Here is a 115,343-nt window from a genome sequence, read left to right as displayed (position 1 = left end):
TTGCGAGTAACCTGAGCGGAGATAGGTGAAACCAGGACTGACTTCGATGGAAATGAAAGCAACAATGAAAAAGACCCGCGACAAGGTAGTCGCGCAGAGCCGGGCGATGCGGGAGGCACTCGCCGCAGCCGGGGTTGCGGCTCTGCGCACGGATCCGGTGCTGATCATCGGTGCTCCCGGCACGGGCAAGACGATGCTGGCGCGCGTGATCCATGAGGAAGGCTGTCCGTACGGACCCTTCGTCATGGTTGACTGCGCGACCTTGACCCCTGATGTCATGAACACGATGCTGTACGGCGATCGTGTGGCTCATGCATTGGGACGTTTCGAGATGGCGGAAGAAGGAACGTTGTTCTTGAGCGGGCTGGAGAATCTGAATCCGCTCGCGCAGGAGCACATCGCCCGTGCTCTGGAGACCGGGCGCTACACGAATCACGCGGGAGACCGGCGGGCCTTCGCCTGTCGCATCATTGCGACCGCGGATTTCGCGGAGCTCGAGAACCTTCAGCAGGCAGGTCTGTTCAATCTGGACCTGTTGCGAATGCTGTCCGCAACCTCGTTGCGGATGCCCGGCCTGGCCGATCGCAAGGAAGACATCCCTGCACTTTCGGTCTATATCCTTGACGAGCTGGCCACCCGGGAAAAGATTGAACGGCCGACCGTGCCGTATCACTACATGGACCTTCTGACGAAGGTCACGTGGCAGGAGAACGCACGACAGTTGCGCAATCATCTGGAGAGTGTGATGGTGCTGTCTGAGGGGCGGTTTGATCCGGAAGTTATTCTGGAGCATTTCGTCACCGAGGAATCGCCGGCCACGATCAAGAGCGCACTGCAGGCCTTGTGGCGCAAAGTCTTCGGCGAGAGCCGGACTCCGGTGACTGTCGGCACCAAAGCGTAGCCGCACCGGAAATACGTAAACCAACGCGGGCAGCCATTCGGCTGCCCGTACTTTTTGTTTTCGGCTCTCCCCCCACATCCTGTGGGGGAACCAAGGGGGGAGATCTTCGTAGCGCCCACCTTGGTGGGCCGGTTCAATCGTTCGTAGTGCCGCACGGGCCGCTTGCCTTGCGTCGGCATGTCTCTTTCGCAGTTGACATGCCCCGGTCTTCTTTATCGCCGAGCAGGGACTGTGTCCCTGCCCGAATCCCGCACTGCCGTAGCGGCGGCTGCCGAGCGGCTCTGAATCAAGGTCGGGATAACCCCGCGTGGTTGTCTGCTCGGGTCTCCCCCATATCCTATGGGGGACCAAGGGGGAAGTCTCCATAGCGTCACATGGACATCAGCTCTTCATTCAAACCTCGCCCCGCGCGGCGTCTCGTGCCCCGCTCGGGTGAAAACGTTGGACGTTCACAATGATTCAATTGCGCCTAAGCCATCCCGAGCGCAGATCCCTGCGGCGCTACGGAGATTTCCCCCCTTGATCCCCCCACAGGATGTGGGGGGAGAACGGACCCGATCGCGCACGGGTGTGGGACGCTACGAGTTTCCGCGTTCCTCGTGTCTGCCTCATCCCTCATCCTTCATCCCTCTCCTGACTTCTTCCCACACTCTTTCCACGCTGATCTGCTTCATGCACCACGCGTCGCCCTGCTCGTGCCAGCGGCAGTGCATGCCGCCGTGACCGTAGCGCGAGAGGCAGCACGGCACGCCCGCGTGCAGCGCGAGATGCGGTGGCGGAAACAAATAGTTCACTTGTGTGCTCCCGTACAGTGCGATCACGCGCGGTCCGCCCACGGCCGCGGCGAGGAACGTAATCCCCGTGTCATTCCCCAGTACGACTTCGCACGACTTGAGTAACCCGCGCACAAGCCCGAGCGGTTGTTGAATCGCCAGCCGCACTCGCGCCGCCGAGACTCGCTGCACCGATTGTGCTAACTCCGCTTCGGAGTCCCCGGCAAACACAATCACGCTACCCTTTGAAACCTGCAGCCACTCCTCAGCAAGCGTTTCGAACCGATCGATCGGCCACCGCTTGGTGCGCCACGCCGAGCCCACGACCAGACCCAGGATCGGGTGTTCCGCACCGCCTGCTTCGAGCCAGCCTGTCGCGGCTTGCCGGTCCGCCTCCGTAACATGAACCTCCGGCGCGACCGCCGGAATGTCTTTGGCGAATGGCCGCAGGAGTTCGAGTCTGCGTTGCACATGATCCGCCTGCCGTGCCAGATCGCCGTCAATCACATGCGTGAAGCAAGATTCAGCAAGAAACCCTCGATACCCGACCGAAACCGGCGCCTCCATCCAGCGTGTGAGCAGCCGACTGCGGAAGGAGGGATGCGCATTCAAGACAAGGTCGAAGCCCAGTGGTCTCAGCGTGTTCGCAAACTCCCGCAATCCAAACACGGAACGATGCCGCACTCGCTTGTCCAGTACATGAATCTGCGCGATTCGCGGATCGCCTTCGATCACGAGCAGCCCCCGCGGCGCGACCACGACGTGCAGCGCGCAGTCCGGCCAGCAGTGCTTGACGGCCCCGAACAGCGCGCTGGTGAACACGACATCGCCGAGCCAGGCGGTGTCGATAATCAGGACTCGGGCGGGCTTGATTTCCATCGCTTATGCATCCACGTCCATTGTTCCGGTGTCTCGCGAATCGCCGCTTCAAGCCGCGCCGTCAGCTTCGCGGTCAGCACGTCGGCGTCACAAATCCCCGTCGTATCCACCGGAGTCAGGCGAATCCGGTAACGCTCGCCGGGCAACCAGGTCGAGGTCGCAAAGATCAGCGGTGACCCCGTTCTGAGATGAAAAACCGCCGGTCCTCGTGGTGTTGACGCAGGCCTCCCGAAGAACGGCACGAACGCGCCCTCTTCATGGGCGTCTTGATCGATCAGGATCGCCACCAGCCGGTTCCGCTTGAGCGCCGAGAGCACGCCTCGCACCGCTTCACGACGCTTGATAATCTCCACCCCCGCCAGTTGGCGGTAGTCGTCCATCATCCGCTCAACCCGCTTATTCCGTTGCGTCGTAACGACGAACGAGACGGGCAGCCCCAATCGAGCGACAATCGACCCCATCAGCTCCCAGTTCCCGAGGTGCCCGGAGACCACAATGCCGCCTCGGCCCCGCGCGACCGCGGCCTTCAGGTGATCCATGCCCTCGATAAAGATCCAGTCCCCGGCGGCTTCAGATCTCAATTGAGGCAGGGCCGTGAAGGCGGCGGCGACCCGGCCAAAATGCTCATAGCAGCGCCGGCCGACTTCCCTCGCTGCCTCATTAGGCAGCTCGGGAAACGCCGCCTGCAGGTTGTTTAGGGTTACCACTCTACGTATTCCAACATAATACAACAACTTACCAATAATTGCTCCACATTGCGACCGAGATCGTCGGGGCAGAGCACGCAACCCGGCTACCAGGATCAGCGTCAAGGAATATGACAATATTTGTAAGATTTGTGGGCGCATTTGGAAACTGACATCCTGTCGGACGCGTGTAAATAAAGACAAATCCAGCGGATTGTCAAGCAGCAGGTTCAGGAGAACCTTGCGTTTTCCTGCGAAAATGATAAATTAGGAAGGACGGTTACAATGACGCACACTACCACAGCTCCGGTCAACTCGCGCGCCATTTCCGTAGATGCATTACTCGAATTCGAGTCCGGGGTCGAGTATGCGGACGAACTGCTTTCCCGGCACCTCACTTCATCGCAACTTCGCGGCAGCGACCGCGCGCTGGCGGCGGACCTGTTTTGGGGAGTAATTCGCTGGCGTGGCCGGCTGGATGGAGTGGTGACTCCGGTCTTTCACGGGGATTACCAGAAGGCGAATCCCCTGATCCGTGTGTTACTTCGGTTGGGGGCGTATCAGCTCTACGTGCAGGAGCGCATCCCGGACCACGCGGCGGTGAGTCAGACCGTGGAGATCGCGGTGCAGCGACTGGGGAAGTCCGCGGCTGGCTTAATCAATGCGATTTTGCGTCGGCTGGCGCGTGAGCGCGAGCGTTGGAATATTCTCGAAGCCGACACGGACGATATCGGCAAGCTGGCGTTCTTCCATTCGCATCCGCGTTGGATCGTCAAGCAGTTGGTCGATCAATTCGGGGAGGAGGCCGCCGAGCAGGCGCTGGAGCGCAACAATACCAGGGCACCGCTGACGGTGCGCGTCAATCTGCAACGCGCGTCGATCGAGGATGTGCTGGCCCGCATGCGCGAACGCGGAATCACGGCGGAAGTTTCTCCCTTGCTGCCGCACTATCTCCGCTTGCATCAGACTCCGTTGCACTTGATTCAACCGTTGTTGGATCGCGGCTTGGTGAACGTGCAGGATGAGAGTGGCGGCCTCGTTGTCGAGTTGCTGTCTCCCGAGCCGGGCGATCACATTCTGGACGCTTGTGCGGCGCCCGGCGGCAAGACGCTGGCGATCGCGGATCGCATGGCGGGGACCGGTCGGATTCTGGCGACCGACGTGGCCATTGACCGTCTCGAACTGCTGAAGGAGAACATCGTTCGTACGGGTCTGACTAATGTGGAATTTCGGGCGCAGGACGCGCGCGAGATGTCGGGAGTATATTTTGACAAGGTCCTCACCGACGTGCCGTGTTCAGCGCTGGGATTATTGCGTCGTCAGCCCGACGTGCGCTGGCGTCGTCGCAGTCATCACCTGCCCGCGCAGCACCGGTTGCAGTTGGAGATTTTGAGCAAGGCGGCGGAGACCGTCAAGCCGGGCGGCGTGCTGGTGTATTCCACGTGCAGCATTTTGCCCTCGGAGAATCACGAGATCGTCAATCAATTTCTGCATCAGTTCCCGGAGTTTCACAAGGAAGATGCGCGCGGGTTCGTCCCGGAGGCCGTGGTAAATGAGCACGGCGACATGGCGACCTTTTCGCATCTCCATGATACGGACGGAGCCTATGCCGCGCGCATGCGGCGATCGGCGCACTGAGCAACGGTCTGCCGGCGGCTGGCCGCCCATCCTGTATTTCGCACCTTCATGAATTGGCGAGTTAAACTTCGCGACGTCCTCTCAAGCGATTCGGCACAAATCACGCTCGCGGCGCTGGTCGCGGGCTTGTTTGTTTTCTTTTTGGTTGATCGCATGATCATGCCGCTCTATACGCGGCAGGGCAGTGAACATCCGGTGCCGCAGTTGCTCGGCTTGAACCGGGTTGAGGCGGTGCGACGCGCAGATTCCGCGGGCTTTCTGGTACTGGAAGAGAACTCCAAGCTGGCGGGCCGCGTGGCCGAGGGCACGATACTCGAGCAGCGTCCCTCCGCCGGCGCGCTGGCCAAGCCGGGGCGCAAGATTCACGTGGTCCCGGCCGCGGCGGCGGCCCGCGACCTGACACCCGACATGATCGGTCTGGACCTGCGCGATGCCCAGTTGCGCTGCAAGAACGCCGGACTGGTCAGTGGGGATGCCGAAGTGCGCTATCGTTTTTCCTCGCAGATGCCCAAGGGCCGGATTGTCGATCAGGAGCCCGCGGCGGGCAAGCCCGTCGAGCCGGGCGCCGCGGTCAGGCTCACGGTGTCGATGGGCATTGAACCGGAGGAGTTTTACGTTCCGGTCTTGATTGATCACCCCTTGAGTGAGGCGCTCGTGATTCTGCGCGAGTCGGGGCTCAAGCTCGGCAAGATCGTGCGCAAGGAGACGATGTTGTACGACCCGAGCACGGTGATCGGTCAATCAATCAAGTCGGGCGAAGCAGTAGAGCGCGGCACTTCGATTGATCTTGTCGTCGCCATTCAGGGAAATGCCGAATAGCAAAGGAACCCGCGATTGAGCTTTCCGCTCCGCATTGCACCGTCCATCCTGGCGGCGGATTTTCTTCAGCTTGGCGATCAAGTCCGGCAGTGCGAAGCGGCCGGAGCGACGCTCCTGCATTGCGACATCATGGACGGTCACTTTGTGCCCAACCTGACGTTCGGTCCGCCGCTGATCGCGCAGCTTTCCCGGGCGACGAGGCTGCCGCTTGATGTGCATCTGATGATCGCGGCGCCTGAGCGGTCGGTCGATCAATACGCCCGGGCCGGTGCCTCGGCGATCACGATACATCAGGAAGTCAGCCCGCATCTGCATCGCAGTCTCTCGCACATTCGATCGCTTGGAGTCAAAGCCGGCGTTGCCTTGAATCCCTCGACGCCGGTTGAGTTGCTCGAACCCGTGCTCGGCGAATTTGACTTGGTGCTGGTCATGACCGTGAATCCGGGATTCGGCGGTCAGAAGTTCATCGAGTCGGTGCTGCCGAAGCTCGAGAAACTTGCCGACTGGCGCGCGCAGGAATTGGGCAAGTATTCGATCGCCGTTGATGGTGGCCTCGACGAACGTACGGCACCGCTGGTGGTCGCCGCCGGAGCCGACACGCTGGTGGCGGGCACCGCCGTCTTCGGTGGGAATATCGCGGACAATTTCCGCAAACTCTGCCGAGCGGCCGGATGTTGAAGGTCGTGGCGCGGGTCGTCGGGGACTTTCAGATCAATACAATTCTGGTGTGGTGTGAGCGCACGCGCAAAGCCGCAATCTTCGATCCGGGTGGCGACTCTCCGGGGACGATCAAGCTGGTCGAATCCGAGCGGTTGGAACCCATCTATTTGATCAACACGCACGGCCATCTTGATCACATTGCGGAGAACGCGGTCATCAAAGCCGCTTTCGCGGGGCTGCCGCTGTTGATTCACGCGGCGGACCGTGCCATGCTCACCGATCCGCACAAGAATCTGTCCGCTTTTGTGGGTGGGAGCGTCATCTCACCGGATGCCGATCGCACGATTACCGACGGCGAGATTCTGCCGCTCGGCGAGGAGTCGCTGACGGCCTATCACGTCCCCGGTCATTCGCCCGGCTCACTGGTATTCTACTCGTCCGGAATTCTGATTGGCGGCGACACCTTGTTTCAGGGCGGCGTCGGTCGCACCGATTTTCCGGGTTCGAGCGACGAGCAGCTCTACGCGCACATTCGCTCCAAAATCTACACGCTACCCGAGGACACGATTGTCTATCCCGGTCACGGACCGACCACCACGGTCGGGATCGAGCGTCGAACGAATCCTTTCGTCCGCGGCTGACGTCGCCGGGATTGGCGATGTTCGCTCGTTTCTCGCGCAGTCGGCGCTCGAACACAATCTTAGCGCGCATACGCTGGAGGGATACGCTCGCGATTTGCGGGCGTTCCTGCTCTGGTTGCGGGATCGCGGCGCTTCCGTCGAGTCGGTTACCCGGCAGCGGATCGAAGACTACCTCGCGGCCATCGGCGCGCTGCTATCCGCGGCCAGTGTGGCGCGGCGACTGTCGGCCATTCGCGGCTACTTTGGCTGGCGAGCCGCCGAGAATCGCGCTCCGAACCCGGCCGCCGACGTGGAAGGTCCTCGCCTGCGGCGGGAACTTCCCGCGGTGCTTTCCGTCGCGGAGATCGATCACCTGCTCGCGTCCGTGTCCGGTGGGTCGCCCGAGGAGCGGCGCGATGCGGCGCTGTTCGAGGTGGCTTACTGTTGTGGCTTACGTGCCTCCGAACTCGTGGGATTGCGTCTGCATCAGTGCCGCGCGGAGGCCGGCGTGATCGTCGTTACCGGCAAAGGCAACAAGCAGCGCATGATTCCCCTCAGCTCGATCGCGCGAACGCGACTCCATGGCTACCTTCGCAGCGGGCGACCGTTGATGCGCGGCACGGACCGGGCCGGCAAGCCGCTTGCGTTGCCGGAGAGCGCGGGCAGTTTCGTCTTCCTGAACCGGCGCGGCCAGCCGCTGACGCGCTTTGGCTTCTGGGCGATTCTCAAGCGCCGGGTTGCCGCTTGTGGGATCGAAACAAGCGTCTCACCGCACACGCTGCGGCACACCTTCGCCACTCACCTGTTGGAAGGCGGCGCCGATTTGCGCGTGGTTCAGGAATTGCTGGGACACAGCTCCATTACCACGACCGAAATCTACACGCATCTGGATCGCACGTATCTGACCGAGGTGATGCGCACGTTTCACCCCCGCGGATGAACCGCGAGTTCTTGTATTTCATTCCGGGCTTCATTCTCGGCCTGACGCTGCACGAGTTCAGTCATGCGTTGGCGGCCACACGGCTGGGTGATCCCACGGCGCGGTCGGCCGGCCGGCTGACCTTGAATCCGCTCGCGCATCTCGATCTACTGGGTTCGGTGATGTTGCTGGTGGTCGGCTTCGGCTGGGCGAAGCCGGTTCCGGTCGATCTCAACTATTTCCGTTCGCCGCGCCGTGATATGGCGATCGTCGCCTTTGCCGGTCCGCTTTCGAACCTGGTGCTCGCGGTTCTGCTCGGTGCGGCGTTGCGGGCGACCGGCTTCCTCACGGGCGATCTCGCGGAAACCGCCGTGCGTATCGCCGTCTATGGGGTGTGGATCAACATCATCCTGGCGGTCTTCAACATGATTCCGGTCCCGCCGTTGGACGGCTCGCGCATCCTGCGCGGGATTATCCCCATCGAGTGGCAGGCCGGCTATTCCACGTTCGAGCGTTTCGGTCCCCTGGTGCTGTTCGGTCTGATGTTGCTGGCCAGCCTGACCGGCGTATCGATCTTTGGTCGCGTCATCACTCCCGTAGCGCGTCCCATCGCAAATTGGATTCTCGGCGGCGCATGAATTATCTCGCGGCTCTTCTCCTCCTGCTCTGTTGGTTCCGGCCTGTTTCCGCTCTCTCCCTTTCTGACCTCGCCGACAGTCTCCTCAGTCAGCCGCAATTGCGCGGATCTTCGTGGAGCATTCGCTTCGTCTCTCTTACCGGGGACTCCGTGGTCTTCGAACGCGATTCCGGTCGCATGCTGATTCCGGCATCCGTGGCGAAGTTGGTGACGTCTGCCGCAGCCTTTGAAGTCCTCGGGTCCGACTTTCGCTTCAAAACCGGCGGATTCTCCGTCTCGGCGCCCGATGCGGCGGGTACCTTGCATGGCAACGTCTATGTGCAAGGCGGCGCCGATCCGTTAATCGATCCCCGGCGGCTGGATTCCCTCGGCCATCCGGTGCTGGCGTCCCTCGCCGATTCCCTGTGGGAGCATGGCATTCGGCTGATTGAGGGCGATCTCGTCATGCGCACCTGGCCCTACAAGCTTGAATGCGCGCCGGACTTGTGGGAGGTCGGCGATGTCAATTCGAATTTCGCGCCCACGGTTGACGCCTTTGGCTACAACTCCAATGTCTGCCGCCTCGCGATTCTGCCGGGCGCGACCGTGGAGTTGCCGCCGGTCGTCGCCGTCGATCCGCCGTATGCTCCGGTTTCCGTGCGGAATGAAGTGGCGACCGCCGACGCCAGCGAAGAGGGTTGGCTGGATTATCACGTCGTTCCGGGCGACACGGTGGTAACGATTCAAGGCAAGATACCGCTCGGCGATGACGGCGAGTATCTGTGGATTCCGGTCCAGGATCCGGCGCTGTATTTCGGCGCGGCCTTTCGTCAACAACTCGATCAGCGCGGTATCATCTTGCGCGGCCAGCTTCGCGTGGACCGATCCGGCGAACCGCTGGGCGACGGCCGATTTCCCCTGTTCCAATACGAATCAGACCGGCTGGTCGCCGCCGCCTCGGTCATGAACAAGGAGAGCGACAACTTCACCGCCGAGTATGTTCAGCGTGCCGTCGCCGCCGCATCGGTCGGCGCTGCCAATGCGCGCGCGGGAGCCGATGCCGTTGCGCGCGTCCTGCGCCAGTGGGGGATTAACGGCAACGAAATCGATTTGCAGGACGGTTGCGGACTTGCCCGGCAGAATCTCTGTTGCGCGGGCGGACTGGTAAAGCTCCTGACGCTCATGCACCGTCATCCCGCCGCCGCGGATTTCATCGCGTCGTTGGCGGTATCCGGGGTCAGCGGCACAATGGCCCATCGCCTCGCTTCGCCGGAGATGGTGGGCAAGGTCCACGCCAAGACCGGTACCATTACACACGTGTGCTCGTTGGCCGGTTATTGTGTGACACAAGCCGGCGACACCCTGGCCTTCGCCATCCTCTGCAACAACTACCACGGCTCTCCGCATCTGCCGCGTGCCGCGCAGGACCGGCTGATCGAAGCGGTCTGCGTACCATGGCCGAATCCCGAATAGCAACTCATGTCTTCAATCGTAGAATGCGTCCCTAACATCTCCGAGGGGCGAGACCTCGCTAAGATCAACCGGATCGCCGGCGCGGTGAAATCCGTACCGGGCGTTCGACTTCTCGATGTGGACCCGAACGCGGATTACCATCGTGCCGTCATCACGTACGCGGGCGCGCCGGATGCCTGCGTCGAAGCGACATTTCGCCTGACCGCCGCGGCCTTCGCGGAGATCGACATGCGGACCCATCAAGGCGGACATCCGCGCAGCGGAGCCGTTGACGTGGCGCCGTTCGTTCCCGTGCGCGAGATCACGATGGCGCAGTGCGCCGAGCTTGCGCGGCAGTACGGTCGTCGGGTCGGCAATGAACTTGGCGTACCGGTTTACCTCTATGAAGCGGCAGCCGCGCGACCGGAACGCCAGAATCTGGCCAAGGTCCGCAAGGGCGAATACGAAGCACTGGAAGCGAAGCTGCGATTGCCGGAATGGACGCCTGATTTTGGACCGACGACGTTCGTAGCGCAGTCCGGCTGTGTGATTACAGGCGCTCGCTTCTTCCTGGTGGCCTACAACGTGAATCTGCGGACCGCGGATCTGGAACTGACCGAAGACATCGCTCTGCATGTGCGCGAGATGGGTTGGCCGATGACGGACACGAGCGGGCAAGCGCTGCTTTCCGCGACCGGCAAGAAGGTCTTCATTCCCGGACCGCTGCGTCAGGTGAAAGGCATGGGCGTGTACCTCGACAATGACCGCTTCTGTCAGGTGTCGATGAACCTCACCAACTACCTGGTCACCGCCCCGCACACCGCCTTTGAGCAAGTTGCGTTCGAGGCGCGCGGTCGCGGTGTCGAAGTCAGCGGCAGCGAAGTGGTCGGGTTAATTCCGCTCGAAGCGTTATTGCTCGCCGCTGAATATTACGTCTGGCGCGAAAAGTTGTCACGCCCCAAAGACGAACGAGCCGCTGTGGCGCTGGTTCAGGAACGCCTCGCGCTTTCTGCCTTCCGTGCATTTGACCCCGATACGAAAATAATTGAGTACGCTCTCCATGGCTGACATCACAACTCCGAACCCGGCATCATCGGTCTTTCCCGCGAAGCTCATCTATCAGCCGGTCGCGGGATTCGTGGAACAGATTGCCGCCAAGTCCGCGGCTCCGGGCGGTGGCAGTGCCGCCGCACTTGCCGGCGCCATCGGCTCCGGCCTGCTCACCATGGTCATCAATTTCACCGTGGACAAGAAAGACTACGCCGCCGTTGCGCCGCATCTGTCGCAACTTAAGCAGGTCACGGAAGAGGCTCGCGCCGCGTTGGTCAAGCTCGTTGACGAAGACACGGACGCCTTTAACCGCTTCCGGGTCGCGAACAAGCTCCCCGAACGTGACGACCCTGAGCGCGCGGTCAAAGCCGCCGAACTCGCGGCGGCGGCAATGGGCACACTGCAAGTTCCCCGGCGTACCATGCAGACCTGCCTGCGGGCCCTCGAGTGCGCGCTCGACATTGCCAGGACCGGCAATGTGAACACGGTTTCCGATGCCGCGACCGGAGCGGAGTTGCTGAGCGCGGGACTCGAAGGCGCGGCGGCGAATGTTCTAATCAATCTCCCCGGAATTCCCGAAACCGAGCGCCCCGCTTTGCTCGCCGAGGTGGCCGTGGCCCGCGGTCGTTCGCGCGGGATCGTGTCCGACGTCCGTCACGCCGTCGCGGAGAAACTGGGTGGGTAACATCCGCATCCTTCCCGAGCAGGTGGTCAATCAAATCGCCGCCGGCGAAGTGGTTGATCGTGCCGCCTCCGCACTGAAGGAGCTGATCGAAAACGCGCTTGACGCCGGTGCCACGCGCATTCAGGTGGTCCTGAGCGGGCACGGTCGCGAGTTGATTCAAGTCGTTGACGACGGCGGCGGGATGTCGCACGACGATCTGCATCTCGCCTTCGAGCGTCATGCGACCTCCAAGCTGAAACAGTCGGACGACCTCTGGGCGATTCGTACGCTGGGCTTTCGCGGCGAGGCATTGCCGTCGATTGCCTCGGTGAGTTTCGTCGAAGCGCGGTCGCGGGCCAGGGAATCGGCGAGCGGCACGCTGCTGCGGATTCAGGGCGGCGATATTATATTGGACGAGCCTGCCGCCATGCCCATCGGCACATCGCTCGCGGTCCATTCCTTATTCTACAATACTCCCGCGCGGGCGAGCTTTCTGAAAAGCCCGGCCACCGAGCTTGCGCATTTGATCCGCGTGTTTCGGCAATATGCGGTGGCCTATCCGGAAATCGCCTGGTCGTTCACGCATGACACTGCCGTGGAGTACACGCTCCCGGCCGGCGACTTCGAATCTCGCTTGAACGATCTGTTCGGCACCGGCTTCGCATCGAAAGTGCTGTGGCTGAAATTTGAGCAGGCTGGTATTCGGGTATCCGGTGCGGTCGGCTTGCCCGAGCTCTTTCGCAAGTCCCGCGGCGATCAGTACACGTTTCTCAATCGCCGGCCGATTCAAAGCGCGATGCTGCACTCAGCGGTAAAGGCCGCGCTCCGTGAGCAGCTTGATCCGATGGAGTGGCCGTTCTACGTGCTCCTGATCGAGCTCGACCCGACGCTCGTGGATGTGAATGTGCATCCCGCCAAGTCGGAGGTGAAATTCGCGGACGAGAAGCTGATTCACGCGGCGGTCTACCGCGCCGTCCGCGACGTGCAGCCGCGCCAGTTCGACGGGCTCGCGGCGGAAGTTCAAGCGACGGCGGCGGCCGATGCCTGGATCAGCCAGTTGCGTCCGCCGTCCGCCAGCACGATCCCGGATTTGTTCACCGCGGCTCCCGCTCGTCCCGGAATCACGTCACCCGCGGATCCGCGCTTCCCGGCGGCACCGGAACCGCCGCCTGACACGGAATCTCCGGCCGCGGGAGAACCGTCAGAGGAACCTCCCGTCCCGCTGCTCAAGCCCGCGATCTTTCAAGTTCACCAGAAGTACTTGATCTCGCAGATTCGCTCCGGCCTGGTCATCCTCGATCAGCACGCCGCGCATGAGCGGATTCTCTACGAGCGCGCCCTGCGCAGTTTCACGCAGCGGACGTTTCAGTCACAACAACTACTCTTTCCGGTTCTGCTCGAATTGAATCCCGACGACGACGCGTTGTTCAACGAATTCCGCGCCGACCTCGGCGAGCTTGGCTTCGAGATTCGCGACTTTGGCGCGCGCACATACAGCATCGAGGCCGTCCCCTCCGGCCTGCGGCGGGCCTCGGAGAGCGCGATGATCCCGGAGATTGTCGAGGAGTACCGCGAATTCCGCCGCGCCAATTTCACCGCGCGGGATGCGCTCGCGGCGAGCTTCGCCTGCAAAGCGGCGATCCGCACCGGTGATGCGCTGACGGCCGACGAAATGTCGGCGCTGGTCGATGAGCTATTCGCCACGCAGTTTCCTCTGACCTGCCCGCATGGCCGCCCGACGGTCATTCATCTCAAGCTGTCCGAACTTGACCGACGCTTCAAGCGCACCGAGTGACGGCGCGCTGCGCCTGCTGGTACTGACCGGTACCACCGCATCCGGAAAGACGGCGGTTTCGCTTCCCCTTGCCGAGGCTCTGCAAGGGGAAATTGTCTCCGCCGATTCGCGTCAGGTATATCGCGAACTCGAAATCGGTACCGCCAAACCGACCGCCGCGGAGCGCGCTCGCGTCCGGCATCATTTCATCGACGAACGCTCGATCCACGACCCTTGGAGCGCCGGCGACTACGCCCGCGAAGCTCGCGCCAGGATCGAGGACATTCTGGAGCGGGGTCGGACCGCGATCGTGGTCGGGGGATCAATGCTGTACCTGCGCGCGCTGTTGGATGGGTTCTATTCGGCCAACGAATCACCCACCGACTATGCGGACCTGCGCGCCGAACTGGCAGTGCGTGGCGAATTGGCACTGCACGCGGAGCTTCAACAGTGCGACCCGCTGCTCGCGGCGCGGACCCACCCCCACGATCATCATCGACTGCTGCGTGGCTTGGCCGTCTTCCGTCGCACGGGCGCGCCGCTCTCGTCACTTCAGCTGCGTTCGACCGAACCGCTTCGCCACGCGTTCGCGATCTTCTTCCTCTATGGCGACCGCGAACAAACGTACGAGCGCGTGAACCTCCGCGCCGTCCGAATGATCCGGGACGGTCTGGTCGAAGAGGTTCGCGCGCTTTACAACACGGGCCTGAACGAGCATAACTGCCACGCGCTGGCGACGCACGGCTATCGCGAGCTTTTCCCGTACCTGCGGGGCGAGCAAACGGAAGCCGAGCTGATCGCCAACGTGCAAAAGGCCGTCCGGCACTACGTGAAACGCCAACTCACCTGGTTCCGTCGCGAGCCGCGCGTGATCTGGATCGAGCGCGCGTTTGACGAGCCTGACGAGCATGTCGCGGCGCGGATTCTTGCGCGATTTCGCGCTTCGTAAGCTCCGAAACAATGAACCCGCCGTGATCTGGCGGGTTCGTCGTTTGCGGAATGTGAACGTAGTCGAGGCTATGGTTTCGCGCGGTCGCGCGCGCGCCGCGGGCTGTTAATTTCCGTCGGAATGCGGAATACAAAAGTGGTCCCTTGGTTCGGCTGACTCTCGATTTCAAACCGCACGCCGTAAGGACTCATCAGCTTCTGCACGGTGCTGAGGCCCAGTCCCGTGCCCGTCGGTCCGCCGTCGGAGCCCACGATGAGCTTCGTCGTGAAAAAGGGCATGAAGATCTTGTCTCGATCCTCCGCGCTGATGCCGCAACCGGAGTCCTGGATGCTGATCAGGATTTCTCCGTCCCGCACCGCCGCGGCGACCTTGAGCACTCTGGCGTCACGGCCATGCATCGCGTCCAGCGCGTTGCGTACGACGTTCATCAACGACTGCGAGAAGTCGCTGTACCGTCCATAAATCGCGGGAAGGTCGGTGGACAGGCTGTATTGCTTATCCACGTAGTGCTTAAAATCCAGGTCAGCCTCCAGGAACCGCAGCTCTTCGCGCAGCAGTTGACAGAGATCGATTTCTTGATACGCGCTGTCCTGCTCTTGTCGGCTCTTCCACATCAAATTGCGAATGATCGAGGTGATCCGGTCAACTTGTGTAATCACCCCGTCGATATCCTCAATCTCAGGATGCTTCATCTTGATGAGCTGCGCGACGCCGTAGATGCCCATCAGCGGCGTGTTGATGTTGTGCGCGACACCGGACGCCAGCAGGCCGATGGCCGCGAGCCGCTGTTCGGAGAGCAGCTCCAGCTCCATCAGTTCATTCCGTTCGATCAACTCGAGATGATCCGTGAGATCGCGGGCCACGATTTGAACGCACGACTGGCCGTCGATCAGCACCCGGCCGCACGAGACTTGCGCGGTTCGTCGTCGATTCGACGGCCCGGCAACGGCGACCCGATCCTGTCGCCATTCGGCCACCGCGGACGTCGCCGCTTCCGCGAGCAGGGGATCGAACTGCGCGCCGACGAACTCGCTGAGTTGGCGTCCGATCACGTCCGGTCGCGACATCCCGAGTAAGTGCGCCGCGGCAATATTGGCGTCCACGATCGCGCCTTCCGCGACACTCACGACGAAGATGCAATCCACGGCACTGTCGAACAGGGCTCGATAGCGGCGCTCGGACTCGCGCAGTTGGTGCGATCGCTGCTCCAGCATCTGCTCCAGCGCGGTTCGGTACGCTTCGTTTTCTTTGAGCAATCCGGATTGCCGGCGCAGCAGCAAATGCTTCTCAAATGCGCGTTGTACCGTACGCGTGAGTTCATCGCGCCGGCAGGGCTTGGTCATGTAGTCGTACGCGCCGATCGCCAGCGCTTCGCGCACGGAGTCCACGGAGGGGTCGCCGGTAAACATGATGAGCTGCGCATCGGGCCGCTGTTCGCGGACCTCGGCGAGAAACTCGAGCGGGTCGCCTTCGAGGTGGACGTCGCACAGGATCACGCTATATTCGCGATCCGCCAGCAAGCCGCGCGCCTGCGCAATCGTCCGGGCCGATTCCACGGTCCACTGATCGTGCGACAGAAAGCCGTCCACGATCTGGCAGATCACTTCTTCATCGTCAACGACAAGCAGCCGCCGGATGTCAGACATCGGCGGCTGTCCCTGATCGGTGGTAATTTGCGGTTGGGGAAAGCCGGCGGCCCGTTCGTTCATGCGACTCCTCGTTGCGACCCGGCGTGTGGATACGCGCTGACTTGCGTCTCGATCGGCAGGTGCAGACCGAGTGTCTGGTCGATAATTGCTTTCAACTCCTGAATCTGAAACGGCTTGCCGAGAAAGCCGTCGGCCTTGCACTTTCCGATAATCTCGCTGGCGCGTTCGACGCCGTATCCGGTAACGAGAATCACCGGAATCGCCGGGTTCTGCGTTTTGATCGACGCCAGTAAGTCGAGCCCACTCATGTCGGGCATGTGCACGTCCGATACGACCAGGTCCACCGGCTGCGACAAGAACAATTCGTAGGCCTCGCGGCCGCCGAACGCGCCGATCACGTCGAATCCCATCATATCGAGAATCTTGGTCAGCGTGTGAACCATGAACTGCTCGTCATCGACGACGAGGATCCGCCGGCGTTGGTGCGGCGAGCCGCCGTTAATCGTTCGCTGTCCCGACCGCTCAACGTCCACCATGAACACCTTGCCGCCGCTGTATTCCTTGGTCTGCGGCTCGGCGATTCGCGCCAGCCGTTGAATCACACCCTTGATCTTGGAGACTTCTTGTGTGATGAAATCGAGCGACTGACGAACCTCGTTGGAATCCGGTAGCGTATTCAACCGGATATACTCTGCGCTGTTCAGGATCACATTTAACGGAGTATTGATCTGGTCGTTGACGGTGACCGCGGTCTGCGCGATCGCGCGCATCTTTTCCGCGTCCAGCTCACTCGTGCGCAGATCGCGTTGCAACTGCACGCGTTCGATGCCCATCTTCACGCGATAGATCAATTCCTGATCTTCGCAGGGTTTCACCAGATAGTCGTAAGCACCGAGTCGCAGCGCCTCCACGGCGGAGCGGACCGAGGCGAAGCCGGTCACGACGATGACGATGCTGTCCGGGTGTTTCTTGAGGCAGCACCGCACCACGTCTAGGCCGCTAACTTTCGGCATCAGCAGGTCGGTCAGGACGACGTCAAAACTTTCCCTTTCCAGCCGCTCCACCGCCTCGCGCCCGGTGGCGGCCGTCACAATATCGTAGCCCTCGCGCAGTAATGTTTCGTGGAAGCCCGACAAGACGAGCGGATCGTCGTCCACCAGCAACAAGCGATAAGGTTGTGTCATTCCCATCTACCTCGCTACCCTTTACATTCGTTGATCAACACCAACGCAATCCCGGCAATTCGGTCGTGACTCCAGACTAACTCCAGGTGCCCCCCGGCCAATCTCGCAACTTCATCGAGGACCACGGGGAGTCCGCTGAGTCCATCGTTTTCCTGCAGCGGCCTGAACACGCGTGCGGCGTCGGCTGCCGCCGGATGCATGATGCAGACCGCGCTGGCCGCTCCCCGATCTTCCACCCACAAGCGTGCGCGCTCTGCCCCGTCCCACACGGCCCACACGACTTCGGCCGTCAACGCCCCCAGTTCCGCTGAGTGACATCGCACGCGCCGCGCATCGACAGTCTCCGCCATCTCGATCCGCAAATCGAATCCGTTCAGCGCGTCGCATACGGATTGAGTGAACTCCGCCAGCGGAACAGAGTCCGGATCGCGGGGGAGATGTTCGTATAGTGCTGAGAAGCTGCGCACTGCCCGCGTCACACGCTGCACACCGCCTTCGATCTGGCGCAGCCGCGGCGCGATTCGCTCATCGGCTCCCAGCTCCATCGTTGCCGCCGCGACGGCCGAGACCAGACCCTGCAACGGATTGTTCAGTTCATGCGCCATCGCGCCGGCCACACGGATCGTGGACATACTCACATAACCACTAACGTCAGTCATAAGAGTCCATGGTTAGCATCACCGGGTCGTACCCACATCGGAATCATGGTCCACGCGCCATGCAACCAAGACGCATGTGACGCGGTTTTCGTTTTGCAACGTCGGCAGAAGGTAATACATTCCGCCCGCGAAAGCAAACATAAATCCGACGTTAGCTTTGCGACCTTGCGCGTGATTATACTTAGTAGGTTCACGGACAATCGCCTCAACCGTGGTTAGTATAGTAGTAAACTTACTAAGGCGGATTAATAGCGCGAGCGGCCGGCCGAACGAGCCCGCGAACCGCCGCAGCAAACGAGAAACGGCGGACCCCCGCGGGCCCGCCGTGGCAATTGGAACGGGTCAACCTACTTGAGGTAAACGAGCTTGAGGCTGGCGGTCATGGACGGCGCCTCCATGCGCACGAAATAGATGCCGCTGGCCAGGGACAGCGGTCGCCAACTCAGGTCATAATTACCGGGCTCGCGATCGCTGTCGATCAAGTTAGCAATGCGCTGCCCTCGCGTGTTAAACAGCGAAATCGTCACATGCCCCGAGCGCGGGACGGCATAGCGGATGGTGGTCTGGTCGTTGAACGGGTTCGGATAGACCTGGTCCAGCCTGTAGTCGGCGGGCAACGGCGACGCCGGATGATTGTCCACGGCTTGCACTTCGTTCACGATGATTACATCATCGACATACCAGCCCTCGGCCTGTCCCAGGAAATCAGAGGTGAACCAGAAGCGCAGCTTGGCGATCTCCGCCGGCGGATAGCCTTCCAGCGAGTACTCGCGCTGCTGCCAGTCCGCTTGATCGCCCCAGAACGACCCGAGCAGATAGTAGGTGGAGGAGCCAAGCTGGAGTTGTACTCGACAGTAATCGCCTGCGCTCGCCGTATGATACTGCGTGGAGAAGATCAATCGCCCGTGTCCGTTATACGTGAACGCGGGGGACCGCAGATAACCATCGGCGTTGGCTTCATAACGCCGGCTGCTCTCATCACCGCAGTAATAGGCATGCGACGGTGAGGCATAGCTGCGGGTCTGCAAGTGCCATTGTGAGTACTCACCGAACACGGTCCAGCGGTCGAGGTCCGACTCGAAATCCGCGACATAGATGGCGTTGCCGATAACCAGCGAAAGCTGGGTGGTGGAGTGAAAGCCGCCGTCCGCCGTGATGCTGAAGGTGACCGGGACGGCACGGGGTTCGACGTTCCCGGCCTGCACATGGACAATCACGGGCTGCGGCGTCTCGCGCATCCCGTTCCCGGGCACCGCTCCGATGATCTGCGTGGCATTTTCCAGCGTGATCGATGGATCGGCGGACGTAATCGTAATCGACACTCCCGACGCCGAACCCAAGCCGCTGTTGCTGACTTGCGGATAGAGCATTCCGGTCTCACCGCCATTAAGGTAGCCGTCACCATGGCCACCCGGCGCGGGGTCGTCCGGGCGGATGCCGGCCGCTTCGAGGCGCGGGCTGCCGACGAGATAAGACAAGTTCTGCGTCCACTCCGTGCCGAAGGCATCACGAAACACAATTCGCAACTGCACTTGATCACCGTCACCCAAACCATTGTTCAGCCGCACGACGCACGGCTCGGTCGCCTGCTGTTCGCCGCCCACGGCAATGTCTCCCAGCGCGGCCGTGGAGTCGAGAATCGTGACTTGCGTATTCAATCGCCGCAGAATCGCGGTTACCCCCGTCGCTACGTTGCCGCCGCCGTTGCTGGCACCCGGGAACAGTTCCAACGTCTCGAGGGGATTGACTTCGCCATTTCCATTGCCGTTGCTGGGCGGAACGGCGTCGTCATCCAATTGGACCGGCAGACCGCCCAAGACCGGCGCGGCGACCGTGAGCGTGGGGATCACGACACACGGCAGCGCGCCACCCGTAAGTTGCAGCAACATGCCGGCAACGTGACCGTCGGGCGTTGCCGGCGATATTTGCACTCGTACTGGAGAACCGGCGACCGTTTCACCCGGTCCGAGCGCCGGGAAACTCACGGCCGGGTCGAGAATCGTGATCCGCGAATCGGCGGACGTCAACGTCCCGGTCGAAGCGGGTGCGGATCCCGACCCCGAGTTCCGCAGTTGAATCGAGACCTCAAGGCGTTCGCCGTTTTGCGAAATGCCGTCCCCGTTTCCGTCGGACCCGCCCTCCTGATCGTCGTCAATCTGATTGCCGTCGTAGCTCACATACGCGCCCGATTGCGGGCGACCGGTCGTGAAGAGTATGCATTGATTGCTTCGGATCGGCGCCACGCCCGGCTCGTTCAAGTTCGCATAAGTGCAGAGCAGGGAGTGGCCGCTGGTCTTCGACTGAATGCCGACGGTGGCGTAGTTGTCCCACGAATCGGAATTGCTGACATTCAAGTATTGCACCAGCAGATCGCCGTCACCGGTGCGCGTCGGCCAGCACTCGGTATCGTAGAGCACGACTTCAAATGTCTCTTCGGGCTGAGTGCCGTACTCATTGCGCAGCCGACTCCATTCAATCACGAATCTGCCGCCCTGCTGGTCATGATAATACAATACGCGTCCGCCGGTCGGAATCGACAAGTCATCCCAGAACGCGGCGAACATATTATCCGGCGAGGCAATGGCGGGGAGTCGGTAGTTGCGCAAGTAGCTTTCCGCGGTAGCGCCAAAGGCGACGAAGCCATTCGAGCAGACCGAAAACTCGGAATAGGTCGTCCCGTAGAACGTGAAGTCAAAGGGCAAGGGAAGCGTCACGGTGGCATCCCGGCCCTCGCCCGTGTCGCCGATGTTGATCGGCGTTCCGTTCCCACCGTAGGCAGGGTCAACTTCCAGCCAGGCGAATTCGGGTGCCTCATCGAATGCCTGGTCGCCGTCGTCAAATGCTCGGTAGCCATAGCTGTCGGGATGCGTGGGATCAGCGGATTCCAGATTGCCGATGGGCAGGGCATAGGCCGTAACCACGTTTCCGCCGCTTCCCGGAATCACCAATTCGACCGCAGCCCAGTCACCCGGATAGATGTCCCCGCACGTAATTTGAAAACCGCTGACCGGCGCGGCGCTGAGTCCGGGGGCGATGGCCGGATACTCCGCTGTGCTGTCAAGCACCACAAGCCGCGCATCCAGTGAGCGCATGACAACCGTCCCCGCCGCCGATTGCGCGTGTCCGGCATTGGCGAGCGTCAAGCTCAGTCCCGCGGTGCTGTTAGGCTCGGGATTCAGGTCCTGTCCGTCAGCCTGCACCGCCGCGACCAGCAGCAGCGGACTGGCGACATTGATCACGCTCGTCCAGTCGAAGTCATGCTCGTTGATCTGCCAGTTCAAGAGACAGCTCTCACCGTCGGGGCATGTTGACAGAACATCGAACGTGAGGTAGAGCGGAGTGGACTCCGCACCCGCAAGTATGGCCGGTGCGTCGATGCTTGGAGATACCACCACCAACTCAGGATTTGAGCTGTTCACCGTCAGAGTTCCGCTCGCGAAGTTCTGGGTGCCATAATTGCGGAGTCGGATTGCCAGCGCGATGCGCTCGCCCGGATTCGGAATCTGATCGCCGTTCCCGTTGCTGCCGTTGTTGCCATCGTCGATCAGTGTGAGCTGGCTGGTGGCGACGGCAACCCCGCGCGTACCCACGAACACCGTATCGCGCACGACCGCATGTCGCGGCTTACTCAAGGTGATTTCATATTGACCGGCGGTGGCCTGCGGTAGCGCAAACGTGAGCATACCGTCCGCGTCAGCATTCGCGGCGGACACGATGGTGCCGGACTGTCGCAGCGTACCCCAGGCGCCGGGCAGCGGAGTTCCGCTGTCCGTGATCGGAATCGTCATCGCGGGAGTACCGAGGGCGACACTGTCCGGTATGGTCGCGGCCAGGTCCTGCACCGGTCCCACGAAAAAGTTCAGGCCGGGGTCGCCGAGCAGATTGAAGACATGAAAGTAGAACCACGGCGAGCGATCGGAATCAGAGGTGATGATCTCGACGTTGTTCGGGAACTGCCGTATCAGTTCCATCTTGCCCCGCAGCATCGCCGCGGCCGCACAGTCCACATTTTCATGCAGGATGCCTTCGAAGATTCCCGCGATATTCGTATTATTCCAACGCGTCTTCGTGTCCAACTCCGAGGGGCCGATAAACGCGACGGCGCCTTTGAAATTGGTCGGGGTTCCCGCCCGCAGCCAGAGTTCGCCGAAACAGGGATCGACTTCGCTGTCGAACGCGCCGCCGCCGCAGACAATGCTCATCACCAGCGGCAGCATCGCCCCGTTATTCAGCGCGTTAATGTCGTTATTCGTATAGTTGGGATACGCCCAATCGTGCGGCGAACCGAATCCGCGATAGGCAACGAAACTCACTCCGGCGTTGATGCGCGCATTGATCTGCGAAGCGCTCCCGCCCGGATACGGCACGGAGTCGATCTGTGCGTAGCCGGCACCCAGAAACTCGCGGCCAATCCATTGCAGCGTCGGCCAGGCTGTGTTATAGGTCTGATAGAAGCCCGGCGAACTGCGGACACCGGTGATCAGCATGCGCGAGCGCCAGGCGCCGCCCGGCTCGTGGGGTTGGCTTTCGTACTGAACCGTTTTGTTGACGATCGTTTGCAGCTCATTTGGTGAATCGACCGAGAATCTGCCGATGAACAGGTCCGGCAGCCAGTCGTCACCATCGACCAATGCATAGGGGTGATCCGTGACATCGGTCGCGGTGTAGAATCCGTCGATGATCCAACCCGGCAACGGATTCGCGCCGTCCACGTCGCCGACCAACAGCACGAAGACCGGTGGCTCCGGCCAGGTCTCGTAGGCATTCTGGATAAAGGAACGAATGGCCGTGGTAGTCGTCCCCGTCTGGTCCGTGGTGGCGATCGTGACCGCATGCCCCTTCTCGCGTTTCCACGCCGCGAATTGACTCAAGGCGTTGGAGTTGTAGGCGGGCCGCGTAATAATCAGATAAGGCTCGGGCCGGGTCAACCCCGCCGGCGTCACATCGTCGAGATTGGCCACGGTTCCGCGCATCGCGCTCATGACGGCAGGAGAACTTAATTCGGCGCGGACTGCCGCACTGCCCTCGGCCACGATACGAAATTCGAGCCGTTCGCACACGCGGACTCCGAAGCCCTGCTCCGCCGGTTGAAGGGCATTGATTGCCAGACTAACGAGCGGGACGCCACGCATGCGCATGACTTGGCTGATGCTCACCAAGGGCAGCGGCTCGGCCGCGACAAGGGCGGCCACGGAGTCCGGGACTTCCGCCGCGCCGACGATTCTCCATTGCGTCGCCAAGACCTGCACGGTTGCCGAGGTCGTGCCCAGCGGCAGCGCCCACAGCAGTCCGGAACTGAACGGCCGCGCCTGTTCGTCCGCCGCCTCCCCGTCCGGCTCGCCAGGTGCAGCGCTCGCGACGGCTTGCAGCGTCGCGTCCGCACCGCCATGCTGCAGGACACTCAACTGTAGTCCGTGCGATCCTGAGTTCAGGCTCTCGAATCCGGGCACCGCGGCGATTCCCGATCCGATCAAGGAAAGCAACAGCAACGCGGGTAAGCAGGTGCGGGCAGCGCGGTAGGGCATGAAACGAAGCCTCCTCAGGAGTCGTGGGGTAATCGGCATGGCGAATGAGGGTGTAAGCGGATGCATCGCTTAGGGGGACGGCGGATGCGGGGATGAACGACCTGCGGAAGGGTCTATTCGGATTCCGGTTGTTCGCGGAGTTCCGGATTCTGCTCCGAGTCGCGGAGGGTCTCGTGTAATTTGTCGGTGATTTGTCGCAGTTCGGTGCCGACTTCTTCGAGCTGCTGCCGAATGGTCGGGATGGCGGACAAGAGCGTTCGGAAATCCTGGACTTCGGCGGGTGAATAGGAGATTCCGATGAGGGACTTTTGCTTTCGCAGCCATTGCAACAGCATGCGCTGGACCGTCGCGTCTTCGACTTGCAGTGCGATTTCGGTGCCGAAGATCTGAATGATCTGCGCCAGCGCGTCGCGCAGTTCCTCGACGGCGACCTTGCTGCTTTGCTGTTGCATCGCCAGAGACTTCAACACGTTGACGCGGACATTGGCGATGCCGTGTTCCGAATCGTGCACGCGCTGGATTGCGGTGCGACTCAGAACCTCAATCTCACCGCCGCGGATGTCGTTGGCGTGAACGTCATGCGCATAGACGCGGCAATCCGCGATCAGGCCCTCGAGATGCGCTGTCAGTCCGGACTGAATGATGGAATTATCGGCTCCCCCGAGCAGACAAATGTGCGCTTCCGAGTTGATCCGCGATTTTTGGACCCGGCCGTTAATCCGCAGGACTCCGTGGCACTCGATGGTCGAGTACTCGGCGACCTGGCCCTCGATAAACAGCGAACTTCGCGAGCGAATCACCGAGCCGGCCAGCACATTGGCGGAGATCACGGCCGAATCGAACAGGTCGAGTTCGAAGCGTTTGTCGGTATCAAACACAATGGTGGGTTCGACTCGCACGACCAAGCGGGCCGGAATCACGTCGCGGCTGTCGAGTTGTCGCTTGTCGCGCCCGAAGCGCTCATAGACGACCAGTCCGTCGCGCGCGGCCACCACGCGGGCGCCGGTTTTGGAAACGTTGGTACCCTCGCCGGCGTCGATCACGGTATCGATGCCGCCGCGCGGCTCCAGCTCGCGACCGTAGAGGTTGCGTCCGGGTGTGCGCCCGGAGGAGGCGGGAATCACGTCGAACAACACATCGCCCTCGCTGACGGGCAGGCAGCCCGTCCAGCGGGATTCCGATCCTTGCAGATCTCCTTCCAGTCCGCCGTAACGAATCCGCGAGTGGATCCCGATATCCGGCAACTGACCTTGCCCGATGACCATCCCGAACACGGGTTCGTAGGAGTGCGACATCGCGGAAATGGCCTGATTGATCGCGCGCCAGTCCACGATCGACAGGTCCACGCCTTCGGCGGCGACGCGGGACTGAATGACCTGTAGCGTGATGAACTGATCGTATTCGTCGAAGGGATAGATATCCGCTTCGAGCAGCATGTCGGAGAAGAGGCTTCCGTCCCCGGCTCGCAGAGGCAGCATGCGGAATCGCGGCGCTCCGGCTGGAATGGGTTTCCGGTCGAACTGAATATCGACGAGCATGCCGTCCGGTGTCGGGACGCGCTTCAGCATGCAGTCGTATTCGACGAGGGCTTCGGGAATATTAAACTGACGGGCGAGGGCGGTCTTGATCTCGGCCAACCGGTGTGAAACGGTAGCGCCGTCCACATGTCGGGCAAAAGTGGTCTGTACCCGCCACGTGTTGTAGCCTTGCGAGATGATTCTGAAGAGGGGGTCGTCCAAAGGGCCTCGCGGGTTTGCTCTCTCGGCTGGCTGGCGGGTCACCATTATCCGCCCTGCCGGGCCATCACCACAAGGGAGCAAAGCTCGCGCCGTCTCGCTGGGCCACGGGTTTGAGTTAGGCCGGATTCCCCTTGTCCTGCTGTTGAATCAACCGGATGCGGTGATACCGCAACGCGTCCTCAATTCGGATCAAGGCCATCAAGCTGGCCTGATGGGCTTCGGAGGCGGCTATCCACGGCTGGCGGACATCTCTGTCCGATCGTCCCAACCCCTGAAAGAGCAGAACACCGGCCTCCTCGATCATTTGGGCGGTTTCCACCAGCGATCGCAGGGAAATCACGCACTTGGCGGCCGTCTGCCCGAATGCGGGTTTCTTGAAGACATCCCGCAACAATAGCGTTTCCAAACCGTCCCATTGAATGGAAGCGTGGTCAACATCCGGTAGGGGGACCGGCCGCGCGGCAGACATGATCTCGTTCCGCACGGCGCCTTCCGGCAGTTTGGGGATCACTATCCGGTAGAAGTCCTGGCGATTTTGGCTGAATATCGCCAAGTGATTGCACCCTCGCGTTGCTTTCGTCTCAGTCATGAGTGGCGCAGTTCTGGATTCCGGATGCAGGCGGTCTGTTTCAGACCAGAGAGTTAAACAAATTATTATTAAGAGATTAGCGCGAAATCGTGCACAGACAGACGCACCTGCTTATTATAGGTTATTTTGGTGTCAGGAACAATCGGTCGTGACGTCGGGCTGGAATTTACTCGAATTCGCGGGTTCGGGAGTTATTACAGTAGATATATCAGGCGGCGGGAACCTCGTCATGATACGCACGTTGTACCGGGTGTAGCGCTTTGCAGCGCGACCTGCGGCAGGATCATTCTTAGGTCAACACTGGATAGAGGAGACGGTCATGAGACTGGCATCGATTACTCTCTTCGCGGCGACGCTTGTCGCGGTGTTCATGTTTGGGACGCCGACGGTTGCCAAGGAAGGCTCCAAGGCCGAGAAGGTGGCGTTTTTTGGAGTCGCGGCGGGCGAGATCACGTCGGAAATTGCCGCGGACTATGGGGTTCAGCCCGGCAATGGCGTGGTCGTTGAGAGCGTGACGGGCGGCTCTCCGGCGGAGCAGATCGGCCTCCGCGAGAACGACATTATTACAAGATTGGGCGGGGCCGTGATCACCGGGCCGGAGGAGTTTCGCGTCCAGATTCGCAAGCACAAGCCGGATGATGTGATCGAGGTCACCTATATGCGGGGCGGGAAGGAGAAGCTGGCGTCGGCGACACTGACAAAGCGCGGCGATACGGACATGATGAGCTTTACGATTCCGACTCCACCGCAGGCTCCGAAAGCGCACGCCTTCAACTGGAGCTGGAGCGACAAGGATTCCAAACACGGTTACGCCGGGTTGGTATTGCAGGAGTTGTCGGAGGGGCTGGCCAGCTATTTCAAGGTTGAAGAGGGCGTACTGATTTCGGAAGTGGTTTCGGGATCGCCGGCGGACAATGCGGGTCTGAAGGCAGGCGACGTCGTCGTGAAGGTTGGCGGCGAATCCGTGGAAGATGAGAGTGACATTCGGCGCGAGATTCGCTCGCGCGAGCCGGGCGAGAAGCTGGAGTTTGAGGTGATGCGCGATGGCAGCACGCGTACGATCACGGTGACGCTTGGTGATGTGCGGGAGTCCGAAGACATGGGCGCGCTGATGGAGCAGGGAGTTGACGGCGGCAATGCGTGGGGGTTGGATGTGAACGTTCAGGAGATGAGCGAGGAGATGCAGCGGTTGCAGGAGGAGTTGCGCGGTCTCGACATGAAGATCAATATCGATGAATTGCCGGCACTGGAAGAGTTGCGCCGCTTAGAGCCGATGCAGCTTGACATATCGCCGGTACCGGATGCGCCCGGGATCAAGATGGAGATGCGGCGGTCGCGCCCGATTTGGGACCGCACGGTCTGGCAGGAGAGCTGGGATCGCGTGAAGTCGGCCTGGACGGATCAGATGCGGACCTGGGAAGCGGGACTCCTCAAGTTGCGCGATCAGCTTGCGCAGCTTCGGCAGGAGCTGATGCAGAAGTTTGCCTGAGCGCCGGGCGGGGGGGAGGCACGGATCGGATCACGGGGTGGCCCCGACGGCCACCCCTATTTATTTGCCCGCTCGAGAGATTTTTCGTACCTTGGGTCATGGTACTTGAGGTGAAATGTCCGAGTTGCGGGGCGGCGGTGGAGACCTACCGCAATCCGTTTCCGACGGTCGATGTGATCGTGTTCCGGGGCGGAAAGGTACTGCTGATAGCGCGGCGGAATCCACCGGAAGGCTGGGCGATACCCGGCGGATTCGTGGATTACGGCGAATCGGCGGAAACCGCTGCCGCCCGCGAGTTGCGGGAGGAGACGGGCTTGACCGTGACCTCCTTGCGGTTGCTCGGGGTGTATTCGGAGCCGGGGCGAGATCCGCGGTTTCATACCTTGTCCGTCGTCTATTTGGGAGAGGCTGTGGGCGAGCCGGGAGCCGGGGATGATGCGGCGGCTGCCCGTTGGTTTTCGCGGGAGGAGCTGCCGGCGCTGATTGCGTTTGACCACCGCGCGATCATCGAAGCGGCATTTGCTGAAGTGAGGAACGGAGCCGATGGAGCGGGAGCGTAAAATATTATTGGTCCGAACGAACTGGTTTACTCTTTGAGAATCAGAAGCTTGTACGGTTTTTGTAGGGGCGGATTGCATCGCCAGGCATGGCCGATAGAGGAGCGATGATAGATGAGGAGTTGGGAGTCGATCCTGACCCACTTGGATGCTCATAATATACGAAACTTTGGTCAAAAAGTCAATAGCTGTAGCTTAAAATGTACAAGTGATTGATGGGGCTGAGGTTGGCGAATCAGGAGACTTCCCCCCTTGATCCCCCCACAGGATGTGGGGGGAAACCCGAGCCAGATTCCGGGCACACGCAGACGGGTGCCTCGGCGGAATCATTTCGGCAACAGGTCCGTGCGGCGCTACGAAACAGGCGATGCAATCGGCCCTCACGGAATTGGGTTAGCGGTTGACGAAACTGTGATGCTGGCGATTCCGGCAGGGAAGGAATCCCTGCTCGGCGGAAGCTTGAGCTTCTTGGCGGCACTTGTCTCCAAGTGCCCCAATTGGGGGTTGACGAAACCGTGATGCTGGCGATTCCGGCAGGGAAGGAATCCCTGCTCGGCGAAAACTTGAGCTGCTTGGCGGCACTTGTCTTCAAGTGCCCCAATCGGGGGTTGACGAAACCGTGATGCTGGCGATTCCGGCAGGGAAGGAATCCCTGCTCGGCGAAAAAATTTGACATCCTCTTGGCGGCACTTGTCTTCAAGTGCCCCAATCGGGAGAACGGGGTTTCCGGCGCGCGTGATTTGAGATCGGCCTCACATTTTTTCGGAAGGGGCACATGCAGACATGTGCCGCCAAGGAGTATCTCCCCCCCATGAACACTCTTTACTACGGCGATAATCTCGATGTGTTGCGGCGGTATGTGAAGGACGAGACCGTCGATCTCATCTACCTCGATCCGCCGTTCAAGAGCAATCAGGATTACAATGTGCTGTTCAAGGAGGAATCCGGCGAACGCGCGGCGGCGCAGATTCTCGCGTTTGAGGACACGTGGCACTGGGATTCGGCGGCCAGCGCGGCATACGAGGAGATGGTGACGAAGGGCGGCAAGGTCTCGCAGGTCATGCAGGCGTTCTACACCTTCCTCGGCGGCAACGACATGATGGCCTACCTCGCGATGATGGCCCCGCGCTTGGTCGAGCTGCGGCGCGTGCTCAAGTCCACGGGTTCAATCTATCTGCACTGCGACCCGACCGCGAGCCATTACCTCAAGCTGTTGATGGATGCGGTGTTTGGGCCTGTGAACTTTAGAAACGAGATTAGTTGGAAGCGACAAACGGCGCACAGTGATGCCAAGACCAAGTTCTGTGACGTGTGCGATTCAATTCTGTTTTTTGCCAAGTCACCTAATGCGCGGTTCTTCCCGCAATATGGTCCTCACGACCCCGTGTACGTAAAGAACTTCTATCGACACGATGATGATGATGGGCGTGGGTTGTACCAATTAGCAGATATGGCAAGTCCGAACCCACGGCCCAACATGATGTATGAGTGGAAAGGGTTCCATTGGCCTGACAAGGGGTGGCGGTACGAAAAGGATACCATGAAGAAATTGGACGGTGAAGGAAGAATCTGGTATCCGAGGAACTCAGGAGGGAAGTCTGTTCACACCCGTCGTCCGCGCCTGAAGCGCTATCTTGTTGAGCAAGAAGGTTCAATTGTAACCAATGTCTGGACCGATATCATTCCCCTTCACCACGTGAGCGCAGAGCGTCTCGGCTACCCCACGCAAAAGCCCGAAGCGCTCTTAGAACGTATCATCAAAGCGAGCAGCAACGAGGGCGATGTGGTGCTCGATCCGTTCTGTGGTTGCGGCACCGCCGTCGCCGTGGCGCAGAAACTCAACCGGCAGTGGATCGGAATCGACATCACGCACCTCGCGATCACGCTGATTAAGAAACGGCTGAAGGATCAGTTTGATGCGCAGGCAAATGCAACCCCCCCCGCCCCCCCAAAACAAAGTTTTGGGGGGGAGAAGACGTCGGGCCTTCCCCCCAAATCTTCAAATTTGGGGGGAATTGAAGGGGGGTTAATTCGGGACCACTCGCAACCCCCCCTGCCCCCCCAAATGAAGACATTTGGGGGGGAGAAGACGTTGAATTTCAGCGTCATCGGCGAGCCCGTCTCTCTGGAAGACGCGCAAACGCTGGCCGAGCAGGACAAATACCAATTTCAATGGTGGGCACTGGGGCTCGTGGATGCGCGGCCCGTCGAGCAGAAGAAGGGCGCGGATCAAGGCATCGATGGCCAACGCTATTTCATCGACGGCAAAGACCGCCACACCGAACAGGTGATTTTCAGCGTGAAGGGCGGACATGTGACCGCTTCGCAGATTCGCGATCTGGTCGGCGTGGTCACGCGCACGAAAGCCGCGGTGGGTGTGCTGCTCACGATGGAACCGCCCACCAAACCGATGCGCAAGGAAGCCGCCGACGCGGGCTTCTATCACAGCGATTGGCTGGACACCAAACATCCGAAGATTCAGATTCTCACGATCGAAGAGCTGCTCAGCGGCAAGCAAATCGATCTCCCGCGCACGGCCTTCATGCCCGCCAGCGATGCGACGTTCAAGAAAGCCCCGAAGACAAGGCAGAAAGGCAAGGGGAATGAGGAGATGGATCTGTAGAGGCCGATTGCATCGCCCGTCTTGCGCTGCTCTTGGCGGCACTTGTCTCCAAGTGCCCCAATCGGGGGAGAGATTGCGCGGGCGAAATCGTTGGATCGACCTCACATTTTTTCAGAAGGGGCACATGCAGACATGTGCCGCCAAGGCAATCATCACCGCCGAGCCGGGTTGAGTCCGCGCAACCCGGCCGGAATCGGATAGCTTCTTGGCGGCACTTGTCTCCAAGTGCCCCAATCGGCGGAGAGATCGCGCGGGCGAAATCGTTGGATCGACCTCACATTTTTTCAGAAGGGGCACATGCAGACATGTGCCGCCAAGGCAATCATCACCGCCGAGCCGGGTTAAGTCCGCGCAACCCGGCCGGAATCGGATAGCTTCTTGGCGGCACTTGTCTTCAAGTGCCCCAATCGGGGGAGAGATTGAGCGCGCGAAATCGTTGGATCGACCTAACATTTTTTCAGAAGGGGCACATGCAGACATATGCCGCCAAGTCAATATTTGAGCAACACGCCGGCACAGGTGCCTCGGCGATAATCCTCAATTAGCTTTATGCGTTTCGACATCATACGCACGATTTGGCTGAAAGAGCTGCGCGATCTGTTCCGCGACAAGCGGACGCTGTTTGTCACGCTGATCCTGCCGTTGCTGCTCTATCCGTTGCTGCTGGTGGGCGTTTCCCTGCTCACGATCTCGCAGATGGGCAAGCTTGAACGTCAGCAGTCGCGGGTGGTCGTCGTCGGCGGGGAGGCGGCCCCGGCTCTGTGCGCGCGGATTGATACGATGTCAGGCGTGCGACTGGTCGAGGACGCGGACTGGGAGGCGGGAATTCCGGCGAATCGGGTAGACGCGGCGCTGCGAATTCCGCCGGGTTTCGACGACTCCGTGTTTTTCCATCGACACACGCAAGTCGAGCTCTTTCATAACAGCAGCCGCGACGTCTCGGTGCGAGCGAAAGAACGGCTGACTCGGGCCGTCGCTGCTTACCGGGAGGATGTGGTCAGAAGCCGGCTGGTGGAATTGCGCGCGGATACGACGCTGCTGGAGCCGTTCGGGATTTCGCAGAACAACCTCGCCACCGCCGAGCAGAAGCAGGGTACGGAGGTCGGGAAGTTGCTCGGTTACCTGCTAATCATCATGACGTTGGCCGGTGCATTCTATCCCGCGATTGATCTCACGGCGGGAGAAAAAGAGCGCGGCACGATGGAGACGTTACTGGTCTCCCCGGCCGCGCGTTCCGAAATCGTATTTGGCAAGTTTCTGGCGACGGTCACGATGTCGATGACCACGGCCACACTGAACATCGCGAGCATCGGCGCCACCATGCTCTACGCAGTCAGCGTGATGGGCAAGAGCGCCAGCGCCTTTCCTGAAATTGTGATCAACCCGGCCAGCTTGCTCATGGCGATCGGGTTGATCCTGCCGCTGTCGGTCATGTTCTCCGCGATCTGCATGGCCATGGCGGTGGGAGCGCGTTCCTATAAGGAAGGCCAGAGCCTGCTCACGCCGCTCTATTCGATCGTGCTGCTGCCCGCCATGTTTTCACTGTTGCCGGGTACGGAGATGTCGCCCCGGCTCGCGGCGATTCCGATTGTCAATATTTCATTGCTGATCAAAGAGTACATGGCCGGCAACTATTTGTGGCAGGAGACCGCGATTGCCTTTGCCAGTACATCGATGCTGGCGGTCGCGGCGCTGTTCTGGGCAGTCAGTCAGTTCCGGCAGGAGTCGGTGTTATTCCGGCATTCGGAAGCGGTGCGTTGGTCGCCGTTCCGGGGTCCGAGTAAGCTGGCGCAGGCGGCCGACGCGCTTCCCACGGCCGGTACGGCGGCGATGCTTGTCGCGGTCGAACTGATCCTGTTGTTCGCGATATCGGGGATGGCGGCGGAGCGACTGATGCTGCGGTCGATTCTCATCAGCCAGGGCGCGATTCTGATTCCACCGCTCTACGTGCTGTATCGCGGCCGGTACAATTTGCGCGCGGTGGTGAAGCTGGTTCCCCCTGCTCCGGCCGCGTGGCCGGCGGTGGTGTTGACGATCGCCGGCGGCTGGTTGATTTCCGTTCAGCTGGCGTCGCTGCAGAATGTGGTGATGCCATTTCCGCCGGAGTTTCTCGAGCACTTTCTGGAGCTATTTGAGTCGCTGAACGCTCAGCCCGTGTTCGTCGCATTGTTGCTGCTGGCCGTGCTGCCCGGCGTAGTCGAGGAGTTTCTGTTCCGCGGGCTGGTGTTGCGCGCGTTGCTGCCGCGGTTTGGTCCCGGCGGGGCGATTGTGTTCACGGCGGTTGCGTTCGGGCTGCTGCATCTTGATCCCTACCGTCTGTTGTCCACCACGTTTCTCGGATTGCTATTGGGCTACATGGCGTGGTCAACGGGTTCGTTGTTTCCCGCGATGCTTGCGCATTTCGCGAACAACGCGCTCTCCTTTGTGGTGCAGAAGTACGGGGACGCCGCGCCGTTTCTGGGTCCGCTGGACGAGGGGTTGACGGTGTGGCTGCCGTGGTACCTGCTCTTGGCGGCGCTGGCGGGTCTGGTGGTCGGTCTGCTCTGGTTGAAGTCGATTCGGGAGCGGAGTGTGCGGCCAATTTGAGCTATTCGGCGGGTCCGGCTTCTTCGATCTCCGCTTCGCGCCGAATCGCTTTCGCGCTGATTCCGTGGTGGCGGATTTTGAGTTGCAGGCTGCGGCGCGTCAGACCGATTCGGGCGGCGGTGCGGGAGATGTTTCCGCGGTGAGCGCGCAGGACCTGGGTCAGCCATTCGAAATCGAACAGGTCGTGCGCGCGCGTGTAGTCGGGCGGGTAATCGACGCGATTGATGAGGACGTGATTGCGCGCGCCGCGTGTCGCTCCGGTTGGCGGCGGCTCGCTCATCAGGGTGGTCACGATCGGGTTCAGCTCGCGCACGAAGTCGATGGTAATTTCGGCGTCTTCGGAGTCGCCGCGCAGGGCGCGTTCGTCTTGGGGACTTTGGCCGCGGAGGAAGAATACGGGCGGTTTGACCGGGAGATTCTGGACGAGCCGGAGCAGCTCGGCTTGCTCGTGTGTGGATTGCAGGCCGCAGATGGCGACGATGCCGAGCTCGGATTGTGCGGTATGGATCGCGGCTTCAGCGACGGTAGAGCAGGGGGCGACCTTTTGTTCGGCGCGGAGGAGAATCAGCTCATAGGTATCTCGGATTCGAGTGGGGGCGCCATAGAGGAGAATCAGTTTCTTTGGCATAGGGCCGTTCCGGTGGACTGTTGGTGATCGAGTTGCGTCGCCATTTCGAGTCGGGTGATTCGCAGGCGACTGCTCACCGGGAGATACAACACTTGTTCCACTGCCACACGTCGGAGGTTTGACCGGCTGAATATTGAAAACGTTGAAGTTGTCGGACTCTCGTCATTCATGCCAAATGCAATGCTTCGCAATCAAGCGTTAATTCGACGCCGGAATTCGATAACAAAGCGTTATCCTGTGTTAAACATGGTACCTGTCCATTGATTTCCGCACTGCCAGCCACCGAGACCATTGCCGCGCTGTTGAACCACGCTGCGCAGGAATGGCCCGATCGTCCGTTCCTGCGGGTTCGCACCGGCGAGACGGTTACGGATCGTACGTTTGCGCAGGTTCGTGCCGCCGTCGCCGCGCTTGCCCTCGAGCTGCGCCGGCTTGGTATTCAACCGGGTGACGGCGTCGCACTCGGTTCCGAGAACAGCATCGAGTGGGTGGTTGCCTATCTGGCGATTACGTGCAGCCGCGCCGTGGCGATTCCACTCGACTCACAGGCCGCACCGGGGGAGATTCTGCACGTGTTGGAGCGGTCTTCCGCGAAGCTGCTGCTGCACTCCCGGAAATTCGCGGACGCGCTGGCAACTGCCGGGCGGCCCGTGCCGTGCGCGACGCGGCTGTTAACGCCGCTGGAGCTCGACTCGCCGACAGGCGCCGGGGGTGACGACGTGCTCGCCGCGGCTCCCGAGGACTTGGCGGTCATCCTCTTTACCTCCGGGACCACGGGCTTCGCGAAAGGTGTGATGTTGACGCATCGCAATTTGGTCAGCGACGCGGTCGGTTCGGCGGCGCGGCTGACGATCTTCGCGAGCGACAATCTACTGCTGTTGCTGCCGCTGCATCACACCTATTCGAGCACGGTCAACATCCTCGTCACGCTGCGCGGGGGCGCGCACGCCACGCTCGCGACCAGCTATAAGTCGCGCGACATCGTGGATGACATCCGGATCGGTCACGTCACGATTCTGCCCGGAGTGCCGCAGATTTACGAGAACCTCATGCTCGCGATTCAGCGATCAGTCAGCGCAGCCCCGCTCCTGAAGCGTAGCGCCGTCAGCCTGTTCGGCTCCATCGCGAGGATGGGATCGTATGTCGGTTTGAGTTTCGGCAAGCCGCTGTTCGCTTCCCTGCGCGCCAAAGCGGGGCTGTCCGGGATTCGCCTTTTTGCGTCCGGCGGCGCCTCGCTGCGGCCGGAGGTGAATCGTTACTTTCGGGAGCTCGGTTTTGATCTGATTCAGGGGTACGGATTGACGGAGACCTCGCCGGTCTTAACGTTCAATTCGCCCGCGGCCAACCGGATCGGTTCCGTCGGTCGCGCGATTCAAGGCGTGGAGCTGCGCATCGACCGTGCCGATGCGAACGGAATCGGCGAGATCTGCGCGCGCGGGCCGATGATCATGCGCGGCTATTTCGACGATCCGGAATCGACGGCCAACGTGCTACGCGACGGTTGGCTGCACACCGGAGACGCGGGCCGGCTGGACCGCCGCGGCTACCTGTACATCACGGGTCGCCTGAAGAACATCATCGTCACGTCGGGCGGTAAGAATATCTACCCCGAAGAGATCGAGTCCCGGCTCGATCAGTCGCCGTATGTTCTCGAATCGTTGGTCTTCGGCGTTGAGCGGCAGAAGGGTGGCGGCGAGGAATTGCGTGCGCTGATCGTCCCCGACCTCGCCTCGATCACAGCGCTTCGCGAGAGCGGTACGGACGTGGATATCGCGGCTGAAATGAAAAAGACCGTGGACGATTATAACGCCACGGTCCCGGTCTATCGTCAGATTCGCCGCTGGCAGATTCACGATACGGAGTTCGAGAAAACCGCGCTGCGCAAGATCCGCCGCTTCAAATACACATCGCTGGAGTGAGGCCGCGCCTTGGTCCCGGCGCACTCGACAGCCGGGGAATCAGCTCGCGCCCCGGAGCTCCCGGACCTTCCAGCCCAGAGCGCCGACGACGGTCGCGCTGACCCCTATGATCGCATAGAGCTGCGCGATGGGCACGACTTCGGCCAGGATTCCGGTGAGCGCACTGCTGACCGCCGACAGCCCCACGACCGTCAGATAGACCAGGCTGAAGACCCGGCCCTGATAGTGCGCCGGAACCTCGGTTTGGATCAGCGTCGTTCGCGGCACGAGAATGAACGGCACGCCGATGGAGTGGAAAAACCACAGGCCGAGCACGACGTACAAGTTGTCGGTGAAGGCGAACGGCGCGAAGGTGATACCGTCGAACATCAACGCCCAGAGCAGAATTCGTCCGCGCGGAAATTTCGCGGCGACGCGCTGCACGAGCAGACTCCCAACAATCATCCCGAGCGCGAATGCTCCTTGAATCGCGGCGTAGGCTTCGGGTCCGCGCTGCAAGTGCTGCTTGACATAGATCGGCGTCCCGACCAGCGCCGGACCCATGATGAACACGTTGTCCACCGCGGTGATGAGCAGTAGGCCGCCGACCAGTCGGTGCGCTTTCGCATAGGCGAATCCGGCGCGCAGCGATTCCCACGGTGTGGCGTGTGCGATGGCGGGCCGCCCCGGCGGGCGGGGTTTGAGCGCGAACAAGCAGGCCATCGACACGAGGTAGGTCAGCGAGTTCACATAGAACAAGTCCGGTGTCTCCGCTACACTCAGGATCAGCGCGACCAGCATGGGTCCGGTGAAGTAGGCGAAGCCGAACGATGCCTGCAGCAATGAGCCCGCGCGCGTGAGTTCGCCGGCCCGTACGACCGACGGCACGATCGAATCGCGGGCCGGTACGAACGCGGTCGTGAACAGGTTGGACGCGAAGGCGAGCATCCCGAGCCGGAGGCCCGTGATTTCACCGGCGTAAAAGAGCACGGGGATCGCGGCGACGAGGATCGCCCGCGCGAAATCGGCGACGATCATCACGCGCTTTCGATTCCAGCGATCCACGAGCGTTCCCGCCAACGGTCCGAAGAACACCGCCGGCAGATATTGCGAAAGCCCGATCAGTCCGGTGGCGGTCGGCGACCCGGTCAGGTCGAGAATCATCCACATGATCGCGACTTGATAGAGCGACTCGCCGACGGCAGAAATGAAGCCTGCTCCCCACAGCGGCCACAATCCTTCCGGTACTCGCCGTATGTGCCCAGTGGTCATGAACCTATCTTGGAATAGCTGTGGAATCAGGCAACGTGGCTTCAGCCCGTTGTTCCGGACGCTCTGTCATAGGGCTAAAGCCGCCTTGCCTCGCCGAAAGTGGCGGCAAATGCTGTTTCAAGATCGGTTCATGCGATACTTCAATCCACGCACGATATGCCATGAGTGAGAATATGAAGAAGGAGGCGATAACCATCGTCTCCTTTTCTACACAGAATCCGGATCGTCAGTCCGAGCTCAGGGCCGGGGTCGCCCGGCTGCTTGGCGCGCGGCCGCATCAGCTGCTGTTTCCCCGGGACGATGCGGAGGCGGTGCTTGCGCTGGCCGCCGCCGAAATCATGTTGACGTGGAAGTTTCCGCCGGAGCTGTTCGCAGCCGCGCCGCGGCTCCGTTGGCTGCATCTGAGCGGTGCGGGGACGGAACACGTGTTAACGCCAGAGGTTGTCGCCAGTGAGATCATCGTGACCAACTCACGAGGCGTGCATGGCGCGTTCATGGCCGAATGGACACTCGCCGCGCTATTCTACTTGAGTCAACGGTTTTCCGAGATCGAGCAGTGGCGACACGACCGCGACTGGAAGGGGCACAAGGATCAGGTTCAGCGATCGCGCTTTCTGCTGCGCGGTCGTCGCGCGTTGGTCCTGGGCTATGGCGAGGTCGGAAAATCGGTGGCCGCGCTGCTGCACGCGGTGGGGCTGGAGTGCGAGGCGGTCGCGACCACCGCGCGGCAGGCCGCCATCCCGGTGCACGCTCCGGATTCGCTGCCGTCGCTTCTGCCGCGTTGCGACGTTGTCGTCGTCGCGCTGCCGCTGACGGAACGGACTCGCGGGCTGATCGACGGCGGGTTTCTGTCGTGCATACGGCCCGGCTCGCTGCTGGTGAATATCGCGCGCGGGAGGATCGTTGACGAGCCTGCTCTGATCGCGGCCTTGAATTCCGGCAACTTGGGTTACGCCGCGCTCGATGTATTTGATACCGAGCCGCTTCCGCCGGAGTCCCCGCTCTTCAATCTGGCCAATGCCTTCCTCGCGCCACACGTGTCCGGGAACTTCCCGAGTTACTCGCAGGACGTGAACGCGCTGTTTCTCGCCAATCTCCGTGCGTACATCGCGGGCGAGCCGCTGCAATTCGTGGTGGACAAACAGCGCGGTTACTGAATCTATTTCAGCACCACAATCCGCGTCACGACGTCTCCGTCGGTTGAGCTGAAGCGTGCGAACAGCGCCCCACTCGTCAGCGTGCCGGCGTCGATGCGCTCGCGCCGAACTCCCGGCGGCCAGTCTCTCCTTTGCGTCTCGAATATACGTCTGCCGAGCAGATCATAGATCGCCAACGTCCCACTCGTCGCGCGTTGCAGGGTGAGCTGAACCGTGACCTCGCCATTAACCGGGTTCGGATAGGCGGTAAGCAGAGCGGGGGAGTGCGGCGTCATGGCCGGTGGGCGATCCGCGGCGACATTGTAGTCGAGAGCCGCCGGACCGTTCACAATTCCCCAGCCGAGTTCATTGTCCGGGGTCGTGGCATTGGATGCCGTGGCTTTCATTGCCTCGCGTACTTGCTGCGCCGTCCAATCGGGATGCGCCTCAAAGATCAGCGCCGCCACTCCGGCCGCAATCGGCGCGGAGAGCGACGTGCCGCTGATGAAGAAGTAGCGATCCACGGCTTCCGCCGAGGCACAAAACACATCCAGTCCCATCGCGCAGACGTCAGGCTTGGTGCGTCCATCGGCGGTCGGCCCGCCGGATGAAAACGCCGCCAGCACGCCGAAGCTATCCACCGCGCCCACGGCCAGAATCGAGTCGGCATCGGCGGGCGTCCCCACGTAGAACCATTCGCGTGCCCGGTTGTTTCCGGCGGAGGTGACGACCAGAATGCCGTGGCGTGCGGCGATCACGGCGGCCTGCGAGGTCACGGCGGTGCGGCCGTCCAGGTCGTCGTTCTCGTACCAGAGAATGTAGCCGAGACTTGATGATGTCAAGTCCGCGCCCATGCTGTCCGCCCACTCGAGCGCGGCCACGTAGTTGTCCTCCTCCGATCGAATCTCGTCGGCGATCCACTCCGTCTTTGCGATCATCACACTCGCCCCGTAGGCCGGACCCACCAGCAGGCTGTCACGAAATCCCACGGCCGTGCTGAGCGTCGCGGTGCCGTGGTTCTGTTGTCCGGCGGTATCGAGACCGGGTTCGTCGCCGACATTTGCATCGTTGAAAACAAAATCACGCGTGGCGACAACATTCAAGTCCTGCAGTGACTCATGCGCGAGCATGCATCCGGTATCGAGGAAGCACATGAGTACACCCTGGCCTGTCAACCCGCGTCCGTGCATTTCGGGGACACCGCAGAGCATGTTTTGCCAATCGGAGAAGCCATAATTCGGCACATCCAGCGGCTGCCGCTGTTGCCGCTCGGATTCCAGCGGGTGTGCCTCAGGCCGCAAGCGAAAAGCCTCCACGCGATCGACGAACGGAAGTTGCATCAGCTGTGAAATCTGCACCGGAGTCGCTTCGCAGCTCACCGCGTTCAGCCATTTGCTGACATGTCTGAGCCGGACTCCTTGAGCTTCGACCTGCCGCAGGTAATCCGCGCACACGGGCAGATCGCAGGCGTCCGCGAGCGGCACGTGATTGCGAATGCGTCGTTCGCGCGCTTTCGGCGTGAGACTCCGCTCACAAGCGTCGATGGCGCGCCCGCGCAACGCACCGTCAAGTTGTTTATCGACGAAAAACACCCAAACTCGCGCTCGCACCGGTTCGCTTAAGGCGGTGCGCGCCGGAGCGGACACGACACCGAGGAGGCTGAGCAGTAACAGGAGCCGGATCATCGTCCGCCTCGCTTTCCGTACCGATAGACCAATCCCGCCGACCAGCGGGTCAATCCCGTCCCAGCCGTCGGTGCATCCCAGCCTGCTTCAACGCGCCAGCCCTCCGTGAGCGTCCCGATGGCAAGGCCGAACGTAACACGATGCACGTTGTCCCAGATGTAACCGCCGCGCAACGCAGCGTAGTTTCCGACCTCAAGATCCGCGCCGATGTGCGACGAGGTATGCCGGAATTTCCAACTTTGTTGGAGCGGATCGCTGCGCCATTCATAGGCAACGGCGACTCCGCTCTCATGCCGGTATCCGGTGCCCGCGCGCAACCGTCGCGGAATCAGATCGCCGGCGCCGCCGACGGCGCGTTCGATCTGCGCACCAAGTTGATAGCCGCCGAAGTTTTGCAGCACGCTGACATCGGCGACCGCCAGGCGTGAGACTTCGGGGCAATCGTTTCCGCCGGAGTTCACCGGGAACCGGAATACCATCCCGAGATTCAGCCCGCCCGCTGGACTGGCAGCCATGCCGGCGTAGGGCACGGTCCACTTGCATTCTCCCTGTCGCACCAGCCCCTGCGCCCAGATTCCGGTGCCGAAGCGGCTGCCGCGATCAGTTCCGGGATTGACCATCGCCGCCGTCATGAAATCGGTTCCGCGCTGGGTGGCCGTAGTGAAATGCAGATCGTACCCCATGCTGGTTTGCAGACCGATCCCGGCGGGGTTCAGGAAGCCCGCCTGCGGGTCGTCGGCGAGGGCTACGAAGGAACCGCCCATGGCCATGACGCGGGTGTTCTCCGGTTGCAGGATCAGTTCGCTCCCCAGTGTCAGCGCGGGGAGCAGCAAGAGTAGGATAAGCAATAACATGGCCATAAGTTAGCGATTCCGCCACTGAGTTGCAAGGAACAGGGATCTGGGGCACAATCCGATGCGTCCCGGGACCGGCAGGGGGGGTAGAGACCACCCTGCGTGGTGGTCCGGCTTGTCATGGAGCACGACGGCGCGGTCGGGCCATTCCGGTGCTTGACATTACCGGTTTTGCGCAGTAGATTCAGGTCTGTCCCGCTCGCAAGCTTGAGGCCCTAACCGTGCTGTTCCCGCTCATGCCGAACCTCCACCGGATCCGATTCCTCAACACCTTGCTGCGCTCTGCGGCGAGGTGTTTTTTGTTTTTGTGGGTGATGGTCATGCCTCTGGCTGCACCGGCACAGTGGAGGAGCGATCCGGCGGCGCATATCTTCTACGAATGGCCCGCCGGGGTTAACTTGGACTTCTGCACGGACGGCTTGGGTGGAGCTTTCTTCACCTTCGCGATCGGACCGGGCGATTACTATGTCGGCCATATCAACGCCGACGGCTACCAGACCATGTCCACGTTCGGTCTGTACGAGCACCTGCAGGAGTTCGAGCCGTTTCCGCACTGGAACTGGTCGGTGAAGCTGGTGCCGTCGCTCCCTGGGACCGTGATCGCCATCGGCGACCGCGAGAACGGAGATTTCACTTACGACGGCATTGCGGTGGTTAAGTACGATACTGTCGGAGTCGCCGGGTTTGGCAGAATCATGGTGACGGACACGACGCTCCACTTTGACGGTGCGGAGCGGGTTTCCGATCAGCAGGGAGGCGTTCATTTGACGGGCCGTTCAGGGGACTTGCAGGACTACTTCTACAACCACCTAAGCAACTCGGGAATCTGGCGCTACAACTGGCCCGGATATCACATCTCGCATCGGGGCGGCGGCCATCCCGTTCAAGACGGGTACGGAAGTGCAATAGTCGAGTGGATGGGTCCGTCCGAGTGGCCAGACCCTCCAGGCGGAGCGATTTGGCAACACATGGATGTGGGTGGGAATGCCCTTTGGGCACCGGAGGGGCGACGGGTTCGTCAAGTTGGTTACTACAGCGGCATAGCTTTCCTCCTCGAACCCGGACGGTTGTTCTCTCTCGCTGACAGCCTTTACGGCGACATCAACGGCCAGCGCGGCTATCGCCTTTTTCTCAACGACACCAGCGGAGCAGATCTGTGGCCGGAGTATGGCGTGCGCCTCGGGCAAGATGACAGCAGTCAGATTGGCGGCGAACAGTTCGTGCCGGACGGGCAGGGCGGATTCTTGTTTAACAGAATTATCGTGCCCTACGAAGCTTACCAGGTCGAGCGCTACAATCGTGACGCTCAACTTATCGCCGTCAGTGCTGGGTCACTGTATGATTGGATCCACCTCGGCGATGGCATTGGTGGCGGATATGGTCACTCGTATGAGACGTCTGGGGGGGGCACGAGTATCGTGATCCGGCGCTACACACCGGAACTGGAACTCGCTTGGTCCGAGCCGACGACAGCACTTGTCTCGGATTCGCCGCTAAGTATGCCACGGTACCTTGTCACTGCCGACCACCGATTAATCGGTGTGGCAAGCTTTGATCTCGGCTTTGAATTTTATAACGTGAATCCCGATGGCAGTCTTGGACCACGATTAGCTGTCGGCCGTGAAGCTCCAGCCTTGGTGGAATCGATGCAACTCGTCGCTTATCCGAATCCGTTCAACAGCACGATCTCCATTGCCCTAAGGCGTGACCGCAGAGACCCCGTGAACATTGTCATCTACGATGTTCTGGGGCGAATCATCACCGTCAGTCCACTGCTAACCGGCAATGACCTTCGCTGGTCCTGGGATGCGCGGCACGAAGCCACTGGCAACTACTACGTCACCTTTCGATCGAATATAGAACCCGTAATTGCACCTACCACTCGGCGAATCCTGCTGGTGCGTTAGGCGCGAAGAACATTATCAGGAGGATTCCGCGAATACTCGCGCCATCGTCGTTGCGAATCGTAAGTTCGAGGGTCTGGAGACCCGCGACCGCGAACGACGGCACAGGGCCCGTCGAACGCGGGGCTTTTCGCCCGATGGGGCACATGCAGACATGTGCCGCCAAGGACGCGCAACTTCAACGGTTTCCGGACGGGTTCCGCGCGCGAACTCGTTCGCGTGGTACTTGGGAATCGAGCGCTAACCTGCTTCGGCGAAAAGGGTCGGACTAAGTCGCACTGCCGTGCGACCCTACGAAGTCAGGCCACCGCGAATGTACTCTCGGTGGTCCTTCCGCTGCGAAGACTTGTGTCAGGATGACGGACTTCCGCAGCCGCGCGCAGATGCGCGGCGATTCGGCTTCATCGATTATCTCTCATCTATCGGTACACGCGTGCGATGCAATCTGCCCCACCATCGGGCTTTCATCCTTCATCCCTCCCGGCTTCCCCACCCGCCCCCCCGCTGCAGCGGAGGGGAGTCGGACAATTCACTGTTCCTTGTCCCTTCTGCCTTGACATTCCCACGCTACCGCCGTATATTTCTTAAGCTACGCCATTCTGTCCGAGGACATCCTGTCATGCCGTTGCGACTTGCATTGCTTACCCTGTTTTGCGCCACCTCCACCTTTGCCGCCGCCACCCGTGCCGTGACGACTGAGCGGGGGCTGTTCATCGAATCCTATGCCGGGGAGTTCGCCCGCGGCCCGGTCCGCGTAACGGTTGACGACCCTTCGGTATTCTGGTCGCGGAATCTGGCGACGGGGATCTTTAATTCGACGTCGATCACGGACTCGCTCTACTGTTACACCGGGTCGGGACAAAATGCTCCGCGTGAGGCGGCGCAGTATCTGGTCGATGGCGACGGGACACCGGTGTTAGCACTGGAAGGGTTGGAATGGGAAGTTGCCTCGCAACCCGATGGTCCGTACTGGGCGGCGATTGACCGAGACGCCGCGAACTTCAACACGCTCTATTTCATGCGCGACGACCTTCCGGAGCCGTTGTGGCAGTACAACCTCGGCTACGGCTACGTCGGCGGGACGCGCTGTTTGCAGTTCTCGAATGACGGCAGCACGCTCGCGCTGTTCTTCGGTCAGCTCGATCAGCAGCCGCCGTATATTTTCGCGTGGGACGTAGCGGCACAGGATTCCAATCCACTGTGTGCTTATCTTGTGGAAGCGGGACAGGGCGTTTCCGCGCGGGCCATGTCCGTGAGCTTTGACGGCGCCTTGATCGCGGCCACGGCGGACAATTTTATTCATGTGGTCTGGCGCGATTCGAGTACGGCGCGCGATGTCGTGCAGATCGATGCGTCCACCGACGGTCTGGCGATGTCGGCGGACGGCAATTGGCTGCTGACTGGATTCCAGGCCGTGCGCTGTCGCCAATGGGATGGGGAGCATTATGTCCAGCGCTGGAGTTCCGGTTTGAACATGCGCTTCTGCGGTCAACTCCTGATTTCGCCCGATACGACCTACGGGGTGAGCTGCTGGTATGCCCAGACCTATGATCGGAACTACATTCGCGTTCATGATCTGCAGACCGGTCAGCCGCTCTGGTCCTATCAATACCGGCAGGGGACCGGCTATCAAGACTTGCCCATCGATGCGGACGTCTCGGAGGATGGGAATTGGTTTGTCGTGGGATCGTGGGGCGATCAGGGCGAGCAGAATGGTGAAGCGGTGGTGTTCAACCGCTGGGTTCCCGAGCCGTACTTTGAGCTCGATTTGCCCGGCTCCTGCTTCTCGCTGGATCTTAGCGCGGACGGCGAGTTTCTGATTGCCGCGGGCAAGCACGTGCACGCCAATGTGTTTGGCAATGGCGGCGATGCGTACGTAGCGTGGCTGGATTTGCCGACGACTGCATTGCCGGGAGCGGATTCGCTTGCGGGTTACGACGAACGGATCTGTTTCTGCGTCGATTCGGTGACAATCCAGATTCGTGTGTGGAACCACGGTTACGCGCCGGCGACACTGGACACGTTGATCATCGACATCGTCCCGGATGACGGCGGCCAGTTCTTCGACTATTGGGAAGATCTGGGCCAGTCGATTCCGCCCGGTGACACGCTGCTGGTTAGCCTCGGCTACACCCACTGTCTGATGGGATTTCCGATCAACGCCGGGCCGTATTACCTCCACTGGGTACTCGGAACGGACACGGTCACCACGGAAATCACGTCGCTGGACGTGCAGACCTGCTCGGGCAGTGACGGGCACTTTGTCTCGCCGCCTTCGTCCTACGGCCTTTCCGCCTACCCTAATCCGTTCAACTCGACGACGAATCTCGAATATTCGTTGCCGTCCGCCGGAGCGGTGGACCTGCGATTGTTTGATATTTCTGGCCGCGAACTGGAAACCTTGACCACCGAGCTTTTACCGGCCGGTACTCACCGGATTTCACTGAATTTCATCGAATACGCATCGGGGGTGTACTTTGCACAGTTGTCCAGCCAGTTCGGCGTGCGGACGGAAAAGCTTCTGTTGTTGAAGTGAGATTCGGGCGAAGTGGAGACGTAATTGGTTGAAGTGGCCTCTTCAGGATTGAGTGTTTCTGACCCATGCCTCTCTTGATGACAGGGCGAGTTGTTCATGTAAGTTATTTAAAATATGGAGTTAATGTGTTTCAATGCTATGAATAGTTGGTGAAGAAGGTTTAGCCGGGGGGTTGAAACGGTTGGAAAAGGGCTTGACAGTCTGCGTGCAAAAGCCTAAATTAGGCTTCCTAAAACGGAATGGCTGGGTCACCAGCCGGTAGCCGCGTCGGCGGCGAGGATTTTTGGTTTGTCGCCGATGAAGGCTGCTTTTGCTCTTTGACAAGAAGGAAATGTGCGTGTCCGACGAGAAGGCGAACAACACTTGTCGGAAGGTCCTTGAATCAATTAGTTGGACAATAATCTCTGAAGTATAAACTACAACGGAGAGTTTGATCCTGGCTCAGGACGAACGCTGGCGGCGTGCTTAACACATGCAAGTCGAACGGGCTATAGCAATATAGTTAGTGGCGAACGGGTGCGTAACACGTGACTAATCTGCCCTGGAGTGGGGAACAACGGAGGGAAACTTCCGCTAATACCGCATATTGAGCGTGGCTCGCATGGGCCGTGCTTGAAAGATTTATCGCTCCGGGATGAGGTCGCGCCCCATTAGCTTGTTGGCGAGGTAACGGCTCACCAAGGCGACGATGGGTAGCTGGTCTGAGAGGATGATCAGCCACACTGGGACTGAGATACGGCCCAGACTCCTATGGGAGGCAGCAGTGAGGAATATTGCGCAATGGGCGAAAGCCTGACGCAGCAACGCCGCGTGAAGGATGAAGGTGCTTTGCATTGTAAACTTCTGTAGGGAGGGACGAATAGCCATTCTGTGGCAATGACGGTACCTCCAAAGTAAGCACCGGCTAACTCCGTGCCAGCAGCCGCGGTAATACGGAGGGTGCAAGCGTTGTCCGGATTTACTGGGTGTAAAGGGCGTGTAGGCGGAGGGATGTGTCGGGAGTGAAATCGTGCGGCTTAACCGTATCAATTGCTTCCGAAACTGTCCCCCTTGAATGCCAGAGGGGCAGATGGAATTCCTGGTGTAGCGGTGGAATGCGTAGATATCAGGAAGAACACCGGTGGCGAAGGCGATCTGCTGGCTGGACATTGACGCTGAGGCGCGAAAGTGCGGGGAGCAAACAGGATTAGATACCCTGGTAGTCCGCACCGTAAACGATGGTCACTAGATGTCGGGGGATTCGACCCCTTCGGTATCGACGCTAACGCATTAAGTGACCCACCTGGGGAGTACGCTCGCAAGGGTGAAACTCAAAGGAATTGACGGGGGCCCGCACAAGCGGTGGAGCATGTGGTTTAATTCGATGCAACGCGAAGAACCTTACCTGGGCTCGAAGTGTGATGTAAACTCGTGAAAGCGGGGTATCCCTTCGGGGAGCGTCATATAGGTGCTGCATGGCTGTCGTCAGCTCGTGTCGTGAGATGTTAGGTTAAGTCCTGCAACGAGCGCAACCCTTGTCTTTAGTTGCCAACAGGTTAAGCTGGGAACTCTAAAGAGACTGCCGACGTCAAGTCGGAGGAAGGTGGGGATGACGTCAAGTCCTCATGGCCCTTACGTCCAGGGCTACACACGTGCTACAATGGCCGGTACAGAGCGTCGCAAGACCGCGAGGTGGAGCAAATCGCAAAAAACCGGTCTCAGTTCAGATTGCACTCTGCAACTCGAGTGCATGAAGTTGGAATCGCTAGTAAACGCGGATCAGCAGGTCGCGTTGAATACGTTCCCGGGCCTTGTACACACCGCCCGTCACACCATGGGAGCCGGAAAGACCCAAAGGGCCTGAGCCAACCGTAAGGAGGCAGGGTCTCAAGGTCGGGCCGGTGACTGGGGTGAAGTCGTAACAAGGTAGCCGTATCGGAAGGTGCGGCTGGATCACCTCCTTTCTAAGGAGTATTTGACCGCGAGGTCAAAGAGGTCGAAGCCTTTCGACAGACGTTCGCATTTAGATCGGCCGCACATTTCCCTTCTTCTATATTTCCCTTGCGGAATCGCGCGACGACTCCGCCGCGGCGCACGTACGCGTGTGCCCGGATTGGAAGCGCCGCGAACCGCATTTTTTTGGGCCTGTAGCTCAGTTGGTTAGAGCGCACGGCTGATAACCGTGAGGTCACAAGTTCAAGTCTTGTCAGGCCCACGGAAATCAACCGGCACCCCTCATCGTAGGGGCCGATTGCATCGTCCGCCTGTCGGCCACGATGCGAACGCCCGGTGTTGAGATTGGGGCGTTAGCTCAGCTGGGAGAGCGCCGGCTTTGCAAGCCGGAGGTCATCGGTTCGATCCCGATACGCTCCACGATGGTTGGAGCGTTGTTGTTCCCTGCCCGTTGGGTTTGGGGGCGCGGGATTTTTCGATTTTCGTTTTTCTGCATTTCGATTTTTTTTCGTACCTCCTCCCGTCTCTTAAATGGCGGGATGTGAGTGCCGGGGCACAACCGGCATGTGATCTTTGACAATCGGAAGTGTACTTCGTTAGCTACCCAGCTAACGAATGTACGGGCAATTAAATCTCGAGAGACAAATCAATCTAACGACTTGTAAGAAAGTCGTGTTTGGAGTTTTTCAGACACGGTTTTTCTGATCAATGTTCGTGGGTGACTAGAAAATAGCTGAGAGCTGCTTGGGACGATTTGATCGTTCTACCGGTTTAAGCGGAAAGATTTTCGGTCAAGCTACTAAGGGCGTTAGGTGGATGCCTTGGCACAGATAGGCGATGAAGGACGTGGTAAGCTGCGATAAGCGTCGGAGAGCTGCAAACAAGCGTAGATCCGGCGATGTCCGAATGGGGAAACCCGGCGAGGGTCATGCCTCGTCACTCCGCAAGGAGAGCAAACGGAGGGAACTGAAACATCTAAGTACCTCCTGGAAGAGAAATCAACCGAGATTCCGTCAGTAGCGGCGAGCGAAAGCGGAACAGCCTAAACCTGCGTCGTGAGAAAGCTTTGAGGCGTTGCGGCGTGGGGGTCATGGGATCGACATGGATGGCTCAAAACATCCGAAGAAGTTACCAAAGTTGCGAATAGCCGAAGGGTCTGGAAAGGCCGGGCACAGCGGGTGATACCCCCGTAGGCAAAATTCAAAACTCTTCTGTCTCAATCCCGAGTAGGGCGGGACACGTGAAATCCTGCTTGAAGTTGGGTGGACCATCATCCAAGGCTAAATACTCATCTGTGACCGATAGTGAACCAGTACCGTGAGGGAAAGGTGAAAAGCACCCCGGGAGGGGAGTGAAATAGTACCTGAAACCTGACGCTTACAAGCTGTGGGAGCTCCGCAAGGAGTGACCGCGTACCTTTTGCATAATGGTCTGGCGAGTTGCTCGTCACTGGCAAGGTTAAGGTTCTCAGAACCGGAGCCGTAGCGAAAGCGAGTCTGAATAGGGCGCAGAGTCAGTGGCGGCAGACGCGAAGCCGGGTGATCTACGCATGAGCAGGCTGAAGTTGGAGTAACATCCAATGGAGGGCCGAACTAATTCAGGTTGAAAACTGATTGGATGACTTGTGCGTAGGGGTGAAAGGCCAATCAAACTCGGAGATAGCTCGTACTCCCCGAAACATATCGAGGTATGACGTCTGGGGTTAAGTGCCGGAGGTAGAGCACTAGAAGGGTTAGGGCCGTCACAACGGTACCGTCCCCTACTAAACTCCGAATACCGGACACTGGTATCCAGGCAGTCAGCCCACGTGAGATAAGTTGCGTGGACGAAAGGGGGAGAACCCAGACCGCCAAATAAGGCCCCCAAGTGTTGCTTAAGTGGGAAAAAGAGGTGGATCAACATAGACAACCAGGATGTTGGCTTAGAGGCAGCCACCATTTAAAGAGTGCGTAATAGCTCACTGGTCAAGCCGATCTGCGCTGAAAATCCGCGGGACTCAAAGCAACCGCCGAATTTGCGGGACTCGAAAGAGTCGGTAGGGGAGCATTCCATCGCCATTGAAGCGGCCACGCGAGTTGCCGTGGAGGTTATGGAAGTGATTATGCCAGAATGAGTAGTGTTAAAACGGGTGAGAAACCCGTTCACCGTAAATCTGAGGTTTCCTGAGTAAAGTTAATCTTCTCAGGGTTAGCCGGCCCCTAAGCCGTAGCCGATAGGCGAAGGTGATGGGAAACGGGTTAAAATTCCCGTGCCGCCGAAAGTCCGTTTGTACGATGGGGTGACGCAGGAGTGAAAGGAGAGCCGGCTGCTGGATGCCGGTTTAAGGTCGTAGGCTGGTCGCGTAGGCAAATCCGCGTGGTCAAGGCCGAAAGCCGAATAGGAGGACTTAGTCCACAAACTCTCCCTAATCATGCTGCCAGGAAAAACCTCTAAGGAGGATTGAGGCGACCGTACCGCAAACCAACTCAGGTAGATGAGGAGAATATCCTAAGGTGCTCGAGAGAACCATGGCCAAGGAACTCGGCCAACTAACTCCGTAACTTCGGAAGAAGGAGTGCCTGCGCAAGCAGGCCGCAGTAAAGAGGCCCAGGCGACTGTTTACCAAAAACACAGGACTCTGCTAAGTCGCAAGACGACGTATAGGGTCTGACACCTGCCCGGTGCTGGAAGGTTAAGGGGATTTGTTAGGGGCAACCCGAGGCAATGAACCGAAGCCCCAGTAAACGGCGGCCGTAACTATAACGGTCCTAAGGTAGCGAAATTCCTTGTCGGGTAAGTTCCGACCTGCACGAATGGTGTAACGATCTGGGCGCTGTCTCGGTCATGGACTCGACGAAATTGCAATCTCAGTGAAGATACTGGGTACCCGCGGCAGGACGGAAAGACCCCGTGGACCTTTACTCTACCCTGACACTGATGTTTAGCTTCGGATGTGTAGGATAGGTGGGAGGCTTTGAAGCCGGCGCGCCAGCGTCGGTGGAGCCAACGTTGAAATACCACCCTTCTGCTGTTGAATGTCTAACCCAGCCGTAAGGCGGGAACACTGTCAGGCGGGGAGTTTGACTGGGGCGGTCGCCTCCCAAAAGATAACGGAGGCGCCCAAAGGTTCCCTCAGCACGGTCGGTAATCGTGCGAAGAGTGCATAGGCATAAGGGAGCTTGACTGCGAGGCAAACGAGCCGAGCAGGTGGGAAACCAGGGCTAAGTGATCCGGCGGTGGAGTATGGAATCGCCGTCGCTAATCGGATAAAAGGTACCCCGGGGATAACAGGCTTATCGCCGCCAAGAGTTCACATCGACGCGGCGGTTTGGCACCTCGATGTCGGCTCGTCACATCCTGGGGCTGGAGAAGGTCCCAAGGGTTTGGCTGTTCGCCAATTAAAGTGGCACGCGAGCTGGGTTCAGAACGTCGTGAGACAGTTCGGTCCCTATCCGCCGTGGGCGTAGGTCTTTTGAGGGGAGCTGTACTTAGTACGAGAGGACCGGTATGGACGAACCTCTGGCGTACCAGTTGTCATGCCAATGGCACCGCTGGGTAGCTATGTTCGGAACGGATAAGCGCTGAAAGCATCTAAGTGCGAAACCGACCCCAAGATGAGAAGACCCTGAAGACCCCTTGAAGATGACAAGGTTGATAGGCCACAGATGCAAGCGCCGAGAGGCGTTCAGTCGAGTGGTACTAATCGGTCGTTCGGCTTGACCGGTTTATTTTTTCTTTTCGCATAAACCGTCGATCAAGTCGTCCCATGCAGCTTTAGCTGTTTTTGATTCATCTAAGTTCGATCAGGTATCTCCCTGACGAGCCCTTATTGTCTGACGATTCGTCGTCACTTCCGATTGTCGTGGTTTTGTGTGCGGGCAGAGTGGCACAGCGCCGTCCCTTGGGGCGGGCTGCGGTGGCCATGCCCTCACGCAGTGAGTCGCGGCTTGCTGTTCGACTTCCGGACATGGACCTGTAATCGGGCCAGGTGGAATCGCCAAGCCGCAATGTTTGTCGCGTGGGCATGCCGGACGGTCCTGCCCCTTGGGTAGGATCTTCGCGGCAGAGACCCCACGCCGTGGGTTTCCGCTGACCATAGAGCAGGGGTCACACCTCTTCCCATTCCGAACAGAGAAGTTAAGCCCTGCATCGCCGATGGTACTTGGCGGGCAACTGCCTGGGAGAGTAGGACGTCGGCGGGTTTTGTTTGAATGAGCCCTTGACTATCAAAAGTCAAGGGCTTATTTTTTTGCTCCCATGAATCTGAAGCCGAGACTGGCGTATGGCTACTTGTGGATCGCGGCGGCGCTCTACTGCTTGCAGTATGTTCGCTGCCTGTGGATTCCGCCCAGCTACGACGATTGGGGGATGATCGAATTGGTGCGAACCCAATCGGCGGGCGTCGGCTTCATCGAGGGGCTGTGGCGGGTATTTGTGGCTCCGCTCGGGATGTTCTGGCGGCCGTTTCATGTGCTGCCATTCGTATTGGTCTCAGGCGAGTCGCTGGTTTGGGTTCAGTTGTCCAAGTTGATCGCGGTTGTCGTGCTTGGGTTTGCGATGGCGCGCTGCGCGGAGTCATTCGGGTTCAGTGCGACAGCTGCCTCCCTGACGGGAGCTGACTTGCTCCTGCATCAGAGTCAGGTGTTAGGCGGCGAGCCGGATCTGATGGGGGACGTCCTCTGCTCGCTGGCGGTGGTGATGGCGGTCCACCTGAGCGCACGGTTTGACGGATGCAAGTTGCGACTTTGCCCCTACTGGATAGGTGTAGCCGCGATCACAGCGATGGCCTGCCTCGGGAAGGAAGCCGGAGTCGTCGTACCGCTCATACCGGCCGCCTTCGTGATCGTTGGAACTCGCCGGGGACCACTGCGTCAAGTCACTCGCGGGCATTTGACGGCGGCGGTTTCCGCCGCCGTCGCCGTGATCCTCTACCTGTTGATTCGCTTCGTGCTGCAGGAGCTACCGTTCATCGCGGACTCTTCACACGTCGATTACCGGTTTTCGCTGGGGTTGAACATCCCGCGAAATGTCGCCCTGATGTTCGGGGCCTTAGCGTGTCCGGTTTCCACGATTCGCGTATTTGTTGAAGGCGGCTGGATCCTCGGCCTCGCCGTCTCGCTGACCTTGTTAATCGCGCTGCTCGCCGGATGCGGAATCTGGCGCGCGTACCTGGCGGGTCGCGGCAGACAGATCGCGATCCTCACAATACTGTTCATCGCGGTTCAGGGTCCGTCCTTGCTGTTCGCACATGTCAATGAGCGGAATCTGACTCGTTCGCTTTCGTTGGGCATACTGCTGTTGGCGATCGCAGCGAACGCCCTGTGGTCTGACGCATCGAAGCGACGTCGGGCGCTGCTCATTGGCCTGTTCGGGGTTTGGCTGGGTCTGTCACAGGCGGCGATGGCGGAGAAAGCCGTGGCCATTGTGCGAATGCACGAACGTGCGAGCAGGTTCATGGACCAGGTACAGCAGTTGATGCCGCGGCCACCGGATCGAACGGTGATCTTCGCCGCGGAGGACGCACCACCCGGCTACTCGGAGTACGATCAACCATTCTGGCAGCACCTGCCGGGCACGTGCGACGTGGGATTGCGTTACCGCTATGGAGAGCCCGGTTTTCGTGCGGACTTCTATGTTGTAAGTTCTCTCGATTCGATTTCGGATGGGCGACCCGACCCGGATTTCTGGGTAAGCGTGGACGGGTTAGTCAAGGTACCTCCGCGAGGTGACAAACAGGAATGAACAGTCTGAGCACCCCGGGCGCCGCGGCGTCAGTCTCCGACCGGCCGGTGCGCTGGCCGCGCGTACTGCCCGTTGCAGTTGCCATCGCGGGCGCAGGGACCCGTGTTCTTCATGCCTCATCTGACCGAGGCCGACTTAGTGAGGTCGCTCGCTCTCGGTTCGATCGCGGTAGCACTTTGCTTGAAACCGCTATTGTGTGGCTGGGATCATCGATCGAGGTTTGTCTTCATCGCAGCCGGCCTCGCAGTCTGGTTCGCGTTTGATCTTGCGGCGGTGTACGACAAGTCACGCGACATCGTGCGTTCGCAGACGCGGAATGACCGCTTTCGGCGTGAACTGCTGCGGGCGATACCGTCGCCAGCGGAAGATAAGCTCGTGATCGCGGTCATGGACCCCGGCTACAAGGGAGACAGTGTCTATCGTCGGCCGTTGCTTCAGGATATCAAAGACGGCGAGGTCCCCTATGGCGTGATGTGCGCGTATAGCGGCCAGAAAGCATTAGTTTCGTACCTCCTCGTGCGGACGGAGGCGGAAGCGATTGCCCGCGGAGCGGCTTGTTTGGTATTGGACCGCGGCGCTGTTCGGACCTTTGGTTCGGCTTCATCCGAGAGACCATGAGACGGCAATTGGAGACGCAGTTGGGTGACCGGGGTGGATGCATGGATCCGACCATCGGCTGCTCCTGACGCACTACGCGCTAAGACATAAACACATATAATTAATAACTTTAGATGTTGGTCCTTCTCTGTATTGCGAGGCGGACAATATTATTCGTGAGTTCTTGAATTTCCCGGTAATAATGAGTATTATACAGCAATGTATAGCATGGGCCGAGGTAGGAACACCCCGCGGGTTCATGCGCCATGGCTCGAAGTGACAGGGTTCGGCCCGTCGGGCCGAGAACGAGGAATCCACTTTGGAACAGAAGGAGGCAAAGAGGATGCGGAGCTATTTAATCGGTGTTTTGGTAACGGCGTGCGTCTGTAGTCTGGTGTTCGCCGGCGACTTGACCACGGTGAAGCCTGGCAACAACGTGTTCAAGATGACGACGACCGGCGAGCGCACCGGCCTGTGTGGTTGCACGAAGGAGTTCCCGGTGAGCGATAAGTCGCCGTCGTTGTCCGCCGAGGGCACCGACATGTACTGCTGTTCGCCGGAGTGCCACGACCACGCGTCGAAGGCAACGAAAGAAGAGTCTACGGCGATGATGGCCACGTGGAAGAAGGCGTGGGATCTGAAAGTCCCGGACCTGTGGGCGAATGCCAAGGAAGTGGAAGACAAGGAAGGCACGAAGATGGCCACGTGTGCCTGTGGCAAGAAGTTCACGGTGGAGACGAAGACCCCCGTCATCCTTGAGAACGGCGTGGCACTTTACTGTTGCAGCGACGCCTGCCACACGCAGCTGACCAAGATGTCGGCGTTGGACCGCTACAAGGCGGAGCTGGCGCTGATTAAGGCTGCCCCGGCCGTGAAGCAGGAATCCAAGGGCGACTAAAGCAGACGCGAATCCGCCGGCGAACCGGCGGCATGTTTGTGGTTCGACGGGTAGGTCGCGGGGCCTGCCCGTTTTGCGTTGGGCGACGCGGTCGCGGGCTTGCGATTGGGGGCGGGAATCTCTATCTTCTGCGGGAATCCGGGATTGGGGGGCGGTTCGGGGTTAAACCAGCGAAATCTGGACTCCGGGATGGCGGTTCAGGTCAAGAATTCGCGGGGTCTGGCGAGCGCCGCGCGGATCCCAGATCATCAGCACTTCGGGTTTGCGGAAGTTGGTGCCGGCGCTGCGCCGGACGACACCCCGGCAGCCCGGGGCGAAGTGTGCGTCGCCGACGGTGACTTCGATGATGGAGCCGGCGGGGTAGATGTTGATCAGCTCGCATGCTTTGGAGACGACCGCCCGATTGTAGAGTGATCCGGCGCCGCGCACGAGGCATTCGCACGCCTTTGCCGGGGACATGGGCGGGACCTGCAGATCGCCATTGATGAGATTGTCGTAGGCATTGGCGACGGCGAGAATCTCGGCCATCCGGAAGATCTCGGACGGCCACACGACGCGGGCTTTGAGCGGCGCATCGTTGGACGAGGTGAGTTTGCCGGGATAGCCGCGGCCATCGGGTTGCTCGTGGTGCTGGCGGATGGCGGCGAGTTCGAGCGTGGCGTTTTGCGCGGTCTTGGAGACGATCAGCGCACCGGCGTCGGGATGCAGATGCAGTTGCCTGTGTTCTTCAGGATTCAGGTCGCGCAATGGCCGGTTGATTAACGCGGGAAAGACGTGTTTGCCGAGGTCATGCAGCATGGATGCGGTGCCGAGCACGATCAGTTCATCGGGCGAGAAGTGGAATGCGCGGCCCAGCATGATCGCCAGAATCGAGACATTCAGCGCGTGCTCATAGCTGCGATTCAGGTAGTTGCGGACGAGCGGCGTCTCGAACGTATTGACGTTAAGCTTGAGCAGGTCGTCGATGGTGGTGTGGATGACTTCGCGGAAGCTCTGCAGTTTGACGGCGTTGGAATAGCGGTCGTCATACTGCAACACGGTCATGACGTCCTGCCCCGCAAGGTCGGCCAAGTCGGCGATGTTCAGCAGGTCGTCGAAGGTGCGTTTGAGCAGTTTGTGGGTTTTGCGCCGGGTCAGATCACTTACCATTTCGGCGGGTACGATATCTTCGGTTCCCGCTTCATCGACATACACATCCTGAACTTCCAGAATGACCAGCCGGGAAATGGCTTTCATATCGAGCACGAGTCCGGCCGCGGCGATGAGTTCGAGCTGCTCATCGCAGATATCGCGGGCGATCTTCATCCCGGGTCTGAGGTCTTCAGTTGAACAGAGGCGCATAGTCTAAAATGGGTTCGTGGTTCAGTCGAAATGTGCAATTTTGGGGCCGGGGGGTGGTGGTGCTGCTGCTTGCCTTGTTACTCAGTTCGCTGGCCAGCGGTCAGCCGATCCCGGAGGATTCGACCAAACGGCACGTGCGCGGCGGGCGCACACACGAGGTGCTGGTAGCGATTGATGACACCTTCGTGTACGACACACTTCCCGACCCGGGCGTGTTGAACGGTATCCTGTTTCCACGAGTTGACGAGCGCATTCTCCAATTGGTCTCTCGTAGAGAGACTTTGGGATCGATGCCGATGATTTCTTCATCGCGGCCGTGGCTACAGATCCGACGCCGCTGGCGATCCCCATCGCTCGCGCGTGGAAGCACGTGGAGTCCCTCCCGCGCAGGACGAGAAGCTCGCAGATTCGACCGCGAGTCACGCTCAACCGAGAACCTATCCGTACCAATTGATACTGTGCTTACGAGCCAGATGTCGAGGTGGTGCGGGGCGACGATTCATCGCACCGCGTCGCTGTCATGGGTGTATCGCGATGGATTTCACCTTTATCGCACATCCGTTGGCGGAAAGCTGGGCTTCGCCATCAACCCCGTTTACGGCTACGAACTGATTTCGACGGATGACGATCGCGGACAGATTTCGCGATTTACGGGTGGGCTTCGAGTCGAAGGCGGGTATGCGGGGAAGCTGCGGTACATGATGGACTTCCGCGATCATACGGAATCGGGAAACGGGCCGTATGATACGCGGTCGCAGCTCTATGAAGACGAGTGGGGATCGGTGGACCTCAAGCACAACGCCTCGACCAGCTACAATACCTCTGAGTCGTTTGTGCAATGGTACGGGAAAGATCTGTCACTGGCGGCGGGACGCGGACGATTTCAGTGGGGACCGGGGCAGTTCGGCAGCCTGTTCCTGAACTCGAAGAATCCGCCGTTTGACTATCTGCGATTCGACGGCGCGTTTGAATCGGAAGGGCCGCGGAGTTCGGCGGCGGTCTATTACACGTTTCTGCACGGCTTTCTGCAATCGTCGCTGCCGGGCGATACGTTGTATTACGCGTCGGACGGTCGCGCGCGCTATCTGAATCGTGAGAAGTACTTGAGCGCGCAGCGGCTGGAGATCAGGCCGCGCGGGAATCTGATCGTGGCCTTTAGTCAGAGCGTGATCTACGGCGACCGCGGCGTGCAGCTCGGTTATCTGACGCCGCTGAACTTCCTTTACAGTGTGCAGCACTCGAACGACGACAAGGACAATTTCCTGATGAGCTTCGACGGCACGTGGCGGCCGGTGGCGGGGCTGAAGCTCTACGGCGAAGCGCTCTTCGATGACATCATTGTCGGTGAACTCATGAACTCTGCGGTGACGAACAAATCGGCGTACACGATCGGGACGCAAACGATCGTGCCGCGCGAGGTTTGGAATCACTTTGACCTCAAGCTGGAGTACACGCACATCCGTCCATTTGTCTATTCGCACTTCTTCGCGACGAACACGTACACGCATTGGTATTCACCACTGGGGTACACGCTGGAGCCGAACAGTGAATTCATGACGGCGGAGCTGACGGGCTCGTTCTATCCGTTCTACCTGACTTTGCACGCCTCGCGGCAGAATCACGGCGCGAACACGGAGACGGAGAATGTCGGCGGGGATATCTACCTGCCGTCGGCCGGGGACGCGAAGGCTGACGCGCCGTTTTTGGCAGGACGGTTTGAGCGGACCACGAGACTTGGCGTGCGGGCGAGCTTTGAAGCACTGGAAAACTTGTGGCTGTACGGGGAAGGCGCAACTTTCACGAAGTCGCGGGCCGCAGATCGCTTCGAAACGCGCATCGGATTTGGTTGGAATCTGTGATAATGAGCGCACGGCCGACCACGTTGATCGCGGGGGCATCGCCTGATCTGGTTGAGTTCGCGCGGGAGTTGGGTCGTCGCGGCGAGCAGGTTGCGTTGTTGGCGCGGAACGAGCCGCGGCTGGTGGAATTTCGCTCCCGGTTGAACTCGCTGGGCACGCCATGTGAGAGTTATATGGCGGATGTGACGGATTCGGCTTCGGTGACGGAAGCGTTTAAGCGGCTGGCCCGGTGGTCGCCGCGGCTGGATCGCCTGATCTATAATGTCGGCGTCGTCTCCGGCGAGTCCGCCAGCACGCTGACCGAATCGGAGCTTGTGCGTGTGATGGGGACAAACTTCTTTGGTTTTGTGAACTGCTTTCAGCTGGCCAACGAGATGTTCAAGCGATCGGGCGGCGGTCAGGCCATTGTGATTTCCTCGGCGGACGCATTACATCCGGAGACGACCGGAGTGGCCTATGCCGCCAGCAAAGCCGCCTTGCAAATTTACGCGGCGGCGCTCCGGCGCGAATTGCAGCCGAAGATCGAGATTACGGAGGTCTATCTCGGCCGAATAGCGGTGGCCGGCGAATTTCGCTGGTTGAACAGCGACGAGGTCGTCTTGGGGCTGACGCGGGCCATCGACGAACGCCCCGCCCGGATGGTCGTAGGTGGAGTTTGAGGCGAGGAACTGGCGTGATTAGTGCGGCGCCTTCACTGCGGAATGAAACGAGGTTATCGATGCGAATTTCCATCGAGTTTTGTGTAGTTTGAAACTACGAGCCCAAGGCAGCCAGTTTGGCTGAGTACCTCAAGCGGCAGGGCTTTGCCAGCCCGTTGTTGATTCCGTCGGGAGGAGGCGCATTCGAGATCAAGGTTGACGACCAGCTTATTTTCAGCAAACTGCACGAGCACAGGTTTCCCGACCACGCCGAAGTGATTGAATTGATTAGACAACTGCGGGGCAAGGCGGGAAGTTAGAGTTTTTTTGCAGGTGGGTTTCATATTCTTGACAATCGTGGACTACATCGGTATATTATAAACTGCTGAAGTAGTTGGGTTTTGGTGAACTGTGCGGAGTATCAACCAAATACCATGAACCGTCGCGGAATGGTCACAATTCTTGCCATTCTCTTGCTGGTCGCGAATGCGGCCTGGTGCGGCGATCTCCGCGTCAGCGGACCGGTTAGTGGCACGTGGACATCAGGGACGAGCATCATCATTGAGGGTCCGGCAACGGTGGTTGCGGGAGCCTCGTTGACAATCGAGCCAGGCGTGGTGATCACAGTACAAGTTGTCGAACCTTTTATCATAGAGGGTTCGTTTGTGGCGCTCGGGTCCCATTTGGCTCCGATCATTATCCGGCCGACGGTGCCGTGGAGTGGATTTTCGTTCGTGGCGGCGGGCTCGGATGTCCGGACGCTGCAGTACGTGTTGCTCGACCCGTCGATGGCGGTGCCGGTTCACCTGGTGATGGGGCTGAATTCGATGATCGAGATCAGCCAGTGTGACTTCGTGGCGATGCGCTCTTGCGTGGAGCTGACCGGCGGACGCGCGTGGTTGAAGAATAACAAGTTCGCGACATGGGGGATCTTCTCGCGGACCGTGAAGCTTGACCGTCTCTATAATGATATCGCTGATGCTTGCGACAATCATGACGGAAACAAGTTCTGCGACAACATCGTAACGGCACTTGTTGAAGACGTGGAGGGGCCTCGCCCGCCGCAGTCATTCACCACGGCGTTTTATGTCGATGGGTCATCGAATCTGTGCCTCTCGGACAATACGTTTACGGTGCATGCGCCGCACACGTGCGTGGGCGCCTATTTCGGGGACGCGGGCGGGTTTGGGTCGGGGTTGGCGATCATGGATCACTGCAATGTATGCGTCCGCAGCGTCGATGGCGCACCCAAGGGTGTGTTTAACGCGAATACAGGTTCGCTGCGCGTGTTGCACTGCAATATCGACGTCGCCAATGACGATCCGGAGAGCTACCTGTATTCGGCGGGTGTGGTGGCCTCGGTTTCGGCCGACGTGGCGGTCAACAGCAGCAGCGTGGTCCTGGACCGTGGCGACCATTTCTTTGTATCCTTGGTGGGTGGGCTGCTGACCTATGATTACAATACTCGTTGGTCGAATTCCGGGTCAGCGGGGCCGAACGGCATTCCTGGTGGGCCGGGCGAAGATGTCATCGACGTGGAAACCGACTCTCCGAATCTGATCGACGGCGGGCACAACATTGACGCGGATCCGCTTTGGAGTCGGGAGGGGGTGTGGGGCTTGTGGAGCAGCGAAGCCGACGTCCGGTTATACTACTCATTGTTGCCGGGATCGCCGTGTATCGATGCCGCGGACACGCTTTACGGGCGCGACCCTGACGACAGCGCTCCCGACATTGGCCGGTATCCCTACGAAGGCACGTTCGCGAGCGAGGGACCCGCTCCGTTACTGCTCCCGACGGACTTGACGGTCGGGGCCGCCTATCCGAACCCGTTCAACCTTTCGACGACAGTCCCGTTTACCCTGGCCCGGGAATCAGTGGTTCATGTGCAGATTCTGGATGTTCTGGGTCGCGAGGTACATTCAAGCTCGATGGGACGGCTGATTGCAGGGAATCACGAGTTAAGGTGGGATGCCTCCGGTCTCGGATCAGGCACGTACTTCGTTCGGATGGCGACAAGTTCGCTTTCGGCATCTGCACAGCGGATATATCTTGTTAAGTAGCTGTTAACAGATAACTTGGCTTTATTTTTGTGGCGCTTTTTTTGAGAGGTTGCTCATCGGAGCAGCCTTTTTTTGCGCGATCGAAATCGAATTCGTGCGTACAGTGCATAACCGGCGCTTGCACTCTGCGCAAACATTTCTTATATTCCGTGCATGGACAGAGGACATCGATGAAGCGGAGCTCCCTGCTCTTGCTATTGGCCGGGCTCGTGGCGAGTCTTGTCGGGTGTGAGTGGCAGCCGGTTCGGGATAACACTGTGGACCCGGCTTCGCCCTATTATCAGGAGCCGCCCCCGGTGAATCACGCGCCGTCGATCGACACCCTGTTCATGATCACGGACTGCCGACACAGCCTGTTCAGTGACTTTTGCGCCGTTGAGATATTGGCGCGGATCACGGACGTCGATCAGAACATCGACTTGAACGCGGTGATTGCCTCGATTGAGATGGAGCCGGGCACGTGGGAGGAGCTTGGACACATGGCCTACGATCCGGCGCGTCAGTGGTTCATCGTGCGCAAGACTCAGTCGGACTTCCCGGACGAGCGCATTGATCTGCTCGTGGGTAAGCCGCTGCGCGTGCAGGTCTCGGACGCTCAGGACTCGACGGCATCGCGGTCGATTTCGTTTGTGCAACCCGTGCTCGATTGGCCCGTGATTGTTTTCCCGTTCAGTCAGGACACCGCGTTTACGAACTATCCGCGACTGAGTTGGATCTACTGGAACAATTCTCCGACCGGTGAGCATTCGTTTTCGGTATCGGTGTTGAAGGACGCGTTCGTTGCGGCGTGGGATACGGCGGGCCTGGCGCCTTCCGACACGTTCGTCATTGTCACGGACAGTTTACCGGAAAACAACTTCGGCGGCGGATTCTACACGTGGGATTTGACGGTGACGGACGGTCGGGGCAACCGCGTGACGTCCGCTCCCGGGGATTTTGTGATACTGGTTCCGGCGCGAGCCGAGCTTCGGTGCCGCTGGGGTGATTGGATTTTCAACGGACGCACGCGGCGGCGCAGATCGTATATTCTCAGCAACAGATTGCGCGGGGCGTTAAGCCCGGCGCAGTCCGCGGGCGGGTCAACCTGACGACGGGAAACACGAGCATGGTAGAACCTACCTACCTCGCGGCGAATTCGCCGCACTCTTCCGGCGCGCAACTGCCCCGCGAGCAGTTGCAGGCGCTCTACGAAATCGCGCAGGTGCTGAACTCGATCACGGACATTGATCGCCTGCTCGACCGGGTGATGGACATCGCGTTGCAGACGGTCGAGGGCGAGCGCGGCTTTTTGGTGTTGATCGAGGAAGACTCGAACGAGCTGAAAGTGCGCACGGCGCGGAATATTGCTCCGGAGTCGGCGCTCTCGATCTCGGATATCAGTCGCTCGATTGTGCAGGGCGTGTTGGAGACGCAACAGGGCGTGCTCACCGTCGATGCGCTGACCGATCCGCGGTTTGCGGGAGCGGAGTCGGTGATCTTCAAGCAGATTCACGCGGTGATGGCGGTGCCGTTCATCTTGCGCGGCAAGCAGTTGGGCGCGATCTATCTCGACAGCAAGGCGCGGCGCACCGGTTTTACCGAGGAATCGCTGGCGTTTCTCAAGGCGTTTTCGAATCTGGCGGCGATCGCGATTGAGAATGCGCGGCTCATGGAATCGCTGCGAGACGAGAACTACCAGTTGCGGACGGAAGTTCAGCGCACGTATCAGTTCAAGGAGATCATCGGTACGTCGTCGCGGATGCAGCAGGTTTTCGAGCTGCTGGCGAAGATCATTCAGTCGGACATTTCCGTGCTGCTGGAGGGCGAGTCGGGCACGGGCAAGGAACTGGTGGCGCGCGCGCTGCACTACAACGGGCCGCGGCGGGACAAGCCGTTCATCGCGCAGTTCTGCGGGAATCTCTCCGAGACCCTGCTGGAGAGCGAGCTGTTCGGGCATAAGCGCGGCGCCTTCACGGGCGCGATCGCGGATAAGAAGGGCTTGCTGGAAATCGCGAACGGCGGCACGTTCTTCCTTGACGAAGTAGCCGACATCCCGCTCTCGATTCAGGCCAAGTTGTTGCGCGTCTTGCAGGACGGCGAGTTCCGCCGGGTGGGCGATACGGATGCGCGCAAGGTTGACGTACGGATCGTCTCGGCGACGAATCGCGGTCTCACAAAAGAGGTTGAACGGGGGACGTTCCGCGAGGACTTGTTTTACCGGCTGAACGTGATCTCGGTCATGATGCCGTCGCTGCGCGATCGCGGCGGCGATATTCCGCTGCTGGTTCAGCATTTTCTGACCAAGCACGCGGCCAAGACGGGCGACCGGCTGAAGAAGATCACGCCGGATGCGATGCGGATTCTCGAGCAGTACCATTGGCCGGGGAACGTGCGCGAATTGGAAAACGCCATTGAGCGCGCGATTGTGCTGGCCGAGGATCGCGACATCTCGCCGAATGAACTGATCATTCCACGCGTCTCGAAGCCGCAGCAGGCGACGCGTTCGCTGAAGGACTACGAGAAGGATCTCGTGCTCAAGACGCTGGAAGAGATGAAGGGCAACAAGACCCGGACCGCGGAGTCGCTGGGCGTTTCGTTGCGCTGGCTGCACTACAAACTTGCGGAGTGGAAGGCCGCTTAGGTTGCTTTCCGTTCGCTCGCTGCTCACGGCATGACCTGCCGCTTCCCTCCTGATCTTACCCCTTAGCACTGCCCGCCCGGGAGTCCGGCGACTCCATGCTGCTTTCGATTCGACTTCAAGCGCTGAAGTATTTCATCGACTTTACCGTTCGGGCCATGCCGGAACCGGGCAGCCGCCTTACGATAACGCGCGAGATTTCGCGCAGCTCGATCTCCACCGTATCGGAAGGATACGACACCGGCCTGGACCGTAAGGTGCTGGTCAAGTCGATCCATCCGCAATTTGCTCGCGACAGTGATTTACGCGCGCGGCTGGATCGGGAAGCGCGGGCCATCGCGCGCATTTCGCATCCGAACGTGGTGCAGATTTTTGATTTGCGTGTGGACGGCGATGATGTGGCGTTGGTGCTGGAGTTCGTCGAGGGGATGTCGCTGGGCAAACTGCTCAAGGACCGTGCTCCGCTGCCGACGGACATTGCGCTGACGATTACGCTCGCCGTGCTCGAAGGGTTGACGACGGCGCACGCGGCCGGCATCATTCACCGCGATTTGAAGCCGGACAACGTCCTGGTGTCGAATCGCGGCGAGGTGAAGATCACCGATTTCGGCATGGCGAGTCTGCGCGACCAGCCTTCCGTGACCATGGAAGGTATGGTGATTGGGACGCCCTCGTACATGGCTCCGGAACAGGCAAGCGGAGCGGAACTCACGGCCGCCACGGATCTCTTCGCGGTCGGTCTGATGCTCTTTGAGATGCTGACGGGTGAGCGGTTGATTAAGGGCGCGACGCTTCCGGAAGCCTACCAGAATGCGCTCAAGTACAGTCCGCCGAAGCTCGACGACTTGCGGGAGTGGATACCGGAGCATGTCGAACCGGCGCTGCGACGGCTACTCGAACGATCGGCGGACAAGCGGCCGCAGACCGCGCTCGAGGCGAAGCAGTTGCTATTGCGCACACTGCCGAATGGTCCGTTGCCGAACGCCCTGATCGCGGATTTCCTATCGGGAGCCAGCATTCAGCGCGCGGCCCCCGGACCGGCGATTCGCACGATGCGAAGTCACCGGTTGTTGCACACGGGGTTGATGGCCCTGGTCGGTGTGGTGGCGATCGGGGTGACGGTTCAGACGGTGAGACACCTGAGCGTCCGCGAACGGCCAGCCGCAGGTGATCCAACGACAATCACGGATTCGTTGCGGCAATCGCCGGATCCACCGCGGATTGCGGTTGCGGACAGCGTCTCGCCTTCGGTCACCGAGACGACACGCGTGAGGACGGGACCTCCGACGCCGCCGGACGTTAACGCGCCTGAAAAGCCGTTGCCGGATGGGCAGTCCCCCGCGGTTCCCACCGGTCCGGCAATCGTCGCGATCTCGACGCGGCCCTGGGCCAAGGTGTTCCTGTCAGACTCACTTTTGGGCACAACTCCGCTGCCGCGGCCACTGAGCCTCGCCGCGGGCAGCTACAATTTTGTGTTCTTGAATTCGGAAATCGGACTGCCGATCGCCCGAACCGTTCAGGTCTCGGCCGGGGACACAACTTCGCTTGACCTGAACCTATACGACTTCGTGGCGCGCATTCGCGTCGCATCGGTCAAGCCTTGGGCAGATGTTTATGTGGACGACAGCTTCGTCGTGCGAACGCCGTCCGCGCAGATTATCTTCCGTTCGCTGGGTTCGCACCGGGTAACGCTGAAGCATCCGGACTATCCGGCTCACACCATGGACCTGCAGTTTGGGGAGGGTGACCCGGAAGCGGAAATCCGTTTCGATTTTACTCAGCTTTGACCTCTGCCTCTCACGCCTCTCCTCCCATCCAGCTCCGCTCCGCCGCCAGATCTCCGTGAAACGACGTAATTATTTAATTTAGATTGATTTACGCGGCTAATCCGCTTGGTCGGTATCCGCGAATTGGCTGTGCAGTGCGCGGGAACCTGACGGCCCCGCATTGCGTATAGTGTGTCGATTGGTGTAATCCCCAGCAAGTTGACAAATCCACTGTGGACAATTGTCTATGATTCAACTGAATCAGGTTAGCAAATCGTACGGCGGCGCTCAGGCGGTGGACGACATTACCGTGTCGATCCCCAGCGGACAGATTCTCGGCTTTCTCGGTCCCAACGGGGCGGGGAAGACTACGACGATGCGCATGATCACGTGTTACATGCCTCCGACGAAGGGCCAGATCACGGTGGATGGCCTGGATGTCGAGGAGCAATCTCTGGAGGTGCGCAAGAAGATCGGCTACCTCCCCGAGATGGCTCCGGTCTATCAGGACATGAACGTCGTTGACTACCTCAAGTATGTCTCCGAATTGCGGCGCATCCCGCTCGATCGACGCTCGAAGCGGATCAAGGAAGTGATTGACCGCTGCGGACTCGGGCAAGTTCTGGGTAAAGATGTTGGTCAGCTTTCGAAGGGCTATCGGCAGCGCGTCGGTCTGGCGCAGGCGATCATCCATGATCCGCAGATTCTGGTGATGGATGAGCCGACCGCGGGTCTCGATCCGAATCAGATCGCGGAGATTCGCATGCTGATCAAGGAGCTGGGCCGCGAGAAGACCGTGATTCTCTCGACGCACATTCTGTCCGAAGTGCAGGCGACCTGTTCGCGGATTATCATTATCAATCAGGGCAAAGTCGTGGCGGACGACACCCCGGAAAGTCTGCAAGCCGAAGCGCAGGGCCGCGGCGTTCTGCTCGCCACGGTACGTACGACAGCCGCCGATGCGGTCAGCAAGGCGAAGGGCCTGACGGGAGTCGCGGAGGTGCGGCCGATCCCGAGTCCAAGCGGCACGTCGCGTCTGCGCATCGAGACGGCAACGAATTTCGACGTCCGCGAACCGTTCTATCATCTCGCGGTGAAAGAGAACTGGGTGATCCTGGAGATGACGCTGGAAACGCGGAGCCTCGAGGATGTCTTCCACCGGCTCACGACCTGATCGACCGCGACCGACGTCAACCTCACCTCGGACCCCCTCACTCTATGGACAATATTCTGGTCATCTTTAAGCGCGAACTGCGATCGTACTTCGATTCCGCCGCGGCCTACATCGTGCTGACATTTTTCTTGCTGGTATCGGGCTATTTTTTCACGCAGAACCTGTTTCTGGCCAATCAGGCGAATCTGCGAACGCTGTTCGGGATCGTGCCGCTGCTGTTCATGTTTTTCATTCCGGCGATTTCGATGCGGCTGATCGCGGAAGAGCGGAAGTCGGGCACGATCGAGCTGTTGTTTACTTACCCGATCAAGGATTCCGAGATCATCATCGGCAAGTATCTGGCCGCGCTGGGGCTGGTGGCGGCGCTGCTGGCGTTCACGCTGGTGTACGCGATTTCGGTGAGCACGCTGGGCGATCTGGACGGGGGGCAGGTGGTGGCGGGCTATCTCGGCTTGCTGCTGCTGGCGGCGGCCTATCTGGCCATCGGCGTGCTGGCCTCGGCCTTGACGGAGAACCAGATCGTGGCGTTCATCATTGCGCTGGCGATTTCGTTCTTCTTTTTCATTTTGGACAAGGTGCTGTTCTACGTGCCGGCGGTGCTGGCCAATGTGCTCGAGTACATGGCCATCGAGTATCATTTCAATAACATCTCCCGTGGCGTGATCGACACGCGCAATCTGATCTACTATGCGTCGCTGATCTTCGCGGGACTGTTTCTGGCAAGCCATGCGCTGTCGCGGCGCAAGGGCGACTAACCGATCCACAACCAACGAACATACATCGGGCAATGAAGAAAAAGACTTGGTCCGCATCGTCGATCTCCTCGCTGCTGATTGTGTTGGCCATCATTGTGGTGGTGAACCTGATCGGATTGCGGTTGTTCGCGCGCGCCGACCTCACGGAAAACAAGATTTACACGTTGAGCGCGGCCTCGCGACGCGTGGTCGGCGGGTTGGAAGACCGCATGACCATCAAGGCGTATTTCACCAAGAATCTGCCGCCGCCCTATAACGCCAATGCGCGCTACGTCGAGGACGCGCTCGAGGATTATCGCTCCTATAGCAAGGGCAATCTGGCGATTGAGTTTGTCGATCCGGCGGACGAAGCCGAGCTGGAAGCCGAAGCGGGCAAGTACCGGATTCAGCCCGTGCAGGTAAACGTCCTCGAGAAGGACAACGTCCAGCTCAAAAAGGCTTACATGGGCTTGGTGCTGATTTACGGCGACAAGCACGAAACGATTCCCCTGATTCAGACGGTTGATAACTTCGAGTATGAAGTGACATCGGCGGTGATCCGCCTGACTTCGGAGAAGATGCCGAAAGTCGGTTTCCTCGGCAATTTTGGCACGCCCGATCTCGGCCAGGCGCTGCGGACCATCACGACGGCGCTGTCCAAGCACTATGAGGTCGTGCCGGTGAACACGAAGTCCGGCAACAGCCTGATCGATCCGAGTATCGACGTGCTGTGCGTGGTCAGTCCGACCGAAGCGCTGGACGAGTGGACGAAGTTTTGTTTGGACCAGTACGTGATGCAGGGCGGCAAGGTCGGCTGGTTCGTCAACAAGACCAAGGCCGACGTTCAAACGTCGATGGCCAGCGCCGCGCAGCTCAACATCGACGACTTGACGCGCCAGTGGGGGTTCATCATCGCGAACAATCTGGTTTGCGACCTGAACGCGTCGATGATCAACGTCCAGCAGCAGCAGGGCTTCTTCACGATCACGAATCTGGTGCGCTATCCGTCCTTCCCGGAAATTCGGGATTTCAATCAGCAGAGTCCGATCGTGAAGGACTTTCAGACGTTGAACGTGTTCTTCCCGAGTTCCATCGACACGATGCAGCCGTCCAACGGGCACGTTGAATTCACGCCGCTGTTTTCCACCAGCGAAGCCACGAAGGTTCAGGTCCGCAGCTTCGACATCAATCCGATGGGACAACCGAAGCGCGAAGAGTACACCGGCGGGAAGAAGCTGCTCGGGGTGACCTTGCAGGGCACCTTCGGTTCGGCCTTCGTGGGCCGGCCGGCGCCGCCGCCGTCAGACTCGCTGGCCGGTCCGCCGAGTGTGCAGATTGTGACGCAGAGTCCGGAGTCGCGCATGGTAGTGATCGGCGACGGCAATTTCGCGCAGGGGCAGTACTCGCAGCAGGGCGGGCCGGGCATGATTCTGTTTCTGAATGCGGTGGACTGGTTGTCGCAGGACAACGATCTGATTTCGATTCGCTCGCGCGAGGCGGCGATTCGTCCGCTGAAGCCGGATATCACTGACGCGACGAAGCGAACCGTAAAGATCGCGAACATGATCGGTCCGCCGGCGCTGGTCTTGCTGTTCGGGATGTTTCGCTGGACGGCGCGGCGCAATCGCACGAAGGGAGCGGCGCTATGAAGAAACCGCTCGTGGGTGTCGGGGTCCTCGTGCTGCTGCTGCTGGTCTATTGGCTGGTGGAGTCACGCAATAACGTCGTGGAAACGAATCGCGCGTGGGTGATCGAAGACAGCGCGAAAGTCACGTCGATTCGCATCGAGTCCACCGACGGTTTGGTCGAGCTGGCCAAGGAGGGCGAAACGTGGCGGGTGAAGAAGCCCATCGATTATCCGGCCAACGACCGCTCGGTCGGGCAACTGCTCGGCAAGCTGAAAGAGATGAACATGCTCGCGTTGATCACCGAGAAGCCGGAGAAGTTCGCGGAATACCAGGTTGACGACAGCGCGGGCGTGAAGGTCCGGCTGTCGGATGGGAACAAGGTTGAGGAGTTCATTCTGGGCAGGCCCGGCCCGACGGGGACGACGACCTATTCGCGCTCGAAGGACAACGAAGTCTGGGAGATCGGCGGCAATCAGACGAGCACGTTCAAGAAGAAGCCGAAGGATTGGCGCGACAAGACGATCACCGACTTCGACGCGAACACGATTCAGAAACTGGTCCTGCGGTCCCCCACGGAAACCACGACGTTGTCATTCGTGGATTCGACATGGAAGTTGGAGAGCGGCGCGACGAAGTTCGATGCGGAGAAGCCGTTGGTCGAGCGTGTCACGCGCCTGCTGGCGAAGATGTCCTCCGTCGATTTCGCGGATACGTTGAAGACTGACGCGTTCAACCATGCCGAGTTTCAGCTTTCGGCTCAGTTGAACACCGGCGAGTCCGTGGACCTGCGCATGATGCCGACCGACACGACCGCCAATCAGTACTTTGTGCGCAAACAGGGAGCGGCCAGCGACTTTATCATCTACAAGAGTACGGCGACGGCGCTGATGAAGAAACCCGAAGATTTCAAGCAGAAGGCCGAAGCTGTCGCGAAAGCCAAGTAGGGTTGGCGACGGCGGGGCGCATTCCTCGCCACGCAAATTGTTGGATCCGTTGTCAATCGCCCGGCGCGAATCGTTGCCGGGTTGATTGTTTATTTGAAGTTGGCTTGATCGAATTGCTCCGACTCACACCGCCCGGAACCACCATCGCATGTTCGCGCTGAAAGCGCTCCTGCCGTTTCTGCGACCTTACCGCCGGCCCTTTTTGCTGGGATCGCTGTTCGCGCTCACGAACAATGCGATCGGCGTGCTCGTGCCATGGCTGCTCAAACTTGCCGTGGATGAACTGCAAAGCGGAACGACGTCGAGCGAGTTGGGGCGCTACGCCGGGCTGATTCTGCTGGTCGCTGTCGCGTCCGGCGTGTTGCGCTTCTTCATGCGGTATATCCTGATCGGCGTATCGCGCAAGGTAGAACTCGATTTGCGCAACGCAATCTTCGCGACCCTGCAGCGGCTGCCGCTGTCGTATTACAACCGGCGTCGCACCGGCGACCTGATTTCGCGCTCATCGAGTGATCTCGACAGCGTGCGCAACGTGCTGGGTCCGGGTATCATGTATCCCATTGACACGCTGACGATGGCGGCGTTCGCGCTGGTTATGATGGTCATGATCTCCGGCAAACTGACGCTGTTGACGCTGGCTGCCGCGCCCGTGGTGTCGCTGTCGGTGTTCTGGCTGGGAAAGGCCAGCTACAAGCTCCAGACTCGCATTCAGGAGCAGTATTCGGCGTTGACGGATTGCGCGCAGGAGAATTTCGCCGGCGTGCGGGTCGTGCGCGCCTTCTCCCAGGAGCAGCGCGAGCTGGAGAAGTTTGACGGTTTGAACCGCGAGTACGTTCGCCGCAATCTGGCGATGACGAAGGTGCAAGCGCTGTTCATGCCGGTGATGTTCCTGCTGTTCGAGATCGGCACGGCGCTGATTCTGCTGATCGGCGGCCGCGCGATTATCGGTGGTGAAATTTCGCTGGGTGACTTCGTCGCGTTTGTCGGGTATCTCAGCATGCTGGCCTGGCCGATGATCGCGGTGGGTTGGGTGGCGAATCTGTTTCAGCGAGGCGCGGCGTCCATGAAGCGGATTTCGGAGATCCTCGATACGCGGCCGGAGATCGCGGACCCGCCCGGCGGCCGGGTCCCGGACTTCCCGCGCGGCGAGATTCAGTTCGACGGCGTGAACTTCAGTTACACGGGCGAGCGCGAGAATCTCGGCGGAATTGACCTCAAGATTCCGGCCGGGAGTACGGTGGCTTTTGTGGGCCGGACCGGCAGCGGCAAATCGACGCTGGCGTCGCTGGTGCCGCGGCTGCTCGATCCCGGTACGGGTACCGTGCGAATCGACGGCATTCCGACGACGGAATGGAAACTCGCCGAATTGCGCGCGATGGTCGGCATGGTGCCGCAGGATGCGCTGCTGTTCTCGGACACGCTGCGCAACAATATTTGCTTTGGCATCACGGATCCCGACCCCGCGAAGTTTGACGCGGTGACCCGGACCGCGCGGCTTGCGAAAGACGTGGAGCAGTTTCATGATGGCTACCACACGCTGGTCGGGGAACGCGGACTCACGCTGTCCGGCGGTCAGAAGGGACGCGCGGCCCTTGCCCGCGCACTGATCCGCGATCCGCGCATCCTGATTCTCGACGACGCGCTGGCGGCTGTGGACACACATACCGAAGAAGAGATTCTGCAGGGACTGCGCGAGTTCATGCGCGGCCGCACGTCCATTCTGATTTCCCACCGGATCTCAACCGTGAAAGACGCGGATCAGATTTTCGTGCTGGACAAGGGGCGGCTCATCGAGCAGGGCACGCACGCGGAGCTGATTGCGCGGGGCGGCTATTATGCCGACCTTGATCGCATGCAGACGCTCGAGGCGGAGCTGGAAACGTTGGAATCGGATCCCGTGGCATGAGCAGCCCTGACGACACCAACCGCGAAGAAGAGATTCTCGGCAAGGCCTACGACGCGCGCCTGGCGAAGCGGCTGTGGGGGTATGCCGGCGCGGAAAAGCGAAAGATCGGCCTCGCGGTGCTTGCGCTGGTGGGGGGAGCCGGAGCGGAACTCGCCGGTCCGTTGTTGACCCGCATGGCCATCGACAAGTATATCGCGGCGGGCGATTGGAATGGCTTGATCTTGATTGTCGTCGCGTTCATTGCGATCGCGACCGGCGCCGCCGTGCTGCGCTGGTCGGAGACTTACCTGACGGGTTGGGCGGGGCAGATGATCGTGTACCGCTTGCGGATGGAGGTCTTCGACAAGTTGCAGCGCCTCTCGCTGCCCTACTTCGACCGCAATCCGGTCGGTCGGCTGCTGTCCCGCGTGACCTCGGATATTCAGGCGTTGTATGAGCTGTTCAGCTCGGGCCTGGTCGCGATTCTGGGCGACATCGTAACGCTGCTCGGTATCATGATCGTGATGTTCGCGATCAACTGGCGGCTTGCGCTGTTGACGCTTTCGGTCATTCCGATTCTGTTGCTGGTCACGTTCACGTTTCGGAAAAAGGTGCGCGAACTGTATCGCCTGACGCGCTTGCAGGTCGCGCGGTTGAGCAGCTACTTGCACGAGAATCTGGTCGGGATGCGGATTGTGCAGCTGTTCGGCCGGGAGCGGCGCAATTTTGATACGTTCGACGGCATCGGCACGGAGCTGAAGCAGACCTATATCCGCACGATCTTTCAGTATGCCGTGTTCTTTCCGCTGGTGGAAGTCGTCTCGGCGCTCGCCGTGGCGCTGATTATTTTCGGCGGCGGGAATCTGATGATGAGCGGGGCGGTGACGCTGGGCACGCTGGTCGCGTTCATTCAGTACGTGGAGCGCTTCTACCGTCCCGTACGCGATCTGGCGGAGAAGTACAATATCCTGCAAGGCGCCATGGCCGCCAGCGAGCGCGTCTTCGGTGTGATTGATCATCCCATCGAGATCGCGCCCGCGGCGCACCCCCGGATTGCCGCGGTCCCCGCGTCCCGCGACGGCCGCGAGCCGCAACGCGCCGGCGTGGCGATCGAATTTGACAAGGTCTGGTTTGCCTATCGCGGCGAGGAGTGGGTGTTGAAAGATGTGAGTTTCCGCGTGGCGCCGGGGGAGTCCATCGCGATTGTCGGCGCCACCGGTGCCGGCAAGACCACGGTGATTTCGCTCTTGAGTCGCTATTACGATATTCAGCGCGGTCAGATTCTCATCGACGGCGTGGACATCCGTGAATTCGACCTGACGGCGTTGCGACGGACCATGGGGATCGTGTTGCAGGATGTCTTCGTGTTCGCCGGGACGATCGCGGACAATATCAGTTATGGCGTTCCCGGGGTTTCGCGGGAGCGGCTGGAGCGGGCGACCGAGCTGGTGCACGCGGATCGATTCATCAAGCGATTGACCGGGGGGTACGATGAACCGGTCGTGGAACGGGGCGCCACGCTGTCCACCGGCGAACGCCAGTTGCTGGCGTTCGCGCGCGCGTTGATCTGCGAACCGCGATTATTGATTCTTGACGAGGCCACGGCGTCCATTGACACGGAGACGGAGCGGCTGATTCAGGACGCCATCGACAAGCTGCTGGTCGGTCGGACCTCGCTGATCATCGCTCACCGGCTCTCGACAATCCAGCGCTGCGACCGGATCCTGGTCTTCCACCACGGTCGGTTGCGGGAACACGGAAATCAGGCCGAGTTGCTTGCTCAAAGGGGCATCTACTACCGGCTCTACCAGTTGCAATATGGATTGAAATCGACGGAGTCCGGCCTCGCAACGGCTTGACTTTAGGGTTATTTTGCCATAGATTAACGCCGGAAGTTCCGCTTGAACATCTGAGCTCAATCCAGATCGAATCTCATCCATGCCTGTTGACAAAGCCGCGATACTTCGCACCGCCTCGCTTGCGCGTTTGCGCATGAGTGAGGCCGAGCTCGACTCGATGTACGAGACCTTAAACAAGGTTTTTCAACACATTGACAAGTTGAACGAGATTTCGGTGGACGGGGTGGAGCCGCTGCATCATGTGCTGGACCTGCGGAACGTCCTGGACCGGGACGTGCCTCACTCGTGCGTGTCCCGGGAGGACGCGCTGCACGGTGCCCCGGATCGAACGGAGGACTACTTCCGGCTGCCGCGAGTGGTGAACTGAGTGAAGGTCCTGGTGGTGATCCCGGCGCGTTATGCGTCGGTTCGATTTCCGGGTAAGCCCCTGGCGCTGATTGCGGGGAAGCCGATGGTGCAGCATGTGTACGAGAAGTGCTCGGCCGCGTCGGGCATTCATGCCGTGACCGTCGCGACGGAAGATGAACGAATTGCGGCGGCCTGTCAGCGTTTTGGCGGCCCGGTCGAGATTACGTCTTCGCATCATCGATCCGGCACGGATCGCGTGGCCGAAGTGGCCGCGCGCCATCCGGAATACGAAATTGTGTTGAACGTGCAGGGCGACGAGCCCGCGATGGAGTCGGACACGGTCAGCGCGGTAGCCGCGGCGTTCAAGGATCGCGAGGTAGAAATCGCCTCGGCCATCACTCCGCTGATTGAAGCGCCGGAGGTGCTGAGTCCGCACGTTGTCAAAGCGGTGTTGGATCGACGGGGCGACGCGCTCTACTTCAGCCGTGCCCCGATTCCGTTCGACCGCGGCGGCAGCCCCGACTCCGCGCCTGCTTACTGGCGGCATCTTGGCATCTACGGTTTTCGTCGCGCGACGCTGTTGGAACTGACGGCGCTCCCTCCGTCGGATCTTGAGCGGGCGGAATCTCTCGAACAATTACGGTGGCTTCAGGCAGGTTATCGGATTCGCTGCATGCAGGTGAACAGCCGTTCGCGCGGCGTGGACACTCCGGCGGATCTTGCGGCAGTGCTGTCGGGTCACCTCGTTTAAGGCTATTTCCAGCGATCCACATTGGGAATCCACCGCATGGCACAAAACGGCACCGGCGCTAAGAAGCGCGCGAAGACGAAAATTATCTTTGTCACGGGTGGTGTCGTCTCGTCGCTGGGCAAGGGGATTACGGCGGCCTCCATCGGCCGGTTGCTGAAAGCGCGCGGGCTGCGCGTCACGATGCTCAAGCTCGATCCGTACATCAATGTCGATGCGGGGACGATGAATCCGTATCAGCACGGCGAGGTGTTTGTCACGGAAGACGGCGCGGAGACGGATCTCGACCTCGGTCACTATGAGCGCTTTATCGATGAGGACATGGGTCGCGCGAACAACGCGACGACGGGGCAGATCTATCAGAAGGTGATCTCGAAGGAGCGGCGCGGCGATTTTCTCGGCGCGACGGTGCAGGTGATTCCGCATATCACGGGCGAGATCATCAGTCGCATCGAGGCGATTTACAACGGCACCGAGTATTACGACGTGTTGATTGTAGAAGTTGGCGGCACGGTGGGCGATATCGAAAGTCTGCCGTTTCTCGAGGCGATCCGTCAATTGGCGCGCGCCCGCGGTCCGCAAAGTTGCCTGTTCCTTCATGTGACGCTGGTGCCGTTTCTGAGCGTAGCCGGCGAAGTAAAGACCAAACCGACGCAGCACAGCGTGAAGGAGTTGCGCGAGATCGGGATTCAGCCGGATTTGCTGCTCTGTCGTTCGGAAAAGCCGCTCGGAGCGAAACTGCGCGAGAAGATCGCGCTGTTCTGCAATGTCGGCAAGGACGATGTCTTTGAAGTGCTCGACGTGGAAACGGTGTACGAGTTACCGCTCAAACTGGAGCGCGAAAACCTCGGCAAGCGCATCGTTCAGTTGTTGGGGATGAAGCAGCGCGAGCCGGAGTTAAAGGAGTGGTCCACGCTGGTGGATCGCATCAAGCGACCCGCCAGGACGGTGCGGATCGGCATTGCCGGGAAGTACATTGAGGTTCGCGATTCGTACAAATCGATCACGGAAGCGTTTGTCCACGCCGGCGCTCACCACAACGCCCGGGTTGAGCTCAAGTGGATTGAAGCCGAGGATTTTGAGCGGCAATCGGCGGCGGAGATTCTCTCGGATTGTTCGGGCGTGCTGGTGCCGGGCGGTTTCGGCGAGCGCGGCTGCGATGGCAAACAGGCGGCGATTCAGTATGCTCGCGTAAACGGCGTGCCGTTTTTCGGACTCTGTTTGGGCTTGCAGGCCGCCACGATTGAATTCGTGCGCAATGTTTGCGGGGTGAAGAAGGCGAACTCGCGCGAGTTCGCACCCGACACGAAATTCGCGGTGATTGATTTCATGCCTGAGCAGCGCGGGATCCGGCACAAGGGCGCGACGATGCGGTTGGGCAGCTATCCGTGCTTTTTGACCCGCGGCTCGCGGGCGCACAAGGCCTTTGGCACGGACGCGATTACCGAGCGGCATCGCCACCGGTTCGAAGTGAACAACCAGTTCCGCGAACAACTTGAGCAGGCCGGGCTGAAAGTAACCGGTGTGTGGCCGGAAGGCGACTTGGTCGAGATTGTGGAACTCGAAGACCACCCGTGGTTCCTCGCCGTGCAATTCCATCCCGAGCTAAAGAGCCGGCTGACGCGCCCGCATCCGCTCTTCCGCGATTTTGTACGCGCGTGTTTGGATCATGCCGATCGCGCCGGGTCGCGGACCTCCAAAGCCTCGCTGGAATCGGTCAGTTCTTCGTGAGTGCCCCCACCGAGTATCCGCTGGCGATCATCGCCGGTCCTTGCGTAATCGAATCGGAAGCCCTCTGTCTCGAAATCGCGGAGGCGCTCTATGGGATTGCGCGGCGCACCGGCGTGTTGCCGATTTTCAAGGCGAGTTTCGACAAGGCAAACCGCACGTCCGTTGAGAGCTTTCGCGGGCCGGGGATGCAAGAAGGCTTGCGGGTGCTGGCCACGATCCGCGAGCGCGTCGGGCTTCCGGTGTTGACCGATTTGCACGAACCGGCTCAGGCGGCTCCCGTCGCGGAAGTCGTGGACATCCTGCAAATTCCCGCGTTTCTCTGCCGTCAGACGGACCTGCTGGTGGCAGCGGGGCGTACGGGCAAGCCCGTCAATGTGAAGAAGGGGCAGTTTGTGGCTCCGTCGGACATGCGTCACGCGGTGCAGAAAGTGGAATCGACAGGGAACCGACGCTTGCTGCTCACCGAGCGCGGTGCTTCGTTTGGGTATCACGATCTGGTTGTGGACATGCGATCTTTGGTGCGCCTGGCCGAATTCGGTTACCCGGTAGTGTTTGATGCGACGCACAGCGTGCAGAGCATGGGCGGTGCGGGCGGAGTCAGCGGTGGCGCGCCGCAATTCATCGAGCCGTTGGCTCGGGCTGCTGTCGCGACCGGCGCCGTGTCGGTGGTGTTTGTCGAGACGCACCCGCGGCCGTCCGAAGCGCTCAGCGACCGGGCCAGCATGCTGCCGCTGGAACGACTGGAGCCGCTGGTGGTGAGCTTGTTGCGAATTGTGGACGCGCTCGGGGTGAATGCCCGCTCGTTCGAACTGACGGGAGCCGTTTGATCATGAGTACCGCGGACAAGATTCGATTGAACGGCATGCTCTTCTACGCCTTTCACGGCGCGCTCGACGAGGAGCGCACGATTGGTCAGCAATTTGAAGTGGACGTCGAGGTCCATGGCGATTTCTCGCGGCATGAAGGCAGCGACGATTTGCATTGGACCGTTGATTACACGCTGCTCTACCGGGCCGTCGCGGAGATGTTCTCGCAGGAGAACTTCCATCTGCTCGAGACCTGTGCCGGTGTGATCGCGAACGGCCTGTTGAAGAAGTTTCCGCCCGTATTTCTGGCCACGGTTCGTGTCCGCAAGCCTCACGTTCCGATGGGGGGCATCTTGCGGAACGTGGAAGTCGAAGTTTCCAGACGACGCCATGACAGTTGAGCATGCCTACATCGGCTATGGCGCGAATCTCGGCGATCGCGTCGGAACCCTGCAGCGCGCCAGCGCCGAGTTGCGCCAGGGCGGCGTCGAGATCTTGCGGGTGTCAAGTCTGTACGCGACGGAGCCGTGGGGCGGCGCCCGGGGCGGCGCCTACATCAACGCGGTGCTGGAAGTTCGTCGCGGCGAATCGCCGGAGGCGCTGCTGAAGCTCATGCTGCAGGTCGAGACGATGTTAGGACGCAAGCGATCGATCGGCGGCGCAGCGCGCACCTGTGATCTCGACCTGTTGCTCTGGGGCGACGTAACCATGTACACGGACGATCTAATCGTCCCGCATCCGCGCCTGACGCAGCGCCGCTTCGTACTCGATCCGCTCTGCGAGCTGCTGCCGGATGCCGTGCATCCCAAGTTCGGTTGCGCGATCTGGGAGTTGCGCGAAGCATGTCAGGACACGAGCAAGGTCGAGCTGTTTCGGGAGTAGCAGGCCCAGTGAGCGAATCCACGTCGCCGCGCTATATTGCCATCGAGGGCGTGATCGGAGTCGGCAAGACTTCGCTCACGAACCTGCTCGCGCAGCGCATGAACGGCCGGCTGGTACTGGAGAATCCCGAGGACAATCCGTTTCTCGAGTCGTTCTACAAGGATTCACGGCACTACGCCTTTCAGACCCAGCTGTTCTTCCTCTTGTCGCGATTTCGGCAGCAGCAGGATCTGCCGCAGCCGGACTTTTTTCATCCGCTGGTCGTCGCGGATTATCTGTTCGCCAAGGACCGGATCTTCGCCTACATCAACCTGACCGAAGCCGAGATCGCGCTCTACGAGAAGGTCTTCTCGCTGATGGATGTGCGCGTGACCAAACCGGACCTCGTGGTTTACCTGCAGAGTTCGACCGAACGGCTGATGAAAAACATCCGTCAGCGCAACCGGCCCTACGAGAAGGAAATCTCCGAACCGTACTTGCGCACGCTGAACGAAGCGTACAACCACTTCTTTTTTCACTATGCCGAGACGCCGCTTCTGATCGTAAACTCGACGACACTCGATTATGTCGGCGTTCCCGAGCATCTTGACTTGCTGATCCGCGAAATGGGTCGCGACGAGGTCGGAACGCGCTATTTCAATCCGGTGGAATTGTGAGTCGCCTGTTTCGCATCGTGCTGGTGGCGGTGGCCGGTTTTCTGGTGCTGCGATATGTGGCCCGCCTGTTATCGCGGCCTGCTCAGCCCGGCGGCGATCCGCGGGTGAAGGGTCAGCCGCGCTCGGGCGGCGCATCGGTCCCGGCAGATCAGATTAAAGACGCTGAATTCAAGGACCTTCCACGTCAATGAGTCGCGAACGAATTTCCACGTCGGCGGCGCCCGCGGCGATCGGCCCCTACAGTCAGGCGATTCGCTTTCAGGGTACGCTGGTGTTCACCGCGGGCCAGATTCCGCTCGACCCGGCGACGGGCAACGTCGTGAGCGGCGGCATTCGCGAGCAGACCGAGCAGGTCTTGCACTATCTCGACGCGATTCTGCAAGCCGCCGGTTCGTCGCTGGCGAGCGTCGTGAAAACGACGGTGTTTCTCAAGGACTTCAACGATTTTGCCGCGATGAATGAGGTCTATGGTCGTTATTTTCCCGGCGATCCGCCGGCCCGCAGCACGGTTGAGGTCTCGCGGTTGCCCAAGGATGTGCTGGTCGAAATCGAATGTCTCGCGGTCGTTTCGTAGCCCTTGCCGCTGCTCTGCTGGCGGTCCTGTTCGCCATCGGTCCGGCTTTTGCAGAGGATAACGCGGCGAAGCCGCTCAAGAGTTCGACGGGCGCGGTGCTGCGTTCGATCGTGGTCCCCGGCTGGGGCCAGTATTACAACGAGCATCGCCTGAAAGCCGGCGTCTTTTTCGTCGGGGAAGGGCTGTTCATCTGGGGGATCTCGCGCAATCATGATCTAATGATGGGCGCGAAAACCTCGACCGATCCGTTCTTCCACGATTACGAGCAATTCTACCGAAATTCCCGCAACAAGCTGATCTGGTGGCTGGCGGGCACGGTCCTGTTATCGATGGGCGATGCTTACGTTGACGCCCACCTGCTTGGTCTCGATATTTCGCCTGATCTTGGACCCACTGCAAATCCGGACGCGGCCGGCGTTCGTGTATCCTATCGTTTCTGAGTCCGGCCGTCTTATGTCGATCTTCGATAAATTGGTTGTGGCAACGCTGCCGCTCGTGCCGAAAATCATCGTCGGCAAGGTGGCGTCACAGTATATCGCGGGCGAGACGCTCACGGATGCGGTTCGCACCGTGCAGGCTTTGAACCGCAAGCGATTGCTGGCGACGGTGGATGTGCTCGGCGAATTCGTGCATGAGCGGGCCGTCGCGGAGCGGGACGCGGAGGAGTACATTGACCTGTTGAGCGCGATCCATCGGGAGCAGCTGGACGCGAACGTCTCGGTCAAATTGACGGCGGTCGGCGCGTCGATCGATCCGCAATTCATGCGCGCGAATCTGCGTCGCGTGGTCGAAGCGGCGTCGCAGCTGGGCACGTTTCTGCGCATCGACATGGAGGATTCACCGTACACGACGGGCACCCTGGCCGCGTACGATGAACTTCGTCGCGAGTTCAAGGTCGGCGTCGTGATTCAGGCCTACCTCCGCCGGTCGCTCGACGATATCAATCGCTTGCTCGATGGCGGACCGGCGAATTTCCGCCTTTGCAAAGGCATCTATGTCGAGCCGGAGGCGATCGCGTATCAGGGCAAGCAGGAGATTCGCGACAACTACGTGGCGCTGCTCGATCGCATGTTCGAGCGCGGCGCGTACGTCGGGATCGCCACGCATGATGACTGGCTGATTGCCGCGAGCGAGCGACTGATCAGGCAGCACAAGTTGACTCCGAATCGCTACGAATTCCAGATGCTGCTCGGTGTGCTGCCGCGCATGCGCGACGAGCTTCAGGCGCGCGGACATCGCGTCCGCATCTATGTTCCCTACGGGAAGTCGTGGTACGGGTATTCGACGCGGCGTTTGAAAGAAAACCCGCGGCTGGCCGGTCAGGTGTTACGCGGCATTTTCAAGAAATAGCGAGTCTGTTCAGGGTCACTTCGGCCTTCGCGGCGGAGTGACCCTCTCTCTGAGGAGACGAGATGAGCCTACCGGATCGCTTTCGCAATCAGTTCATCTGCGGTGACTGCTTCGAGTTGCTGCATGAGGTGCCGGACGAGTGCATCGATCTCGTCTTGACCGATCCGCCGTACGGTATCGACTATCAATCGAATCGACGTGTTGCGCGCGAGAAGTTGCCGAAGTTTCAGAACGACGGCGACCTGCGCTGGGTGGACGGCTGGGTGGAGCAGATGCATCGCGTGCTGAAGCCGGACACGCATTTCTATTGCTTCACGCGCTTCGACATGTACCCGACGTTTTATCGGTCGATCTCGCGGCTGTTCAAGGTCAAGAATTGCCTGATCTGGGCGAAGAACAACCACGGCAGCGGCGATTTGAATGGTTCGTTCGCCCCGCAGCACGAGATGATCATCTTCGCGGCGAAGGGTACGCGTCACCTCAACGGCCCGCGCGAGGGCGACTTACTCGACTGCGAAAACGTGCCCTCTGCGCACCGCCTGCACGCCACTCAAAAGCCGGTCAAACTGCTGCGTCAGCTGATTGAAAAGAGTTCGGATCCGCACGGCATCGTGCTGGATCCGTTCGCGGGAACGGGCAGCACCGGATTTGCCTGCCTCGACACCAAGCGAGATTCGGGTGATCATCAGCCGCGGAATTTCCTGCTGTTTGAGTTAAGCGAGGAGTGGGTACGTCGTGGGCGTCTAGGCGGACTGGCGACTCAGGCGGAGCTGCTGGAGATCGCGCTCAGTCCGCCGCCCGATCCGCTTCCCCGTCGCCAGCGCACGACCGCGCGTACCGGACGCTATCGGGCGAAAAAAGATCAGACGGAATGGCTGCCGCTATAGGCGGCTTCCGCAACGGTCATGGAAAACGCCCGGCGCATGCCGGGCGTTCTTGCAGTCAAGGCGATCGAGCGCACGCGATGCGCAATCGCTATTTGATGATTCCCATCTCTTTGCCGATCTTGGTGAAGGCCGCGATGGCGCGCTCGACGTGCTCGGTCTCGTGCGCCGCGGAAATTTGTACGCGGATGCGGGCCTGGCCTTTCGGCACGACCGGGAAGAAGAAGCCGATCACATAAATACCCTCGTCGAGCAACCGCGCCGCCATGGTCTGCGCCACACTGGCCTCGAACAACATGATCGGCACAATCGGATGCACACCGGGCCGGATCTGGAACCCCGCCTTCGTCAATTCGCGGCGAAAGTGCAGGGTATTCTCCTCGAGCTTGTCACGCAGCCGCGTCGTAGCGCTGATCATCTCCACGCACCGGATCGCGGCCGCCGTGATCGGCGGCGGCAGTGTATTCGAGAACAAGTAGGGTCGCGAGCGTTGCCGGAGCAGATCAACGATTTCCTGTCGCGCCGCGATGAATCCGCCGGACGCGCCGCCGAGCGCCTTGCCCAGCGTGGAAGACAGAATATCGACGCGTCCCTCCACGCCGCAATACTCCGGTGTCCCGCGACCGGTCTTGCCGACGAAGCCCGTCGCGTGGGAGTCATCCACCATCAGCAGCGCATCATGCTGCTCGCACAGCTCGCAAATCGCTCGCAGCGGAGCAATATCGCCGTCCATCGAGAACACGCCGTCGGTCACGACCAGCCGAAACCGCGCCGTCTGAGCGGCGCCGAGCTTCGCCGCCAGGTCGCACAGATCGAGATGCTTGTAGATCAGCCGCTTCGCCTTGGACAACCGGATTCCGTCAATGATGGACGCGTGGTTCAACTCATCGGTGATGATCACGTCCTCTTCCTTCATCAGCGTCTCGAACACACCGCCGTTGGCGTCGAAGCACGAGCTGTAGAGAATGGCGTCATCCGTGCCCACGAATTGCGCGAGCTTTTGTTCCAGCGTCTTGTGAACTTCCTGCGTCCCGCAGATGAACCGCACGCTGCTCATGCCGTAGCCCCAGGCGTCCAGGGCCTGTTTGGCCGCGCTGACCAGCTCGGGATGGTCACCCAGCCCCAGGTAGTTATTGGCGCAGAAATTCAGCACCACGCCCTGTCGCACGCGGATCGCCGCGCCTTGCGGCGACTGAATCACACGCTCGTGTTTGTACAAGCCGCTCTCGCGAATCGCGGTCAGTTCGTCCGTCAGGAATTTCCGGAAGTCTCCGTACATCGGGGCGGGAAGTGGTGGTTATTGCAGGCGAACCGGCAGCACGACGAACTGCAGGCCGTGGAACATCAGTCTGCGCTGAATCGTCAGCGGAGTTTCATTGTGCAGAATCCGCGACCAGACGCTGTCTTTCCAGAACAGCAGGCGGGCCGCGAAGAACACCGAATTCGGGTACTCTTCATAGACCTCGAGGCAGACCCGCTCGATTTCGGCGATGTAGTCGATTTCGCACGAGACGCGGGAGTCGGCCTTGAGTCCGTAGGACCGTGCCAGCGTGACATAGCGGTCCGTTTCACGTTTGATGGCGGCGTTCAACTCCGCAAGTTCATCGACGCCTTTGAAGTGTCCGGCGTCGATCGCGCCCACGGAAACGAACACATATTGCTTGAAGCGCGGCCCGAACAGCCGCTGCACGTTCAAGAGCACGTGGATGCCGACGCCGTTGTATTTCTCGACCAGAATCACGGCCGTCGGCTCATGCGGGTCGAGCGTCTGCTTCGCCACCGGCTCATCGCCGAACGAGAGCGTGGACAGGATCTCGTCGATCTTGGCGACGCGCTGCTTGACGGCCTCGTAGTGATTCTTGATGTAGAGACACAACCCGATCAAACCGACCGTGACCAACAACGTAAGCCAACCCCCGCTCGTAAACTTGAATGCGATCATGATCACGAGTAGCGTGGCGCAGACAACGAACCCGAAGCCGTTTATGAGCAAGTGAACGAACCAGCGTCGGTCCTCTCTTCGTTTCTGTATCCACAGTCGCGACATGCCAAGTTGCGACAACGTGAACGTGATGAAAACGTTGATGGCGTAGAGCGCGACCAGAATCGTGATATTCCCGCCCGCCCAGAGCAGCAGCCCGGTCGCGGCAACGCCCATGATCACGATGCCGTTGTGCGTGACCAACCGCTCGGAAAGGTGGCTGAGGCGATGCGGTAGCCAAGAATCCAGCGCCATGTTCGCGAGTACACGTGGCCCGTCAATAAAGCCCGTTTGTGCGGCAACAAACAGCAAGAGCGCGGCGGACACAAGCGTAAACCACATCAGTGCATGCCCGGCTACGGCAGCGGATCCCTTCCAGTTCTGCATCATCTCTTGGAACAAGACGGCATTCAGTGTCTTACCCGTCTGACCGTGAACGTTGAACAGAAAGTAGTTGATGAGGATCATGGAAGCCAGCACGGCAAGGGTGATCGCCATGTATGCCATTGTCTTCTTGCCGGTGTGCACACGTGGCTCGCGCAATGCGAGCAGACCATTCGATACGGCCTCGATCCCCGTAAAAGTACCGGCGCCCTTGCTGAACGCTTGCAGGAAGACCAGGATTAAGCCGAACACGCCGACAGATTGAGCCGCCCCGTGCGCGTCAAGAGTTGCTTGAGCGGCGCGTTCGGGCAGCGCGCCCAGATGGCTGACGAAACCGTAAAACACCAACCCAAAGTGCGTGAGGATAAAGAGGATGAAGATCGGCGTTAGCACCACCACCGACTCGCGCACGCCGCGCAGATTCATGTATGTGAGCAATACGACCGCCGCCAGCGCTGTCAACAAGCGGAACGCTGCGTAGTGCGATGGCAGCAAACTGAAGATTGCGTCCACACCCGAAACAACGGAGACGGCGATTGTCAGTGCGTAGTCGATGACCAGCGCCGCTCCCGACACGACACCGGCTCGCGGGTGCAGGAGCTTAGACGCAACCACATAGCCGCCGCCTCCGGACGGGAATTGTTCAATGATCTGAACGTAGCTCGCCGAGATGATCAGAACGACAAACCCGATGGCGGCCGCGAGGATCGGCGCAAGGAACGTATAACCGTGCAATGCGTGGTACGTCTCTTCGGGGCCGTAATTGGCCGACGAAATTCCATCAGCTCCCATTCCGACCCACGCAAAAAACGCGATCAGCGAAATCGAATGAAAAACCTTCGGATCGAACGGATTGCGCCGCCCGCCGATGAGTCGGCGCCGGATTCTCTTGAACAGAGAAGCCGGCGTTTCGTCAATCGGAGGCGGGGAATGATGATCGTTCATTTACGAACGGGGCTGCGCACTTGCGGATTGCGTCCGCGTCAATGAGCAACCCCGTCATTCGCGTTAGTTTCCGGCGTTCGGCAACAGGATGACTTTGAGTCCCTCGCCGTGCAGTTTCGTGTTGAAACCCTTCTCGAACTCGGCCATCGGAAAGCGATGCGTGACGATGCGGTGACACGTGTCGCGGAACTTGCCTTCGAGGAGTGCCAGCATATCGATCCATGTGGAGAAGATCTTGCGACCGATGATCGCTTTGATCGTGAGGCCTTTGAACACGACATCCTGCGAGAAATTGACGGCGATGTCGCCGCGCGGCAGCCCCAGCAGCGCCAGCTCGCCGCCCATGCGGATGGTAGCGAAGGCATCGCGATAGGCCGGTCCGTGGCCGGACAGTTCCAGCACGACGTCCACACCCAATTTGCGCGGATCCGACTTGGCGGCCTTGACGAGTTCCCGCTGTTGAGCTTCGTCGCGGACGTTGAAGACCGCGTCGGCGCCTTCGTCCTTGGCCATCTTGAGCATGGAGTCGTGAATGTCGCTGACATAAACACGCCGCGCGCCCATCAGCCGGCAGAGTGCGGTGGCCATGATGCCCATCGGACCCGCGCCGAGAATCACAATATCCTTGCCGACGACGTCCACCGAACGCACGGTGTGCACCGCGTTACCGATTGCATCCAGATAAGCGGCGATTTCCACGGGCAAATCGCCCGGCAGCGGAATGACCGTTCGTGCGGGAAGCACGATGTGGTCGGCAAACGCGCCCGCCGCATCAATGCCGCGAATGACCGTGTTTAGACACCACTGGCCGTTTCCCGTTCGGCAGTTGTGACAGACACCGCAGATGAGGTGCATCTCGGCGGAAACGAAGTCGCCCACGGACAGGCCGGTCACCCCCTTGCCAATGGCTTCCACGATTCCGCAGAATTCGTGACCCAGCACGACCGGCAGCTTGTCGCGCATGCGATTCATGAGCGGAGGGTCGGCACGGTAGATGTCAACGTCGGTGCCGCAGATTCCGGCGGCGCGGACCCGGATGAGGACTTCGTCGGAGTGAACGATCTGAGGAGTTGGGGCGTCGGTGAGGTAGGTGAGACCGACGGCAGTAGTTTGTTTCTGAATGGCTTGCATAGGTGGGATGAATGCGGGAAGGGGTATTGCCAAAACTACTGAAGTTACTAATTTCTCAAAGAATAGTCAAGTGCGCGAGAACCCCGCTTCGAGACTGTATTATCGGAAAGGCCGGCCGTTTGCCGCCGTCTGCCTCAAATCGCTTTCCCGCGTCGGGGGCGCTGGGTGGGTTAGTCTGGTTAAAGGTTAGGGTCACATGTGCCGATACATTAGATACGACATACCTAAACGGAGTCCCAATCATGAGCAATGAGCATTTCGCCTGCCCAAACCCCGCATGTTCCGATTTTAGCAAGATCGGGAATGGAAATATATCACTTTACACACGTTACGGACGGAAGCAGGTCCGCCTGCTGATCTGCAACACGTGTGGCAAGACGTTCAGCGAACTGAAGGGATCTCCTTTCTGGGACAGCCGACTCGACTGGGACACGATCGAGAAGATCTACAAGTCACTCCTCGAAGGGCAGGGCATTCGGGCCACAGCCCGCATTCACAACCTCTCGAAGAACACCGTCAAGCGTTATCTTCGCTTGGCGGGCAAGGATTTTGGGGTCGTGGAGCGGTTCCTGGCCGAGCGCGGCGTGCTGACCGGCGACGCCGGCGAGCTTCGCGACCTTGTGAATCGTCATGTGAGCCGCAGCGTGACGATCCACACCCGTTTGAATGGTTTTTGACGAAATCACATTGTACTGACGCTGCAAGTTGAGGCGACCCTGCTGGGCCGCCTCTTTCTTACTCCAACTCGGACTCCCCCCACATCCAGTGGGGGACCGGGGGGGTGCGCGTCTTCGCGCATCTGCGCTTCTTCGCCGATCCGCTTCCTCAGTGGGCCGGCATCGTTGAGTCACCGACTCCGTTTCGGACTCCCCCCACATCCAGTGGGGAGCCGGGGGGGTGCGCGTCCGCGCGCATCTGCACTTCTTCGCCGATCCGCCCCTCCTCGGGCCACTGGAATCGGTCTCTTCCCAAGTCCGGTTAGCGAGTGTCCGAAAAATTTGCTATACTTCTCATCTCGGGGCGTAGCGCAGCCCGGTAGCGCATCTGCTTTGGGAGCAGAGGGTCGCTGGTTCAAATCCAGTCGCCCCGACAAATAAAAACAGCATCTTACGATGCTGTTTTTGTGCGCATAGTGAGACATTGTCTGATCTGGCAAGTACTTGGGACTCTGCCCGCCGCGTGACTTCCATTCCTGAGTGCCCGGTTCAGCAATTTCGGTTTACGTATTTCGTCCTCTCGCGCTACCGCTCCGACCGCATTCCTGACCCGTAAACCTGAGCAGATAACTCGATTACGTTCAATGCTTTAGAGTCATCATAGCTCCGTGCAACTCCTTTATGTTCAACTATTTGTTGCTTTTATAAAAGTTCTTTCTGACTTCATAAAATTTCGGTAGTATATTTAGGGCAATTGATCATGATCCATGCCTCGCTGTCAGCCCACTGTCAGCGCATTTCGGCAGGGCTTGGCTCTGAGAGATCTTTGCAGAGCTGCCGTTCATGAGTGCCCAGAATGGTCCTCTTCTTTACCCAAACCGCCAGTACCGTTGTCTCCATGCTCGCCGCATTCGGTCGTCCCGGACAAACAGATAAGCGAAAAGTATTACAATGAGTTAACCAGTTCGTTCGGTCAAAATTGTTTTTGTACGCCATCCCCGATCTACTTCATCCCGCATCGCTCATCCTTCAGCCCTCATCCCTGCCGGGAACCGCGAGCCACGTACCCGAGTAACCGCTCTGCCCCGGAGCTTGACTCACCCGCTTGAGTTTCGTATATTTAGGGTTCAACTGAGGAGAGAGGCCATGAAAGAGAAGTTCCATCCCGGCTACCATCTTGTGACTGTCGAGTGCGCGTGCGGGAGCAGTTTCCAGACTCGCTCGACGCAGAAAACAGACAAGGTAAAGGTAGAAATTTGTTCAGCTTGCCATCCGTTCTTTACTGGTCAGCAGAAGCTGGTCGATACGGCGGGTCGCGTGGACAAGTTCCTGAAGAAGTACAAGAAGGCGTCAGCCTGATTCAGGCTCCCCATGACGGTTTACGAGGGCGGCATCCATCCGGTGCCGCCTCTTGCTTACCCGGGTTGCAAAAATGACTGATACCAACGGAAAATTCACGAACGCACCCGAACCCGATCGCCACGAACTCTCGGCAGAACTGGCCATGGGAGGCCAGGCGCTAATCGAGGGGGTGATGATGCGCAGCCCGACCCGCATCGCCATGGCGGCGCGCAAGCCCGATGGCGGGATTGTGGTTCGCTGCTATCCCTATGTCGGCATCGGCAAGCGAATCAAATGGCTTGGGTGGCCGGTGATTCGCGGAGCGGCCGGAATGATTGAGGCGCTCAAGATCGGCACCGACGCCCTGAACTGGTCGGCCCAGCAGCAAATGACCGGGGACGAGCAGCTCCCGGATCACACGAGCTGGAAGCACCGGGCGCTCACAATGCTGTCGTTGGCCGCCGCTTTTGGATTCGGGCTTGTGCTGTTCATGTACTTCCCGTACTGGGTCGCCCGCTGGACGCTGGGCGCGGACGGCTCGCAGCTGCCATTTCACCTGATCGCGGGCGGCATCCGCATCACGATCCTGCTGGTGTACCTGTGGGCGATTTCGCGGTGGAAGGAGATCCACCGCGTGTTTCAGTACCACGGGTCTGAGCACAAGACGATCGTGGCCTTCGAGGAGAAGATCAAACTGGATCCCGACGCTGTCAACCGCCGGACGCGCTTCCACCCCCGCTGCGGGACGAGCTTTCTGCTGATCGTGGCCCTGTCGGCGATCATCTTCTTCGTTATCGTGGACAGCCTCGTCGTCGCGCTGTTTGGTCAGTATCCGAATGTGCTGGTGCGGTTTCTCGTCCACCTGCCGCTGATCCCGCTGGTGGCGGGCCTGTCTTATGAATTCCTCAAATTCTCGGCCAGGCACGTCGAAAACCGGCTGGTTTGGGCCTTGATCCAGCCGGGGTTGTGGCTGCAGCGGATCACAACCCAGGAGCCGACTCCGGAGATGTGCGAGGTGGCGATCGTTTCCCTGGAAACCGCGCTGACCGGGGCGTCAGATCGGCTGGGCGTTGCCGCCGCCGCGGCGCCGGCGCCGGCCACGGCCTGAAACTTGCGGTTGAACCGGGTATTAGGGCTTGCAAAAGTACAAAAGCCTTTGTATCTTCTGACCCTATCGACACTGACCCGCTGGTCTGTAGTGCAGTCAGCTCCGCATTCGCACACGAGGGTTTCACACATGCGTCGTTTTCTACCCCTGCTGCTCATCATATTCGTGGCGCTGTTCGTCGGCGGCGCGCGCGCCGAAGATAAGCCCGACTGGGGCTACACCTGGATCGATGCCCACTATGTCCCGGACAACGCTCCGGACGAGCTGAAGAGCTTCCACGAGGTGTTTATCCCGATGCTGGAGGCGCGCGGGTCGGCCGAGTCGGCATACCTTCGCGAGCATGCCGACAACATGTATCGGCTGTCGAAGCAGGTCCGGGGTTCGTGGAATTCCGACGACGGCGACTTGCGCAAACACTTCAATCGCGCCGCGCATGATCTGGTTTCGCACTGCGCGAAACTGCGGGAGCAGGCGTTCGGCGGTTCCTCGCCGGTCGTCTATCAGACGATGAAGGATGTCGAACACGACTATCTTCGCCTCGCGAATCTGTGCGAGTAGTTCTTTGCCGGTGGTATGTGGTAAGCCCGCTTTGCTGCGGGCTTTTTCACTTCTAATCTCTGCACCTGCTCATGAATATCGGAATTATCGGCCCGCCACAGTCGGGCAAGACGACGACGTTTCACTTGCTGACCGGCACCGCGCACGATCCTGCCGCGTCTTTCAAGCGCGAGGTTCAGCACGCGGTCACGGATGTCCCGGACCGCCGCGTGGACAAGCTCTCCGAGATGTCACAGTCCAAGAAGACGGTCTATGTGACCGTGGAGTACGTGGACACGCCGGGTATCGAGCACGGCGGATCGAAGACGGAGTGGTTCGCGGCGGCCATTGAGGGCGGCGTGAAGAACAGCGATGCCCTACTCACGGTAGTCCGTGCGTTCGGTGAGGATTCGGCGGCCCGCGAACTCAACCCGCAGCGGGACATCCTCGCGATTCAGGATGAGCTGGTCTTTGCGGACCTGGTTGTGCTGGAGAACAAGCTCTCCCGACTGGAGAAACAGCGGCGGGTGAAAGCCGCGACGCCGGACGAGAAGCACGAGGCGGAGCTGCTGCACCGGGGCCTGGAGCTGTTGCAAACGGGGCAGCCGCTACGGCTGCTGACGCTTGACGCACACGACAAGAAGGCGCTTCGCGGGTATCAGTTCCTGTCGGAGAAGCCGTTGCTGGCCATCGTCAACGCTGCGGACGACCGTTTGCAGCAGATCAACTCTTCGCTCGCGGCCTTGAACGGCGCGCTTGCGGCGCACGGCATCCAGGCGATCGCCTTGTCGGCGCTGGTCGAGGCTGAGATTGCGGGACTTGACAGTGAATCGCAGGCCGCATTCATGTCCGACCTCGGAGTGGAAGAACTCGCGCGGGATCGCGTCTTGCGAGCGAGCTACGCGCTGCTGGGACTACAGAGTTTCTTGACGACAGGCGACAAGGAATCGCGCGGGTGGTCGATCCACAAGGGCGACAGTGCGCTGGACGCCGCCGGGGTGATTCACACCGATCTCGCGAAAGGGTTCATTCGTGCGGAAGTTGTCAATTACGATGATTTTGTGCGGGAGGGCGGTTATGCGGGCTGCCGGGCGAAAGGACTGGTCAGGCTGGAAGGCAAGGAATACCCGATCAAGGACGGGGATATCCTTGTGATTCGTCACAGCGGTTAGCATCGCGGGAATTCGGCATCCGCGGCGGAGCCGCGGTCGGACTTCAAGACGGCTTGAGCTTTGTGCTCAGGCCGTTTGTTTTTTCAGAGCATCCGTGTTTAGCGTCGTCAAGCTCCGCACCGGAGTTCATAGCCGAAGCCAGCGGAAGCGTGTCACTTGTCCGACGGTGGCGCCGCTGTTTGCGAATTGCAACGGCATCCTGCCTGATTTCGAATTCGACTGTCCCGCTCGGCATGCGATTTGCAAATCCGCGACATGCTGAATGGGCGAATTGCAATGAAACTGCCGGAAACTGAAGGAAAAAGACCCGCGGATGAGTTCGCGAATTCCAAGTCTGCTACTGAACAACAACTTGATCACGCAGGAACAGTTCCTGCTGTTTAAGTCGCGGCAAAAGGACTCAGGCAACACGGTGGTCACGGAGCTGTCGAAGCTGGGCGTGATCAGCGAGGACCAGATCGCCGATTTCCTGAGCAGCTACTACGACATGCCGCGTGCGGACCTGTCAGGCCTGGACATTCCGGAGCAGGTCCGCAAGTTATTGTCACCGGAGTTCATCCAGAAATTTCAGGCGCTCCCGATCAAGAAGACCGGGAAGACGATCCAGGTCGCGCTGGTGGACCCCTCGATCGACTTCGTGTTGGAAGATATTAAGTTCATCTCCGGGTGCAACGTGCAGCCGATCGTGGTCACCGAGACGGGATTCCTGCGGGCGATTGAGACCCACTATCAGATGGGGGGGACGCTCGACCGGATTCTCAAGGACATGGGGGATGACGTGGGGCTGGAGGTGGTGCAGCAGGGACAGGACTCCGAAGTTGACAAGCTGAAGGAGGATCTGGAGGCTGCGCCCATTGTCAAGCTGGTCGATGGCATTATCGCCGACGCGGTTCAGCGCGGAGCCTCGGATATTCACTTTGAGCCCTATGAGACCATGTTGCGCGTGCGCTTTCGGATCGACGGCATGCTGCAGGAAGTGATGTCGCCGCCGCAGCATATGCGGAGCGCGATCACGTCGCGGCTCAAGATCATGGCGAATTTAAACATCGCCGAGCGCCGGGTGCCGCAGGACGGTCATATCAAGATGCGGCTGCCGGATCGTACGATCGACCTGCGCGTGTCCACGCTGCCCACGATGTTCGGCGAGAAGGTGGTGATGCGAATCCTTGACAAGTCGAATTTGACGTTGGACCTGTCCACGTTCGGTTTCGAGGAGAAGTCGTTGGATGATTTCGCCCGCGCCATCCGCTCGCCCTACGGGATGATTCTGGTCACCGGACCGACGGGCTCGGGCAAGACGACGACGCTTTACAGCGTGCTGGCCAAGCTCAACGTCCCGACGGTGAACACGATGAGCGCCGAGGACCCGGTCGAGTACAACTTTGCGGGGCTGAATCAGGTGCTGGTGAGGGACGAAGTCGGGATGTCCTTCGCCTCCGCGTTGCGCGCCTTCCTGCGCCAGGACCCGGACATCATCATGATCGGCGAGATTCGCGATTTGGAAACGGGTTCGATCGCGGTGCGCGCGGCGCTCACGGGGCATCTTGTGCTGTCGACGCTGCACACGAATTCCGCGGCGGCAACCATCTCGCGCCTGATCGACATGGGGATCGAGCGATTTCTGGTGTCGTCGTCGGTGAATCTGATTTGCGCGCAGCGGTTGGTGCGGAAGATCTGCAGCAAGTGCAAGTCACCGTTTGAGGTGCATCCGGAGGCGCTGTCGGAAATCGGTCTGGATCCGGCGAAGAACAAGGGTCACGTTTACTATCGCGGGGCCGGCTGCGTGGAGTGCAACAACACGGGCTATCGCGGGCGCACCGGCATCTACGAGGTGATGCCAATCACGCCGCGGCTCCGGACGATGATTCTGGACAGCAAGAATACGGCGGAACTCGAGGCGGCGGCGGTGGAGGACGGGATGTTGACGCTGCGGAAGAGCGCCATCGCGAAATTTGAGCGCGGGGTTACCACGATCGAGGAAGTTCTGCGCGTCACGGGCGAATTCTGACCAGGCCGGAGAGCTATGAGATCACGACTATCCCTCTTTATGAACAGCTTGACGCTCGAGGAGCTGATGTTCCTTGAGGAAGAGATCGAGCGCCACAAGCAGCCGTACACGCGGCAGTACAGCGTGCTCTCCGTGCACACGGATCGGCCGGTGCTGCTCCAGCATCCGGCCGTATCTTTGGCGTCGCTGGCGCGCGACCTGCGGCGTCTGATGACCGAGAGCGCGGCGGTGGGGGGGGGAACCCTGCTGGCGTTTTCGCCGGAGCGCTGTTTGATGCTGTTCAACGAGATTGAGCAAACCAGCCGGAGCTGCGCGGCGTTGTATGCAGGTCTGCCGGAATTCAACGGTCGCGGCGAATCGGAATCGTACAAGATTGGTCTCAAGTTGGGAGTGGCGAGCGGCGAGGACACGCTGGGGCCGGGCGCTCCGCGGAGCGTGCGGTCATCGGCGACCGTGCGGCGGGCGAATGAATGCGCGTGGCGCAGCGCGAACGGCGTGATTTTGATGGATGAGGCGACGTCGGCGAAGTGGCCGGGGCGGCAGGCGTCGATGCGCATGGCGTTCGACATCGACGGCCAACACATTTACCGTGCGACACCGGAGTTGATCGGGTCGAAGGCGGACCGGTTCGACAATTCGGCGTTGCAGGAATTCGTGGAAATGGTGTCGCGGTCCGGTTGCGGGACGATCAAGTATGATCTGCGGCACCTGGAAGCGGATCCGCTGCGCGCCGCATCCGGCGGGATTGCCGGCGCGATCACGGACCTGACCTTGCAGGCGTTTGACCCGGGCGAGAGCAAGAATGTGAACTACAGCGAGAAGATCGCGGCCCGGGATTTCAGCGACCGGATGGAGAGCCTGAAGCGCGTCTTGAGCACCCACGGTCTGGCGTTGATTCGGTATGATCTCGAAGCACAATGAGGAGTATAGATGACGGACACTCAAACAGGAACGCCGGCGCGGCTTGACATTCGGCAGTTGTTGCAGGAGTTAATAGACGGTCGCGGCAGTGACTTGCACTTGACGGTCAACAGTCCGCCGCGAATCCGCGTGGACCAGCAAATCCGCAGTCTGAAGTATGACGCCATGACCCCGGATCAATGCAAGGCGCTGGCGTACAGCATTCTGACGGACAAGCAGCAGAAGAAACTCGAGCTGGATCTTGAAGTGGACTTTGCGTTTGGCATTGACGGCTTGTCGCGGTTCCGCGGCAACGTGTTCTTTCAGCGCGGTTCGTTGTCCACGGTGGTTCGCGCGATTCCGTTTCGGATTCCGCCGATGGAGCAGTTGAAGCTGCCGAAGATTTGCGCGCAGTTTCCGAATAAGCCGAAGGGCATTATTCTGGTGACGGGGCCGACGGGATCGGGAAAGTCCACGTCCTTGGCGGCGATGGTCGACCGGATCAATACGGAGCGTCCGGTGCATATCATTACGATTGAGGATCCGGTCGAGTATATTCACACGCACAAGCAGGGGCTGGTGAACCAGCGCGAGGTGGGGGCGGACACGCGCAGTTTCGCTACGGCCTTGAAGTACGTATTGCGTCAGGATCCGGACGTGATCATGGTGGGTGAGATGCGCGATCTGGAGACGATTCAGGCGGCGCTGTCGGCGGCGGAGACCGGGCATTTGGTATTTGCGACGCTGCACACGAACTCGGCGACGGAGTCGGTGAATCGCATTATTGACGTGTTCCCGCCTCATCAGCAGGCGCAGGTGCGAGCGCAGTTGTCGTTGTCGCTGGAGGCGGTGATGACGCAGAAGCTGTTGCCGCGGAAGACCGGCGGCGGCGTCGTGCTGGCGGCGGAAGTGATGATGTGCACTCCGGCAATTCGCGCGTTGGTACGCGAGAACAAGGTGCATGAGATGTACGGAGTTCTGCAGGTGTCGCAGAAGTACGGCATGCAAACGATGAACATGTCACTGTTGGACCTGGTGACATCGGGTCTGGTGACGCCGGAGCGGGCGATCAGCGCCTCGAACATTCCGGAGGAGCTTGAGCGGATGATGGGAATGGGCAAAGCGGCACCGACGGATCGCGCGCGCTCATTAGCCAATCAGTGGAATCGTTAACCAAGTAGATAGGACGCGCCATGCCAGTGTTCATATATGCCGGGCGGTCCGGCGGGTCAAAGACGATCAACGGGGAGATCGAAGCGCGGACCAAAGACGAGGCCGTTGCCAAGCTGCGACAACGCAAGGTAGTAGTCACCGACGTTAAGGCGAAGCCGAAAGACATCGCGCTGGGCGTGGGCCTCAAGACGCGGATTGGCGTGAAAGACCTGAAGATCTTCGCGCGGTTGTTCGGGACCATGATCAATGCCGGACTTCCGATCGATACGTGCTTGCAGATTTTGGCGGACCAGATGAAGAACAAGTCATTCCGCCGGGCGATCGCTGAAGTTCACAGCGCGGTCTCGGGCGGTGCTTCGCTGGCCGAGGCGATGGGCCGCCAGAAGCACGCGTTCGACAATTTGTTCGTGCACATGGTCGCGGCGGGCGAGACCTCAGGCTCGCTGCCGGGAATCTTCCAGCGCTTGGCGGTCTATCTGGAGAAGGCGGACGCCTTGCAGCGGAAGGTGAAGGGCGCGATGATCTATCCGGCGGTGATCGCGTGCGTCGCGATCGGTGCGACGGTGTTCCTACTGATCAAAGTGATTCCGGTGTTCGCAAAGATGTTCAAGGACCTGGGTGCGGACCTGCCCGGGCCGACAAAATTCGTGTTGGCGCTCTCCGATTTTGTGCGGGTCACGTTTTTGCCGGGAGTCGGACTTGCAATCATTGGCTTCTTCCTGTTCAAGAAGTGGCATCGGACGGAGAACGGGAAGCGTGCCGTTGACAAGTTGCTGTTGAAAACCCCGGTGATCGGGAATGTCATCCGGAAGACGGCCGTCGCACGTTTCTCGCGCACGTTGGGCGTGTTGATTTCGTCGGGTGTCCCGATCATGAACGGATTGGAAATTACCGCGAAGACGTCAGGCAACATGGTCATACAGGCGGCAATCGACCGGATCCGCAAGGCCATCGCCGAAGGCAAGACGATATCGCAACCGCTGATGGAGACGGGTGTGTTCCCGCCGATGGTGGTCCAACTCGTCTCGGTGGGCGAACAGACGGGGCGCTTGGCGGAGATGTTGGGGAAGATCGCGGACTTCTACGACGAGGAAGTGGATGCGGCGGTGTCCGCGATGACGTCGTTGATCGAACCGGTTGTGATTGTGCTGATGGGCGGAGTAATCGGCGGTCTGCTCGTGTCGATGTACCTGCCGATGTTCGACATGATCGGCGCGATCAAGTAGGGGAGAGCTGTGATAAAGTTAGTCCTGGAGACGGGACAGAACTTCTCGGCGTTTCTCGCCGCCCGGCTGATCTTTGTCACGGTATTGCTGGGGATTGGGCTGCTGTATCGCGCGGACGCGGTAGGTGCAGGGCCCTATCTGACCTTGCTGGCCGTCAACGCGGGCTTGAGTCTCGGCTGTTGGGAGTGGTATCGCCATCGGCGTCTTGCACTGCTCTTGCAGTGGTTCGCCCTGTCGGCAGCGGTGATCGTCGATACCCTGGTGTTGTGGTACACGGGCGGCTCGAACAGCGAGTTCGTGTTTCTCTACTTCTTCTCGGTTGGTTCCGCCGGCCTCCTGACCGGGATCACGGGAAGCATGTGGGTAACGCTGCTCGCGACGGCCGGCGTGCTGTGGCTGGACTGGTCGGCCACGGGACGAATCGATGCGTTCAGCGGTTTACGCGGATTCGGGTACGGCGTGAACTTTGCATTGACGGCGGCGCTGGCATCGTACGTTCATGATCGGTTTGCGCAGCGTGAACGGCGTCATCGTGAGACGCTGGGTGAACTGGCCCAGTCCAAGCTGGACACGCAGGCGATTCTGGATAGTCTGGGAACGGGCTTGGTGGTACTGAATCGAGAGCAGCAACTGCTGTTTTCGAATCCGGCGGGCCTCCAGATACTCGGACTTGCCGAGGACGCATCGGGGCAAGCGATTGAGAGCAAGCTGCATGACCAGGCGGAACTCGTGGCGGCCCTGCGGGGCAGCGACGGAAGTCCTGAACGACGCAGCGAAATGAGCGTCGCTACGGGAACCGGAGTTCGTCCCGTCGGGTATTCGATTTCGTCGCTGACAACACCCGAAGGAGAGCTGCGCGGTCACATCGTGCTCTTTAACGACCTCACACGGATCAAGGAGGCGGAGCGGCAGGAGCGCGAGCGCGATCGGCTGGCCGCGGTGGGCATGTTGTCGCGTGACCTGGCGCACGAGATCAGGAATCCGCTGGCGACGGTGCGGGGCTGTGTGGAAATGTTGTCGCGATCTCCGGCGGCGAATGCCGAGCAACTACCCTACTTTCAACTGGCGTTGAAAGAGTCGGATCGCTTGAACGGATTCCTCGCGGACTTTCTGACGTTTGCGCGGCTGGATGCACCGCACCGGGCGCCGGATGATCTGCGCGAATTGATCCGACGCTGCCTTCGCCATGCGTCGTTGCGCATGCCGGTGCGTGAGACGTTGGAGGCCTCGCTGCCGGTGCAGATTGATACGGAGCAGATTTCGCTGGCGGTTGACACGATCCTGCTCACACTGTCGGAGTGGGGCGAGCAGGGTGACGAGCTGCAGATTGAAGGAGCGTGCGACGACACGGCGACGGTCAGATTCCGGCTTGGCGGCCGGGTGCTATCGCCGGAGATTCGCGACGCGGCATTTCGTCCGTTTTCCGGGGTACAGAAGCGATCGAGCGGACTGGCGCTGCCGATTGCGATGCGCGCAGTTCATGCCCACGGCGGCACATTGGTATTGGAGTCGGACACACAGACCGGGACTTACTTTGAACTCTCACTATAACGAATGGCGAAAGAACGCATATTAGTCGTCGATGACGAGACGAGCATCGGCGAGTTCCTGACGCTGATCCTCACCAAGGAGGGCTACCGGGTGCAGGCCTTGACGTCCCCGGTGGCGGCGCTGGCGCGGCTGGACGAGGAGCCGTTTGATCTCGTCATCACGGATCTCCGGATGCCGGAAATGAGCGGGATCGAGTTGGTCCGCGAGGTGAAGCAGCGCTCGCCGGAAATCGGTGCGATCGTGATCACCGCGTTTGCGTCGCTGGAGTCGGCGGTCGAAGCCATGCGCACGGGAGCGGCGGACTACATCACGAAGCCGTTTCACGTGGACGAGATTCGCACCGTGGTGGAGAAGGTGCTGGACGGTCAGTTATTGAAGCGGGAGAACCGAAAGTTGAAGGCGCGCCTGGTTGCGGAGGGGGCGTCGCCCGCGCGGCTGATCGGCTCCTCGGTGGAATCGCAGCGGCTGCTGGAGTTGATTCGCCGGGTCGCGCCGTCGGACTCGACGATCCTGATCACGGGAGAATCGGGCACGGGCAAGGAGGTCGTCGCGCAGGTGATTCATGCGCACTCGGAGCGCGCCAACGCGGATTTCGTAACGGTGAATTGCGCGGCACTTCCCGACACGCTGCTGGAAAGCGAGCTATTCGGTCACATGCGCGGCAGTTTCACCGGCGCCGTGCGGGACAAGGACGGGCTGTTCAAGATGGCGCACGGGGGCACGCTTTTCCTGGACGAAATTGGCGACATGACGCCGAATTTGCAGGTGAAGCTGCTGCGGGCGTTGCAGGAGCGCGAGATTCTGCCGGTGGGAGCGACGCGACCGCTGAAGATCGATGTGCGCGTGATCGCGGCGACGAATTCGGATTTGGAACGTAAGCAGCGCACGGGCGAGTTTCGCTCCGACCTGTTCTACCGACTTTCGGTGATTCCGATCCACATTCGGCCGCTGCGGGAGCGGCCGGCGGACATTGAAGAGCTGATCGATCACTTCACGGAGCGCTCGTGCCGCCGCCACAACGTCGAGTTGAAGCAACTAACGCCGGAAAGTCGTTCGCTGCTTCGGTCATACGGCTGGCCCGGCAATGTACGCGAATTGGAGAACACGATAGAACGGGCGGTGATACTCTGTGAGACGAATACCGTTGACACGTCATCACTGCCGGGGAAGATCAGTTCGGGCGCCGCGCCGAGTGCGGCCGCTCCGTCCTCTCCGTTGGCGGGTACTTTGGAGGACGTGGAGCGCGATTATATGCTGCGAGTGCTGGAGACGACGGGTTGGCAGAAGAAGCGGGCCTCGGAGATCCTCGGGATCGATCCGTCAACGATTTACCGGAAGTTACAGCGTTATGGTATCGATGCCCCGAAATAGTTTCGGATAGTAAATATGGGCGAGCATATCCACCAGCGCGTTGCGAGTCGCCTTGCAGAATGCTTGCAGGCGTCAACTCAAACGCGGGAGAGGGTCCGGCGCGAGTCCCGTGAACGATTGAAAAGTTAAGGAGTTAGGGTATCACCTTGGGCGTGGCATGGCTGTTGCCAATTAGACAACCAGAAAGCACGATAAGTCAACGTCAGGCCTACACACAGATTGGAGAAAAAGATGTTCAAGAGTCTTCGTCGCCGCAAGGCACAAAAGGGATTCACCCTGATCGAGTTGCTGGTTGTGATCGTGATCATCGGCATTTTGGCGGCGGTCGCGGTTCCGCGCTTCATGGGCGCGCAGGATCGAGCGCGTGTCGGCGCGGCGCGCGCGGACGTCAACCAGTTCCGTCAGGCGCTGGGTATGTATGAAATCGACTATGCGGATTACCCCGCTGCGCTCACTTTGGCCACTGCGCCGACTGTGCTGGTGGACCCGAACAGCGATCCGTATATGTCGCTGCCGACCGGCACGAACTTCGCGGCTTTCACCTACACCTATGATGGTGCGAGCACGCCGACCTCGTACAGCATTTCGGTGACCTGCAACGACAATGCGGGTACCGTGCTGACGGCGACACCGGATGGCGTGAACTAGTCCGACAACCGCGCTGGGTCGCGCGTGACGCGGCCATGACAGCCCGATAAGGCGCACCCTCCGTAGCGATACGGGGGGTGCGTTGTTTCGGCTCGGCGGGACGGGGAGTGTCCGAACGGAGTGCGCGGCAAATTGCTCCGCAGGGGGTGCAGCGGGTTGCGGAGTCGCAACGAGAGCCGGGTCGGGAGCGGGTGCAAGTCATTGCGCAGGCTGACGCGGCGCCGATACGAAGTACGTGGCACGCCCCTTGCAAACCGTTGCGGTAGCTTGAAGTGGGTACTCTCGAACCGGGCGTAACGAAGATATGACGAAAGCCAAGATTTTGGTCGTCGAGGACGAGCCGGGCTACGCTGAATTCTTAAGTCATTACTTTGAGGAGCGTGAGCAGATTTGCCATACGGTAAGCGATGGCGGTTCTGCGTTGCGCGCTCTGGAGTCGGCGGAATACGACGCGGTCCTGCTGGACTTGCGGCTGCCCGACCGTGACGGAGTCGAGATTTTGAGACAGATCAAGGGATTGCACAAGGAGCTGCCGGTCGTGATGATGACGGCTTATGGGTTTGTGCAGACCGCGGTGCAGGCGATGAAGGCGGGGGCGTTCGATTACATCGCGAAGGAAGAGTTGTCGCCGGATCTGCTGGACTTGACGATGACCGCGGCGCTGGAGCAGCGGGAGTTGAAGCTGGAGAATGCCCGGTTGCGGCGCGAAGTCGCGGCCCAGTATTCGTTTGACAATTTGGTGGGCAAGTCCGGGCCGATGCGCGACGTGTTTCAGCGGATTCAGCGGATTGCGCCGTTCAACAGCACGGTGTTGATCACGGGGGAATCGGGGACGGGCAAGGAGGTCGTTGCGCGGTTGATTCATCTGCACAGCAAGGCGCGCAACATGCCGTTTGTGACGGTCAATTGCGGGGCGATTCCCGAGACGCTTCTGGAGTCGGAGCTGTTCGGGCACGCGAAAGGCGCCTTTACGGGCGCACTGAAGATGAAGAAGGGCTTGTTCGAGGAGGCCAGCGGGGGCACGCTGCTCCTGGACGAGATTGGGGAAATGCCGCTGTCGTTACAGGTGAAGCTGTTGCGCGTGCTGCAAGAGGGGAAGCTGCGCAAGCTGGGCGACGTGCAGGAAACGACGGTTGAGGTTCGCGTGATCGCCGCGACGTCGCGGAATCTGACGCAGGCGGTGAAGGACGGTACGTTCCGCGAGGACTTGTTCTACCGCTTGAATATCATTCCGATCGTGATGCCGCCGTTGCGCGACCGGTCCGAGGACGTGCCGTTGCTGGTGCATCACTTCCTGCGGAAGCTCTCGCCGGCGGGCGAGCTTTACGATGTGACGCCGGAGGCCACGCAGGCGCTGACGAATTACAGTTGGCCGGGGAACGTCCGCGAGCTGCAGAACATTATCGAGCGCGCGGTGGTGCTCTCGGACGGCAATCGAATCACGTTGGACTCGCTGCCGGTCGAGCTGCGCATCAACGATCACGAATTTCAGGTGCAGATTCCGGACGAGCAGCTCAGTATCAAGCAGACGCTGGCCGAGCTGGTTCCGCGGGTTGAACAGGAGTTGATTCAGCGCGCACTGCGGAAGACGAACAATAACCGGACACGGGCGGCGCGGTTGCTTGAGATATCGCATCGGTCGCTGCTCTACAAGCTCAAAGAATACAACTGCGCATAAAGGCGAAGGAGTGCATGTGATGAAAGGCCGTTCCGCAACAGGTCTTTGGTTGCCGGCAAGCTTGCTGGTAATAACGGTGCTCTGGTTAGGTTGTGAACAGAAGGGCGAGATCAGTCCGACGGGCACCAACCGTCAGACGTTGACCTTCATCGACACCGTAACCGTGGACCCGCTGATATTGGGTCCGGGAGCAGAGGCGACGATTGAAGCGCGGGTGCTGAACGAATCCAATGAGCCGGCGATGAACGAGGATGTGCGATTCAGCGTGAATCGCGGCACCGTGGCGTCGCACCGGGCGGATACGACGGTGAAAACCGATGTCCAGGGGCGCGCGCGCACGACGTACACGGCTCCGGCGGATACCGGCGGCGTACTATTGCGCACCGAGCTTCCGAGCATGAACGAGTTACGAACGACGACGCTGATGGTGGCACAAACCGAAGGCACGGTCGAGGGCCAACTTAGCGTGTGGTCGGCCAGCGATACGGTCTATGCCGACAATGGAGCATCGTCCACTCTGATTTTCGCGCGGCTGCGCAACGAGCAGCATAATCCGATCGGGAATGCGACGATCTACTTTTCGACCACGCTGGGCTCCGTGACGTCACCGGGCGTCACCGATCCGGTGAGTGGCACCGCGACGGCGACCCTGGTCTCGTCGATGGAAACCGGGCGAGCGATCGTGATCGCGCGCTTCAACGACACGTCGGACACGGTCGAGATTGAGTTTCTCGAACCGGCGGCGGCGAGCATGATTATCGTGACGTCCTCGCTGGCGCAAATGTCAGCCGGCCTCGACAGCGCGGAGATTACGGCGCGCGTCTATGATTCGAATATGCAGCCGGTCATCGACAATACGGTGGTCTTCTTCGCGGCCGACGGCGGAAGCCTCAGCAGCCTCACGGCAAACACACTGGGTGGTGTGGCGCGCACGACGCTGTATGCGGCGACGGTAGCGGGCACGACCACGGTGACGGCGACCACGGGTAATCAGGTTACCGGCAACGTGCCGATCGTGGTTAACGCCGGACCGTGTGCGCTGATCGATCTGAGCGCGGCAGCGGAGACCATGTTCGCCGATAACGCCAGCGAGACCACGATCACCGCGACTTGCACAGACACGTACGGAAACTTCGTGGCTGAGGGGACGCCGGTCAGTTTCGCCAGTCCGACGGGAGCGGTAACGCCCGCTTCGACGGTTGGTCCCAATGGTCAGGCGACGGCCCAGTTCCGCAGCGGACTGGACCCCGGTCCGGCCGCGATCACGGCGACGAGCGGCAACGTGACGGGCAGCGTGACCGTGGTGCTCGAAGCCACGGTTCCTTCGTCCATGACCTTCAACGCGGACCCGTTGCAGCTCGTGGCGGACGGGGTGAGCACGTCGGACCTTCGCGCTATGATCCTTGACTCGGAGAGCCGGCCGGTATCTAACGGTACGAGTGTAACGTTTACCTCGCAGCAAGGGCAGATTTCGGGGCTGTCTTCGACCAATAGTCTTCACGTGGACCGGAGCGGCATGCCATCGTCGTGGACGGCGCGGTTAGAGCGCCCGGCCGGGCTGCGCATCAAGGGTGTCAGCGGAAATCCGCAGCGCGCCGCGGTGTCGAACCCGACCTCATCGACCTACAGCACGACGACCCTGGACGGCTATGCGTATGCAACGCTGACGAGTCCCACGATGGCGGGTCCCGACTCGGTGCAGGCGGCGTGCGGAACGCTGTCGCATGAGCGCGTGATCGTGTACCATGCGGGCGACGCAGCGGGAATACAGGTGACTCCGGTGTCTTCGCAGATTCCCGCGGACGGTGTCAGCTCGACACCGGTGGCATGCCGGGTCGTGGACGCGTACGGGAACCCTGTCGGCGCGGGCGTCGAAGTGGAATGCAGCGCGACCATCGGGACCGTCATTCCGGAGGTGGGATACACGAACGATGCGGGCGTGTTTACGACGAATGTGATTTCGACGCGCGATCGCGGCATCTGCGCAATCGTGGCCAATTCAGGTACCGCGAACGGCTATGGCGAAGTGCAGTTCGTGGCCCCGCAGGTGGCCGAGGTTGTGCTGACGGCAAGCGCGAATCCGATATATGCGGACGGCGCATCCACGTGCACGCTGACGTGCACCGCGACCGACAACTATGGCTTACCGGTGTCCGGGGCCGCGGTGGTGTGGCAGGCGCAACAGGGAATCGGCAGCTTGCAGCCGCTGAGCACGATCACCGACGAAAACGGTCAGGTCACCGCACGTTTCACGAGCGGACCGTCCGAAGTTGACGCCGCGCAGATCGTGATGTGCACGGCGAGTGGTCAGAGCGATCAGCTCGGCATGCAGATGACGGGCGTGACGATCAGCTCCTGGATGGACACGGATGAACTGCCGGCTGACGGCAACTCGACCACGAACGTCAACGCGCAATTGCGGGAAACGACCAGCAATATCGCGATCAGCAACGGCGTGGTGTACTTTGCGGCCAGCGCCGGTGCCGTGGCGCAGAGCGCCGTCACCGACGCGAGCGGCATCGCGACCGCGCAATACCGTGCGGCGAGCGATCCGGCGGCGGTGACGGTAACGTGCACGTACGGGAATGCGCTGCGCTCGAACACCGGACTCAGGCTGACCGATACCGAAGCGTCGGTGCTCATGGTTCAACTCAGCACGAACTCCGTGTTGGCGAACGGCGTATCTACCGTGACGGTAAGCGCGATCGTAACGAATGAGTCGGGCCAACCGGTCCCGAATACGGAAGTGAGTTTTGCAGTCACCGGTCCGGGTGCGATGCTTACGCCGACGGTCATGAGCAATGACAGCGGGTGGGCGGTCTCCACGTATCTTAGCTCCGCATCGGCCACCGATGCCGTGGCGAATGTGGATGTGTCGATTGAGCGGACGAATGAGGCGACAGCCATCCAATTGCGGGGCGTGACCGTCCAGATCGAATCCGATGCAGCATCTCTTCCGGCGAACGGACAGAGCGGGACGGCCGTGCGCTGTCAAATTCGCGAGACGACCAACATGCTGGCGGTAGCGGGCGAGGCGGTGAACTTCGCGACCTCCCTGGGCAGTATTCCGGTGATGGCGCTGACGAATACTTCCGGTATCGCACAGGTCAATTTGACGGCGTCATCGGCACCGGGAACCGCGCATCTAACCGCGACGTACGGGACCGGGCTGTCCAGCGCGATGGATATCGAGATGTATGCCGCGGTTCCGGCCTCGGTTCAGATGAGCAGCGAGATCAATAGCGTCCGCGCGGATGGCATTTCGTCGGCGGAGATCAGCGCCCGCGTGTTTGACGTGCAGGGCTATGCGCTGGTGAATTCTCCGGTGAGCTGGATTACGACATCAGGAACTGTGATCGACGCGGAGACCATGACCGACGGAACCGGCACGGCAACGGCGACGCTGGTGTCCGCCGCCTCGAGTGAGAATCAGCAGGCCGTGATCACCGCCACCTCAGTCGAAGCCCAGAGCTCCTTGACGCTGATGCAACGCGGAGTAACGGTGGAAGCCACGGCTACGCCGGGTACGGTAATCGCGGACGGCAGTTCCCTCTCGCTGATCCGGGCGCACGTGTTTGAGACCGAGAGCAACTATGCCATCAGCGGAGTGGAAGTACATTTCGGTTCGACGTTGGGCACGATGGTAGGCGTCGCGAATACGAATGTGTCCGGGATTGCCGAGGCGACGTTGACCTCGTCCACGGAGACCGGAACCGCCTCGGTAAATGTCTCGTTCGGCAACACCTTGACGGATGTGGTACAAGTTGTGTTCGCGCCATCTACGCCGACCCACTTGACGTTGACGGGATTGCCGACCGTGCTGCTGGCGGACAATAATTCGACTTCGACGCTAACCGCCGTTGTGACGGATCAGAACGGGAATCCAGTCCCGAACGGGACGCAGATTCGGTTCAGCCTGCCGCCGCAAAGCGGCTCCCTGGAGAATTTGCGCACGACGACCGGCGGTGTCGCGGTGAATTCGCTGACGTCCAGTACGACGCCGGGCACCGTGAGCGTATTGGCGTGGGCGGAGGCGGACCCGAGCGTTCGTGACAGCGTCGCGATCACCTACGTCGTCGGTCCGCCGGCGGTGGTCACGATCACAGCGCAGAGCGACACGCTCTCCGCGGACGGCATCGCAACAGACACGATTTCGGCCTATGTGACCGACGCGGTCGGGCACGCGCTTGCGAACGTCGAAGTTCGATTCAGCGCGACGATCGGCAACATCGCGCCGAGCCGCTCCACGGACGCGACCGGCCGGGCCAGCGTGGCGTTCAGTTCGCCGCAGACAGGAACGGCGACGATTACGGCGCTGGCGGACTCGATCTTTGCGGACCATACGGTGTACTTGATCCCGGGCGGACCCAATAGTATCCAACTCGCCTATGATCCGGGCTCGGTGGGTGTTCGCGGCAGCGGTCGCAACGAAACCCTGCTGGTGACGGCGACGGTTCGTGACGTGAACAACAACACAGTAATCGACGGTACGCCGGTCTATTTCAACATCAACAATTCACCGGGCGGCGGGGATTTCCTCTCCTCTAACGGTCCGATCCCGACGATCAACGGCCACGCGACGGTCTCTTATAACAGCGGCACGGTATCCGGCAGCGCGCGGATTCGCGCGGTCTGTCAGACGATCAGCGCGGTCTCGACGGAGATTCTGATCTATGCGGGTCCGCCGTATATCGAGAGCATCGTGGATGGCTGCAACACGACGCACATGTCGCTCGCGGCAGGGCCGTGCAGTATGTTCGGCATGGACGTTGTCGGCGACTCGGTCGAGGTGTTGGCGCTAGTCGGCGACCGCTACAACAATCCGGTGACGCCGGGAACGGCCGTGTACTTCACGACTTCCGGGGGTGTGATCACCACGGCGACCGGCTACACGGACTCGATGGGCTTTGCGCGTGTGACGCTCTGGTCGGGCAATCCGTTGCCGACGATTCCGCGCTGGTTGAGCACGCTGGTGGATCCGAACACGGGTTCCGCCATTCTCTGTTCGGCGATTCCGACGCAGCCGGGCCTCGCCAAAGTTCTGGCGAGTTCGGCCGGAGTTGATGCGAACGGCGACAGCGTGACGGTCTGGGCGAGCACAAACGTGGTGTTCGAATACAGCCAGCCGCAACTGTACCTGCGTGACGCAAGCGTCAATGGTGATTCGCAGCAGCGCGAAATGTACATCGGTGAGAACGCGTTGATCACGATCGCGGCTTACGACCCGGATTACTGGCCGTTGGTCGCCGGCTCCGTAGTTCGGTTTTCGGCGAACGAAGGCCGTTGTTACCCGCAGGAGATCACGATTGGGTGTCCGGGTGACACCACGTACACGATCAGCTTCTTCAACGACCTGACGTTGGAGGATACGGACGCCGCGACGCCGGTGTTGATCGAAGTCGATACGCGTCAGGGCGACGCGTTCGCATTCACGGAGACATTCACGCTGCGCGCACTGCTGCCCCAGGAATAGTCAACACGGGCACGTGCACAACAGTCAGAGCAACGAAATGAGGATCTCATGAGCAAATATACAATCATCCTGCTGGCGCTGGTGTGTGTGAGCGGAAGTGCGTCGGCCATGGCCGGAGGTCCGGCGTTCATCGTGCCGCCGCAAATGACCAGCATGAACGTTGAGGGCGGACAGCTGATGAGCGAGCTGGCCGGCGGTGCGGGCACGTCCGCGACGGATCAATTGAGTTCGCAGCGCGTGAGCTTGACCGCTCGTTACGGACTGGCGCCGGGCGTGGATGCCGGACTATCGGTGGGCAGCGCGAATCTGACGTTCAGCGAGTTGTCCGGCGATTATGGGGACTTCACCTCAAACTGGTCCCTGGCATGGGGAGCGAACGTGCACGTTGGGCTGCCGACGACCGACACACCCTATCAGGTCGTCGGATCGCTTCACTACTTCGGATTTCAGCCGGGTGGCAAGACCTCAAACGGGATGAAGTCGATTGACAGCAAATACACGTGGCATGAAGTCACGCCGGTCTTGATCGGCGGTTACCGATTCGGCTCGCTGATTCCGTATCTCGGCGTCAGCAAGCCGTTTCTATTTGGCGAAAAGAGCGTGAAAGTCAGCTTTAACGGTCAGGAGTACGCGTCAGCGGGCGGAAAGTTGAACTACACGGACGCAGAGCAATCGTTTCGCGGCCTGTTTGGCTTGGAATGGAAGCTTCCCGAAGGCTACTCGCTGAACGCGGAGGCGGCCGCCTCGATGGAGGGTCATTGGACGTTGTCGTTGGGCCTCGCGCAGGTCTTGAGATAGCGGCGCGGAGCGGCAAGTCACGGGATGTGTGAGCAGAAGGAGTCAACGATGAGACGACAGACGCGGGCGCAGTCGGGAATCAGCATGCTCGAGGTGATGGTCACGATGTTTCTGATCATGATCGGGCTGTTGGTCGTGATGAGCGCGATGGTGGCGACGGCGAAGTCCAGCCGGTACAGTCAGCGCATGGAGACCGCTAATTCGCTGTTGCGGATGGAGATGGAGCGGGTCAAGAACATGGATTGGCCCGACATCGCGAGCGAAACGGCCGCCTACGGCGAATTTGCCGATCACCCGGACTTTCGCCACACGCTGAGCGTGACGGAGGATGGACGAATTAAGCGGATCGAGCTGACGATCTTGTTTGAGCAGGATCGGCGCTCGGCGGTGGCGATCACCTCGATCTCGGACATGTAGCGCATGGTGCGAGTGGAAAGGAGCATACGATGAAGCGGCGAATTGAGAGGGCAGAGGCAGGGGATGCGCGACGGCGATCGCGCGCGGCCGGCGTCACGCTGATCGAGACGATCCTGGCGACGACTCTTTCGATCTTGCTGATGACTTCGTTGGTCAGTCTTTACGTGGGCGCCGTCAAGACGGTGAGCACGGAAGAGAAGCGCTCGCAGGCGGGCGACGGCGCGCGCTCCGTGTCGCAGCGGTTGGAGCGCGACCTGACGATGATCGGACTTGCGGCGACGGAAGATATCGACGGGGACTCCAATGACATCGACCGCGACGTCCCGGATCAGGTGTGGAGTGACTCGGTGTTTTCGGACTTCGAATACGCGACGACTTACGAGCTGGTGTTTACCGCCGATATCAACGACGACAGCACGACGGAGACGATTCGCTACCATACGAATCCGGATGCGGGAATCGTTTATCAGGAAAGCTGGAGCTGGGATCGCGATTCGACGGTGTGGCTCGCGCCGCTCACGCGCAAAGTTGCGTCGAACGTCGATCTGGTGCTCTTTGATTATTATGACGAACAGGGGGATCGCATTCCGGACGAGGTGGGCTATCCGATGGGTGGTTTCACGCTCAGTTTTTCCGAGCGGACGCGGATCACGGTGGTGCAGGTGACGATGGTGACGCGCTCGGAGGACGAGCGGAACGGCAGGGCGATTTACTATTCGGCGCCGGACGGATCTTCGTGGTACGACCGCTATGAGCGGCGCGTGACGACGTTTATGATCCGCGGCCGGAACTTACGGCTTAGTTCGTGAACAATGACTGAATCCAGTTGACTTCTCGAAGCGAGGTGTGTCATGCGGCGAATGGATGTGAAGGGTCGAGAAGGGCCAGCACGAGGGACACGGAGGGCAGATCGCGGTATGGTGATGATGATGGCGCTCGTCCTAATGAGCGGGCTGATTTTCCTGGCGGGGACCTCCTCGCTCCGCTCGACGCGGGAGACACAGACCACCGCGGTTGAGCTGGATCACACGCGGGCGTTCTATGCGGCCGAAGCGGCGGTCGAAGAGGGCTCCGAGGAGTTGCGTACTCTGCTGGAAAACGTGATCGACCCGAGCTCCGATCAGGTCGCTGGACTGGTCCGGCCGACGATCGGTGAGTACACGATCGAGAATTTCGACGTGGACAAGGTCGGTCCGCTGACGCAGGAGAATATCACCGCGGGCGACTATCAGGGACTGATCGGATTCGTACAGCGCTACACGATTGCCGCGCGCGCCCAGAGCGGGAAGCGCTCATCGCAAGTGTGGCGCGAGATCCAGCACCAGTTCATCCCGCTATTTCAGTTCGGTGTGTTCTATGAAAACGACCTGGAGATCTTCCCCGGCGTCGCGATGACGTTTGTGGGACCGATCCACACGAACGCGAATCTGTACATGGGTTCGGGCGCGAGTATTGCTTGCAATTCGACCGTTACCGCGGTGGGGTACTACTACCATTACCGCAAGGACAACGGCGTGGATGAGGCCGGACCGGTGACGGTTACCAATGGATTCGGCGTTCCACAGAATGTCTGGCGTGGCAGCTACTGGCTGGACGAGCGCCGTCCGACCTGGCAGCAGGACGCGCTGGCGCTTTGGACAGGCAACTTCCGCGATCGCTCGCACGGATTGACCACGCTCCGGCTTCCCTTGCCGCCGACGGACAACCAGCACAAGATCATCGAACGACCGCTGCCAGGTGACAATGCGACGGACCGGAACGCGAAGTATTGGTATAAGGCATCCGTTCGATACCTCGACGGCGCAATCACGGACAGTTCGGGAGCCGTGATAAGCATGCCCGGCGTCTTCAGTTACACGCAGAATCAGTTTACGGATGCCCGCGAGTCGCGCGTGGTGGACGTGCTGAACATCGATATTGGAGCCATGATCGCGGGCGGTTATTCGCCGCCGAACGGGATCATGTATGTGAGCCACACCAACGGTGATCGCGCCGTCGTGCGGCTCAAGAATGCGGCGACGCTGCCGGTGGGCGGCCTGACCATCGTTACGGACCGTCCGCTGTACACGCAGGGGCACTTCAACTCGGTGGCCAAGAAGGGTGCGGCGCTAATGTGCGACGCGATTACGTTACTTTCACCGAATTGGAACGACGCCTTGTCAGCCGGCACGATGAGCGCACGGATTCCGACCGCGCTGACCGTAAACGCCTGTGTCATGGCGGGTCACGTGGTCACCGTGGGCACGACCTACAGCGGCGGCCTGGAAAACAGCTTCCGGTTTCTCGAGAACTGGAGCGGTGTGACGGTAACGTTTCGTGGCAGCATCGTACATCTGTGGAGCAGCGTTTACAACATCGGGAGCTGGCGTTACGGCAGTCCGGTGTACAATGCGCCGCGGCGAGTATGGGGATTTGACACCGACCTGTTGCAACCCGGGAATTGGCCTCCGGGCACGCCGCGGGTGCAGACGGTACAGCGCGGAGCCTGGAAACAGATCAGCTAAGGGATCTATCGATGAAGAAATTGTTCGGCGCGACGAAGCAGCCCGAGCTGGTGGCCCGGGACGCGATTCGGCAGAAGCATTGGAGCAAGGCGCTGGCGTACTATGAGAGTAAGGCGTCGAGCCAGGAGCGTGACTACTCGTTGTGGAATCTCGTGGGCGACCTTCACATGAGCAACAAGTCGCGGGGTCAGGCGATTGAGGCTTGGCGCCGGGCGCTGGAAGGCTACGTGCTCGAGGGACTGCACGAGAACGTGCTGGGGATCGGGCGAAAGATGCTTCGTCGTGCTCCCGAGGAAGAGGACGTCTATCTGATTCTCGCGGAAGCTTATCTCGGACTCGAATACTACGCAGACTGCCTCGCGCAGATTCGCAGTTACGTCAAATTGGCGAAGCAGCAGTCCGAGCAAGAGCTGCGGTCCTCGTTCAAGAAGATCCTGGAGTCGGACATCCGTAGTCCGCACCTGCTTGAAGAATTGGCCAGCCTGTACACGGATTCGAAGATCGAGGACGTCGAGACGCAGCAGCGGCTGACGCAATACGTCGAATCACGGCTGGCCAACCGCGAATACGCGGAGCGGTCCATGCCGTCGGCGGAAGCGACGGTCGAGACCGCGCTGGAGTCGCCCGCGATAACGCGGGCGAAGGCAAGCGAGTATTCGGACTACGGCGGTCTGAACACGCTGGACGAAACGATGAGCATCGGTGCGGAGGAGTTTCCGGGGATGTCACGCGGATTCGGATCAGCGGGATCGGACGGGATGGGTTTCGCGGGATCCGCAAACGGCACGGACGACAGCGAGCCGCTGCCGGCCGGCGACGGCAAGGACCACTACGACCTCGGTGTCGTGTATCGCGAGATGAAGTTATGGGATGCCGGGATCTCCGAGTTTGAACAGGCGCGGCGCGATCCGGCGATTCGGTTGCGCGCATCACTCGCGCTGGCCGAATGTCTTCAGGAGAGCGGCGATTTGCAGGGCGCCTTGACCTTGCTCGAGAACGAGCAGCAGCACGACAGTGGCTCGCCGAGCGAACAGATGGGGCTCCACTATCAACTGGGCGTGGTGCATGAACTGGTGGGCAATCTTGACCAGGCGCTGGAGCAATTTGAATTAGTGCGGCAACAGAATGCTTCGCACGAGGGAGCCGGCCAGAAAGTCGCGGAGTTGTCCCGGCGCTTGGGCCGGAATCCGGTCTGATCGCCGCCGGCAAGTCCGAATCCCGGGCACGTCACACTCAGTCGTATTGAGGACAAATGGACATTCGCGGACTACTGGAGCTGCTATTCGTAAAGAAAGCCTCGGATCTGCATCTGCGCAGCGGCGCGGTTCCGGTATTGCGGATCAACGGGGACCTATTCGCGACGCGTCCCGAGCGCGTCTCGATGGAGGAGATGGAGGCGTTTCTCAAGGAGCTGCTGACGCCGGCTCAGCTTGAGGTGTTCATGCGCGACAAGGAGCTCGATCTGGCGGCGTCGGTACCCGGCCACGGCCGCACGCGTGTCAACTGCTATTTTCAGCGCGGCGTGCCGGCGATGGCGATTCGCGCGATCAAGACCCAGGTTCCGAATTTTGCCGAGCTGATGTTGCCCCCGGTGCTGGAGCGGATCGCACAGTACCGGCGCGGGATCGTGCTGATGACGGGCGCGACGGGCTCCGGCAAGTCCACGACGCTGGCCTCGTTGATTGAGTACATTAACAACGCGCGCAGTACGAATATCCTGACAATTGAAGATCCTATTGAGTACATTTTCACGAATCGGAAGTCGCTGATTGCGCAGCGCGAGGTCGGGATCGACACGAACAGTTTTTACGCAGCCCTGGTGCACGCGTTGCGCGAAGATCCGGACATCATCATGGTCGGCGAGATTCGCGATCCGGAAACGATGAAAGTAGCGCTGCAGGCTGCGGAAACCGGGCATCTGGTGTTGACGTCGCTGCACACGGTGAATGCCGTAGAGGCCATCAACCGCATCATCTCCTTCTTTCCGCTGAACGAGCAGTTGCAGATCCGGTCAATTCTGGCCGGGACGATCCAGGCGATCATCTCCCAGCGCTTGGTTTCGCGCAGCGATCGACCGGGTCGGGTTCCGCTGGTGGAATGTTTGATCGCTACGGCAGCGGTCAAGGAATGCCTTGCCGAGCCGGAGAAGATGAACCTGTTGCCCGGTCTGGTCGAAGACGATCGCGGCACTCACGGCATGCAATCGTTTGATCAGTCGATTCTGACCCTGTTTCGGCAGGGCATCATTTCCCACGATATTGCGATCGAAAACGCGAACAATCCGAACGATGTGGAGATGGCCATGCGCGGGATCAACACGTCGGGATCCCGGCTGTCGGCCAGTGAGGGCGTCGGGGTCTAATTTGTAAAACCGGGCGAGGGCAAGGGCATGGCGAAGCGGAACACGACCGCGGGCCGGATCGTCGCGGGGACAATCCGCCGCGAATTCAACGAGTGTGCGATCGGCGGGTACGATGGGGCCTTGCGTGTGCGGTCATCGATGGTGATCGGGGCGCTGTGGTGGGTGCGCGGCGACATCGTGCATGCGATGACCGTAGAGGGCGCCCGACAAACGGAGGGGATCCCGGCGATTTACGAAATCGCGGGTTTGGAATCGGGAACCTTCTTCTACGAGCCGGGCACGCTGCCGCCGCTGCGAACCATTCGATTGGCCACGGCGACAATTCTGGCGGATCAAGGGCTGTGGCGGGATGCGGGACGCGCGACATCGGATGTCCCTGAATCCGACGCCGACCGCGCGCTGCATGCGTGGGTAAAGTCCATTCAGAGTCGGGTGCCGGGAATCGAAAGCGTGAGTATTGGTGACCGACTCGGTCTGCGCTATTCCACGGCGCGGGATGTGCAGAGCCGGGAGCGCCTGGCCGAATTCTGGGTCGGGGCCGGTGCGGACGGCACGGCCGCCGACCTGCGCATGTATCGTACCCATGTTCATTTGTTGCTCGCGCTGGGTCTCAACGACTCGGTGCTGCTGTTGGAGGCCACACGATTTACGGCTCCCGAAGCCTTGCTCTGGGCGGCCGAAGATGCACAGCATGTCTTGCGTGGACCGCTGGTCGCGGCCGCTGGATCGTCGCGCTAAGAAGGAACTGCTTGTGACAAGTCCGCAGCGGAGTTTTCTGGATTGGTTATCGGAGCGACAGGTGTTGCAGCCCGAGCAGCTCGCGCTGGTGACGCAGGTATGCCAGGAGGAATCGCAGACACCCGAGCGCGTGGTAATCCGTCTGGGACTCTTGAGTGAAGCGGACTTGATTGCACTTTACTCTGACCTTTACCAATTGCGGTTTCTGAAACTCGAGGACGTGGAGATCGATCCTGAAGCCACGCGTCATCTGCCGGCCCGGATTGCGCACCGGTACTCCATGATCCCGATTCGTCGGAGCGGCAACACCTTGGCGTTGGTGATGGCCGATCCGCTTGACAAGGCGGCGCTGGCGGCGGCGAAGTCGGTCACGGATTTCGAGCTGATACCGTTCGCGGGCAGAGTTGACGCGATCGAGCACGCCGTGTTTCTGCACTATGGCGAGAGCGCGCAACCGGAGGCCGCGGATGAAACGTCGCAGCCGAAGGTCAGCACCGTACTGCGCTCGCGCCTGCTCGGCGAGGACGATCGGGTCGGGCATATGGCCAAGAGCATTCCGCTGAATCCGGAGTGGACGTGGGACAAGCTGGTCGTGTGTCCGGCGAATGAACACGCCGTGAGCCTGCTCCGGGACCCGGCGCGGACGAGCATGGACGGTGGCTCCCATTTTGGACTGATCAGAGGCGCACCGGGCTGCGGCAAATCTCACCTGTTGCATGCGGTGGCACAAGCAACGAGCGCGCAGAATCCACTGGGCCGGTTGCTGTTGACGACGGCGCGGCGCTTTGCGGATCACCTGTACGAGAGTGTGCGGGACGGCAAGCTGAATCTGTTCCGCTATCTGTATCGCGAACTTGACCTGCTGCTGCTGGATGAGCTGGAATGGCTGGACGGACGCGAATGGGTTCAACGCGAACTGGCGGAGACGTTGCAGGCATTACAGAAGAAGCGGAAGTCCGCTTATCTGATGTCCCGGGAGCACAGCGCGATCTCCGTGAGTACAATTCCGGCCCTCCGAGCCCTTCTGGACTCAGGGTTCTCGGCGGAAATCACGGCGTATCCGACGGACGCGAGACTGGATATTCTGCGCGGGAAGTGCGGGAATATCGAGCTTCCAGCAGAGGTCCTTCAGTACCTGAGCCGGCGGACGGAGTTGAATATCGGCGGGATGCTGGACTATCTGCAACCGCTGGTCGTGCTTGCGGCGCAGAATACAGATGCACTGACACTGGACACGGCCATCGAGTTGCTTGGACCGCTGAATCGAGTCACGATGGACGATCGCCGTTGCATGGCGCTTGCGGACTGGTCCACGGGCGTCGGTCTCAGCCAGAGCAAAGAAGGGTAACCACCGAACATGTCGCGAATCATGATCGTCGATGACGATCCGCGCTATCTTGAGCTGCTGGGCTTTGCGCTGCAGGGCGAGGGCTTCGAAACGGTCCTGAGTACGGATCCGGAGGCGAGTCTCGAATTGGCGGCGCGGACGGCTCCGGACCTGATCATATCGGATGTCAGCATGCCTCATGAAGACGGCTTCACGTTCGCGACTGAGTTGCGCGCCGATCCGCGCACGCGGGAGATTCCACTGATGTTTCTGTCGGCGCGCGGGCTGAGTGTGGATCGCCACGAAGGGCAGCGGCACGGCGCGGTGGAGTACCTGACCAAACCGTTTTCGCCAACCGAGTTGTTGGCGGTAGTTCATCGGATCCTATCGACACGAACGGCCGGAGGAGCCGGGGTTTGAACAACGTCAGCGATGACAAGCAGAGCGGGAAACACGCCGCCGCCTGGCACGAGATCCTCGACCGAACGCACGACGCGGTGTACCTGCTGGGTCCGGGCGGAGTGATCCTCGACGTGAACGGGCAATTCTGCCGCATGCTGAAGCAGCCACGCGAGGCGCTGCTCGGCACGTTGTTGACGAACTGGATGGATCGCGAGTCGCGGCAGTATGCCGAGCGCACGCTGGGACAGCTGTTAAAGACCGGCGCGCCGTTGCGTTCCACCCGCGTCTATCAGACGATCGACAAAGAGCGGGTCACGACGGAAGCGCTGGAAACCCCGCACCTGGCGGGTCATGCCGTGACGCACATCTCCGGCATTGCCCGCGACATCTCGCACGAGGTGACGCTGGAACGCAAGATGTGGGACACGGCGGAAGCGCATGAACAGTCCGTGGAATTCGCGCTGCGGACGTCGCTGGGACTGGTGAAGGGTTATATCTACACGCTGGGTCAGGCCAACGAGTTGGATGCGGATCGCCGGCGGCGCTATGTGCGGGTCATCGAAGACGAGATTGATCAGCTATCAAAGTTGATCGAGGACCTGCTCGACGTGCGCAAGCTGGACACCGCGGAGATTGACTTGCGCGGCGGTGCGATCGACGTGGTGGAATGCGCTCGCAGCGCCGTTCGCCGGTGTGAAGCGGAAGCGGAGCGGCGGGAAATTCAGATCATTACGCGGATCCCGGACGACGCGGCCCCGCTGTTCGGCTCCACGGAAGCGATGTACCGCATCGTGTTGAACCTGCTGCAGAATGCCGTGCAACATACGATGCACAGCGGCCGCGTGGAGTTGGAACTCGACGATGCGGAAGACTGGCTGGAAATCCGGGTGCGCGACAACGGCGTCGGCATTCCCGAGCGCGAGTTGCCGCACATTTTCGATCGTTTCTATCGGGGTTCGGCGGC

Annotated in this window: 88 protein-coding genes, 3 tRNA genes and 3 rRNA genes (1 of these 94 only partly in view); 78 read left to right on the top strand and 16 right to left on the bottom strand. The window is 60.3% G+C overall.

The window, feature by feature from the left end; all coding sequences use genetic code 11:
* Nucleotides 1-64 precede the first annotated feature (64 nt).
* Nucleotides 65-901 carry a sigma-54-dependent Fis family transcriptional regulator gene (locus HZB60_06965; GenBank protein ID MBI5059501.1) on the top strand — a complete coding sequence of 279 codons (837 nt, stop codon included), beginning with the start codon at nt 65-67 and terminating at the stop codon, nt 899-901.
* A 608-nt stretch (nt 902-1,509) separates the two neighbouring features.
* Here the strand turns inward: HZB60_06965 and HZB60_06960 are convergent.
* Nucleotides 1,510-2,553 carry a glycosyltransferase family 9 protein gene (locus tag HZB60_06960; GenBank protein MBI5059500.1) on the bottom strand — a complete coding sequence of 348 codons (1,044 nt, stop codon included), beginning with the start codon at nt 2,551-2,553 and terminating at the stop codon, nt 1,510-1,512.
* Nucleotides 2,526-3,377 carry a lysophospholipid acyltransferase family protein gene (locus tag HZB60_06955; protein MBI5059499.1) on the bottom strand — a complete coding sequence of 284 codons (852 nt, stop codon included), beginning with the start codon at nt 3,375-3,377 and terminating at the stop codon, nt 2,526-2,528. Before HZB60_06955 ends, HZB60_06960 begins: the two co-directional genes overlap by 28 nt.
* A gap of 147 nt (nt 3,378-3,524) precedes the next feature.
* Between HZB60_06955 and rsmB the strand changes: the two genes are divergently transcribed.
* Genes rsmB through miaA form a run of 11 tightly spaced genes read left to right on the top strand, consistent with a single transcriptional unit; the run spans nt 3,525 to nt 14,400 of the window.
* Nucleotides 3,525-4,877 carry a 16S rRNA (cytosine(967)-C(5))-methyltransferase RsmB gene (gene rsmB, locus HZB60_06950; GenBank protein MBI5059498.1) on the top strand — a complete coding sequence of 451 codons (1,353 nt, stop codon included), beginning with the start codon at nt 3,525-3,527 and terminating at the stop codon, nt 4,875-4,877.
* Between the two features lie 48 nt (nt 4,878-4,925).
* Nucleotides 4,926-5,696 carry a PASTA domain-containing protein gene (locus tag HZB60_06945; protein ID MBI5059497.1) on the top strand — a complete coding sequence of 257 codons (771 nt, stop codon included), beginning with the start codon at nt 4,926-4,928 and terminating at the stop codon, nt 5,694-5,696.
* Between the two features lie 15 nt (nt 5,697-5,711).
* On the top strand, nt 5,712-6,374 hold the full coding sequence (gene rpe, locus HZB60_06940; protein ID MBI5059496.1) for a ribulose-phosphate 3-epimerase: 663 nt from the start codon (nt 5,712-5,714) through the stop codon (nt 6,372-6,374).
* On the top strand, nt 6,368-6,997 hold the full coding sequence (locus tag HZB60_06935) for an MBL fold metallo-hydrolase (protein MBI5059495.1): 630 nt from the start codon (nt 6,368-6,370) through the stop codon (nt 6,995-6,997). The genes rpe and HZB60_06935 overlap by 7 nt, the downstream gene beginning before the upstream one ends.
* Complete coding sequence (locus tag HZB60_06930; GenBank protein MBI5059494.1) at nt 6,924-7,916, top strand: tyrosine recombinase; 993 nt, start codon at nt 6,924-6,926, stop codon at nt 7,914-7,916. Before HZB60_06935 ends, HZB60_06930 begins: the two co-directional genes overlap by 74 nt.
* Complete coding sequence (locus HZB60_06925; protein MBI5059493.1) at nt 7,913-8,533, top strand: site-2 protease family protein; 621 nt, start codon at nt 7,913-7,915, stop codon at nt 8,531-8,533. The genes HZB60_06930 and HZB60_06925 overlap by 4 nt, the downstream gene beginning before the upstream one ends.
* Nucleotides 8,530-9,984 carry a D-alanyl-D-alanine carboxypeptidase/D-alanyl-D-alanine-endopeptidase gene (gene dacB / locus HZB60_06920; GenBank protein ID MBI5059492.1) on the top strand — a complete coding sequence of 485 codons (1,455 nt, stop codon included), beginning with the start codon at nt 8,530-8,532 and terminating at the stop codon, nt 9,982-9,984. Before HZB60_06925 ends, dacB begins: the two co-directional genes overlap by 4 nt.
* 6 nt (nt 9,985-9,990) lie before the next feature.
* A complete protein-coding gene (gene ftcD, locus HZB60_06915; protein MBI5059491.1) occupies nt 9,991-11,031 on the top strand; it encodes a glutamate formimidoyltransferase in 1,041 nt (346 codons plus the stop codon).
* Nucleotides 11,024-11,698 carry a cyclodeaminase/cyclohydrolase family protein gene (locus tag HZB60_06910; protein MBI5059490.1) on the top strand — a complete coding sequence of 225 codons (675 nt, stop codon included), beginning with the start codon at nt 11,024-11,026 and terminating at the stop codon, nt 11,696-11,698. Before ftcD ends, HZB60_06910 begins: the two co-directional genes overlap by 8 nt.
* Nucleotides 11,691-13,472: a DNA mismatch repair endonuclease MutL gene (gene mutL, locus HZB60_06905; GenBank protein ID MBI5059489.1), complete on the top strand. Its 1,782-nt coding sequence runs from the start codon at nt 11,691-11,693 to the stop codon at nt 13,470-13,472. The genes HZB60_06910 and mutL overlap by 8 nt, the downstream gene beginning before the upstream one ends.
* Complete coding sequence (gene miaA, locus HZB60_06900; protein ID MBI5059488.1) at nt 13,444-14,400, top strand: tRNA (adenosine(37)-N6)-dimethylallyltransferase MiaA; 957 nt, start codon at nt 13,444-13,446, stop codon at nt 14,398-14,400. The genes mutL and miaA overlap by 29 nt, the downstream gene beginning before the upstream one ends.
* A gap of 68 nt (nt 14,401-14,468) precedes the next feature.
* On the opposite strand, the gene HZB60_06895 is transcribed toward miaA, so the two are convergent.
* The 6 genes from HZB60_06895 to HZB60_06870 form a co-directional block, all read right to left on the bottom strand.
* Nucleotides 14,469-16,109, bottom strand: a complete 1,641-nt coding sequence (locus HZB60_06895; GenBank protein MBI5059487.1) for a response regulator — start codon at nt 16,107-16,109, stop codon at nt 14,469-14,471.
* Complete coding sequence (locus HZB60_06890) at nt 16,106-17,233, bottom strand: response regulator (GenBank protein MBI5059486.1); 1,128 nt, start codon at nt 17,231-17,233, stop codon at nt 16,106-16,108. Before HZB60_06890 ends, HZB60_06895 begins: the two co-directional genes overlap by 4 nt.
* 14 nt (nt 17,234-17,247) lie before the next feature.
* Entirely contained in the window at nt 17,248-17,892 is a 645-nt protein-coding gene (locus HZB60_06885; GenBank protein MBI5059485.1) for a HAMP domain-containing histidine kinase, read from the bottom strand.
* Between the two features lie 347 nt (nt 17,893-18,239).
* Nucleotides 18,240-23,417 carry a T9SS type A sorting domain-containing protein gene (locus tag HZB60_06880; GenBank protein ID MBI5059484.1) on the bottom strand — a complete coding sequence of 1,726 codons (5,178 nt, stop codon included), beginning with the start codon at nt 23,415-23,417 and terminating at the stop codon, nt 18,240-18,242.
* A 113-nt stretch (nt 23,418-23,530) separates the two neighbouring features.
* Nucleotides 23,531-25,156, bottom strand: a complete 1,626-nt coding sequence (locus HZB60_06875) for a DUF342 domain-containing protein (protein MBI5059483.1) — start codon at nt 25,154-25,156, stop codon at nt 23,531-23,533.
* Nucleotides 25,157-25,271: 115 nt separating this feature from the next.
* Nucleotides 25,272-25,709: a hypothetical protein gene (locus HZB60_06870; GenBank protein ID MBI5059482.1), complete on the bottom strand. Its 438-nt coding sequence runs from the start codon at nt 25,707-25,709 to the stop codon at nt 25,272-25,274.
* Between the two features lie 355 nt (nt 25,710-26,064).
* On the opposite strand from HZB60_06870, the gene HZB60_06865 reads away from it, so the two are divergent.
* From HZB60_06865 to HZB60_06850, 4 genes are all read left to right on the top strand, one after another.
* Nucleotides 26,065-27,234 (top strand): PDZ domain-containing protein, encoded by a 1,170-nt coding sequence (locus HZB60_06865; protein MBI5059481.1) that lies wholly within the window; start codon nt 26,065-26,067, stop codon nt 27,232-27,234.
* Between the two features lie 98 nt (nt 27,235-27,332).
* Nucleotides 27,333-27,794, top strand: coding sequence for an NUDIX hydrolase (locus HZB60_06860; protein MBI5059480.1), 462 nt, complete (start codon nt 27,333-27,335; stop codon nt 27,792-27,794).
* 808 nt (nt 27,795-28,602) lie between these two features.
* Nucleotides 28,603-30,414, top strand: coding sequence for a site-specific DNA-methyltransferase (locus HZB60_06855; protein ID MBI5059479.1), 1,812 nt, complete (start codon nt 28,603-28,605; stop codon nt 30,412-30,414).
* Between the two features lie 549 nt (nt 30,415-30,963).
* Complete coding sequence (locus HZB60_06850) at nt 30,964-33,000, top strand: CPBP family intramembrane metalloprotease (protein ID MBI5059478.1); 2,037 nt, start codon at nt 30,964-30,966, stop codon at nt 32,998-33,000.
* A 1-nt stretch (nt 33,001) separates the two neighbouring features.
* Here the strand turns inward: HZB60_06850 and HZB60_06845 are convergent, their stop codons facing one another.
* On the bottom strand, nt 33,002-33,628 hold the full coding sequence (locus HZB60_06845) for a hypothetical protein (protein MBI5059477.1): 627 nt from the start codon (nt 33,626-33,628) through the stop codon (nt 33,002-33,004).
* Nucleotides 33,629-33,888: 260 nt separating this feature from the next.
* Between HZB60_06845 and HZB60_06840 the strand changes: the two genes are divergently transcribed.
* Nucleotides 33,889-35,547, top strand: a complete 1,659-nt coding sequence (locus HZB60_06840) for an AMP-binding protein (protein ID MBI5059476.1) — start codon at nt 33,889-33,891, stop codon at nt 35,545-35,547.
* 39 nt (nt 35,548-35,586) lie between these two features.
* Here HZB60_06840 and HZB60_06835 read toward each other — a convergent pair whose 3' ends face one another.
* Nucleotides 35,587-36,798: an MFS transporter gene (locus tag HZB60_06835; GenBank protein MBI5059475.1), complete on the bottom strand. Its 1,212-nt coding sequence runs from the start codon at nt 36,796-36,798 to the stop codon at nt 35,587-35,589.
* Between the two features lie 161 nt (nt 36,799-36,959).
* On the opposite strand from HZB60_06835, the gene HZB60_06830 reads away from it, so the two are divergent.
* Nucleotides 36,960-37,955 carry a D-2-hydroxyacid dehydrogenase gene (locus HZB60_06830; GenBank protein ID MBI5059474.1) on the top strand — a complete coding sequence of 332 codons (996 nt, stop codon included), beginning with the start codon at nt 36,960-36,962 and terminating at the stop codon, nt 37,953-37,955.
* A 2-nt stretch (nt 37,956-37,957) separates the two neighbouring features.
* Here the strand turns inward: HZB60_06830 and HZB60_06825 are convergent, their stop codons facing one another.
* Complete coding sequence (locus HZB60_06825) at nt 37,958-39,619, bottom strand: S8 family peptidase (protein ID MBI5059473.1); 1,662 nt, start codon at nt 39,617-39,619, stop codon at nt 37,958-37,960.
* A complete protein-coding gene (locus HZB60_06820) occupies nt 39,616-40,473 on the bottom strand; it encodes a hypothetical protein (protein ID MBI5059472.1) in 858 nt (285 codons plus the stop codon). Before HZB60_06820 ends, HZB60_06825 begins: the two co-directional genes overlap by 4 nt.
* Before the next feature lie 320 nt (nt 40,474-40,793).
* Between HZB60_06820 and HZB60_06815 the strand changes: the two genes are divergently transcribed.
* The 10 genes from HZB60_06815 to HZB60_06770 all read left to right on the top strand — a co-directional run bounded on the left by HZB60_06815 (nt 40,794) and on the right by HZB60_06770 (nt 54,061).
* Nucleotides 40,794-42,380, top strand: coding sequence for a T9SS type A sorting domain-containing protein (locus tag HZB60_06815; protein ID MBI5059471.1), 1,587 nt, complete (start codon nt 40,794-40,796; stop codon nt 42,378-42,380).
* Nucleotides 42,381-42,996: 616 nt separating this feature from the next.
* Nucleotides 42,997-44,913, top strand: a complete 1,917-nt coding sequence (locus HZB60_06810; GenBank protein ID MBI5059470.1) for a T9SS type A sorting domain-containing protein — start codon at nt 42,997-42,999, stop codon at nt 44,911-44,913.
* A gap of 421 nt (nt 44,914-45,334) precedes the next feature.
* Nucleotides 45,335-46,864 (top strand): 16S ribosomal RNA (locus HZB60_06805).
* A 169-nt stretch (nt 46,865-47,033) separates the two neighbouring features.
* Nucleotides 47,034-47,107 (top strand) — tRNA-Ile (locus tag HZB60_06800).
* Nucleotides 47,108-47,192: 85 nt separating this feature from the next.
* Nucleotides 47,193-47,265, top strand: a tRNA-Ala gene (locus tag HZB60_06795).
* Between the two features lie 366 nt (nt 47,266-47,631).
* A 23S ribosomal RNA gene (locus tag HZB60_06790) occupies nt 47,632-50,547 on the top strand.
* 362 nt (nt 50,548-50,909) lie between these two features.
* Nucleotides 50,910-51,026, top strand: a 5S ribosomal RNA gene (rrf, locus tag HZB60_06785).
* The 16S, 23S and 5S rRNA genes sit together here with 2 tRNA genes alongside, the layout of an rRNA operon.
* A 55-nt stretch (nt 51,027-51,081) precedes the next feature.
* The gene (locus tag HZB60_06780; protein ID MBI5059469.1) at nt 51,082-52,566 is read left to right on the top strand and encodes a hypothetical protein; all 1,485 of its coding nucleotides are present in this window, start codon (nt 51,082-51,084) and stop codon (nt 52,564-52,566) included.
* A 111-nt stretch (nt 52,567-52,677) separates the two neighbouring features.
* A complete protein-coding gene (locus tag HZB60_06775) occupies nt 52,678-53,184 on the top strand; it encodes a hypothetical protein (protein ID MBI5059468.1) in 507 nt (168 codons plus the stop codon).
* Between the two features lie 322 nt (nt 53,185-53,506).
* Nucleotides 53,507-54,061, top strand: a complete 555-nt coding sequence (locus HZB60_06770; GenBank protein ID MBI5059467.1) for a hypothetical protein — start codon at nt 53,507-53,509, stop codon at nt 54,059-54,061.
* Nucleotides 54,062-54,223: 162 nt separating this feature from the next.
* Here HZB60_06770 and HZB60_06765 read toward each other — a convergent pair whose 3' ends face one another.
* A complete protein-coding gene (locus HZB60_06765) occupies nt 54,224-55,366 on the bottom strand; it encodes an HD domain-containing protein (GenBank protein MBI5059466.1) in 1,143 nt (380 codons plus the stop codon).
* A gap of 44 nt (nt 55,367-55,410) precedes the next feature.
* Here HZB60_06765 and HZB60_06760 point away from each other — a divergent pair, with 44 nt between their 5' ends.
* From HZB60_06760 to HZB60_06640, 25 genes are all read left to right on the top strand, one after another.
* Entirely contained in the window at nt 55,411-57,261 is a 1,851-nt protein-coding gene (locus HZB60_06760) for a hypothetical protein (GenBank protein MBI5059465.1), read from the top strand.
* Between the two features lie 2 nt (nt 57,262-57,263).
* A complete protein-coding gene (locus HZB60_06755) occupies nt 57,264-57,920 on the top strand; it encodes an SDR family NAD(P)-dependent oxidoreductase (GenBank protein MBI5059464.1) in 657 nt (218 codons plus the stop codon).
* 116 nt (nt 57,921-58,036) lie between these two features.
* Nucleotides 58,037-58,219 carry a SelT/SelW/SelH family protein gene (locus HZB60_06750; GenBank protein MBI5059463.1) on the top strand — a complete coding sequence of 61 codons (183 nt, stop codon included), beginning with the start codon at nt 58,037-58,039 and terminating at the stop codon, nt 58,217-58,219.
* Between the two features lie 114 nt (nt 58,220-58,333).
* Nucleotides 58,334-59,962, top strand: a complete 1,629-nt coding sequence (locus HZB60_06745) for a T9SS type A sorting domain-containing protein (protein MBI5059462.1) — start codon at nt 58,334-58,336, stop codon at nt 59,960-59,962.
* 170 nt (nt 59,963-60,132) lie between these two features.
* Nucleotides 60,133-61,050 (top strand): hypothetical protein, encoded by a 918-nt coding sequence (locus HZB60_06740; protein ID MBI5059461.1) that lies wholly within the window; start codon nt 60,133-60,135, stop codon nt 61,048-61,050.
* A 17-nt stretch (nt 61,051-61,067) separates the two neighbouring features.
* Nucleotides 61,068-62,582 carry a sigma 54-interacting transcriptional regulator gene (locus HZB60_06735; protein ID MBI5059460.1) on the top strand — a complete coding sequence of 505 codons (1,515 nt, stop codon included), beginning with the start codon at nt 61,068-61,070 and terminating at the stop codon, nt 62,580-62,582.
* Nucleotides 62,583-62,677: 95 nt separating this feature from the next.
* Nucleotides 62,678-64,366, top strand: a complete 1,689-nt coding sequence (locus tag HZB60_06730; GenBank protein MBI5059459.1) for a serine/threonine protein kinase — start codon at nt 62,678-62,680, stop codon at nt 64,364-64,366.
* A gap of 226 nt (nt 64,367-64,592) precedes the next feature.
* A complete protein-coding gene (locus HZB60_06725; GenBank protein ID MBI5059458.1) occupies nt 64,593-65,519 on the top strand; it encodes an ATP-binding cassette domain-containing protein in 927 nt (308 codons plus the stop codon).
* Between the two features lie 44 nt (nt 65,520-65,563).
* Entirely contained in the window at nt 65,564-66,274 is a 711-nt protein-coding gene (locus tag HZB60_06720) for an ABC transporter permease subunit (GenBank protein MBI5059457.1), read from the top strand.
* A 32-nt stretch (nt 66,275-66,306) separates the two neighbouring features.
* Entirely contained in the window at nt 66,307-67,902 is a 1,596-nt protein-coding gene (locus tag HZB60_06715) for a Gldg family protein (GenBank protein ID MBI5059456.1), read from the top strand.
* A complete protein-coding gene (locus HZB60_06710; protein ID MBI5059455.1) occupies nt 67,899-68,825 on the top strand; it encodes a DUF4340 domain-containing protein in 927 nt (308 codons plus the stop codon). Before HZB60_06715 ends, HZB60_06710 begins: the two co-directional genes overlap by 4 nt.
* A gap of 148 nt (nt 68,826-68,973) precedes the next feature.
* A complete protein-coding gene (locus HZB60_06705; protein MBI5059454.1) occupies nt 68,974-70,731 on the top strand; it encodes an ABC transporter ATP-binding protein in 1,758 nt (585 codons plus the stop codon).
* On the top strand, nt 70,728-72,569 hold the full coding sequence (locus HZB60_06700; GenBank protein ID MBI5059453.1) for an ABC transporter ATP-binding protein: 1,842 nt from the start codon (nt 70,728-70,730) through the stop codon (nt 72,567-72,569). Before HZB60_06705 ends, HZB60_06700 begins: the two co-directional genes overlap by 4 nt.
* 79 nt (nt 72,570-72,648) lie before the next feature.
* On the top strand, nt 72,649-72,936 hold the full coding sequence (gene gatC / locus HZB60_06695) for an Asp-tRNA(Asn)/Glu-tRNA(Gln) amidotransferase subunit GatC (GenBank protein MBI5059452.1): 288 nt from the start codon (nt 72,649-72,651) through the stop codon (nt 72,934-72,936).
* Nucleotides 72,937-73,668, top strand: coding sequence for a 3-deoxy-manno-octulosonate cytidylyltransferase (gene kdsB / locus HZB60_06690; GenBank protein ID MBI5059451.1), 732 nt, complete (start codon nt 72,937-72,939; stop codon nt 73,666-73,668).
* A gap of 36 nt (nt 73,669-73,704) precedes the next feature.
* On the top strand, nt 73,705-75,396 hold the full coding sequence (locus HZB60_06685) for a CTP synthase (GenBank protein ID MBI5059450.1): 1,692 nt from the start codon (nt 73,705-73,707) through the stop codon (nt 75,394-75,396).
* Nucleotides 75,378-76,223 carry a 3-deoxy-8-phosphooctulonate synthase gene (gene kdsA, locus HZB60_06680; protein MBI5059449.1) on the top strand — a complete coding sequence of 282 codons (846 nt, stop codon included), beginning with the start codon at nt 75,378-75,380 and terminating at the stop codon, nt 76,221-76,223. The genes HZB60_06685 and kdsA overlap by 19 nt, the downstream gene beginning before the upstream one ends.
* A 2-nt stretch (nt 76,224-76,225) precedes the next feature.
* Complete coding sequence (folB, locus tag HZB60_06675) at nt 76,226-76,603, top strand: dihydroneopterin aldolase (protein ID MBI5059448.1); 378 nt, start codon at nt 76,226-76,228, stop codon at nt 76,601-76,603.
* Nucleotides 76,593-77,084, top strand: a complete 492-nt coding sequence (folK, locus tag HZB60_06670) for a 2-amino-4-hydroxy-6-hydroxymethyldihydropteridine diphosphokinase (GenBank protein MBI5059447.1) — start codon at nt 76,593-76,595, stop codon at nt 77,082-77,084. Before folB ends, folK begins: the two co-directional genes overlap by 11 nt.
* On the top strand, nt 77,045-77,740 hold the full coding sequence (locus HZB60_06665) for a deoxynucleoside kinase (GenBank protein ID MBI5059446.1): 696 nt from the start codon (nt 77,045-77,047) through the stop codon (nt 77,738-77,740). The genes folK and HZB60_06665 overlap by 40 nt, the downstream gene beginning before the upstream one ends.
* On the top strand, nt 77,737-77,931 hold the full coding sequence (locus HZB60_06660; GenBank protein MBI5059445.1) for a hypothetical protein: 195 nt from the start codon (nt 77,737-77,739) through the stop codon (nt 77,929-77,931). The genes HZB60_06665 and HZB60_06660 overlap by 4 nt, the downstream gene beginning before the upstream one ends.
* The gene (locus tag HZB60_06655; protein MBI5059444.1) at nt 77,928-78,314 is read left to right on the top strand and encodes a RidA family protein; all 387 of its coding nucleotides are present in this window, start codon (nt 77,928-77,930) and stop codon (nt 78,312-78,314) included. Before HZB60_06660 ends, HZB60_06655 begins: the two co-directional genes overlap by 4 nt.
* Nucleotides 78,293-78,754 carry a hypothetical protein gene (locus tag HZB60_06650; GenBank protein ID MBI5059443.1) on the top strand — a complete coding sequence of 154 codons (462 nt, stop codon included), beginning with the start codon at nt 78,293-78,295 and terminating at the stop codon, nt 78,752-78,754. Before HZB60_06655 ends, HZB60_06650 begins: the two co-directional genes overlap by 22 nt.
* A gap of 13 nt (nt 78,755-78,767) precedes the next feature.
* The gene (locus tag HZB60_06645; GenBank protein ID MBI5059442.1) at nt 78,768-79,664 is read left to right on the top strand and encodes a proline dehydrogenase family protein; all 897 of its coding nucleotides are present in this window, start codon (nt 78,768-78,770) and stop codon (nt 79,662-79,664) included.
* 62 nt (nt 79,665-79,726) lie between these two features.
* On the top strand, nt 79,727-80,551 hold the full coding sequence (locus tag HZB60_06640) for a site-specific DNA-methyltransferase (protein ID MBI5059441.1): 825 nt from the start codon (nt 79,727-79,729) through the stop codon (nt 80,549-80,551).
* An 88-nt stretch (nt 80,552-80,639) separates the two neighbouring features.
* On the opposite strand, the gene HZB60_06635 is transcribed toward HZB60_06640, so the two are convergent.
* The 3 genes from HZB60_06635 to HZB60_06625 form a co-directional block, all read right to left on the bottom strand.
* The gene (locus HZB60_06635; GenBank protein ID MBI5059440.1) at nt 80,640-81,827 is read right to left on the bottom strand and encodes a glycine C-acetyltransferase; all 1,188 of its coding nucleotides are present in this window, start codon (nt 81,825-81,827) and stop codon (nt 80,640-80,642) included.
* An 18-nt stretch (nt 81,828-81,845) separates the two neighbouring features.
* Nucleotides 81,846-83,858: an APC family permease gene (locus HZB60_06630; protein ID MBI5059439.1), complete on the bottom strand. Its 2,013-nt coding sequence runs from the start codon at nt 83,856-83,858 to the stop codon at nt 81,846-81,848.
* Nucleotides 83,859-83,921: 63 nt separating this feature from the next.
* On the bottom strand, nt 83,922-84,989 hold the full coding sequence (locus HZB60_06625; GenBank protein MBI5059438.1) for an alcohol dehydrogenase catalytic domain-containing protein: 1,068 nt from the start codon (nt 84,987-84,989) through the stop codon (nt 83,922-83,924).
* 242 nt (nt 84,990-85,231) lie between these two features.
* On the opposite strand from HZB60_06625, the gene HZB60_06620 reads away from it, so the two are divergent.
* From HZB60_06620 to HZB60_06500, 25 genes are all read left to right on the top strand, one after another.
* Nucleotides 85,232-85,666 (top strand): hypothetical protein, encoded by a 435-nt coding sequence (locus HZB60_06620; GenBank protein ID MBI5059437.1) that lies wholly within the window; start codon nt 85,232-85,234, stop codon nt 85,664-85,666.
* Between the two features lie 339 nt (nt 85,667-86,005).
* Nucleotides 86,006-86,079, top strand: a tRNA-Pro gene (locus HZB60_06615).
* Between the two features lie 712 nt (nt 86,080-86,791).
* Nucleotides 86,792-87,004, top strand: a complete 213-nt coding sequence (gene rpmE / locus HZB60_06610) for a 50S ribosomal protein L31 (GenBank protein ID MBI5059436.1) — start codon at nt 86,792-86,794, stop codon at nt 87,002-87,004.
* A 73-nt stretch (nt 87,005-87,077) separates the two neighbouring features.
* Complete coding sequence (locus HZB60_06605; protein ID MBI5059435.1) at nt 87,078-88,094, top strand: DUF1385 domain-containing protein; 1,017 nt, start codon at nt 87,078-87,080, stop codon at nt 88,092-88,094.
* Nucleotides 88,095-88,223: 129 nt separating this feature from the next.
* Nucleotides 88,224-88,652 (top strand): hypothetical protein, encoded by a 429-nt coding sequence (locus HZB60_06600; protein MBI5059434.1) that lies wholly within the window; start codon nt 88,224-88,226, stop codon nt 88,650-88,652.
* A gap of 71 nt (nt 88,653-88,723) precedes the next feature.
* A complete protein-coding gene (gene ychF / locus HZB60_06595; protein ID MBI5059433.1) occupies nt 88,724-89,803 on the top strand; it encodes a redox-regulated ATPase YchF in 1,080 nt (359 codons plus the stop codon).
* Between the two features lie 313 nt (nt 89,804-90,116).
* A complete protein-coding gene (gene pilB / locus HZB60_06590; GenBank protein ID MBI5059432.1) occupies nt 90,117-91,811 on the top strand; it encodes a type IV-A pilus assembly ATPase PilB in 1,695 nt (564 codons plus the stop codon).
* A 15-nt stretch (nt 91,812-91,826) separates the two neighbouring features.
* Nucleotides 91,827-92,732 carry a hypothetical protein gene (locus HZB60_06585; protein MBI5059431.1) on the top strand — a complete coding sequence of 302 codons (906 nt, stop codon included), beginning with the start codon at nt 91,827-91,829 and terminating at the stop codon, nt 92,730-92,732.
* 9 nt (nt 92,733-92,741) lie between these two features.
* Nucleotides 92,742-93,884 carry a type IV pilus twitching motility protein PilT gene (locus HZB60_06580; GenBank protein ID MBI5059430.1) on the top strand — a complete coding sequence of 381 codons (1,143 nt, stop codon included), beginning with the start codon at nt 92,742-92,744 and terminating at the stop codon, nt 93,882-93,884.
* A 20-nt stretch (nt 93,885-93,904) separates the two neighbouring features.
* Nucleotides 93,905-95,110 carry a type II secretion system F family protein gene (locus HZB60_06575; protein ID MBI5059429.1) on the top strand — a complete coding sequence of 402 codons (1,206 nt, stop codon included), beginning with the start codon at nt 93,905-93,907 and terminating at the stop codon, nt 95,108-95,110.
* A gap of 9 nt (nt 95,111-95,119) precedes the next feature.
* Nucleotides 95,120-96,661, top strand: a complete 1,542-nt coding sequence (locus tag HZB60_06570) for a hypothetical protein (GenBank protein MBI5059428.1) — start codon at nt 95,120-95,122, stop codon at nt 96,659-96,661.
* Between the two features lie 3 nt (nt 96,662-96,664).
* Nucleotides 96,665-98,032, top strand: a complete 1,368-nt coding sequence (locus HZB60_06565; GenBank protein MBI5059427.1) for a sigma-54-dependent Fis family transcriptional regulator — start codon at nt 96,665-96,667, stop codon at nt 98,030-98,032.
* Between the two features lie 231 nt (nt 98,033-98,263).
* Nucleotides 98,264-98,680, top strand: a complete 417-nt coding sequence (locus HZB60_06560; protein MBI5059426.1) for a prepilin-type N-terminal cleavage/methylation domain-containing protein — start codon at nt 98,264-98,266, stop codon at nt 98,678-98,680.
* A 304-nt stretch (nt 98,681-98,984) separates the two neighbouring features.
* Nucleotides 98,985-100,358 (top strand): sigma-54-dependent Fis family transcriptional regulator, encoded by a 1,374-nt coding sequence (locus HZB60_06555; protein MBI5059425.1) that lies wholly within the window; start codon nt 98,985-98,987, stop codon nt 100,356-100,358.
* 76 nt (nt 100,359-100,434) lie between these two features.
* Nucleotides 100,435-105,831: an Ig-like domain-containing protein gene (locus HZB60_06550; protein ID MBI5059424.1), complete on the top strand. Its 5,397-nt coding sequence runs from the start codon at nt 100,435-100,437 to the stop codon at nt 105,829-105,831.
* 48 nt (nt 105,832-105,879) lie between these two features.
* Nucleotides 105,880-106,629, top strand: coding sequence for a hypothetical protein (locus tag HZB60_06545; GenBank protein ID MBI5059423.1), 750 nt, complete (start codon nt 105,880-105,882; stop codon nt 106,627-106,629).
* Between the two features lie 48 nt (nt 106,630-106,677).
* A complete protein-coding gene (locus tag HZB60_06540; protein ID MBI5059422.1) occupies nt 106,678-107,046 on the top strand; it encodes a hypothetical protein in 369 nt (122 codons plus the stop codon).
* A 29-nt stretch (nt 107,047-107,075) separates the two neighbouring features.
* Entirely contained in the window at nt 107,076-107,855 is a 780-nt protein-coding gene (locus HZB60_06535; GenBank protein ID MBI5059421.1) for a hypothetical protein, read from the top strand.
* A 135-nt stretch (nt 107,856-107,990) separates the two neighbouring features.
* Nucleotides 107,991-109,550, top strand: coding sequence for a hypothetical protein (locus HZB60_06530; GenBank protein MBI5059420.1), 1,560 nt, complete (start codon nt 107,991-107,993; stop codon nt 109,548-109,550).
* Nucleotides 109,551-109,561: 11 nt separating this feature from the next.
* Nucleotides 109,562-110,746 (top strand): tetratricopeptide repeat protein, encoded by a 1,185-nt coding sequence (locus HZB60_06525; protein MBI5059419.1) that lies wholly within the window; start codon nt 109,562-109,564, stop codon nt 110,744-110,746.
* Nucleotides 110,747-110,802: 56 nt separating this feature from the next.
* Entirely contained in the window at nt 110,803-111,912 is a 1,110-nt protein-coding gene (locus tag HZB60_06520) for a PilT/PilU family type 4a pilus ATPase (protein ID MBI5059418.1), read from the top strand.
* A 27-nt stretch (nt 111,913-111,939) separates the two neighbouring features.
* Complete coding sequence (locus tag HZB60_06515) at nt 111,940-112,650, top strand: DUF4388 domain-containing protein (protein ID MBI5059417.1); 711 nt, start codon at nt 111,940-111,942, stop codon at nt 112,648-112,650.
* Nucleotides 112,595-113,998: a hypothetical protein gene (locus HZB60_06510; GenBank protein ID MBI5059416.1), complete on the top strand. Its 1,404-nt coding sequence runs from the start codon at nt 112,595-112,597 to the stop codon at nt 113,996-113,998. The genes HZB60_06515 and HZB60_06510 overlap by 56 nt, the downstream gene beginning before the upstream one ends.
* A gap of 9 nt (nt 113,999-114,007) precedes the next feature.
* Nucleotides 114,008-114,397, top strand: coding sequence for a response regulator (locus HZB60_06505; protein MBI5059415.1), 390 nt, complete (start codon nt 114,008-114,010; stop codon nt 114,395-114,397).
* Nucleotides 114,394-115,343, top strand: partial view of a PAS domain-containing sensor histidine kinase gene (locus HZB60_06500; protein MBI5059414.1) — the 5' portion only. It continues 214 nt past the right edge of the window; 950 of the gene's 1,164 nt are visible here — the first part of the coding sequence; it begins with the start codon at nt 114,394-114,396; its stop codon lies beyond the right edge, outside the window. Before HZB60_06505 ends, HZB60_06500 begins: the two co-directional genes overlap by 4 nt.

The sequence above is a fragment of the candidate division KSB1 bacterium genome, from assembly GCA_016214895.1.
GTDB lineage: Bacteria > Electryoneota > RPQS01 > RPQS01 > RPQS01 > JACRMR01.
The sequence above is the reverse complement of the archived record's forward strand: the minus strand, read 5'-3'. Positions and strand labels throughout refer to the sequence as shown.

Coding starts and splice junctions, on each gene's coding strand:
- HZB60_06965 (MBI5059501.1), top strand. CDS start 65: ATGAAAAAGACCCGCGACAAGGTAGTCGCGCAGAGCCGGGCGATGCGG.
- HZB60_06960 (MBI5059500.1), bottom strand. CDS start 2,553: ATGGAAATCAAGCCCGCCCGAGTCCTGATTATCGACACCGCCTGGCTC.
- rsmB (MBI5059498.1), top strand. CDS start 3,525: ATGACGCACACTACCACAGCTCCGGTCAACTCGCGCGCCATTTCCGTA.
- HZB60_06945 (MBI5059497.1), top strand. CDS start 4,926: ATGAATTGGCGAGTTAAACTTCGCGACGTCCTCTCAAGCGATTCGGCA.
- HZB60_06935 (MBI5059495.1), top strand. CDS start 6,368: ATGTTGAAGGTCGTGGCGCGGGTCGTCGGGGACTTTCAGATCAATACA.
- HZB60_06925 (MBI5059493.1), top strand. CDS start 7,913: ATGAACCGCGAGTTCTTGTATTTCATTCCGGGCTTCATTCTCGGCCTG.
- dacB (MBI5059492.1), top strand. CDS start 8,530: ATGAATTATCTCGCGGCTCTTCTCCTCCTGCTCTGTTGGTTCCGGCCT.
- ftcD (MBI5059491.1), top strand. CDS start 9,991: ATGTCTTCAATCGTAGAATGCGTCCCTAACATCTCCGAGGGGCGAGAC.
- HZB60_06910 (MBI5059490.1), top strand. CDS start 11,024: ATGGCTGACATCACAACTCCGAACCCGGCATCATCGGTCTTTCCCGCG.
- HZB60_06895 (MBI5059487.1), bottom strand. CDS start 16,109: ATGAACGAACGGGCCGCCGGCTTTCCCCAACCGCAAATTACCACCGAT.
- HZB60_06890 (MBI5059486.1), bottom strand. CDS start 17,233: ATGACACAACCTTATCGCTTGTTGCTGGTGGACGACGATCCGCTCGTC.
- HZB60_06885 (MBI5059485.1), bottom strand. CDS start 17,892: ATGACTGACGTTAGTGGTTATGTGAGTATGTCCACGATCCGTGTGGCC.
- HZB60_06880 (MBI5059484.1), bottom strand. CDS start 23,417: ATGCCCTACCGCGCTGCCCGCACCTGCTTACCCGCGTTGCTGTTGCTT.
- HZB60_06865 (MBI5059481.1), top strand. CDS start 26,065: ATGAGACTGGCATCGATTACTCTCTTCGCGGCGACGCTTGTCGCGGTG.
- HZB60_06860 (MBI5059480.1), top strand. CDS start 27,333: ATGGTACTTGAGGTGAAATGTCCGAGTTGCGGGGCGGCGGTGGAGACC.
- HZB60_06855 (MBI5059479.1), top strand. CDS start 28,603: ATGAACACTCTTTACTACGGCGATAATCTCGATGTGTTGCGGCGGTAT.
- HZB60_06850 (MBI5059478.1), top strand. CDS start 30,964: ATGCGTTTCGACATCATACGCACGATTTGGCTGAAAGAGCTGCGCGAT.
- HZB60_06845 (MBI5059477.1), bottom strand. CDS start 33,628: ATGCCAAAGAAACTGATTCTCCTCTATGGCGCCCCCACTCGAATCCGA.
- HZB60_06835 (MBI5059475.1), bottom strand. CDS start 36,798: ATGACCACTGGGCACATACGGCGAGTACCGGAAGGATTGTGGCCGCTG.
- HZB60_06830 (MBI5059474.1), top strand. CDS start 36,960: ATGAGTGAGAATATGAAGAAGGAGGCGATAACCATCGTCTCCTTTTCT.
- HZB60_06825 (MBI5059473.1), bottom strand. CDS start 39,619: ATGATCCGGCTCCTGTTACTGCTCAGCCTCCTCGGTGTCGTGTCCGCT.
- HZB60_06820 (MBI5059472.1), bottom strand. CDS start 40,473: ATGTTATTGCTTATCCTACTCTTGCTGCTCCCCGCGCTGACACTGGGG.
- HZB60_06815 (MBI5059471.1), top strand. CDS start 40,794: ATGCCTCTGGCTGCACCGGCACAGTGGAGGAGCGATCCGGCGGCGCAT.
- HZB60_06810 (MBI5059470.1), top strand. CDS start 42,997: ATGCCGTTGCGACTTGCATTGCTTACCCTGTTTTGCGCCACCTCCACC.
- HZB60_06780 (MBI5059469.1), top strand. CDS start 51,082: ATGAATCTGAAGCCGAGACTGGCGTATGGCTACTTGTGGATCGCGGCG.
- HZB60_06775 (MBI5059468.1), top strand. CDS start 52,678: ATGCCTCATCTGACCGAGGCCGACTTAGTGAGGTCGCTCGCTCTCGGT.
- HZB60_06770 (MBI5059467.1), top strand. CDS start 53,507: ATGCGGAGCTATTTAATCGGTGTTTTGGTAACGGCGTGCGTCTGTAGT.
- HZB60_06765 (MBI5059466.1), bottom strand. CDS start 55,366: ATGAAGATCGCCCGCGATATCTGCGATGAGCAGCTCGAACTCATCGCC.
- HZB60_06760 (MBI5059465.1), top strand. CDS start 55,411: ATGGGTTCGTGGTTCAGTCGAAATGTGCAATTTTGGGGCCGGGGGGTG.
- HZB60_06755 (MBI5059464.1), top strand. CDS start 57,264: ATGAGCGCACGGCCGACCACGTTGATCGCGGGGGCATCGCCTGATCTG.
- HZB60_06745 (MBI5059462.1), top strand. CDS start 58,334: ATGAACCGTCGCGGAATGGTCACAATTCTTGCCATTCTCTTGCTGGTC.
- HZB60_06740 (MBI5059461.1), top strand. CDS start 60,133: ATGAAGCGGAGCTCCCTGCTCTTGCTATTGGCCGGGCTCGTGGCGAGT.
- HZB60_06735 (MBI5059460.1), top strand. CDS start 61,068: ATGGTAGAACCTACCTACCTCGCGGCGAATTCGCCGCACTCTTCCGGC.
- HZB60_06730 (MBI5059459.1), top strand. CDS start 62,678: ATGCTGCTTTCGATTCGACTTCAAGCGCTGAAGTATTTCATCGACTTT.
- HZB60_06725 (MBI5059458.1), top strand. CDS start 64,593: ATGATTCAACTGAATCAGGTTAGCAAATCGTACGGCGGCGCTCAGGCG.
- HZB60_06720 (MBI5059457.1), top strand. CDS start 65,564: ATGGACAATATTCTGGTCATCTTTAAGCGCGAACTGCGATCGTACTTC.
- HZB60_06715 (MBI5059456.1), top strand. CDS start 66,307: ATGAAGAAAAAGACTTGGTCCGCATCGTCGATCTCCTCGCTGCTGATT.
- HZB60_06710 (MBI5059455.1), top strand. CDS start 67,899: ATGAAGAAACCGCTCGTGGGTGTCGGGGTCCTCGTGCTGCTGCTGCTG.
- HZB60_06705 (MBI5059454.1), top strand. CDS start 68,974: ATGTTCGCGCTGAAAGCGCTCCTGCCGTTTCTGCGACCTTACCGCCGG.
- HZB60_06700 (MBI5059453.1), top strand. CDS start 70,728: ATGAGCAGCCCTGACGACACCAACCGCGAAGAAGAGATTCTCGGCAAG.
- gatC (MBI5059452.1), top strand. CDS start 72,649: ATGCCTGTTGACAAAGCCGCGATACTTCGCACCGCCTCGCTTGCGCGT.
- HZB60_06685 (MBI5059450.1), top strand. CDS start 73,705: ATGGCACAAAACGGCACCGGCGCTAAGAAGCGCGCGAAGACGAAAATT.
- folB (MBI5059448.1), top strand. CDS start 76,226: ATGAGTACCGCGGACAAGATTCGATTGAACGGCATGCTCTTCTACGCC.
- folK (MBI5059447.1), top strand. CDS start 76,593: ATGACAGTTGAGCATGCCTACATCGGCTATGGCGCGAATCTCGGCGAT.
- HZB60_06665 (MBI5059446.1), top strand. CDS start 77,045: ATGTCAGGACACGAGCAAGGTCGAGCTGTTTCGGGAGTAGCAGGCCCA.
- HZB60_06655 (MBI5059444.1), top strand. CDS start 77,928: ATGAGTCGCGAACGAATTTCCACGTCGGCGGCGCCCGCGGCGATCGGC.
- HZB60_06650 (MBI5059443.1), top strand. CDS start 78,293: ATGTCTCGCGGTCGTTTCGTAGCCCTTGCCGCTGCTCTGCTGGCGGTC.
- HZB60_06645 (MBI5059442.1), top strand. CDS start 78,768: ATGTCGATCTTCGATAAATTGGTTGTGGCAACGCTGCCGCTCGTGCCG.
- HZB60_06640 (MBI5059441.1), top strand. CDS start 79,727: ATGAGCCTACCGGATCGCTTTCGCAATCAGTTCATCTGCGGTGACTGC.
- HZB60_06635 (MBI5059440.1), bottom strand. CDS start 81,827: ATGTACGGAGACTTCCGGAAATTCCTGACGGACGAACTGACCGCGATT.
- HZB60_06630 (MBI5059439.1), bottom strand. CDS start 83,858: ATGAACGATCATCATTCCCCGCCTCCGATTGACGAAACGCCGGCTTCT.
- HZB60_06625 (MBI5059438.1), bottom strand. CDS start 84,989: ATGCAAGCCATTCAGAAACAAACTACTGCCGTCGGTCTCACCTACCTC.
- HZB60_06620 (MBI5059437.1), top strand. CDS start 85,232: ATGAGCAATGAGCATTTCGCCTGCCCAAACCCCGCATGTTCCGATTTT.
- rpmE (MBI5059436.1), top strand. CDS start 86,792: ATGAAAGAGAAGTTCCATCCCGGCTACCATCTTGTGACTGTCGAGTGC.
- HZB60_06605 (MBI5059435.1), top strand. CDS start 87,078: ATGACTGATACCAACGGAAAATTCACGAACGCACCCGAACCCGATCGC.
- HZB60_06600 (MBI5059434.1), top strand. CDS start 88,224: ATGCGTCGTTTTCTACCCCTGCTGCTCATCATATTCGTGGCGCTGTTC.
- ychF (MBI5059433.1), top strand. CDS start 88,724: ATGAATATCGGAATTATCGGCCCGCCACAGTCGGGCAAGACGACGACG.
- pilB (MBI5059432.1), top strand. CDS start 90,117: ATGAGTTCGCGAATTCCAAGTCTGCTACTGAACAACAACTTGATCACG.
- HZB60_06585 (MBI5059431.1), top strand. CDS start 91,827: ATGAGATCACGACTATCCCTCTTTATGAACAGCTTGACGCTCGAGGAG.
- HZB60_06580 (MBI5059430.1), top strand. CDS start 92,742: ATGACGGACACTCAAACAGGAACGCCGGCGCGGCTTGACATTCGGCAG.
- HZB60_06575 (MBI5059429.1), top strand. CDS start 93,905: ATGCCAGTGTTCATATATGCCGGGCGGTCCGGCGGGTCAAAGACGATC.
- HZB60_06565 (MBI5059427.1), top strand. CDS start 96,665: ATGGCGAAAGAACGCATATTAGTCGTCGATGACGAGACGAGCATCGGC.
- HZB60_06560 (MBI5059426.1), top strand. CDS start 98,264: ATGTTCAAGAGTCTTCGTCGCCGCAAGGCACAAAAGGGATTCACCCTG.
- HZB60_06555 (MBI5059425.1), top strand. CDS start 98,985: ATGACGAAAGCCAAGATTTTGGTCGTCGAGGACGAGCCGGGCTACGCT.
- HZB60_06545 (MBI5059423.1), top strand. CDS start 105,880: ATGAGCAAATATACAATCATCCTGCTGGCGCTGGTGTGTGTGAGCGGA.
- HZB60_06540 (MBI5059422.1), top strand. CDS start 106,678: ATGAGACGACAGACGCGGGCGCAGTCGGGAATCAGCATGCTCGAGGTG.
- HZB60_06535 (MBI5059421.1), top strand. CDS start 107,076: ATGAAGCGGCGAATTGAGAGGGCAGAGGCAGGGGATGCGCGACGGCGA.
- HZB60_06530 (MBI5059420.1), top strand. CDS start 107,991: ATGAGCGGGCTGATTTTCCTGGCGGGGACCTCCTCGCTCCGCTCGACG.
- HZB60_06525 (MBI5059419.1), top strand. CDS start 109,562: ATGAAGAAATTGTTCGGCGCGACGAAGCAGCCCGAGCTGGTGGCCCGG.
- HZB60_06520 (MBI5059418.1), top strand. CDS start 110,803: ATGGACATTCGCGGACTACTGGAGCTGCTATTCGTAAAGAAAGCCTCG.
- HZB60_06515 (MBI5059417.1), top strand. CDS start 111,940: ATGGCGAAGCGGAACACGACCGCGGGCCGGATCGTCGCGGGGACAATC.
- HZB60_06510 (MBI5059416.1), top strand. CDS start 112,595: ATGCACAGCATGTCTTGCGTGGACCGCTGGTCGCGGCCGCTGGATCGT.
- HZB60_06505 (MBI5059415.1), top strand. CDS start 114,008: ATGTCGCGAATCATGATCGTCGATGACGATCCGCGCTATCTTGAGCTG.